Source organism: Neorhizobium sp. PAMB6630, from assembly GCF_058242775.1.
This window is the reverse complement of sequence record NZ_CM177836.1, coordinates 611,354-725,177: the sequence shown is the minus strand read 5'-3', so window position 1 is coordinate 725,177 and position 113,824 is coordinate 611,354. Positions and strand designations below refer to the sequence as shown.

Genomic DNA, 113,824 nt, shown 5'->3' with positions numbered 1-113,824 from the left:
TACGGCACGCTCGTTGCCTGGGCAAAGCAGCTGGGCCTGAAGGATGCGGTTACGCTTCTTGAAGAGACGCTTGCCGAAGAAAGCAAGACGGACGAGACGCTGACGGCGCTTGCCGACAGCGCGGTCAACATGGCGGCCAAGAAGGCCGCCTGACGATCGACATGCGGCTTGCCGGATCGGTGAGCCGCATGGCAGTTTTCGCACGTTGCGAAAAGCGAAAAGCCCGCCAACCATTCACGGTTCGCGGGCTTTTTAGTAGGTTCCCGTCGACGGGCGCGCTGCGTGCGCCGCAGTCTGATCGTCAGAGGGAATGCATCGGCGGCTGCGGCGTCACCTTGATCATCTCGCCGCTCACCTCCTGCCGGCGAAAGATGGGGCGGCGCAGCGTTTCCAGTTCGCGCTCCGCATGGCTTTTGGCAGCTTTCAGCGCCAGACCGTAGGACGGATAGGAAGCGGAGCGCTTTCCATCCAGCACATAGATCCAGCCGGTGGCATGGGGAATGATATCGAAACATTTTTCCATGGAACGGGCCCTCCTCGCCCGTCGTTCCAACCGGAAGGCGATCATAAAGTTCCCGGCGCGTTTAAAAAAAATTCGACACTCCATGGCTTGCCAGCGGCCGTTGCAGCGCACAAAATCCAATTGCGCCGGAACTTTTTGAGGCAAAGCGCGTTTCGATGCTCGGGCTAATGGAGACGAAGATGGCGGACTCAGAAGAGTGGATCAGACACCGCGCCTACGCATTGTGGGAAGAAGACGGTTATGCACATGGCAAGGATAGTGCGCATTGGGAACAGGCGCGCCGGGAATATGAAGCGCTGAGTGCTTCGGGCAAGACACCCGACACGGCGGACGCCTCGAAACCCTTGGCGGTTGAGCCCGCTCCGAACGATCCGGTCATCGACACGGCACCGGCCAAACCAAAGCCAAAGGCCACCGCAAAGCCTGTGGCCGCGCCGGCCAGGAAGCGCTCGACAAAAAAGACCGGCCTCTGACACGGCTTGCCGACAGGATCCCTGGCGGATTTTGCCCGGCGTGATGCGCTCACGCGCTTCCAACAGACCAAACGAGCGATCCCCGCTCCCTCAGAACCACCCCTTGCGCCGTGGAGATCTTCACGGCGCCTCGTGATTTTTCGTGTTTTTTGGACATGCCATGCAGGCCGAGCTTCCCGCCCTCCTGATTTCCTCTGACGGATGGAACACCCTTCGTGGCCGGCGCGTTTGCCACCACACAACCACAGGCGCGCGCAGGATTTCGCCATGATGAATGCTCCCGTAAGCTTTGACGACCGCCGTATTCGGCGTGGCCGGGACCGGACATCCGAGGCGGACGCGCCAGAGAGGGACAGGCCACATATGAACGTTCTATCGGTAACATCGGAGCTATTCCCCCTGATCAAGACGGGTGGTCTGGCCGACGTGACCGGCTCGCTTCCCAAGGCCCTGCGATCCTGCGGCGTGTCGACGTCGACCCTTGTGCCCGGTTATCCTGTCGTGATGGACAAGATCGAGGGTGCGGTTCCGCTCCTTGCCTTCGATGATCTTCTGGGCGAACCGGCCCGTCTTCTCCACGCTCATATCGATGACCTCGATCTTTTCGTGCTGGATGCGCCATCGCTGTTTGACCGCCCGGGCGGGCCTTATGTCGATGAAGCCGGCAGGGACCACGCGGACAACTGGAAGCGCTTTGCAGCCCTGTCACGGGCAGCCGCTGAAATTGCCAATGGCGCCCTGCCCGCCTGGAAGCCCGATCTGGTGCATACCCATGACTGGCAGGCAGCGCTGACCTCCGTCTACATGCGCGAGATGGGTTGCACCCTGCCGGTGGTTCTCACCATCCATAACCTTGCATTCCAGGGCCAGTACGGCGTCGACCGCCTGCCGGCCATCGGCCTGCCGCGCAGCACCTACACGACGCAGTGCCTCGAATATTTCGGCGATATCAGCTACCTCAAGGGCGGACTGCAGACATCGGATGCGATTACCACGGTCAGCCCCACCTATGCCCGGGAAATCCTCACCCCGCGCTTCGGCATGGGGCTGGATGGCGTTTTGAACGAACGGGTCATGGCGCTTCGCGGCATTGTCAACGGCATCGATCTCGACGTGTGGAACCCCTCCACCGACACTTATCTGCCGCGCAACTACGATGCGACGAGTTTGAAGCGCAAGCGCGAGAACCGTGCGGTGCTTCTGGAGCGCTTCGGCCTTGAGCAGGGCGACGGCCCGGTTTTTTCAGCCGTCACCCGCCTCACCTGGCAAAAGGGCATGGATATGCTGGCCGATACCGCCGACGAAATCATCCATAACGGCGGCAAGCTGATCGTGTTCGGCAAAGGCGACCGTGAGATCGAGGACGCGCTTCGGGCAACTGCCGCTCGTTTTCCCGGGCGCATGGCCGTGCATGTCGGTTATGACGAGCCAACGGCCCATCTCATCCATGGCGGTTCGGATGCGATCGTGCAGCCGTCTCGCTTTGAGCCATGCGGGCTGACCCAGCTTTACGCGTTGCGTTATGGTTGCGTGCCCGTGGTGTCGCGCACCGGCGGCCTGTCGGAAACCATCATCGATGCCAATGATGCGGCTGTCTCTGCGCGCGTGGCCACCGGCTTCCAGTTTCATCCTGTCAACACCGATGGCCTGCGCCTGGCGCTTCGTCGCGCGCTTGACACCTATTCCGACACGCGCAGTTGGGCACGCCTGCAGAACCAGGGCATGAAGACCCGTTTTTCCTGGGAACGCAGTGCCGAAAAATATGCCGCGATCTACGCCAACCTCGTCGGCAAACGCGCCGATGGCGGCTTGCGCCGCATGGGTGGCTGATCGAGAAGAGGCCGGTCGCGGCTTTTGAGCGACCGGCTTTTTTTCGCGCCCTTCGCCGCTCTTGCCAACGCTCCGGTCTTCTCCTCCCAATCCATAGTCAGCGGCCCGAAGCATAGCCTTTCGGGCCGCTTTTGCGTCGGCGCCGCTTTGGAACCCAAGGCAGAGAAAGGCTGTTGCTTCACCGCCAAGCCCCTGTTTATCGGCTACGGCCGGGGGCGCGCTGGGCGTTACCTATTGGGAATGACGTCTGGCTACCGATCAGCAAATAAACAACAGCATGGTCTTCGCGCCGGTCTTCAAATGCAAAAAGGCCGGCAAACGGGTTGCCGGCCTTCTCATTTTATCTGTCGTCTGAACCGTCAGCCGCGGCGGAACACAGCAAGGCTACGGCCTTCCAGCTCGAAATCCTCGTCCTGGTCGATCTCCTGACCGCGCACGGTCGGGTCTGCGGTGGTGAGTTCGAGGATCCAGCGGCCCTTGTTGAGCGGCGGGATCTTGAACGGCACCGTGCCTTCGAACGGGTTGAACAACATCAACGCATCCGACCAGATGCCCTTCTGTCCCTCCAGGTCGCGGCGGCCGAGATGAAGGCCAAGCGTCGTGCCCTCCAGCCATTGTTCCGGCTGCTGATAACCGCCGCCGGCGTTGAACCAGTTCACTTCCATGCCGTCACGCCAGTTTTCGCGGCGAAACAGCGGCTGCTTCTGGCGAAGGGCAATAACGTGGCGGGTGAAGTTGCGCAGTGCCTCATTGGTTTCCGGCAGGCCTTCCCACTGGACCCAGGAGATTTCGCTGTCCTGGCAGTAGCCGTTGTTATTGCCCATCTGGCTGCGGCCAAACTCGTCGCCGGCCAGAAGCATCGGCGTGCCGTGCGACAGGAACAGCGTCGCGAGGAAGTTGCGCTTCTGGCGCTCGCGCACCGCATTGATGCCGTCGTCCTCGGTCGGACCTTCGGCGCCATAGTTGTAGCTGCGGTTGTCGTTATGGCCGTCGTTATTGTCTTCGCCGTTATCGTCGTTGTGCTTCTCGTTGTAGGACACCATGTCGTTCAGCGTAAAACCGTCATGGGCGGCGAGGAAGTTGACGCTGGACCACGGGCGACGGCCGCGCTGGTCGTAGATGTCGCCGGAGCCGAGCAGGCGTGCGGCAAAATCCGGCGCCGTATTCTGGTCGCCCTTCCAGTATTCGCGGGTCGTGTCGCGGTATTTGTCGTTCCATTCGGCCCAGCCGGGCGGGAAACCGCCGACCTGGTAACCGCCAGGGCCGATATCCCAGGGCTCGCCGATCAGCTTGACCTTGGAGAGCGTCGGGCACTGGGTGATGGCATCGAAGAAACCGCCGCGCTCGTCGAAACCTTCCGGTTCACGACCGAGAATGGTGCCGAGATCGAAGCGGAAACCGTCGACATGCATGTGGTCGACCCAGTAACGCAGCGAATCCATCACCATCTGCAACACGCGCGGATGGGAGGTATTCACGGTATTTCCGGTGCCGGTATCGTTGATATAATACCGGTGATTGTCCGGCAGCGTGCGGTAATAGGAAAAATTGTCGATGCCCTTGAAGGAGAGCGTCGGTCCAAGCTCGTTGCCTTCGGCGGTATGATTATAAACCACGTCGAGGATCACCTCGATGCCGGCATCATGGAAGGACCGCACCATGTCGCGGAAACCCTGAATACCCTTTGGCCCGTAATAACGCGAGGCGGGCGCGAAAAAGCCGATGGTGTTATAACCCCAGAAATTGTGCAGTCCCTTGTCGAGAAGGTGCTGGTCATCCGGGAACTCGTGGACCGGCATAAGCTCGACGGAGGTGATGCCGAGGCTCTTGATGTAATCGACGGTGGCCTTGTGGCCCATGCCCTCGAACGTGCCGCGCTGGTTTTCCGGAATGGCCGGGTTCAGCTTGGTAAAGCCTTTGACGTGGGTTTCATAAACGACGGTTGCTGGCCAGGAAATGTTCGGACGGCTATCGCCGCTCCAGTCGAAGGCGAAGGGATCGATGACCCGGCATTTCGGCGTATAAGGCGCGCTATCGCGCTCGTCGAAGGTGAGGTCCTTGTCTTCGGCCAAAAGGTCATAGGCAAAATGTGCGTCGTTCCAGTCGAAATTGCCGACGAGTTCGCGCGCATAAGGGTCGATGAGCAGCTTGTTGGCGTTGAAGCGGTGGCCGTTTTCGGGATCGAACGGGCCATGCACGCGGTAGGCATAAAGCTGGCCGGGTTTCACGCCCGGCAAATAGACGTGCCAGATCTCGTTGGTGTATTCCGGAAGCGTGATGCGCGCGATCTCGGTCTTGCCGGAGGGATCGAACAGGCAAAGCTCGATGCGTTCCGCATGGGCGGAAAAAATGGCGAAGTTCGTGCCATTGCCATCGTAAGTGGCACCGAGTTCCAACCAGGAACCCGCTTCCACCGTAAAATCAGTTGTTTTCATATCCATTGCCGCACCTTCTGTCGCTGTGCGCACACAAAGCGCGAGGGACCATTTCGTTCCCGCACTGCGACAAGATCCGTCTTAATCCGCCTCAACGCGGCGGTTTCTGCCCATCTGTGGGAACGGTCCCGCCGGTCCCGCTCTGCGGCGTCGGATCGCGATCGGCCGGAGCGGTATTGCCATCAAGCTGGTTTGCCGCCGGCGGCGACGTGTCGGTAGGTGTCGTGTTCTGTTCCTCGGCCGGGCCGCAGGAGGACAGGGTGGCTATCAGGATCGTGCATCCGGCCAGCAGCAGCATTTTCATCGTGGCACCTCGTCTATCAGGCCCGCTCATCTGTCTGACGACAACGGCGGGCGGTGAAAAATTTCACGGATGCCGGTAACCTTTTGCGCCTGTCGATGTTCCCCCTTTGATAGAAGGGCGCAGAACGTGCGCCGTAATCAGCAGGAGGAAAATAACGATGATGTCGCAGTCCGCAGAAGAGATGGAAGGCCGCCTCAACGCCCATCGGGAACTGATGATCGATTTTATCGCCGCCCTTCTCGGCGGCGACCAGAGCCTGCAACAATTCGCACGGCGGCTGTCTGAGGATGCAAGCTTCAAGGATCACGAGGAGGATCCAGGTGCGGTTCCGGGCGAAGGTTTTGCCATTGCAAATATGGCAGCCGATGAGATCCGCTCCATTCTGGAAGCCGCCCGCGCCCGCGCAAAAGCCGAGCACCGCATGGCATGACGCGTGGCAGAAATTGCCGACTGTCATTTTTCTGACAGCTTCTGCACACATTATTCACACCTGTGGCAATTGTGTGGAACCAGTCAGCTGCAAGCCCGTTCTGGAGCCACAGACAGTAGGGAGATGCATCATGCCGCGTGAATGGCTGGAAGCTGCAAGTGTTGTGCTTGCCATTGCAACATGTTACATGCTGATCGTGCCGGTCTGATCCTGGCTTTGCCGCGCCTCAACGGTTGACGTCGCGCGCGGCAAAATAAGCAGCCAGATCCTCCACATCCTTGTCCGTCAGGTCATTGGCGGCGCGCGCCATCAGATGGTGAAACTGCGTTCCGCCACGATGCCCATCCCGGAACAGACGCAACTGACGTGCCAGATATGGCGCGCTCTGTCCCGAAAGGCTCGGATAGAGCGGGTTGCTATCCGGTTTTTCGTGACAGCTGAGGCAGGCGGGAATGCGGTCCTCTGGACGTCCTGCTGTCGCAAGCTTTTCCCCATCCGCGATATTTCCGCCGTTCGGATTTCTCTCGTCCTCCGCAATGGCCTTGCGCGGCAGCGCCGAATAATAGGCGGAAAGGCCTGCCACCTGATCCGCGTTAAGGCCGTTGACGGCCGTCTGCATGACGCCGCTTGCGCGGTCGCCCTTGAGGTAGGCGCTAAGACTTTCCCTCAGATACTCCGGCGATTGCCCCGCAAGGCTCGGGATCAGGCTTCTGCCGTTCAGGCGTTCCTCGTCATGGCAGGACTGGCAGCCGAGCGCTGTCACCTCTCCCGATGGTGTGGCAAGCCCGGCAAGTGCGCGATAGTCATCCGCGCTCATTCCCGGCAGCTTGCGCACGAACGCTACCATGGACCAGACCTCGTCCTCGCGATGTTCGGCAGGCCAGGCGGGCATTCCGGTGAAACGCACGCCCTTCTCGACGATGTGAAACAGTTCCGCATTCGTCCATGTGGGCACGCGGGGTTTCAGGTCCGGCGGCACCGGCAACATGCCGAAGACGACGGCGGAGCGTTCGCGGGCCGGCGAACCATGGCACATGGCACAGCCCGCCTCGTAATGCCCGGCTGCCAGTTTGAGCATTTCGGGATTGTCGAAAGGCGGTACGTCCGTTGAAAGAGAGGCGGTGCGCACCGAACTTTGCATCGACCAGTGCAAAAACCAGTCGGTGATCGCCCAATGGCCACTTCTCGCGCCGATGCTGACAAGGCCGGACCAGGCGACGAAGAGGCCGAGGATAGGCGCGACGACGAGGGCTGCGATCAGGTATTTCCAGCGGATAAACATCAGCCCTCCCTTATGCCAGATGGCGATGGTGCATTAAGCGTGCGGGCCAGAAGCGTAACGCCGCCGGCAAGATAAACGGCCGCGCCCACCATCAGCATGACGACGCCGCCGACCTGCTGGTCTTCGCCAGCCGAAAGGGTCGTGCCGAAACAGGTGACAAAACCATCGCCGTAGAGTGGGCGTGGCGACAGGGCCAGAAGCGCGCCGAGCAAGGTCATGTGCATGGTGGTGAACAAAAGGCCGAGCGTGCCGCCAAGCCGGCGCTCATCGCGCGCCTCTCCCGAACCGCCGAAACAGGAGAGCCAGAGAATGAGACCGGCGATTAGGAAACACGCCTGCTCCGCCACGCGAAACACAACCGAGCTTTCCGACAGGGCGCGCAGTGCCGGCAGGTGCCAGCCCCAGACGACAATGAGTTCGATGAGCGAGGCCGTCAGCGGCGTAAGCATGCGGCTTGTTGCAACGCGATCGTAACGCGAGCCGGAGATGGAAAGCGCCAGAAGCGGGGCGGCACCGGCCACTACCGCCATATGGGTGATCATGTGGACCGAAAACGAAGCGGCATTTTCAAGGACGAGAAGTGTCCAGGCAGCGCACAGCACCAGAAGGCCGCAGCCGAACATCACGCGTTTTGTCGTCGTGCTCATGTCTGGCACTCCGCCAGGATGATCAGCGGGATTGCCGTATAGATAACGGCGACGAAGCTGAGGCCGGACAGAAGCAGCGTCGCAAACCCCTGGAACAGGCGTCGATCCTTGCCCGTGGGTTCGTCATGCGGGGGGTCGCCGGAGCCAAATCCCCATTGGCGCCAGGCGAGGTAACCGGCAAACACGATGAAGGCGAGCGCAAGAAGTGTGAAGGCGACGAGCGCCCAGCGGAAATCATTGAAGCTGAGGCCGTAGATGCCCGGTTTGGCGCAATAGATCGCCATCACGACATAACAGATGACGAAATGCAGCGCCCAGACGATGGGGGCGGTAAACAGGGTCCAGAGCGTTTCGACTTCGCGGGGGATGACGCTTTTCATGACACCCTCATCTCAGGCTCGGGAAGAGGCCGATGGTGGCAAATGTGCCGACCGCCGTTGCCAGCATGAAGTGCCAGTAGAGCACGACATTGCGCAGATCCTGATCGTAGGTGCCGGTGAGGCGCCCGGCAAAACTGCGCGCCAGGCAATAGGCCTGCATTACGATGGCAACGGCTGCATGGGCGGATGTCCAGCAGACGAGCACCCAGACAATGGCCGGATAGACGTGCCGTGTCGGCTCCATGGCATGGCTATATGGTCCAATGAAGCCGGCGGCGGTTCCACCGAGGGTCAGCGCCAGCGCCAGAACCAGCAGAAGGCGGGTGGTGGCGGTGCGATCGCGGTCGTTTACAAAACGCGCCGCCATCATCGCAAGCCAGGCGGCGATGAAGAGTCCAGCAGCAATCAGCGGCCACATCATGCCCGGACCGGCAGCCCCTGCGGTGAAATCATCATGGATGGTCCAGTAGAAGAAATAACCGAAAATAAGGCTCGCAAAGGCCGTACCGTCTCCGACCATGGTGATGAACATCGCCCACCAGCCGACCGAGGCAGGACCGGAGACGTAAAGCGGAAAGCTCTTGCCCATGCCCGCTTCGCGAGCCTCGGTCTCGGGGATCTGCGCAGTTCCCGTCCACAGCCAGTAGAGAATGGAGATCAGCGTGCCGATGGCGCAGAGGATCGTGATCCACCACCATTCATAAGTCAGCGCGATGAACACACCGCCGAGCATGAAGGCAGCCACCATCGTGACATGCGAGGAACCTCCGACGCGCAGCACCTGCAGCGGCTTGCCATCAAGAACGGAGGTGACGAGGGTTTCGCGGTGACCAGTTTCGGCGTCCGGCAGGTAGAAGCGCCCCTCGGCAATGTGCTGGCGCAGATCCGGCTGATCCCAGAGGGGATAACGGCTGTTGACGACGGGAATGGAGCGATACCCCCAGTTCTCGTCCTTTTCGTTGAGCCATTCCATCGTGCCGGCATTCCATGGGTTGTCCGGCGAGACGGGGACGTTGCGCTTTGGCCTCAGCACATCGATCACGACAAGGGCAAAACCTGCCGCAAACACGAAGGCGCCAATTGTCGAGATAAGGTTAAACCAGTCCCAGCCCATGTCTTCCGGATAGGTATAGACGCGGCGCGGCATGCCGCGAAGGCCTGCAAAATGCATCGGGAAAAACGCGGTGTTAAAGCCGACGAACATCAGCCAGAAGGCGATCTTGCCAAGGCGATCAGAGAGTTTCTTGCCGGAAAAGAACGGATAGAAATAATAGATGCCAGCCGTTACCGGAAACAGCATGCCGCCGATCAGCACGTAATGCAGATGGGCGACAATGAAATAGGTGTCATGCGCCTGCCAGTCGAACGGCACCAGCGCGACCATGACACCGGTGAGACCCCCGATGATGAAGATGGCAAGCCCGCCGGCGCCAAACAGCATGGGCGTTGAAAAGATCACCCGACCGGCCAGCATTGTCGCGATGAACACGAAGATCTGCACGCCCGTCGGGATCACCACCGCCTCGGAGGCGGCCGAAAAGAAGGCGAGCGAGATCTGCGGCAGGCCGGTGGTGAACATGTGGTGCACCCAGAGCCCGAAACTGAGGAAGCCGGTGCCCACGGCCGCCAGCACGATCCAGGAATAACCGACGATCGGCCTCTGGGAAAAGGTCGGCACGATCATCGCCATCAGGGCAATGGCCGGCAGGAAGATGATGTAGACCTCTGGATGGCCGAAGATCCAGAACAGGTGCTGCCAGAGCAGCGGATCGCCGCCGCGGGCCGCATCGAAAAAGGGCCAGTCGAACATGCGCTGCATTTCAAACAGCAGGTCGCCGGCAATCAGCGGCGGGAAGGCAAACAGGATCATGCCCGCCACGACCAGCAGATACCAGGCAAAGAGCGGCATCATGTTGATCCGCATGCCCGGTGCCCGGCATTTCATGATGCCGACGATGAGTTCCACGGCCGCGGCGATGGAGGCGACCTCGATGAAGGACAAGCCGAGCAGCCAGATATCGGCGCCGATGCCGGACTGTTCCTTGTCGGTGGCAAGCGGCGGATACATGAACCAGCCGCTGTTGGGCGCGGCATTAAAAAAGATCGAGCCGCAGACGAAGACGCCGCCGATGAAAAAACTCCAATAGCCGAAGGCCGAAAGGCGCGGAAACGGCAGTTCGCGCGAGCCGAGCATGGAGGGCAGGATAAAGATCGCCACCGCCTCGAAGATCGGCACGGCAAACAGGAACATCATCACCGTGCCATGGAGCGTAAAGGCCTGGTTGAAAAATTCCGCCGATACGAGATCGTTATTGGGCACGGCAAGCTGCAGGCGGATCAGAAGCGCCAGCAGGCCGGCAAACAGCATGAACAGGAAGGCCGTACAGCCATACCACAGGCCGATCTGGCTGTTGTTGACCGAGGTCCAGTAACGCCAGCCTGAAGGCGTGCGCCAGACATCCCGCAGGCGCTTTTCCTGCGCGGCGCGCTCCTCCTTCGGCAGCAACGGTCCCAGTTCGACGGTCATTCCAGTCCTTTCAGGTAGAGGGCAATCGCCGCCACATCCGCCTCGGGAAGCATGGCAAAACCCGGCATACGCACGCCGGGCTTGATGGCATCGGGATATTGAATGAAGCGGGCGAGGTTCTCAGGCGTGTTGGGAAGCGTGCCCGCGGCAACCGTCGGACGTGATCCAAACGCCGTGAGGTTCGGCCCGAGCGCGCCGTCTGCCGGCGTGCCGGAAATGGCATGGCAGGAACCACAGCCGTGGCGCAGGAAAAGATTGAGGCCTCGGGGCTGGCCGCTGGAAACCGGTTCGATGCCGGCGACCGGGCTTTCCGAAGGCCGGGCAGCCAGCCAGTCGTCAAATGCCTGAGGTTCCATCGCCTGAACCGTAAAGGCCATCAGCGCGTGGGCGGTGCCGCAGAATTCGGCGCAGACGCCGCGGTAGGTGCCGGGCCGGGTCGCTTCCAGCTGCAAAGTGTTGGTGCGGCCGGGGATCGCGTCCATCTTGCCGCCAATCGACGGGATCCAGAAGGAATGGATGACGTCCTTCGCTTTCAGCATGAAAAGCACACGCTCGCCGGTGGGCATATGCACTTCATTGGCTGTCTCGCGGATCACGCCGCCGGTGCTGTCGAGATAACGCACACGCCACCAGTATTGCTCGGCCGTAACCTCGATGCGGCGCAAACCCTCCCCCTCGCCGCCAAACCAGGGGCGCATGGCGGGCATCAGCCAGACCGCATAGGCAAGCAGAAAGGCCAGCACGACGACCGGGAAGGCAACGCCGCCGAAAAAGATCACCCGGCTGGCACCGATTTCCGACATCGGCTTTTTCTTCAGACGGCTGGCATAGATGACGGCACCGACAACGATCAGCCAGATCACGCCACCGCCGGCAACCATGGCCCAGAACAGCGTGGCAACCGCCTCAGCCTCGGAGCCCGCAGGGTCGAGCGCCGACTGGATGCCCGTGCAGGACGACAAGACAAGTCCCGGCAAAAGGACGGCGAGCATGCGCCGACAGTCAACTGGTGATCGATTTGGCCGGCCCCTGCCGGTCAAGCGGTCATCGCACATCCTTGCCCCTGCGGCTGATCTTCCCCAAAATTTGCCGTGTTAAGACGGCAGCGAACAGGGCGGCAACTGTGAAGGGTAGCTTTTGTTCCAGTACGTGCCTTAGTTTTTATGAGGAACCATCCAGCCCGGGCTGCGGTTTAGAGAGCACAACGGGCCGAAACAGCGGCCTCAACGACAGGCAAGACACTTCGTCTCCGCAAGGACCATCTCGAACCCGGGTTCAGCGGGAACGATCACTGGAGGAAGTGAAATGCGCGACGTTATTGCCAGACTGAATGAACTGATTGGCCGCAAAAGGTCACAATCCGCACCTGACACTGTCCAAAGGGCAGATAACCTTCATGTCGTCATGCCCGACAGTGTCGATATGCCCCTTCCAAGGGCACCGCGAGAGGAAATGCGCGTTCCCGCTTCGATCAACGGGCGCGATCTCTCGACTGGCCGGCTTTAACCGGCACCAAACCATCGAAAGGATACCTCCATGACAGATATTACCTCCGCACGAATCCTGATCCTGGCCACCGACGGCTATGAGCGCTCCGAGCTTCGCGTGCCGCTGGAAGACCTGCGCAAGCAGGGCGCCGATGTGAAGATCGCTTCGCTGGAAGCCGGTGAGATCAAAAGCTGGGATGAAAAGAACTGGGGCGACAGCGTTCCGGTGGATCTGCTTGTCACCGATGTGAAGTCCGAGGATTACCACGCGCTTGTCATTCCGGGCGGCCAGATCAACCCGGACATCCTTCGCGCTAATGAGAACGCAGTCAAGGTTGTTCGTGATTTCATCAAGAGCGGCAAGACGGTGGCCGCCATCTGCCACGGCCCTTGGCTGCTGGTGGAAGCCGACGCTCTGCGCGGCCGCAAGGCGACATCCTTTGCCTCCATCAAGACCGACCTGAAGAACGCCGGCGCCTCCTGGGAAGATAAGGAAGTGGTGGTCGATAACGGCATCATCACTTCGCGTTCGCCCAAGGATCTGAAGGCGTTCGTCGCCAAGATCGTCGAGGAAATCGGCGAAGGTCGCCACGATCGCCGCGCGGCCTGATCTACACCATCACGTACAAAATTGGCCGCCCTGCACTGTAGGGCGGCCTTTTTGTGTATGCAGATATGCAGAACTGCCGAGATCTTCGGCAGCACTCACTCCGGGTCGATAACGGTGGCGTTCTTGAGGAAGGACAACATCCGCTGCTCGTCGACGCGCAGGCCGGATAGCTGGGCATCAGCGCGCACCGGGTTTGCCACGATGGCATCGAGCGGGCTGGCGTCCTCGGCAAGCGACAGGATGAGCGGGTGGATATAGCTGTTGCGGCAGACGGCGGGCGTGTTCTGCAATTCCTCTGATGCTGCCGTCGTCAGCAGCTTGATATTTATCTTTTCGCCGGCCTGATGCGCCTGACGGGCCGCACTGAACGCTGCCACGCTGCCGCCCCAGGTGCGAAAGGTCTTGGCCGAAATCGGCAGGCCGGAAGCTTCCGCGAGATAGGCGTTCAGCCGTCCGGAATCCACCGCATGCGGCAAGCCGTCCTCATCGGGGAAGGAAAACAACTGGCGTCCCGGCAGATCAGCGATCTCTTCCAGAATGCGCTGAAGCCGGGGCTGGCGAATGGTGTGGCGCACGCGTTTGCCGCCCTTGGCGGTAAACTGCAACAGCACCGCGTCATCCGTCAGCTTCATGTGGCGCTTCAGGAGGGTGGTTGCGCCATAGGTCTTGTTTTCCTTGGCATAGGCACGGTTGCCGACGCGAAGATGCGTTGCATCCATCAGCGCAACAAGGGCTGCGATGACCGCTTCCGGATGATCGAGCCCGGTTCCAAGATCCTTCTGCACGCGCCGGCGGATGCGCGGCAGCGCCTCGCCGAAACGGATCAACTGGTCGTATTTCAGCTCGCTGCGAAACAGCTGCCACTGCGTGTGATAACGATACTGCTTTCGCCCGCGCGCATCATATCCCGTTGCCTGCAGGTGGCCACGCGGATCCAGACAGATCCAGACATTCTCATAGGCCGGCGGCAGGCCAAGCGACAGGATGCGCTGCTTTTCGGGCCCCTTGCAGACAACCGTCTTGTCCGGCATCACATAACAGAAGCCGCGCCCCTTGCGCAGCCTGCGGATGCCCGGCTCCGCATCACTGACATAGGTGAGGCCGATGTTCGAAAGCGCCTCGATGGCCGTATCGGTTGTGCTGATGGTGCTGGTAATATCCATAGCCGCCAAACGCCGAAGATCGGCGTTCGTTCCTGCCGCTGGAGCCGAGGCAAGGCGATGTCAGGTGAGCGTATCCTTGTGGATTTCCGCACTGCTGCGCTCAAACAGCCGGCGCGGGCCAACAAGGCTCCAGCGGAAGCCGGTGACGGCGTAATCCACATCCACCTGTCCGTTGAACGAGGCCGCCGCATGGCGCTTGATGATGGTGGTGCCAAAACCGGTTGCGGCCGGCTCCACGACGGGCGGCCCTCCCCTTTCCTGCCAGGTAACCTGCAGATTAGGGTCCTCGGCTTCTCCTGTTACAGGCGTCCAGGACAAGTCGACGCGACCTTCCGGCACCGACAGCGCACCGTACTTGACCGAATTGGTCGCCAGTTCATGCAGCACGAGGCCCAAATTCTGCACCGCTTCGGCGCGCAGGATAAAATCCTCTCCCGATACTTTGACGCGGGCGCGGGCCTCGGCAAAGGTTTCCAAGTGCAGCGTAACGACGCGGGTCATCGGAACGCCCGCCCATTGCTCCTGCGCCAGCATTTCGATGGATTTTCCAAGGCCGTGCAGGCGCTCTGCGATGGCGCGCTGGAACTCTTCCATGCTGGTGCCGCGCCGCGCCAGCTGCCGCATCATTGCCTGCACCAGCGTCATGATGTTCTTCGTGCGATGCACCAGCTCATGCATGATGAGGTGAACGCGGTCTTCAGCCTCGCTGCGATCAAATGAGGCATTGGACAGCGCAATCGCGATCTGATTGGCTTCGGTAATGCGCGTATCGACGGGCGAGACGATTTCGCCACGGCCGATACGGTCTGCCATCGCGGCAATCTGGCGAATGGGAATGCGCAACTGGCGGGCAACGAAATAGGCGACCATCAGCCCGCCGGTCAGGATGAGCAGGCTTCCAAAAATAAGGTAACGGGAGGTGGTGATGATACTGGCCTGTGCCGTGGCAATCGGCCCCCAGACCACCACCTTCCACGACCATTCAGGCAGGCGGGCGTAACCATACATCTGGCGCGGTTCGCCTCCGACATCCTCGATGGTGCCGCTGACACCACTCATCAGCGCCTGCGTGGTTTTTCCGAACGCAGGCGCCTCACCGGCCCAGGCTGTCGTTGAGGTCACTACCCGGTCGTGCTGGTCGAGAACGGCAACGGACCATCCGGCCGGCAGATTTTCTGTGCTGATCAGCCGCTGCAGATCCTCGGCATTCTGAGTGAGGATGAGGGCAGAACCGACCGGGGCGAGTTCCGTCGGCAGGGGCATCAGCACGTTGAAAACCCAGCGCTTGGCGTTTGCTCCCACAAAGACGGAGGAGACCTCGATCTTGCGGGATGACAGAACGGAGTGCAGGCCTTCCTTGTTGGCCATTGGCAACAGAGGTTCGCCGAAGTCCGTGCGGGTGTTCAGTTTCTGCCCACCATCCGCATCGGCCAGCACGACATAACGCGCGCTGCCGCGCAAACTGCTGCGGGTTCTTTCATGAAAAGCGCGGAGGTCACCGGTTGAAAGTTCCGGCGAGTTTGCGATGAGCCGCAGCGTGGTTGCGGAATCGCGCAGTTCACGCTCGATGGAGCGGGCAATCGCGCGGGCATCCTCCTCAGTATCACTGTTCAGGATATCGCGCTGCTGGGCTTCAAGCCGCAGCATCAGAAACACGACGAAAGCAATCAGGGGCAACGCGATCACGGCTGAGAGCGCGACAAGATAAAAACTGATCGAAGCAGTCGGAAATATCCGCGAAAGCCTGACCATCCCCAATATCAGTCCTGCGAATGCGCCGATTGATGAATTGTGGCTGCCCTCATATGTCCCGCCCCCGCTCGCTCTCCACGCGTTCAGCTTGTTCTAGCCGACTTCGCAGCCGGAACCAAGGGATGTTGCCGCAAACGCCGGCGGCGTCCCCCGTTCCGACGATGCGAGCGGATACATTACCTGTCCCTGGCCCGCCGGGTCTTCTGACCTATTCAGGTTTTTTCTGGCTGTGTCCCTCTTCATAATGAGGCGACCATTCCTTGCCGATATGCTGGCCCGGCGGCTCCTTGTGCGCCGTTGCATCTTCCGAACCGGTGATGACGGTGGGCTTTGCCGAATCGACTCCGCTTGCCTTTCGGTCGCCCTGGCTTTTGGCAAACTGCCCCTTTGCATCGCCTCGAACGGTTGCCGCATCATTATCCTGGGGAATATCCTTGCGCATTCGCGCCTCCTGTCGTCGGCATTTCGCGCGCAGCGGTTGCTGCCTGCGGGTGGAGCGTCAACCTGCAGCGATGCCGAAAGTTCCAGCCCGCCCGGAACTGCGGGACTATCTGCCTGCCACGCCCGGCATCGCAGGTTGCATCGGCTGAAGGCATGATTTTGCCGCCGCGTGAAGAGGCGGGAACCGTATGTTCCGCAGGGATAAAAAGTATGATTTATATCCCGTTTGGGTCGGGAGCCCAAAGCAGGAGGACGATCATGACGCTTGAGGAGGCCGGGTGGCCAAAACGGCCAATAGAGGCGCGGGCAGAGGGCAAGGCTGGCGCAAAACCGACACTGCGCACCATTGCCGATCTCACAGGGCTTGCCGTCACCACCGTCTCCAGGGCTCTTGCCGGCGCGCCGCAGATTGCGCTGGAGACACGTCTCAAGGTGGCGCGGGTTGCGGAAGAAATCGGTTATCTGCCGGATAGCGCCGCCCAGCGGCTGCGCACGGGGCGCACCCATGTCATCAGCCTCATTCTCGATCCGCACGAGGAAATCCTAGGCTATGCCACGTCGATGATACGGGGGCTGTCTGAGGCGTTTCGCGATACGCCCTATCACCTCGTCATCACCCCGCATTTTTCCGATCGTCCGCAGATCGAGCCGGTGCGCCACATCATTCGAAACCGCACCGCAGATGGGATCATCTTCACCCGAACGGAGCCCGAAGACGAGCGGGTGAAACTGCTGCTGGAGAGTGATTTCCCGTTCATCTGCCACGGCCGCACCGAACTTTTAACGCCGCATCCCTATGTCGACTACGACAACCGCACCTTTGCCTACAGCGCAAGCCGCCGGCTGATCGAGGCCGGGTGCCGTAAGCTTGCAATCATCCTGCCGCCCGGCCAGTTTACCTTTTCCCGCCATATGCGCGATGGTTTCATGGCCGCCGTCAGCCAAGCGGGCATTGCGCATGAAATCCCTGAAAGCATCACCATAGACAGCCCCTCAGATGCCATCCGCGATTGTTTTTTCGCCTCTTTCGGCAAAGAGGACCGGCCCGATGGGGTGATTTGCGGCGGAGAGGTGATTGCCATGGCGGTGATGGCGGCAGCGCATGACCGCAACCTGACGCTTGGCGAGGAGGTTCATGTGGTCGCCAAGCAGACATCCGGCCTGTTTGACCAGATGAGACCGCGCATTCCCACCATCCGCGAGGATCTCTCAGAGGCGGGCTCAAAGCTTGGCACGCTGCTTCTGGAGCGCATTCTGCGCCAGACGCCCGTTACGCAATTGCAGCACCTGCAGACGGTCGCCGAATTTTAAAAGGCCCCCGTCGCCTGACGACGGGAGCCTGCACAATCAAATAGTCTCAATCCTCGTCCTGGAACACCACCTCGCGCTTGGCCCGCACGCTCGGCAACAGCACGACGATCAGCACGCCGAGTGCAAGTGCCAGAAGCGTGGCGCTGATCGGGCGGGTGACGAAAGTGGAGGGATCGCCGCGCGACAGGATCATGGCGCGCCGCAGGTTTTCCTCCAGCAGGGGCCCCAGCACGAAACCGAGCAGCAGAGGTGCCGGCTCGCAGCGCAGCTTTACCAGCACGTAACCGATGAAACCGAAGAAGGCGACGGCATAGAGGTCGAAGACGTTGGAATTGACGCTGTAGACCCCGATGGAGCAGAAGGCCATGATGATCGGGAAGAGCACGTAATAGGGGATCGTCAGCAGCTTCACCCAGAGCCCGATGAGCGGCAGGTTCAAGACCACTAGCATCAGGTTGCCGATCCACATGGAGGCGATGATGCCCCAGAACAGCGCCGGCTGTTCGGTCGCCACATTCGGTCCCGGCACGATGCCCTGGATGATCATCGCGCCGATCATCAGCGCCATGACGGGGTTGGCGGGAATGCCAAGCGTCAGGAGCGGAATGAACGAGGTCTGCGCGCCGGCATTGTTCGCCGATTCAGGACCTGCAACACCGGCAATCGCGCCGTGCCCGAATTCCTGCGGGTTTTTCGAGACGCGTTTTTCGACCGTATAGGAGGCAAACGCCGCCAGGATGGCACCGCCGCCGGGCAGAATGCCGAGCGCCGAGCCAATCGCCGTGCCGCGCAGGACGGGGCCAACCATCTGGCGAAAATCGTCGCGCGTCGGCATGAGGCCGCTGACCTTGGAGATCAGCACCGAGCGGGTCTTTTCATTTTCAAGGTTGCGCAGGATTTCGGCAATGCCGAAAACACCAACGGCGACCGCGACGAAATTCAGGCCATCGGCATATTCACGGATGCCAAGCGTGAAGCGTGGCGTGCCGGAATAGATATCCGTGCCGACAAGCCCGAGCAGCAGGCCGAGCACGACCATGGCCAGCGCCTTGACGATGGAGCCGGAGGCCAGCGCGATGGAGGAGACGAGACCGACCACCATCAGCGAAAAATATTCGGCAGCGCCGAATTGCAGCGCAATCGAGGTGAGCGGCGGGGCAAAGATGGCAACGAGGAAAGTCGAGACCGTGCCGGCAAAAAACGAGCCGAGTGCGGCGATGGCAAGGGCCGCCCCTGCCCTTCCCTTGCGCGCCATCTGGTAACCATCGATGGCGGTGACCGCAGACGAGCTTTCACCGGGCATGTTGATGAGGATGGCGGTGGTGGAGCCGCCATACTGTGCGCCGTAATAGATACCGGAGAGCATGATCAGCGAGGAGACCGGTTCCAGCTGAAAGGTGATCGGCAACAGCATGGCGATCGTCGCCGTGGCGCCAATACCTGGGAGAACGCCGATCAGCGTGCCGAGCAGCACCCCGATCAGGCAGAAGAACAGGTTGGCAAGCGAGGTGGCCGTGGAAAAACCCAGCGCCAGATTGTGAAAGAGTTCCATCGTTGCGTCCTAATAACCGAGCCAGGGACCAAAGCTGCGGAAAGGCAGTCCGAGGCCGTAACTGAAGACGAGCACGGAAAACACCGTGATGGCGGCAGACAGCACCAGCGCCATCAAGGGCTTCATGCGCGATGACGCGAAGGAAGCGATGAAGGCGGCCATGAACAGCGCCGGTACGAAACCGAGTCCGCGCACGGTAAAGCCGAAGACGATTGGCGCCGGCAGGATGAAAATGAGGCCGCGCCAGGCAATGGCGCCGACACCTTCATGCACCGTGCGCAGTGACTGGATGACGATGATGGCCCCCAGCAGAATGAGGGCGCTCGCAAGCACCAGCGGAAAATAACCAGGCCCCATGCGGAAGGCCGTTCCCAGCTGAAGCCCCAGCGACTGCAGGGCAAAGAACAGTCCGAGTGCCACGAAGATTGCGCCGCAGAGCGCATTTGTCCGGTCGATTTTTATGGATTTCATGGTGTCCCCAATGATTGGAACCGCGGGCGAGACGATATCCCATCCGGCTGCCGTCGCCGTCTCCCCGCCCAAACGGGGAGACGGACATTGCCGCGCCACCTCACGCCCCCACGCGAGGCGGCGCGCCGGACCGCCTCCCCTTCACAGCCTGCGATCGAAAAAGACGCGACGCGAGAAAAGGGGAGAGTGGCCGGTTGTGCCGGAAAAGCTTAGTCGGCGTACTGGCCGGCACCTTCGATCACGGGCTTCCAGCGGGTGATTTCGCTTTCAAGCTTTGCCTTCAGCGCAACGGGCGTCGCGTCACTGGCCGACGAGGGTGCGGTGCCGAGTTCTGCGAAGCGGGCCGCAACGTTCGGGTCCTTCAGGGCCACCTGCAGCGCCTTGGAGAGACGTTCCGTCGCCTCTTTCGGCGTGCCCTTCGGGGCATAGATGCCGTGCCAGATGCCAACCTCAAAGCCGGCCAAGCCACCTTCCACCGCCGTCGGCACATCCTTCAGCACGTCGAGGCGCTTGGGCGAGGTGACCGCATAAGCCTTGATGGTGCCGCCCTGGATCTGCTTGGTCGTGTTGGTGGTCTGGTCGCACATGATATCGACCTGACCGCCGAGAAGATCGGTCATGGCAGGCCCGGTGCCCTTGTAGGGAACGGTGACGAGCGGCGTCTGGATGGCGCTCATGAACAGCATGCCGCAAAGATGCGAGGCAGCGCCGATGCCGGCATTGGCAACCGTTACCGTGTCCTTGTTGGCCTTGGCGTATTCGATCAGACCCTTCAGGTCCTTGGCATCCATATCCTTGCGCGACACGATGGTCATCGGCACTTCGGTGACGAGGCCGACATATTCGAACGCGTTCAGCGTGTCATAGGCGAGCTTGCGGTAAAGCGTGGCGCTGGTGGCCATGCCGATATGATGCAGAAGCAGCGTGTAGCCATCGCCCTCGGCGCTCGCAACGCGGCCGGCGCCAAGCGTTCCGCCGGCACCGCCGACGTTTTCAATGATGATCTGCTGGCCAAGATCCTTCGACATGGCTTCGGCAACCAGACGCGAGACCGTATCCGTGGGGCCACCGGCGGAGAACGGCACGATCATCGTGATCGAACGTTCCGGATAACCGGCCGCCAGGGACACGGTGGACGACAGGGCAAGAGCGGCAAACGCGGTTGCACAAGCGATAGCCTTGGTGATTTTCATCGACATCCTCCTCGAGATGAAATCAGATCGGTTGCCGGGGCTCCTCCTCCAGCAACCAGATGACGCCATCTGCCCCCGCAAAAGATGCCGGCGCAATCAGGCGTGACACGAGGCTGGCGTACAAATTGCGATATCGCAGTGCGTCATGGGTAGAAACCGCTACATCAGCAGTTTTTCATGTGTGGATTTCCACCCATGCGGGTTGCCGGGCCTACTCTTCCCCAAGCTCCAGAAGGCTTTCCGGCGAGAGAAGCTTCTTGTCGAGGCCGTATTTCTGCATCTTTTCGTAGAGCGTCTTGCGGCTGATTCCGAGCTGCTCGTAGACCGGGCGAAGGGCCCCGCCATGGGCCGCGATGGCGCTGGCGATAATGTTGCGCTCGAAGGCCGAGACGCGGTCGGACAGGCGCCCGCTTTCAGGCTTCACCAGCGCGCCGCCATCGCCGGGGCGCATGTCGAGCCCCAGCACCAGCCTGTCGGCAGCATTGCGCAACTCACGCACATTGCCCGGCCAGTCGCGCTGGGCAACGGATGCCACCACTTCCTGCGGCACCTCCATGTCGTCGCGGCCATAACGCGCGCAGGCCTCGCGCACCAGCTGCAGGAAAAGAAGCGGAATATCCGGCCGGCGCTGGGCAAGCGAGGGCACGCGCACGGTTGCCACGTTCAGCCGGTAGAACAGGTCCGCCCGGAAGCGGCCGGCTGCCACCTCCGCCTCCAGATCCACCTTGCTGGTGGCAATGAAACGCACGTCGAGACCCACCGTCTCGTTGGAGCCGAGCCTTGTGATCACCCGCTCCTGCAGCACCCGCAGGAATTTCGCCTGCAGGTCGAACGGCATGGAGCCGATTTCATCGAGCAGGATAGTGCCGCCGCGGCCATGTTCGAACTTTCCAAAGCGCGGACGAAGGGCGCCGGGAAAGGCGCCGGCCTCGTGGCCGAACAGCTCGCTCTCGATCAGGTTTTCCGGCAGGGCGGCGCAGTTGATGGCAATGAACGGCTTGTTGGCGCGCGCGCTCACATCATGCAGCGCCCGCGCCACCACTTCCTTACCCGCGCCTGTGTCTCCGATGACGAGCGTATCGGCATCCGTCGCCCCGATGGCGCGGATCTGGTAACGCAGGTCGACCATGCCTTGCGTGCGCCCCGGCAGCCGGCTTTCCAGATCATCCCGCTTGCCGGCGACGGCGCGCAAACGGCGGTTTTCCAGAACGAGACCGCGCCGGTCGAGCGCACGGCGGATGACGCCCGACAGATGTGGCGTGGTGAACGGCTTTTCGATGAAATCATAGGCGCCCTCGCGCATCGCCTTCACCGCCAGCTGCACATCACCGTGACCCGTCACCAGGATCACAGGGATTTCCGCGTCGAGTTCACGGATGCGCTGCATCAGCGTCATGCCATCAAGGCCGGGCATACGGATATCGCTCACCACAACGCCATCGAAGGCATAACCGATCAGCTCCAGAACATGATCGGCGCTTGAAAGCGTCTGCACCGAAAGCCCGGATAGCTCCAGCGCCTGCGCGGTGGAGCGGCGCAGTTCTTCTTCGTCGTCCACCAGCAAAACCCGCTGCATGCGTCTTCTCTATCCTTCCGCCCGCTCCCCGGCCGATTGCAATCTGATGCGAAAAACCGCCCCGCCCTCGGGGTGATCACCGGTCTCCAGGCTGCCGCCGAAATCCTTGATGATGTTATAGGAGATGGAAAGGCCAAGTCCCAGCCCCTTGCCGACACCCTTGGTGGTGAAGAAGGGATCGAAGATACGCTCGCGGATTGCGGCCGGCACGCCGGGCCCATGATCGCGCACGGTGATTTCCACAAGGCCATCGTCATGGCGGGCAGACATTTCGATGCGCCTGTTGTCCAGCCCCTCCACCGCATCGGCGGCATTGGTGATGATGTTGACGAGCACCTGCTGCAGGCGCACGAAACCCGCCTCCACCGCCATGTCCGGCACCTCAAGATCAAGGACGAGCGTTGCATCGGCGGCCTTCAGGCGGGCGGCAACGATTTCCAGCGTATCGCGGATCACCTCGTCCAGCAGCACGGGGCCGAGCTTTTCGTTCGGCTTGCGGGCAAAGTTGCGCAGGTGCCTGGAAATCGAGGCCATGCGGTCGATGAGCGCCGAGATGCGGCGGATATTGTCGTTTGCCTCCACCAGTCGGCCACGCTCGATGAGAACGGCAGCACTATCGGTATAGGTCTTTGCGGCCGCCAGCGGCTGGTTGAACTCGTGCGACAGCGCCGCCGACATCTGGCCGAGACCGGCAAGCTTGCCGGCCTGAATAAGATCGGCCTGCGTCTGGCGCAGCTGCTGTTCGGTCAGGCGCCGTTCGGCAATTTCTTCCTCGATGCGCTCGTTGACGCGGGCAAGGTCTGCGGTGCGCTCCACCACGCGCCGCTCCAGCTCGCCCTGCGCTTCGGCTTGCAAAAACAGGCGCTCGGCCAGCCGTGCGCGCCGCTGCAACAGGATGGCAAGGCCAAGGCCGGCAAGGCAGAGAAGCAGGAAGCCGGCGATAACCACGGTCTGCGCCTGCGCCCGCGCCGAGGCGGTATCCGTCAGCACATTCACCGTCCAGCCGGCCTCCGGCATCGGCTGCGACAGCGCCACATATTCGCGCGTGCCCTGCTGTTCGGCAATGCGCACGAGCCGGTGGCCACCCTCCAGCGTTTCAGTGATCGGCAGCGGCTTCAGCACCGCATCGGAATACCGGCGCGAGGCACTGGTGCGCGCCAGCCGCTCCGGCGTCAGCGGCAGAATGGCCTTGTAGAGCCATTCCGACGTGCCCGTCATGAAGATGATGCCCTCCGGGTCCGACACGAAGATGCGCGCATCGCCACCAACCCAGGAGGCCTCGATCATGTCGATATCCACCTTGAAGACGAGGACGCCGAGGATGCGGCCGGCAATCTCGATGGGCGAGGAAAAATAATAACCGCGCTTGGCAGACGTGGTGCCGAGCGCATAAAACCGCGCCTGCCGACCCTCTGCCGCCTCCTGGAAATAGGGCCGGTAGCTGAAATTCTGGCCGATGAAGCTTGCCGGCAGTTCAAAATTGCTGGCGGCGATCGTTTCGCCATCCATCGTCATCATGTAGATATCGGAGGATTTGAGGAGCGCATTGATTTCGCTGAGATATCTGTTGGTGGCATGGCGCGCCACCGGATCGTTCGGCCGCTCTATCAGCGCCTCGATGGCGGGCTGGTCGGCGAGAAGTGCCGGCAGGGCCTCATAGCGGCGCAGATGCCCTTCAAGGGCTGATACGGCGAGGCGAAGCGTGGTTGCCCCTTGTGTTTCCGCCTCGCGCAGATAACGCGTCTTGATCACCTCGCCGCCGTAGATGACGAAGAGGATGCCGATCAGCAGGATGGCAAGAACCGCCCCTTGCGATGTCAGGAAACGCCGACGTGGCCGCGCCCCGTCGGAGAGGGAGCGACCCTGGCTGTTGCTTGCCCGAAGCGCGCCCGAAAAGGCGTCCGCAGGCGCTGCCAGCATTTCCTTCCCCACCCTTTGTGTTCCTCCCGCTTTCCCCTTTCAGTTGACCTCATCTTTCCGCCACACTCAAGAGCATGAGCGTGATTGCCTTCCTTCGATCCGCAATAGAAGGACAACCGGGCAAACCACCTCAAACCGGAGTGATCCCCATCCGGCGGCGCGTTCAGGAAATCGTGAGTGTTTGCCGGTTGCAATGACGGGTGATCGGGGTAGTCTTTGGTTACCGCGGGTTATCGACAAGGGCACTGGCGGCTGGAAGACGAACCGAGCTTTCGCCCTCCGTGAAGGAGGTGGAAAACGTGACCATATCGGCTGCTGAAACCACGCTTGAACCGCAGGAACTGGATTTTCTGCAGACATGCTTTGATGTGCTGCGCCGAGAGCGTGGCCTTGAGGGTAACGCCCTCACCGACCGGCGGGCGGCCGATAATCTCGCTGCCGAGATCATCGAGCTTTACCGCACCGGCGTTCGCGATCCAGGCGAACTGACGAGCCGGCTGACGTAACAGCGTCCACTGCACTCAAGCCCGCCGCAACACCTGTTGGCGGGCTTTATCATGTCTGAAAACATCAGCCTTAACGCTTGGCCAGAAGATCGCGTTCATCCCGCATCAGGTAAAGGCGCGTGACGACATCAAGATGGGTTTCAAGCCAAGCGGCCATCGCCATCTCCTCACTAACAATCTTCTCGAACACTTCGACGGCTTCGGTATCCCCCAGCTCGTCTGCGGCAGCGATGAGCACACGATAGGTGGCAATTTCGGAATGTTCGAACGTGTAGATGGCCATTGTGGTTTTCACCACCTCGTCAGCGGCCAGCATGCCCGTCACCCCTTGCGCAACGACGGAGAGACGCCCTGCCACTTCCTTCAGCACCGAGCCGCTTCCCGGCACCCGGTCGAGCAGCTTGCGCAGCGCCTCGGCCTGCGCCTCGGTTTCCATGAGGTGCTGCTGCATGCGCTCGCGCAGTTCGGGATAATTTTCGATGCGGGCGATCTGGGCGCGCAACATGGCCGTTGCCTGCACCTCCATCGCATGCGCGTCACCAAGCCAGACGATGAAATGGTCGAGGGAATGGGCCATGAACAACCTCCTTTGTCTGTGGCGGTCCGCGCCGGCCATGTGGGCAGCGCGAATTCCACCTTTGCTTTCACCCTATCGGCTGAATCAGCCGTTTCCTTGACATAGATCCGTTGCGAAAGATGGGAACGATCTCCTTCGCTTGCGGTTCAACAGACAAGCAATCAGGAGATCATCATGCCAGACCCACGCGATCCGAGCGAACAACCGCCGATGCCCTCCCCCGTCTGGGCACCCGAGCCGCCGATCAAGGAGCCTGAACCGGACCATCTGCCGGACGAAAACCCGGTACCCAATCCGGATGAAAGCCGCGAGCCACCGGCGCAGTTCTAGACATTCGGCAAAGCGCGAACGGCGTCCCGAAAAGACACGGTCACGCGCCAGCTTATCACGATCCGAAACTTGTCGCGCGCCACGCTGGAACCGGCGCGGCGTAACCGCGTTCTGTGACCAACAGAGAGATCCAGAAGGTGACGATCGTGGACGTGAGCATGCGCAGCGCCAGCCATACCCAGATGAGCCAGACGCAGATGGACCAGGCCCATACGAAAAAGTCCGGCTCCATCATCCGCACCGGGCGCAATGCGTGGCGCGAGGCGACAGCCAGCCGCGCCGCCTTTCTCGTGGATGGTGCCGAGTATTACCAGCGCCTCGAGCACGTGTTGAAGAAAGCCGAAAAATCCATCTTCATCATCGGCTGGGATTTCAACCCGCATATCCGCCTTGACCCGCAAACGGACGGCAGCCCGACGCTTGGCGAAATCCTGCGCGCGCAGGTGGAGGCGCAGGAAGGACTTGTGGTGCGCATCCTCGTCTGGGGCATGGGACCGATCTATTCCGGCAAGAGCCTGAAACTGTTCCAGAAGACCGGCTGGAACGACCATCCGCGCATCCGCCTCGAATTCGATTTCCGCCATCCCGTTCGCGCAAGCCACCACCAGAAAATGGTGGCGGTCGATGATGCCGTGGCTTTTCTCGGCGGCATAGACTTGACCGCCCGCCGCTGGGACGACCGCCGGCACGCCATCCCCAATCCCCTGCGCTGCTCGCCCGATGGCACCTGTTATGGTCCGGTGCATGACCTTCAGGCGATCCTTGCCGGCGATGGCGCAAAGCTTGTGGGCGACGGTGCCCGCAAGCGCTGGAAGCGCGCAACCGGCGAGGCGCTGGAGGCGGACCCCGGCAACCCGGATGCGCTCTGGCCGCAGGATCTTGCCCCTTCGCTTACCGATTGCCCCGTAGCGCTGGCGCTCACCGAACCGCTTCTATGGAACGGCAGGCGCGGCCGCCGCGATGCCGTGCAACTGACCCATGATGCCCTGCGCGCGGCGCACCGGCATATCTATCTGGAATCGCAGTATCTGGCCTCGTTTACCGTGGCGCGCACGTTGGCTGACCGGCTGCAGGAACCGGATGGCCCGGAAATCATCATTCTCGTCACGCGGGAATCGCACGGGCTGTTGGAAAAACTGATGATGGGCCACAACCGCAACCGGCTGATCCGCCGGCTGAAGCGGCAGGACCGCTACAATCGCCTGCGGGTGTTCTATGCCGTGACGCGCGATGGCGAGGGCCAGGAGACGGAAATCATCGTTCATTCCAAGCTGGTGGTGATCGACGACAGATTCGTGCGCATCGGCTCGTCTAACCTCAACAACCGCTCGGAAGGGCTGGATACGGAATCCGATATCGCCTTCGAGCCCACGAGCGAGGAAGGTCGCCGCGCCATCACGGCGCTGCGCGACGACCTGATTGCCGAACATCTGGATGCAAGCCCGGCCGAAATTTCCGCCGCCATTGCCGAGACCGGATCGCTGATCCGCACCATCGAGCAGTTCAACAGCAAGCCCCGCGGCCTCAGGCCCTTCGTGATCGATGCCAAGGGCGAGACGGACTCGCTGATCGGCACATCGCTTGCCGATCCGCGCCGGCCGTTCTGGCCCTTCCGCCAGCTGAAGGTTGGCACCCGCTGGGCGCTGTCACGCCTGACGCGCAGCTTCACCTGAAGGAGTGGGCGCTGCCGGCAAACGGCGGAAATAAGCTTCCGAGATCAGGAAGACCGGCACGCCAATCAGCAGCGGAATGAAGTAATAAAGCACCCGGAACGCAACCAGCGCCCCGATTGAGGCGCTGGCAGGCAGCAGCAACAACATCGTTGCCTCAAGCACCCCAAGCCCGCCGGGCACGTGGCTCAACATCGCGGCGATGGTGGCTGTCACGTAAGACGCGGCCACCTGCAGGTAACCTGCATCGGTGAAGGTCTTCAGCAACTGGTCGAGCGCACCGGCGACGCAACCAAAATTGACGGTGCCGACGAGGATCTGCGCAATGCACATCGGCATTGTCGGCATTTCCATGCGGAACGAGCGGAATTTGAGCGGCGGCCGGCCCCAGACCGAGCAGATGACATAGGCCACCGGATAGGCCAGAAACGCCAGCCCCACCCAGAAGCGCCCGGAAGCATCGAGATCGAGCAGGCTTTCGCCCGTCGGCGGCATGAAGAGAAGGGTAATGGCGGCAAGCATGCTGAGGCCGAGAAGCACGGTTGCCCCGCAAAACAGGATGACTTTTGCCACCTCATCGCCCGAAAGCCCCCAGCGCGTATAAAAGCGATAGCGTACCGCCCCGCTCGAAAGCGCAGCGCCTCCGACGTTGTGGCCAATCGACAGCGCCGTAAACGAGGCAAGCGCCGCCCGCCTGAACGGTTGCGGCCGGCCGACATAACGCAGGGCCAGCCAGTCGAAACCGGAGAGGCAGAGATAGGAGGCGGCCACGAACAGCGAGGCTGTCAGCAGCCGCCACGACGGGATCATCGCCAGAGAACTGCGGATATCCTCAAGGCTGTAGCGGCTGAGGCTTCGATAGACCAGGACAGCGGCAATACAGATGATGGCGACAACGAGTATTCGAATGATCTGCCGCGTCACGTCGGCTCCTTTTCAGGATATGATTTCGGCAGGCTGCCGAAGGACTGGTTTCAAGCCGAGGGAACGAAACGCGGGGTAAAGGGGTTCCCTGCCTCATGATTGAACCTGTACCAGATACGGGCGCAGCGGAGCGCCGGACCATCCGCATTCTGAGTTATAACGTTCACAGTTGCGTGGGCACGGACCGAAGGCTCGATCCGGGCCGCGTCGCCGACATGATCGCGCAGATTTCTCCCGACATTATCGGCCTGCAGGAACTGGATGTCGGCCGCAAACGCAGCGGCGGCATCGACCAGGCCGAAGCGATTGCCAGCCGCCTGAAGATGGATTTCCAGTTTCACCCAGCGCTCAGCGTCGAGGAGGAGCGTTATGGCGATGCACTGCTGACAGCCTTTCCGATGCGCCTTCGCCGTGCCGGGGCGCTTGCCTCCATCGGGGAACCCCGCGGCGCGCTCTGGGCTGAGATCGACATTCACGGCAAGCCTGTTCAGGTGTTTAACACCCATCTTGGCCTTTTGCGCCGTGACAGGCTGCGCCAGGCGGAGGAACTGGCCGGCGACGGCTGGCTCGGCCATGCGGATGTGCTGGACAAGCCGACCATCCTGATCGGCGATTTCAACTCCATTCCGGCCTCTGGCGCCTACAAGACGCTCGCGGCCCGGATGCACGATGTACGCCAGCATGCGGGCGGGTTTGCCAGGCCGACCTTTCCCTCGCGATTTCCCCTGCTGCGGCTCGATCACATCTTCGTCTCGGGCGGACCGCGGATCGTGACGGCGGAGGCGATATCGACGCCGCTCGCGAGACGCGCCTCCGACCATCTGCCGCTGCTTGCGACTGTGGAGGTTTAGCGGTTGGCACGCCCACGCTGGGCGGGATCGATGCTGCCATCGGCGCGGGTATCGTTTTCGATATCACCTTCGACGCTGTTTTCGCCCTTGATCGGCCCTTCGCCGACGTGGCGATCAAGCCCTTTGGATTGACCGATGCCGGGATCGCGCTTTAGATCGGCGTCACTCGGCGTGCCCGTCTTGAAATGCTGGTTACCGGACATGATTGTCCTCCTTGCTTGTTTTGCGTGCGCCGGCTCAATCGCGCGCCACGAACTTGTTGAAGCGGCTGGTTTTTCCGCCCTTGGTTTCATCCTGATAGAGGAAGGCGAGTTCGTTCTCGTCAAATATCGAGAAGAAGTCCTCCCATTTTATCTCTTCGAGATTGTCTTCCGGCTCACCGAAATCGACGCGCAGAATGCCGCCCTCGCCGGCGCCCTTGACGCGGGCGGGGTGCCCGCCGCGCTCCTCGATCCAGCGGCGAATGGTGTCGTGATCAGTGGTTTGAACGGCTTCACTCATCTGACGGTCCTCCTTTCAGATATTTCAACCGAACCCGTCGGCCGCGGCTAGGTTCCGGCATTTGTTGCGTGGTGTGATGTCCCTTCTGGCTGTGGAACTTTTGCCCGCTGCTGCGGTTGAGGCGCCGTTGCCTGCGGGGCATCGCCGGCAGCATCAATCCATCCTCCCCGCCGGGGCGTTTGCCTTCCCCCGGAAGGCGCCTCTTCTTTGAGGGTGTGACACTTTGCCTGCCGTGATAGGCTGGCCTGCGGCAACGCCACACATTGTGCATTGCAGCAGATGCCACGAGACTGCTTTTACCAGCGCCCCATAGCCACGGGGTCGGACAAAGAGCGAGTGCCCCCATGTTTGAAAATTTCGATGCCACGATACTGGCGCGAATACAGTTCGCCTTCACCGTTTCCTTCCACATCATCTTTCCGGCCTTCTCCATCGGCCTTGCAAGTTACCTTGCCGTGCTGGAAGGCCTGCATCTGTGGACGAAGAAACCCGTCTACATCGAGCTGTTCGATTTCTGGAAAACGATCTTTGCGCTTGCCTTCGGCATGGGCGTCGTCTCCGGCATCGTCATGTCCTACCAGTTCGGGACAAACTGGAGCGTGTTTTCCGACAAGGCAGGCCCGGTCATCGGCCCGCTGATGGGTTATGAAGTGCTCTCGGCTTTTTTCCTGGAAGCCGGGTTCCTCGGGGTCATGCTGTTCGGGCGCAAGCGCGTCGGCCCGGCGCTGCATTTCTTTGCGACCCTGATGGTGGCGCTCGGCACGCTGATGTCGGCCATCTGGATCCTGGCGGTGAATTCCTGGATGCAGACGCCGGCCGGTTTTGCCGTCAACGATGTCGGCCAATTCGTTCCGACCGACTGGTGGGAGGTGATCTTCAACCCGTCCTTTCCCTATCGTTTCGTCCACATGGTGCTCGCGGCCTATCTCACCACGGCGCTCGTCGTCGGCGCGGTCGGCGGCTATCACCTGCTGCGCCGCACCGCACCGCTTCGCGCCGGCACGATGTTTTCCATGGCGATGGGCATGATTTCCGTTGCCGCGCCGCTGCAGATCTTTGCCGGCGACGAACATGGGCTCAATACGCTGGAGCATCAGCCGGTAAAGATCATGGCGATGGAAGGCCATTACGACAGCCACCCGGATGGCGCGCCGCTGGTTCTGTTCGGCATTCCGAATCCCGCGGAAAAGCGCATTGATTACGCCGTCGAGATCCCGAAACTTTCCAGCCTGATCCTGAAGCACGATCTCAATGCACCGCTTTCGGGCCTCGATACGGTGCCGGATGAGCTGGAGCCGCCGGTCACCGTGGTGTTCTGGTCGTTCCGCGTCATGGTCGGGCTTGCTTTCGCCATGCTGGGCCTGGGGCTCTGGAGCCTTTACTGTCGCTTCCGGCACACGCTTTACCAGGCAAGCGGGCTGCATCGGCTGGCCGTCGTCATGGGCCCGGCCGGTTTCGTGGCGGTGCTGGCGGGGTGGATCACAACGGAAGTCGGCCGCCAGCCCTATACGGTCTATGGCCAGCTTTTGACGGCGCAGTCGATTTCGCCGGTCTCGGCACCGGCCGTCGCCTCGTCGCTTATCGCCTTTGTCATCGTCTATTTCCTCGTCTTCGGCGCCGGCACATTCTACATCCTGCGTCTGATGGGCCGCCTGCCGCGTGACCCCGAAGGCCATCTTGGCCAGGGGCCGATCCGCACCGCCGGCATCACGCCGGCCTCCGGCCTTGCCGAACAGCACATAACCCATTCAGCCTCGCACGGAGGTGCCCGTCATGGTGCTTGATCTTCCTTTCATCTGGGCCGCCATCATTGCCTTTGCGGTGCTCGCCTATGTGGTGCTCGACGGGTTCGATCTCGGGGTCGGCATCCTCTTTCCGTTCTTTGACAAGAAACACGATCGCGACGTGATGATGAATTCGGTCGCGCCCGTCTGGGATGGCAATGAAACCTGGCTGGTGCTGGGCGGCGGCGGGCTGCTGGCCGTCTTTCCCCTCGCCTATGCCACCATCCTGCCGGCGCTCTATGCGCCCTTGATCGCCATGCTGCTGGCACTGATCTTTCGCGGCGTGGCGTTTGAATATCGCTGGCGTTCGAAGCGGGCCGAACGGCTATGGGACCGGGCCTTTGCCGGTGGCTCCATCGTCGCTTCCTTCTGCCAAGGGGTGGCGCTTGGTGCGCTGGTACAGGGCATTCCGGTGGTCAACCGCGCTTATGCCGGTGGATGGTGGGACTGGCTGACGCCGTTTTCCATCGCCACCGGCTTTGCCGTTCTTGTCGGTTATGCGCTTCTCGGGGCGACATGGCTGGTAATGCGCACAACGGGAGAGCTTGCCGATCGCGCCCGCCGGTTCGCCTTTGCAACGGCCATCCTGACCGTCATTGCCATGGCAAGCGTCAGCCTGTGGACGCCCTTCCTCAAGCCGGAATATCTCGACCGCTGGTTCCGCTATCCAACCGCGATCTTCAGCGTGGCTGTTCCGCTGCTGGTGATCGGCTGCCTTTATGGTCTGCTGAACGGGTTGAAGACAAAACATGACAGCCGGCCGTTCATTGCCGCGCTTGGGCTTTTCGTGTTTGCCTATATCGGCATCGGCATCAGCTTTTATCCCTATATCGTGCCAACATCCGTGACGATCTGGGATGCCGCAGCCCCCGACAAGAGCCTTGCCTTCCTGCTGGTCGGCGCTGCCGTTCTGGTGCCGGCCATCCTTGCCTACACCGCCTATGCCTACTGGGTATTTCGCGGCAAGGTGGATCCGGAAGAGGGATATCACTGATGGCACCGAAAATGGCCCGGCAGATCGGCTGGTTCGTCGCGCTCTGGGTCGCCGGGGTGTTGAGCGTCGGCGTCGTCGGGCTGATCATCAAGCTGTGGCTTGGGGCTTAAGCCCGATCTCCCACGGCGATGGATTACCGCCGTGTGAGCGCGATCAGATACCGGGATGGTTCCTTGCCCGGATTGAAGAACACGCAAGCGCTCGGCGGGCCAAGCTCCAGACAGTCACCGGGCGAAAGATGATGGAGCGTGCCGCCCTCATCGAAATCCAGTTGCCCTGACAGAAGCCAGATCTGCTGGCGTTGGAAGGCAAAGGCAGAGGCCGGATAGGGAATGCGCACGCCGGCCGGCAGCGTCACCTCGATCAGTTCCAGAAGTCCGCCATTGGGCAGAGAGACCGCGCGGCGGGTATAGCCGGTTTCCGGGTCGGTCCAGACCGGTTGATCGCCAGCCCGCGACAGGCGGTCGCCGGCACGCTCGGCCAGCGCCAGAAGCACCGAAAGCGGCAGGCCGAAGGCGCCGGAGAGGCGGCCGAGCACGGTTGCCGTCGGGCTTGCCTCGGAGCGTTCGATCTTGCTGATCATCGCCTTGGAGACGCCGGACCGTTCAGCAAGGTCGGACAGCGACCAGCCGCGATTTTCCCGCTCCAGCCGCAGGCGCTCGGCAATCGCTTCGCCGCTTAAAGTCTGCGGGCCGGAAGCCCCTCGATTATCCGCGCCGTCCATGCTTGCATTTCCTCAAATTCGTCTCTTATAGTGGACGAAAGCAACCCTATACGAAACATAAAATGGGCTGCAAACCATTTAACCGGGAAAACCGGAGGGGAACAATGCGCGAAATCCGCTTCAATGCCTTCGACATGAACACGGTCGGCCATATCCAGCACGGCCTGTGGCGGCATCCGCGCGACCAGTCGCATCGCTATAACGACATCACCTACTGGATGGACACGGCAAAGCGGCTGGAGGCCGGCCTGTTCGATGGGATCTTTTTTGCCGATGTCTCCGGGGTCTATGACGTGCTGGGCGCCAGCCCGGATGCGGCGATCCGGGGTGCGGTGCAGGTGCCCGTCAACGATCCGATGATGCTGGTGCCGGCCATGGCAACTGTTACCACGCATCTCGGCTTTGGCGTCACGGCAAACCTTACCTATGAGCCGCCCTTCCTGTTTGCCCGGCGCATGTCGACGCTCGATCACATGACGCAGGGGCGGATCGGCTGGAACATCGTCACCGGTTATCTCGACAGCGCCGCGCGTGCCAATGGCCTTGAGGGCCAGATGGCGCATGATGATCGCTATGATCTCGCCGACGAATATATGGAGATCATGTATCGCCTGTGGGAGGAAAGCTGGGAGGACGATGCGGTGGTGTTTGATCGCGCCGGGGGCCTTTATGCCGACCCGGCCAAGGTTCACAGGATCCGCCACGAGGGCAAGCAATACCGGCTGGAGGCCATGCATCTCTGCGAGCCCTCGCCGCAACGCACGCCGGTGCTGTACCAGGCGGGCTCTTCGCCGCGCGGGCGCACGTTTGCTGCGACGCATGCCGAATGCGTTTTTGTCAACGGCCAGAAGATCGACGGCGTGAAGGCGATCGTCGACGATATCCGCGCAAGGGCGGTCGAGGTCGGCCGCGTGGCTGACGATATCAAGGTGTTCATGGGCGCCACCATCGTCACCGGCCGCACGGATGCCGAGGCGCGGGAGAAATTCGAGGATTACCGGCACTATGTCAGCTCAGAAGCCGCCCTTGTGCATGCGGCCGCCTCGATGGGCATCGATTTTTCGAAATACGATCCGGACGAGCCGATCGAGACGGATAAGAGCAATGCCATCACCTCCAATGTGGAGGCGATGACGCGCTCGGCCGGTCCGCAATGGACGCGGCGCAAGCTGCTGGAACAGATGGTGCTGGGCAGCCGGCAGGCGCCGATGGTGGGGGCTGCCGAGGATATTGCCGGGCAGTTGATCACCTGGAGCGAAAACGCCGGCATTGACGGGTTCAACCTGTCGCGCACCGTCGTTCCCGAATGTTTTGACGATATCATCGATCTCATCGTGCCGATCCTGCAGGAACGTGGCGTCTATAAGACCGCCTATGCGGAAGGGCCGATGCGGCAAAAGCTGTTTGGCATGCCGCGTCTTCCCGCAAGGCACGTGGCGGCCAGCCACCGCAAGAAGAACGCCTGACATGGCAAGAGCGCAAGTGCCTGATAGCGAAAGCGGCGCGCCTGGAAAAATAATGCTCGGCTGGCTCTGCCTTGCCGTGGTGCTTTCGCTGTCGGCGTGGTTTTCGGCAACGGCCGTCGCGCCGGAGATGACGCGGGCGTTGTCGCTTGGAAGCGGCGCCTCCGCGTGGCTGACCAATGGCGTGCAGCTGGGTTTCGTCACCGGCGCGCTGATCGCCAGCCTCATCAACCTGCCGGATATAGTTGCCATGAACCGGCTCGCCGCCGTCTCGGCAGCGCTTGCGGCGCTTGCCAATGCGGCGCTGCTCATGGAACCCGGCCTTGCCGGTGCCATTGCCTGTCGCTTTGCCACTGGATTTGCGCTCGCCGGCGTTTATCCGCCCGCCATGAAGCTCGCTGCCACCTGGTTCCGGAAAAGCCGGGGGCTGGCACTCGGCTTTGTCATCGGCGCGCTGACGGCGGGCTCCTCGCTGCCGCATCTGTTTCGCGGGCTGACGGCATCGCTCGACTGGCGCATTGTCGTGGAACTTGCGTCTTTTTGTGGGTTCATCGGCGCCGCTCTGTTTCTTCTCATCGTGCGCGAGGGACCTTATCCCTTTGCCCGCACGGTGTTTGATCCGCGCCAGATCGGCCACGTGTTCAAAAACGGTGACCTGATGCTGGTGAATGCCGGTTATCTCGGCCACATGTGGGAGCTTTATGCCATGTGGGCTTGGTTGCTTGCCTACCTGAGCGCGGCGCCTGCGGGTTTTGCGGCAGGGGCCGGATCGCTTGCAACCTTTGCAGCGCTTGCCGCCGGTATCATCGGCTGTCTCGCCGGTGGCGTGCTGGCAGACCGGTTTGGCCGGGCGGTGACAACGGCCGGCATGATGCTGGTGTCGGGCTCGGCAGCCCTTGCCATCGGCTTCGTCTTCGACGGGCCAACTTGGTTGCTGATGCTGGTGGTGATCATCTGGGGCATCTCCGTCATCGGCGATTCCGCGCAGTTTTCCGCCGCCGCCACGGAACTTACGGACCGGCATCTCGTCGGCACCGCACTTTCGCTGCAGATGGGCATGGGCTTTGCGCTGACCGGCATCAGCATCTGGCTGATGCCGCAGCTGGCCGCCTGGTTCGGCAACTGGCGCTGGACATTTTTGTTTCTGAGCCCTGGCCCGTTTCTCGGGGCATGGGCCATGCTGCGGCTTCACCGCCGGAATGCCACCCGCCCGGCCTGAGGCCGGGCGCGGGTTCAGACGCCGCGCGTCGGAATGCGGTTTTCCAGAAGCTTGAAGGCATAAACCAGCATGCCGGTGAGGCAGAGATAGATCAGCGCCAGCAGCAGCAGCGGCTCATAGGTCAAAAACGTTTCCTGGCGCACGCGCGAGATGATGGCGTAGACATCGACCACGGTCACGGTTGCCACGAGAGGCGTCGATTTCAGCTGCAGTACCGTCTCGCCGGTCAAGGTCGGCAGCGCGCGGTGGATGGCGCGGGGAAGCCAGATGCGGCGAAACAGCGTAAAGCGCCCCATACCATAGGCCCGCGCCGCCTCCAGTTCGCCACGGGGAACGCCGGCAAAGGCCCCGCGCATCACTTCACCCTCGTAGGCGGCAAACGAAATCATCAGTGCGGCAAAACCATAAGGCCAGGCCTGACGCAGATAAGGCCAGAGGAAGGACGAGCGGATTTCCGGATACTGCGCAAACAGTGAACCCAGCCCATAATAAAGAAGCCACAGCTGCAAGAGAAGCGGCGTGCCGCGGATCAGGGTGCAGAAGCCACGCGCCGCCCAGGCGAGCGGCTTTGGCCCGGTGACCTGCACGAGGCCGAGCGGCACGGCAAACAGGAAACCGACGATGGCGGTGGAAAACAGCATCAGCAGGGTCTGGCCGATGCCGTAGATCAGCCGTTCCTGATAACGCGGCAGCCAGTCCCAGCGCATGAACCAGGCCACGCAGAACACCAGCACGATGGCTACCGCCATCAGGAACAGGCGATGCGGCTCAAACAGGCTGCGGGCTTTTGGCGCCACATAGGTAACGACGTTCGGGGTGTCGCTCATCACGCGCCTTCCTGACGGGTCAGGCCACGGCGGGCGCGTTTTTCCAGCAACCCGATCAGCAGGTTGGAGATGAGCGTCACGGCAAGATAAAGCGCGCCGGCAGCGAGAAAGAAGGTCAGATAGGCCTTTGTGGTGCCGGCCGCCTGGCGCGTGACCAGCGTCAGTTCGGCAAAACCGACAACGGCCAGCAGAGCTGTATCCTTGGTGGCAATCATCCAGAGGTTGGAGAGACCAGGCAGCGCATAAGGCAGCATGGCCGGCAGCGTGATGCGCCGCAGCGACAGCAGCGGCGACATGCCATAGGCGCGCGCCGCCTCAAGCTGGCCGGCCGGCACGGACAGGATCGCGCCACGCAGCACTTCCGTAGAATAGGCTCCCTGCACCACGCCAATGACAAAAATACCGGCGGCAAGCCCGCTGATATCGATGGACGGCAGGCCCACAAGCGCCGTCAGCTGGTTCACCGCATCGGTGCCGGCGTAATAGAGAATGAGAATGAGCACGAGTTCCGGCACGCCGCGCACGACGGTCGTGTAGACCTCGAGAAGATCGCGCAGGATCGGGCCGCCCCACAGCTTGCCGGCAGCGCCACCGGTGCCGATGACGAGGCCGAGCAGATAACCGCCGAACGCCACCTGCAGCGAATGGAGAAGACCGGTCAGGAGCACGCCGCCCCAGCCCGGAGACCAGAGCGAAAGAAGTTTGAGAGTGGCGTCCATGAAGAGGCGCTTTCAAGGCCGGACAGGCACGCCCGGCCCGACGCCTAGAGGCGACAGGCCGGGCGGTCAGGTCTCTGGCGGCTTACTTGCCGTAGATGTCGAAGGCGAAATACTTCTTGGAAATGGTGTCGTAGGTGCCGTTCGAACGGATCGCCTTGATGGCGGCGTTAAACTTGTCCTTCAGCGCCGTGTCTTCCTTGCGAAGGCCGATGCCGATGCCGGTGCCGAGAATTTCCGGATCATCCTTCACATTGCCCTTCGATTCGCAGCAGGCCTTGCCCTGTTCGCTGTCGAGGAACGCCTGCAGCGTGATCAGGTCAGCCTGGGTGGCATCGATGCGGCCGGCAGCCAGATCCTGGTTTGCCTCGTCCTGCGTCTGGTATTCCTTGATCTCGGAAACGACAGGAGCAAAATACTTCTTGGCATAATCAGCCGAGACGGTGGACACCTGAACGCCGAGGATCTTGCCCTTCAGGCCTTCCGGCGTGGCATCGAACTTTTCGCTCTTCGGGCCGATGACGGTGGCCGGTGTGTTGTAATACTTGTCCGAGAAGGCAATCGTCTTTTCGCGTTCCGCGGTGATCGACATGGAGCCGATGATGGCGTCAATCTTCTTGGAGGTCAGCGCCGGAATGATGCCATCCCAGGCAACCGGGGTGACGACGCATTTTTCCTTGGCTTCGGCACACAGCGCCTCGATGAAGTCGATTTCCCAACCGACCCACTTGCCGCTCGCGTCCGGCGAGGAAAAGGGCGGATAGGGTTCCGCGGCAACGCCGATCTTGAGTTCCTGGGCAGAAGCCGAGCCGAATGCGGCAACGCTGACGGCGAGCGCCACTGCGGCGGACTTGAGAAGGTTCTTCATGATTTTCCCCTTTCGGTAATGTCTGTCTGTTTTTGGTTATTCTAGTGGATGGAACTGATGAACTTCTTCAGCCGCTCCGACTGCGGGTTCTCGAAGATGGCCTCCGGAGAGCCCTGCTCCTCAATATGGCCGCCATGCAGGAACACCACGTGGTTGGCCACCTGGCGGGCAAAGGCCATTTCGTGAGTGACGAGGATCATTGTGCGTTTTTCCCGCGCGAGATCGCCGATGACGGTCAACACCTCGCCGACCAGTTCCGGATCGAGCGCCGAGGTCGGCTCATCAAACAGCATAACGAGCGGCTGGATGGCAAGCGCGCGGGCAATCGCGGCGCGCTGCTGCTGGCCACCGGAAAGGAACGCCGGATAGGCATCGCGCTTCTCGTAAAGGCCAACGCGGCGCAAAAGCGTTTCGGCCGCAGCAATCGCCTCGTCGCGGGACTGGCCGAGCACATGCACGGGCACTTCGATGACATTCTGTAGAACCGTCATGTGCTGCCAGAGGTTGAAGCTCTGGAACACCATGCCGAGTTTTGTGCGGATGCGCTGCACCTGGCGGCGATTGGCAGGCATCAGCCCGCCATGGCCATCCTTCTTCATCTCGATGGTTTCGCCATGAATGGAAACCTGGCCCGCTGTCGGCAGCTCCAGCAGGTTTATGCAACGCAGGAATGTGGATTTTCCCGATCCGCTGCCGCCAATCAGGGCGATCACATCCCCCTGTTTTGCACTCAGCGATACACCCTTCAGAACCTCAAGCGGGCCAAAACGCTTGAAAAGATCCCGTACTTCAATGGCTTGCGCCGTTTCCGCCATGTTACCTTCACTGCCGGACGTTCATCGCCCGATCTCTCTACCGACTATTCCCCCAGCAGTTTTTATTGTGTGACGGTGCTGGCGCCGTTGTTTCAATCCGGAGTTTTGCACTTGTCTAAAAATTACTCAAGCGTATAATAAGGGCAACCCCCTGTTTTGATCACCAACACCATAGAGGTTTCCCATGAATGGATACGGCTGCCAGGCCATGGCAACACGGCTGTCGCGCGTGCTGATGCGCCGCCCCGGCGCAAGCCTTCTCGCCGCAGATGCCGCACAATGGCACTACGGCCCGACTTTCGATGCGGAAAAGGCGATTGCCCAGCATGGTGAGTTTGCCGAACTGGTTGCCGCCTCCGGCGCCGAAATCCTCTGGGTGGAAGATGAGGGCGATGGGCTTGCCGATTCCATGTTCACGCATGATCCCTCCCTGATGACCGACAAGGGTGCGGTGATCCTGCGCATGGGCAAGCCTTTGCGCGCAGACGAACCGGCGCTGCATGCCAAGGCCTATCGCGACGCCGGCATTCCGATCCTCGGCACCATCGAGGCGCCGGGCACGGTGGAAGGCGGCGATTGCGTATGGGTGGATGACAAGACGCTGGCCGTCGGGCGCGGCGTGCGCAGCAACCAGTCCGGCATCGAGCAGTTGTCGGCCATTCTCGGCACGATCGGCGTCACCGTTCTCGGGTACGATCTGCCGCTCTGGCAGGGCGAAGAGGCCTGCCTGCACCTCATGTCTGTCATCAGCCCGCTCACCGAAACCATGGCGCTCGTGCATGCGCCGCTGATGCCGGCCGCCTTCTACCTCATGCTGAAGGAGCGTGGCTTTACGCTTATTCACGCGCCGGAAGCCGACTTTGCCGCAAGCAATGGCCTTAACCTCAACGTGCTGCCGACAAGTCCCGGCCAGGTGATCATGGTGGAAGGTTTTCCCGCCACCAAGGCTGCCATGGAAGCACATGGCTGCACTGTCACCACGTTTGCGGCGGATGCACTCTGCATCGCCTGCGAGGGTGGCCCGACATGCCTCACCCGCCCGATCCTTCGGCAGGCGGCGTGAACAGGCGCACCTTCCATAGGGCCCCCGAGGCCGAGCGACGCGAGGATCTGATCACCGCGACACTCGATTGTATTGCCGAGCTTGGCATTCAGGGCGCCACCGTGCGCCAGATTGCCACCCGCGCCGGCGTGACCGGCGGGCTCATCCGGCATTATTTCGCGAGCAAGGACCTGATGATGCAGGAAGCCTATCGCGAGGTGATGCGCATGATGAGCGCGCCGGCCTTTGCGGCCGCCGACAGCGAGGGCACGGCGCGCGAACGCCTGATCCTCTTCATCGCCGGCAACCTGACGCCACCGGTCACGGATTCGCGTATGCTGTCGCTCTGGGCAGCCTTCATCGGCCATATTCGCGTCGAGCCGGCCTTTGCCGCCATTCACCGCGAAAATTACGTCGCCTTCCTGTCAGTGCTGCAGGATCTGCTGCAGGCCTTTTTCGAAGAACAGGGAAAGCCGCTGGCGCCGGACACCTGCCGGCACCATGCGATTGCCCTTAACGGCCTGATCGACGGCCTGTGGCTGGAGGGAACGCTGGTGTCCGACATGTTTCACGATCATGAACTCGCCGATACCGCCATCCTCTCGGTCGAGCGGCTGCTGGGCCTCAACCCCGGCGATCTCGTCGCTCCCATCCGTACCTGAACTGGAGAACTTCCGTGCGTTACGCTTCCATCACCGACCGCCTTGCCGATCTCGGTTCCGGCCGCTGGGCCCTTCATCTGCAGGCGCGCCGCATGAAGGCTGCCGGCGAACCGATCATCGAGCTTACCATCGGCGAGCCGGACCTGCCGCCGGACCCGGAGCTGCTGGCCGAGTGCGCCCGCGCCATGCATGCCGGCCGCACCCGTTATTCCAACGGCCGCGGCGAGCCGCCGGTCCTCAAGGCGCTGGTGGAAAAATATGAAAAGCGCCGCCCGGGCGTGACGGAAAAGAATTTCCTCTGTTTTCCCGGCACGCAGACCGCGCTTTATGCGGTGATGACCGGGCTGGTGGAAGCCGGCGACGGCGTGCTGGTTGGCGATCCGCTTTACGCGACCTATGAGGGCGTGATCGCCTCGACGGGTGCGCATTTCATTCCCGTGCCGCTTCGCCCGGAAAACCGTTTTCACATGCAGGCGGAAGATCTGGAGCGGGCGATCACGCCGGAAGCGCGCGTGCTGCTTTTGAACACGCCGCACAACCCGACAGGCGCCGTGCTGACGGAGGCGGAAATTGCCGCCATCGGAAAGATCTGCCGCAAGCACGATCTCTGGATCGTCTGTGACGAGGTTTATGAACAGCTGATCTTCGGCGAGGATTTTGCCTCCCCCTTCGATATGGCCGATCTTGCCGAGCGAACCATCGTCGTCTCCTCCATTTCCAAGTCGCATGCTGCACCGGGCTTTCGCAGCGGCTGGGCGGCAGGCCCGGAGGAGTTTTGCGAAAGGCTTCTGCCGGTTTCCGAAACCATGCTGTTTGGCGTGCAGCCGTTCATTTCCGACATGACGGCGCTGGCGCTTTCCAAACCCTTCGAGACCGCCGGCATCATGCGGACCAATTACGAGCGCCGCGCCAAGATCGTGCGCGATACGCTCTCCGGCAGCAATCTGTTGAAGCCGATGATGCCGGAAGGCGGCATGTTCGTGGTGGTGGATGTGACCGCAACCGGCTTGGCCGGCGCCGATTACGCGCTGGAACTGCTGCAGAGCGAAAAGGTCGCCGTCATGCCCGGCTCCTCCTTCGGCCATCAGGCGGCCGGTTTTATCCGGATTTCGCTGACGGTGCCCGATGAGGTGCTGGAAGAGGCCGTGAAGCGCATGGCAAACCTTGCCAGCCGCCTCGCCGCCCTGCCGGACGCGCAGAAAAGAGCAGACGGACGGCTCGGCGCCTGACGCGCTCCCTGTTGATCAATCGGTTCTCGCGCCCACCGCGCGAGAGCCGGTTTCCTCACACGCCGAGATAACGGTCCTGCAGATCCGGCGTCAGGCCATCCGGCCGGCCGGTCCAGACGGTTTTTCCGTTTTCCAGAACCACGCAGCGATCCGCCACCGGCAGCAGTTCCGACAGCGTCTTGTCGACCACGAGGATGGACAGGCCGTCTTCCTTCAGCGTGCGGATGGCGCGCCAGATATCCTGGCGGATAACAGGCGCCAGACCTTCGGTCGCCTCGTCGAGGATAAGAAGGCGCGGATTGGTCATCAGCGCCCGGCCGACCGCCAGCATCTGCTGCTCACCGCCGGAAAGCGAGCGCGCCATCTGTCCGTGGCGTTCTTCAAGACGGGGGAAAAGCGCGTTGACGCGTTGAAGCGTCCAGCGGCCGGGGCGTGCGGCGGCGACCAGATTTTCATGCACCGTGAGGTTTGGAAAACACCGCCGCCCCTCCGGCACAAGCCCAATGCCGAGGCGGGCGACCTTGTGCGGGGCCAAACGCTTCGTCGAGGCGCCATCAAACAGCACATGGCCTGACTTCGGCGGCATGAGGTTGCAGATCGACTTGATCGTGGTCGACTTGCCCATGCCGTTGCGCCCCATCAGCGCCACGACCTCGCCCTCGGCCATCTGGAACTCGACGCCGAACAGCGCCTGGCTTGCGCCATAGAAGGTGGCAATATCCTGGATATCGAGCAGCATCAGGCATGATCTCCGAGATAGGCCTGGCGCACGGCCGGGTCGTTGCGGATCTCGTCCACCGTGCCCGTGGCAATCACCCGGCCATAGACCAGAACCGAAATGCGGTCGGCGAGCGCAAAGACGGCATCCATGTCATGCTCCACCAGCAGGATCGGCGCTTCCTGGCGCAGCGTATCGAGAAAGCCGGTCAGCACTTTGGAGCCTTCTGGCCCCATACCGGCCATCGGCTCATCGAGCAGGAAGGCTTTGACATCGAGTGCCAGCGCAATGGCGATCTCCAGCTGGCGTTTTTCACCGTGGGAGAGTTCGGAGGCCGGAACGTTTGCGCGCCTCGCCAGCCCCACCCGTTCCAGCCTTGCCATCGCCGCATCGATGAGCGAGCGGTCGCGCATCACAGGCATGAAGAAACGGAAGCTGGACCCCTCACCTGCCTGCACCGCCAGCATGACATTGCGCAGCGCGGAAAATTCGCCGATGAGCGAGGAAATCTGGAACGTGCGCCCTAACCCCAGCCGCGCGCGTTCTGCCACGGCAAGCTGGCTGATATCGCGGCCGGCTAGCGTGATCGTGCCGGAATCCGGCCGCAGCGTGCCGCAGATCTGGTGGATCAGCGTGGATTTTCCAGCCCCGTTCGGTCCGATCAGCGCGTGGATTTCGCCGGGGTGAAGATCGATGGTCACGCCATCGGTTGCCTTCAGCGCGCCAAAGCTCTTGTGTAGATCTTGGATGGAGAGAACCGGATCAGCCATGACGCACCTTTCCGGCAAGAAGCCCGATCAGCCCGCCGCGCGCAAAGAGCACGGTGGCGAGCAGGATGAGGCCGAGGAAAAACTGCCAACGTTCGGTCAGGCCGCCCAGCAGATATTCGAAGATGACGTAGAGGGCAGCGCCCGCGACAGGCCCCATCAACCGCCCGGTGCCGCCGAGAATGATCAGCACTATGAGTTCGCCCGACATGTGCCAGGAGAGCATCGACGGGCTGACGAACCGGTTGAGATCCGCGTAGAGCGCGCCGGCCACTGCCGTCAGCATGGCGGAGAGGACGAAGGCGGTGAGCCGGATCGGCATTGGCGAAATGCCGATGGAGGCCACTCGCACATCGTTCTGGCGCACCGCCTGAAGGGCTGCCCCGAAGCGCGAGGAGCGGATCAGCGCCGAGAGGAGGATGCCCACCAGCAGCACGCCGTAGCAGATGAGGAAAAAGTTCATCGGCCGCATCGTGTTGACGCCGGGGAACTGGTTCCTGACGACGATCGACAACCCGTCCTCACCGCCATAGGCGGGCCAGGAGATGGCGAAATAATAGACCATCTGCGCAAAGGCGAGCGTGATCATGATGAAGTAGACGCCTGAGGTGCGCAGGCTGATCGCGCCGATGGCAAGGCCAAGCACGCCGGCCGTCATCATGGCGACCAGCCAGACGACGAGCATCTGCTTGGAGCCGGCAAGACCGAACAGCATCGGATCGCCGGAAAAGGCATGCGACGACAGGATGCCGGCCACATAACCGCCGACGCCGAAGAAGGCCGCATGGCCAAAGGAGACGAGACCGCCAAGGCCAAGCGCGATGTTGAGCCCGGTTGCCGCAAGCGCGAGGATGGCGATGCGGGTGGCAAGCGTGATGGTGAAGGGCTGGCCGGCTGCCTGCGCGATGAACGGCACGGCCAGAAGCGCCAAAGCCAGCACGAGGTTGAGGATGTTTTCGCGGGTCATCAGAAAAGCCCTCATGCCTGCGCCGGAAACAGGCCGCGCGGTTTGACCGCAAGGATGAGCGCCATCAGGATATAGATGAGCATGGAGGCAAGCGCGCCGCCGATGAGCCCCGCCTGCGCGGGGGGAACTATTAGCGCCAGCACCTGCGGCAGCAGCAGCCGGCCCATCGTATCGACAACACCGACCAGAAGCGCGCCGACAAGCGCACCCTTGATGGAGCCGATGCCGCCGATGACGATGACGACGAAGGCGAGGATCAGCACCGGCTCGCCCATGCCGACCTGCACCGATTGCAGCGCACCGACCATGCCGCCGGCAAGGCCCGCAAGGGCAGCGCCCAGCGCAAAGACCAGCGTGTAGAGCGTGCGGATATCGACGCCGAGGGCGGCAATCATCTCGCGGTCGCTTTCACCGGCGCGGATGCGCATGCCAAGCCGCGTCTTCGAGATGAGGCCATAAAGCCCGAAGGCGACGAGACCGCCGGCGAGAATGATCGCCAGCCGGTACAGCGGGTATTGCGCACCACCGGGCAGCGCCACGGCCCCTTCGAGCAGCGGCGGAATATCGAGATAAAGCGGGAACGAGCCGAACAGCCAGCGCGTGCCCTCGGAAAAGATCAGGATCAGCGCAAACGTCGCCAGCACCTGATCGAGATGGTCGCGATCATAAAGACGGCGGATCACGGTGACTTCGATGAGGGCGCCGGCGGCAGCCGACGCCGCAAGGCTTGCGACGAGGCCGAGCCAGAACGAGCCGGTCAGCGCCGCCACGCTTGCGCAGGCAAAGGCGCCCACCATGTAGAGCGAGCCATGGGCCAGATTGATCAGGCCCATGACGCCAAAGATCAGCGTCAGCCCGGCGGCCATGAGAAAGAGCATGACGCCGAGCTGAACCCCGTTCAGCAGCTGCTCGATGGCAAGCGCAAAAGTCACGAAGCGTCCTTACTTCTTGCAGGCCTGCGCATAGGCATCGCCGTGATCGGTGAAGATCTTCTCGATGATCTTGTTGGTGAGAACGCCGCCGTCCTTCACCACTTCCGTGACATAAATATCCTGGATCGGGTGACGGTTGGTGTTGAACTTGAATTTGCCGCGCGGCGACTGGATGTCCGCCTTTTTCAGTTCGGCGGTAAAGGCGGCCGTATCCTTGACGCTCGCCTTGGAGGCGGCAGACAGGATCAGCTGAGCCGCATCATAGGCCTGCACCGCATAGATCGACGGCAGGCGGCCGTATTCCTTTTCAAAGGCCGGCACGAACTTCTTGTTGGCCGCGTTATCCAGATCCTTCGCCCACTGGCCGGATGCCTTTGCGCCGAGGGCTGCATCGCCGATGGCCGGCAGCACATCCTGGCTGAAGGAGAAGCCGGGGCCCATGACCGGGATTTTGACGCCCGACTGCGCATATTGCTTCATGAAGGCAATGCCCATGCCGCCCGGCAGGAAGGCGAACACGCCATCGGCGCCAGACGCACGGATCTGGGCGATTTCAGCGGCATAATCCGTCTGGCCGACCTGGGTATAGACCTCGTTTGCCACGGCACCCTTGAAGTAGCGCTTGAAGCCGGTCAGCGAGTCCTTCCCGGCGGGATAGTTGGGCGCCATGATGAACATCTTCTTGTAGCCCTTGTTGGCATATTCGCCCATGGCTTCATGAAGATTGTCGTTCTGGTAGGCGGCATTGAAATAGAGCGGATCGCATTTTTCGCCGGCCAGCGCTGCCGGTGCGGCATTGGTGGAGACGTAGATCTTACCCTGAGCAACGGCGCCCGGCACGACCGCCATCAGAAGGTTCGACCAGACGATGCCGGTCAGAATATCCACCTCATCGCTCTGGATCATCTTGTCGGCGATCTGCACAGCCAGTTCCGGCTTCTGCGCATCGTCTTCGGTGATGACGGTCACGCCCTTGTTGCCGGACTGCTTGATGGCCAGCATGAAACCATCGCGCGTATCGACGCCAAGGCCCGCACCGCCGCCAGACAGTGTGGTGATGAGGCCGATCTTGACCGGTTCGGCCATGGCAAGGGTGGAGGCGCCAAGCGAAAGCGCAAGGGTGGCGGCCTTGAGGAAAGTCTTCATGTCATGCACTCCCGTTTGTGTCTGATGTCCCACTTATTCTTGTCTTTGGCGCCCCGGTTTTCCCGTGTGATCACCGTATTCCGGCGGGGACCATAACGCCCCCAGCGCAAACTTTCACAGTCGAAAGAAAACATCCACAGGATGCAGTGGCAAAACCCTGCGCACCATCACGCGGCATGCCCGGATTTCAACCGGAAACGCTGGATCTTGCCGGATTCGGTTTTCGGCAGCGCCTGCGTGAAGACGATGGAGCGCGGATATTTGTAGGGCGCGATGATTGCCTTCACATGCTCCTGCAACAGCTTGGCCAATGCATCGCAGGCCTGTCCGTGATCGGTGAGCACCACATGGGCCTCGACGATATGACCGCGGGCCTCGTCCGGCACGCCGATCACGGCGCATTCCAGCACAGCCTCATGCTTCAGCAGTGCTGCTTCCACCTCGGGGCCGGCAATGTTGTAGCCGGCGGATACGATCATGTCGTCGGAGCGGGCGGCGAAATGGAAATAACCGTCCTCGTCCTCGGAAAAGCTGTCGCCGGTCAGGTTCCAGCCGTCGCGCACGTATTCCTTCTGGCGGTCGTCGGCCATGTAGCGGCAGCCGATCGGACCCTGCACGGCAAGGCGGCCGATGGTGCCGCTCGGCACTTCGTTCATCGCCTCATCGACAACCTTGGCCCGGTAGCCTGTCAGCGGCTTGCCGGTGCAGGTGGGCTTTGCATCGCCCAGGCGGTTGGAGATGAAGATATGCAGCATTTCGGTGGCGCCGATGCCATCGAGAATGGGGATACCGGTCTTTTGCGTCCACTCGTCAAACACCGGCCCCGGCAGCGTTTCACCGGCAGAGACTGCGATGCGCAGCGAAGACAGGTCCACAGCGCCCTCACCCATCGCAGCCAGCATGGCGCGGTAGGCGGTGGGCGCGGTAAAGCAGATGGTGGCGCGATAGGTCTCGATGATCTCCATCATTTTTGGCGGCGTGGCGTGCTCCAAAAGCGTTGCCGCGGCACCGAAGCGCAGCGGGAAGATGGCAAGCCCGCCCAGCCCGAAGGTGAAGGCAAGCGGCGGCGAACCGACAAAGACATCGTCAGGCGTGACGGCAAGCACTTCTTTCGCATAGGCATCGGCAATGATCAAAAGGTCACGATGGAAATGCATCGTCGCCTTGGCAATCCCTGTCGAGCCCGACGTGAAGCCTAAAAGCGCCACGTCGTCGCGCCCGGTCTTCACCGCCTCGTAACGCACCGGCTTGTTGAGAGCTGCGCGATCCAGTTCGGCATCGTGGTTGGCGGTGCCATCAAAACCGATCACCTGGGTGAGGAACCGGCTCTCCTTGGCGACGGCGACCAGTTCATCCATCAGGCGCGTATCACACAGCGCCATCGAGATTTCCGCCTTGTCGATGGTTTTTGCCAGTTCGCCGGCACGCAGCATCGGCATGGTGTTGACGACAACGGCGCCGGCCTTGGTGGCGGCAAGCCAGCAGGCGACCATGGCCGGATTGTTGGCAGACCGGATCAGCACGCGGTTGCCGGGCTTCAGGCCATATTCTTCGGTCAACGCCCGCGCAATGCGGTTCGTCCAGTCCGACAGTTCCTTGTAGGTGCGCCGGCGACCGTTGCCGATGAGGGCGGTGTGATCGCCAAAACCTTTTTCCACCATGCGGTCGGTCAGTTCCACCGCAGCATTCAGGTATTCCGGGTAATCGAAGCCCTCGAGCAGCAGTTCCGGCCACTGATCCAGCGGCGGAAGATTGTCGCGGGCAAACGTATCCACATGGCCAGTGGGTCCCAGCATGGCTCTTGTTCCCTTCGTCTTCTAACGCCCGATGTCGGTTTCCTCTCCGGCATGGTCGTCCTTTTGAGGCTGTTTCCGCCTCTTGTGAGGGAAAGAATTGCACCGGAGGTCGCCCGTGGCAAGACAGAAATTTTAAGTTTGTAATAATTTTGAGGAGCGGCCAGCGCGCAGGCGTCTCAGGTGCGCCAATTCCTGCGGCATCAGGCTCGGGCAACGGAGGAGGCGCAGGGTGCTGGCGGGCGAGATGCTTTGCATTGGCTGCGGAATTTATCGCCAGGGTTCCCGGGGCAGATAGCAAGCGGCGCGATTTACAGTATAGCTCTGTTCCAAGGTCCGTCCGATGCCGCAACCTGCGGAGCACGGCGGCCGATCGTGCAAGATCACATGCGGAAAGCACCATGGCAGCACAGACGGATCAAAACGGTAAAGACCCATCCGACTTCGAGATCGGCAATGCCGGCTTTCGCTTCGACGCGCAGTTGCGCATGATGATGAGTGCCTTCTGGACCTCCGGCGTGCGCGTGAGGGTTCTGCTGCTGACCATCGGGCTTCTGGCCGTTATCCTGACCACGGTCTATGGGCAGTACCGGCTGAACCATTGGAACACGCCTTTTTACAACGCGCTTGAGCAGCGCGACCTGCCCGCTTTCTTCGAGCAGCTGAAAGTGTTTTTCATCATTGCCGGATCGCTTCTGGTGCTCAATGTCGTGCAGGCATTCCTGAACCAGATGACCGCGCTTTACATGCGCGAAGGTCTTTCGCGCGATCTCGTCGATCAGTGGATGAAACCACGGCGCGCGCTCAAGCTTGCCAGTTACGGCAAGATCGGCATCAACCCGGACCAGCGCCTGCATGAGGACGCACGAAACCTTGCGGAATTGACGACCTCGCTTGGCATAGGACTTGTCAATTCGACCATCCTTCTCGTCAGCTTCATTGGCGTGCTCTGGGTGATTTCCGCCGATTTCAGTTTCACCATCGACGGGCGCCAGATCGCCATTCCCGGCTACATGGTGTGGGCCGCACTGCTTTATGCGGCAACCGCCTCGCTGATCAGCAATGTGGTGGGGCGCCACCTGCCCCGCCTCAATACGGAGCGTTATTCCAAGGAAGCGGAAATGCGCTTCACGCTGATGCACACCAATGAAAACCTCATGGCCATCACGCTGACCAATGGCGAAGACAGCGAGCGCCAGCGTATCCAGCTGTCGATCGGGGCGGTTCTGGCGGTCATCCGCAAGCTTGCGCTTGCCTATACCAACCTGACCTGGGTCTCCTCCGGTTTCGGCTGGTTGACGACAATCGCACCGATCCTCATTGCAGCACCGGTCTATTTCAACGGCAGTATTTCCTTCGGCGGGCTGATGATGGCAGTCGGCGCCTTCAACCAGGTCAACACGGCCCTGCGCTGGTATGTCGACAATTTCAGGCCCATCGCCGACTGGAAGGCAGCCCTTTACCGCGTCTCGGTGTTTCGCCGCGCTCTGATCGAAGTAGACAAGGCAGAAAGCCAGAAAAAGCCGATCATACAGCCCTCCTCTACTGGCCAGATCATTCTGAAAGATGTGATACTGCAGGCCGGACCGACCGCTTCAACAACCGAACGTGGACTGCAGCTTGCCGGTGAAACCGTCATCGAGCCCGGCTCTCGGGTGATGATCAACGGTGATCCGAAGGCCAACCGCCACCTTCTCTTCCTCGCGATGGCCGGCCTTTGGCAATGGGGGGAAGGCGAAATCCGCATGCCGCCGCTCGACGACATCCTGTTCCTGTCGCAAAAAGCCTATTTTCCCGACGCCACGTTGCGCGAAGCCATGACCTATCCGAAAAAAGCTACCGACTATTCCGATGAACAAATGGTGGCGGCTCTTTCGGAGGTCGGCCTGGAGCGGCTGGCCGACAGGCTTGACGTGCGTGATCGCTGGGAGCGCGTGCTGGACGAAGAAGACCAGGCGCGGCTGAGGCTGGCCAATGCCCGGCTGATGGCGCCGAAATGGATCGTACTGGATGACGCACTGGAGCTTCTTGATGTGCCCGCACAACAGGAGCTGACCCAGCTCATGGACACATTCCACCAGACGGGCATTGTCTATATTGGGCGTTCGGAGGTGTTTTTGGCGATAAATCCGAAACTTGTACACCTTTCGGCATTGCAATCGCTTTAAATTGTAGAATATAGTCAGAAATACGATAACTATGCTTGATTATACCTCGTTTATAAATCATTAAGTATTAGCACAATACGTTTGACCCACCCATGGTCGTTCCCACGGAGCCATGATGCAACTTAACCTTGATGTGGACACCTCCGCCCTCTCGCCGCGGCATGGTCTCGCGCCGTGCGAGGGACCCAGTGCGACGATCGCCGTGCAGGGCGCTCGCACATGCGCTGCGTCGGCGGTTGCGGCCGGAACATCGATGGGACAAGAGCGGCCGAAGGCTTCCACGGCTGCGACATCGTCTGCTCCGGAGGCCCGCCTTCAGGTGTCACTGCCGTCATCCTTCAGCCCGATCGACAAGCTCACGCCACGCTCCGAGAAAGAGGCAACGATGCTGAAGGTGATGAGCGGGGACCGGGTGACGTATGCCGACGTCGATCTGGCCGAGGCCGCGATCTCGAATGCCGCAGGCTTTGCCAATGCCACACACCTTCCGCTTTTCTCAATCAACACCACCGGGGTGGTCGATTTCATCAACGACGCAGCCTTACGGCTATTTGGTTACGGTCGCGATGAGCTGATGGGCCTGCCGTCCTTGCTCCTGGTCCCGGAACGCCTGCGGGAAGAATGCCAGCACATTCTCTCAAGCATGATGAACCTTAGTCCCGGCGAGCTGAACGGCAAGGCATTCGAAATCCTGGCCTGCCATCGCGACGGGCACGAATTCCCCCTCGAGGTCGTGCTGACCGCGTGGGACACCAACGAGGGCCGGCATCTGGGTGCCGCCGTTTCCGATATATCCGAACGACACAGCCGCCAGGCGCGCCTGCTGCGTCTGGCCAATCACGACACCTTGACCGGGCTCCATAACAGCCATGGCTTTGAAGAACTGCTGCGCGAGCAGTGCGAAGACGGGAATGTCGGCGCGGTCCTCATGCTCGACATCGAGGGTCTGCGTGACATCAACGATCATCTCGGACCACAGATCCACGATACGCTCGTGCAGAGCATTGTCATCCGCACCAGCCTGCCGCTTGGCCTGGATATGGCGCTGGCGCGAATTGGCACACACCGCTTCGCCATCCTTCTGCCGCAACACGCGACCGGCGACACGGTCGATGCGTTGGCCGCGCAATTGCTGGATGCGCTGGGAACCCCGTTCATGATCAGCGGCCACCGGCTGCGGGTTATTGGCAGTGTCGGTTATGCTATTGTCGCAGATCAGGCCGACCCGGAAGAGCTTGTGGCCCAGGCCGATTTCGCCCTGTTACACGCCAAGCGCTCCGATATACATAAAGCAGTGGCTTTCGATGCCTCGCTTCAGGCCGTCGCGCAGAACCGGCGCGCTGTGCAGCGCGACCTGTTGCGGGCGCTTACCAAGCGCGAATTCGTTCTGCAATACCAGCCCCAGGTCAACCTGCGCGATGGCAGCCTTTGCGGCATGGAAGCCCTGATCCGCTGGCAACATCCCGAGCGCGGCCTGCTGCCGCCTGTCGAATTCCTGCCGATGCTGGAGCAGAGCGCCTTGAGCGTCGATGTCGGCTGGTGGGTGCTGAACGAGGCACTCCGGCAGCTGGCCGAATGGGCCGCAAGCGGCCTGCCTCTGGTCAAGATGAGCGTCAATCTCTTCCCGTCCCAGATCCGCTGCGCAAACCTTGCCACCGAAGTGGCGGAACTGCTCAAGCGCTATGACATCGCTCCCGCCATCCTCGAGCTTGAGATTACCGAGACGGCCACACTTCAGGATGGCGACCAGTCGTTCAAGGTGATCAGCGAGTTGCGTGAACTGGGCGTCGGCATTGCGTTTGACGATTTTGGCACCGGCTATGCCTCTCTCGGCACGCTGCAACGCTACCCGATCACCACGCTGAAGATCGACAAAGGGTTTGTGCGCGATCTCATCACCAAACAGCGGGATGCCGCCATCACGCGCGCCTTGATCTTACTGAGCAAGGACATCGGCGTAACCACGATTGCCGAAGGCATCGAGACGGTGGAACAGGAAATCACCCTGAAGATGATGGGATGCGATTGCGGCCAAGGCTATCTCTATGGCCGCTCCATGGCACCGTCAGACATTGCGGCCCAGCTGTCGCGCCTTTCGCCGCAAACCGCAAGGCCCGTTGCGCGGGCAAGCTGAAAGCCGCATCCGCTCCCCCACGTCGTTCAACGGCGGGGGAACCGGCTCCGGGCGATAACGGTTGCCGATAGCGCTTGAAATCAATCCAGCAACAGGCGCAACTGCACCGCAAGGTCGCGCGCCGTATAAGGCTTTTTCAGCCAGCTTCCATCGGCCGCCAGCTGCTTGCCGGCAATGTCCGGTTCGGCATAACCCGAGGTGAAGAGGATGCGGATATCCGGGCGCCGCTCGCGCACCACTTTTGCCAGCTGATCGCCCGACATGCCGGGCATGGCGATATCGGTAAACAGCAGCGCCACTTCCGGATGGGCGTCAAGAACGGCCAGCGCCTCGATGCCGTTTCCGGCCTGATGCACGGTATAGCCTGTGTTTTCCAGTCGCGCGACGGCAACCCGGCGCACGCGGGGATCATCCTCCACGACCAGAATGGTTTCGCTGCCGCCGGGAATATCCGCCAGAGCCGCCATACGCTCCTCGCCCGGTCGTAGCGCCGACGCATCGACGACGCTGGGCAGGAAAAGCCTGATGCTGGTGCCCTGGCCCTGTTCGCTGTAGATCTGGACATGTCCACCGGACTGGCGCACGAAACCATAGACCATGCTGAGGCCAAGCCCGGTTCCGGCGCCGGTCGATTTCGTGGTAAAAAACGGCTCAAAAGCGCGCTGCTTCACCTCATCGGTCATGCCGGTTCCCGTATCGGTGACGGCAACCAGAATATAATCGCCGGCGCGAACCTGCGGATACATCTGCGCATAATCCATGTCGAGATGGACGCGGCTGACCTCGATGGTGAGCTGACCGCCCCTTGGCATGGCATCGCGGGCGTTGAGCGTGAGGTTGAGCAGCGCATTCTGCAACTGCGACCCGTCGACCAGCGCCTCGTTGCCACCCCCGCGAATGGTCGTGCGCAACTCGATGCGGTCGCCGATGGTGCGGCGGATCAGCTCTGAAAAGCTGGAGACCATCTGCCCCAGATCGGTCATGCGGGGGTTGAGCGGCTGGCGCCGGCCGAAGGCCAGCAGCTGCCCCGTCAGCTTGGCGCCGTCATCGGTTGCGCCTTGCGCTTCCTTTAAAAGCGTCAGCGCCTTCGGATCCTGCAGCTTCATCTCCAGCATTTCCAGATTGCCGCTGATGATCGTCAGGAGATTGTTGAAGTCATGCGCAAGCCCGCCGGTCAGCTGGCCGATGGCTTCCATCTTCTGCGCCTGGCGCAGTTCTTCCTCGATGCGGTGGCGGCTGGTGAGATCGCGTATGAAGCCGGTAAAGATGCGCTTGCCATTGGATACCGCCTCACCAACGGCAAGCTCCATCGGAAATGTCGAGCCGTCCTTGCGAAGCCCCTTCACAACGCGGCCGATGCCGATGATGCGGCGCTGCCCGGTGGTCATGTAATGGCGGATGTAACCATCATGGCCATCCCGGTCGGGCGATGGCATGAGGATCGACACATTGCGCCCCTCCACCTCCTCTGCGTCATAACCGAACAGATCTTCCGCCGTGGAGGAAAACGAGGTGATGATGCCGGCCTCGTCAATGACGACCATGGCTTCCGGCACGGTCTGCAGGATCGAACGGAAATGCGCCTCGCGCACCGCAAGATTTTCCTGGATGGTGGCTGCGGCGCGAAAATCCTCGTTGATCTGGACGACCAGCGGGCCTTTGCCATCGGCCACATCCGCCATCACCCAGCGGCTGAGAACCGAAATCGTATGGCCGTCCTTATGGCGATATTCAAGATTGCCCTTGAAGGCACCCTCGGCGCGGATGACGGCGACAATATCGGCCAGTACAATCGGGGGTGAAGGCTGCAACAGCGCCAGTATGTCGAGCCCCTCCACCTCCTCGGCGCTCCAGCCGAACAGGCCGGAACTGCCGGCACTCCAATGGGAGATCAGCCCTTCGGCATCATGCGCGATGACATTGATCGGACCAAGAAGCGACAACAGGCTCGATACATCGAATGTCTGCCCGGCATTGACCTTCTCACCCATAGAAAACCCTAACAGTCAAAGCGATTGCACGGGGCCACGTTCAATGCGGCCAGACGGCCTGCCTGGTCTTTGCGCCACGCTCGCCGATTTCCTCATAACTATCGCCATCGCCGCACAGCGCAAGCAGTTTTCCGGGCTTGGCGATATCGAACGCGTGGCGGCCATTGGGGACGATCACACCGCGTGCAATCAGCTTGGTGATGGTGCGCGAGACGGTCTCGATGGTGAGGCCAAGATAGTCGGCCATGTCCTGCCGGCTCATCGGCAACTGTACCGTGCGGCCAAGCTGCCGGTCGCCCTGCATGCGCCGGACCGTCAGCATCAGAAAACTGCACACCCGCTCCTCGGCGCTCTTGCGCGACAGAAGCACCATCTGGTCCTGGGCGGCTGCCATTTCGTCGCACATCAGGGCAAAAAGCCGCGGGCGAAGTTCCGGAGAATACTCGACGGCATCCTGAAAAGCCTTCTTGGTGAGACGACGAACCTTGACCGGCGTGACCGCTTCGGCGCTGTAGAGATAGACATCGCGCAGTGTCAGCCCCACCATGTCGCCGGCATAAAGAAAGCCGGTAATGACACGACGCCCATCGCCTATGATCTTGAAAATCCTCAGGACACCTTCAGACACCTCGAAGATGTGCTGGGCACGATCCCCTTCCCAGAACAGGCCGGCGCCGACGTCCAACGTCTCACGCGGCACCGCGGCAAACAGTTCGTCAAGCGTCTCCAGCTGCGGTTTCATCATCGCTACGGCGGCGAAATTGGAATGTGCGTTTGAGCCCGTCGAAAGCATTGTGCGTCCCTCTGTCCTGATGGCCAAACTATGGCGGGGAGCGGTGACAGAAGGATGCCGGGCATGTTACGGTGGGTTGAAATGTGTAACAGTCTGTAACAGCGTTTAAAGCAGTCGAGCAAAGCATGACGAAACTCGAGCGGCGGGCCGAGCGTATCCTCATCGTTGATGATGATCCGCGTATCCGCCAGATGGTGACCCGTTATTTCGAGGATGAAGGCTTTCTCGTCACCGGCGCTTCTGACGGCGTTTCGATGCGCAAGGCGCTCGCCGATTACACAATCGACCTCATCCTGCTCGATCTGGTGCTGCCCAATAGCGAAGATGGCCTGGCGCTGGCCCGCGAAGTGCGCGCAACCTCCGACGTGCCAATCGTCATGCTGACCGGGCGCGATGATGTGGTGGACCGCATCATCGGCCTGGAAGTGGGCGCCGACGATTACATTCCCAAACCCTTTCACCTGCGCGAAGTGCTGGCGCGGGTGCGCAGTATCCTGCGCCGTCGCCGGCCGGTGGAGGCGCCGCAGGTCGAGATCGGACAGGTGTTTGCCTTCGACGGCTGGCGCCTGGAAATCAGCCGGCGTCGGCTGCTCAACCCCAACGACGAGGAAGTGGATCTGACCACCGGCGAATTCGACATGCTGACGGTGATGATCCGCAATGCCGGCCGAGTGCTGACCCGCGACATGCTGATGGACCAGACGCGGGGGCGCCAGATGGAAGCCTTCGACCGTGCCATCGATGCGCAGATTGCGCGCCTGCGTAAGAAGATCGAGACCAACCCGACGCACCCCGTGCTGATCCGGTCGGTGCGCGGCGTCGGTTACATTTTCACGGCAGAGACCAGCACGTCCTGAAGGCCGCGCAAGCGCTCATTCCGGGATCGGCATCAACTGGCAGCCGGTCTCAATGGCCAGTTTCTGCAGGTGTTCCGAGAGGGTCTGGCGAACGCCCTCCTCGTCCACGACCGCCATCACCACATAAAGAGGCACGTCGAGCAGGTGCTCGTCCGGCGTGTCACGGCGATGCACAAGGCAAAGGCCTTTCAGGTATCCATTGGCATTTTCGCACACCATCAGGCGATCGAAAGCCCGGCCCTCCCGCTGTGCGGCAATCACGTCCTCGCAGGTGCGGCGCCAGGTGGAAAGTTCGGCGTGCGCATCGGCGGCCTGCACCAGCGCAAAGGCGCGGTCCACCTGTGATGTCGTGATATCGGCAACCCGGTAACCGGAAACCATGAACTTTCCCTTCGAGGGGCAACCCCTTCCTGCGCCTGCAGATGCGCTGCCACCGGCAGACAATTTGCAATGGGAAAATCTGGCGTGCCGAAGACCCGCGCGCATTGAGCAAAATCAACTGCGAGCCATTTGCGCGCACCAAAACGGCCCGATGAGGTCAGGCCGTTTCGAGGATGGGGCTTTCCAGAAGTGTTCCGGTTGTGACATCGGCGATGCCGAGATCGGTCTGGTGGGGGCCGGCATTACAGGCAAGCGTTGCGCCGAAACAGGCCTTGAACACCAGATAAGGCGGCTGCCAGTCGACGATGCGATCCATCTCGGCCTTGATGGCCGCAAAGCCCGATGCCAACTCGGCAATGCTGCCATCGGCCACAAGGCCCGCAAGCGGCAGCGGCAGTACCGCCTTAACCACGCCGTCAGCGGCAACGGCCAGCCCGCCGCCTGCGGCAATCACCGCATTGGCTGCCGCTGCCATGTCAGCCGGATCCTTGCCGAACACCGTCAGGTTATGGCTGTCATGCGAGACGGTGGTGGCAAAGGCGCCGCGCCAGCTGCCCCAGCCGGTGAGGAAACCGATACGCGGTGTGGCGGGTGCAAGCCCATGACGATGGATGACGGCAATCAGCGTCGTATCCTCCGGCGGCACCACATGGCCATCGGCAATGTCGGCGGTCGCTTCGCCCCATTGCGTGAAGCGGGGCCGATCGATGGTGGCGATGCGGGCAGAAGAGCCCGTGGCCGGAATACGAAATTCATCGGCAGTCAGGGCTGACAGCTTCATCGTATCGCCAAGCGTCACCGTTTCGGTGGCGGACGGCGGCGACAGCAGCGCGCCACCGGCGGCAACCTCGCGCCCAGAGACCAGCACGCGGCGGGCGTCAAAGCTTTCCAGATCTTCGAACAGCACCAGATCGGCGCGACGTCCGGGCGCGATCAACCCGAGATCCGGCCGGCCAAGCCGGCGCGCGCCGTTGATGGTTGCCGCCTGCAGCGCCCATTGCGGCTTCATGCCGTAGCGCACCAGACGGCGCACCACATCATCCAGACCGCCGGCTGAGTGGAGATCGTCGGGAAACACATCGTCGGTGCAGAGCGTCACAGTTTGCGGCAGGTGGCCGAGCGCGTTCAGCGCCTCGACGAATTCCGGCAGCAGGTGATCATGGCTGCCGCGAAGCTCGATGGTGAGGCCGGCGCGCAGCTTTTCGAGGAGATCGGCGCCGGACACCAGCTCATGATCCGAGGTGACGCCGGCGGTGATGAAGGCCTGCAGATCGGGGCCGGAAAGGCTGCGTGCATGGCCGCAGATCAACTTGCCGGTCTCCAGCCCCGCCTGGATAATGCCCTCCATGCGCTGATCGCCTTCGATAATGCCGCGCATGTTCATCATTTCGGCAATGCCGGCGATATCCGGTCGCGCCAGCAGGGTCTGCAGCACATCCGGCCCGAAATCGGCACCGGCAAGCTCAAGACCCGGCGCCGAGGGAACAGAGGACGGAGCGAGCAGGATGACCCGCAGCGGCAGGTCGATCACGGCGTCTGCGGCCCAGTTAACCCCGGCAAGACCGAGCACATTGCCGAATTCATGCGGATCCCAGACCACCGTGGTTACGCCGCGCGGCACCACGGCCTGCGCGTAACCGGCGGGCGTCACCATCGAGCTTTCGATATGCATATGCGTATCGATAAGGCCGGGCGACAGGAAGGCGCCGGCGGCATTGATGAGGGTTGCAGCGTCGGTGCGGCTGCCCGGCGCATGAACGCTTGCAATCATCGGCCCGACAATGCCGATATCTGCGGCGCGCAATTCGCCGGTCACCACATCCACGAGCGTTCCGCCCTTAACCAAGACGTCAAAAGGCCCTTCTCCGCGCGCGGCCTGCACGGCGCGGCGGCGCAGTTCCGGCAGGTTGAGATCGAAGAGTTCGAAGGGACGGGTCATCGGGATGCTTCACTTTTAAGAATGTCGAGTATGAGTTTTCGCGCGGCGTCCACATCGATATCGACGGCATAATCGGCGTTGAACGGAGCGCGTCCGTCGCGGGTCTCGACCACCGTGCGGCCGCGTGTATGGGTGCCGGAAAGCTCCACGTCGAGCCTTGCGCGGCGCCAAGTGACGAGATCGTCACGGATGAAGGCGACGGCAGCCACCGCATCATAAAGCGACATGGCCGGGCGACCGCGCTGGATGGCAATGTCGATGAAGCCGGCCAGAAGATCGGCTATCAGCGCGGCATTGCGCCCGCCCGCCGCGCGCACCGGCACGACATCGGCAGGCGAGGCCAGAACCTTGCGGCAGAGATCGAGATCGACCATGCGCAGCGGCAAACCATGGGAGAGCACGATGGCGAGCGCTTCGGGATCAGCAAAGGCATTGAATTCGGCCGATGCCGTGTGGTTGCCCGTGGTGACGCCGCCGCCCATCCAGACGATATCATCGATACCGGCCGCCAGATCGGGGCGCGCAAGGACAAAAGCTGCCAGATTGGTGAGCGGTCCGAGCGCCAGGATGCGCCGCGGGAGCCCATCCGCCTGCTTGCGCTGAAGCCAGCCGCACAGCGCTGAAAAAGCATCCTCGGCGTGCAGGACCACAGAAACCTCGGGCAGGCGCTTGCCCGCACTTGGCATTCCGTGATCGCCGAGGATGCTTTCTGCCGTCTCCAGACGGCCGAGCACGGGAGCAGAACGCCCCCGAAAGAGTGGAAAGGACCAGCCAAAAGCCATGCTCGCGCCGCAGGCGTTGCGCTCGACCTGCCCCAATCCGGCATTGCCGAAAACCAGCGACACTCCATCGACCGGTTCACGGCCATGGCTTGCCACCAGAATGGCGGCGATATCGTCAAACCCCATGTCGGTATCGACCCAGACGCCCATCACGCCCTCCTGAAAAGGGCGCGGCCGGAAGAGGCGCAGCTGTGGCTGGAAAGGATCGGCTTTGAAAATTCGCCGCGCGCAACGCCCTGGAAAGGACCTGAGACCAGGCACATCACGCGCGGCTGACGGACCTGTTCCGCCGCTATCGGAACATGGTCGGTCATCTCTAATTTCATGTCTGGGGCTTCCGGGCGAACGCCTGTTATCAGCGTCTGTCCATCCCATTCACCAAACGCCTGAAGCAAGGCGGAAATGGGGCTGGCGCACAGCTTTGCAAGGCCAGGATTACGAATGTTGCGATGGGTGGGCAGGCCCGCCCTGAACGAAACGGCCATCATCATTGCCCCGCCCCTTCCGCCATGTCAGGCAACAGGCTGCGGCAGGGGCCGGTCGATTGGCGGACCACCAGCATCATCGGCACGCTCGGCCGTTCGGCCGTGACCGTGCCGGAGGCCGCCACTCGTCCGCGCGGCAGTCCTTCTATGACGGCTGTGAGCGCTGCGACGGCAAGCCGCGCGATCTCGGCCATGTCCATGCGCAGCGTGGTCAGCGATGGCGTCACCACCGAGGACCAGATGAGATCGTCAAACCCGGCAACGCTTGCCTGATCCGGCACGGCAATGCCGGCACCCTGCAATTCGGTCAGCGCGCGAACGGCCGTCAGATCCGACAGCGCCGCAAAAGCGGTGAACCCCTGGCGAACGCAGGCGGCAAGACCGAGCGGACGGCCCGGCACATCGGGCGGCGCCAGCTTTTCGAGCCAGACCACCTCAACCTTGGTATCCGGTCCAAGGCCGCTCTTTAACCCGCCGACCCGATCGTTCTGCACCGTGGACTGGGGGCTCCCGGCAAGGATCAGCACCTTGCGATGACCAAGCCCGCGCAGATGCGCGCCCATCTGGCGCCCGCCATCCCAATGATCGGATGAGACGGTATTGCCGGGGGTCGAGGGCGTATCGATGACGGCGACGGGGCAGCCGATATCGGAAATGCGCGTGCCACGGCGCGGGATCACCACCATGCCATCAACCCCGCGGTCGATCAGCCGGTCGATTGCTTCGGTCTGCACGCCGGTATGGCCCCGCGAATCGCCGATCAGCACACCATAGCCGGCGGTGGAAGCGGCCTGTTCGATGGCCTGGGCAATCTGCGGAAACAGCGGATTGGCGATATCGGGCAGGACAAGACCGAGAACGCCGCTTCTGCCGGTGCGCAGCGCCCGGCCCGCCATGCTCGGCACATAAGAGAGATCCCGCGCCGTCTCACGGATGCGGTCTGCAAGTTCCGGTGACACCCGTCCCTTGCCGGAGAGAGCATTGGACACGGTGGCGACGGAAACGCTCAGCGTTTCGGCGATCATGGCCAATTTCGGTTTTTCGCTGCGCATCGGGAAACTGCCAATGATTAATCGTTTAAGCGATTACTGCGAACGCCTGCCCCTGTCGAGGAAATTCTGGCGCTCCAACGCCAAATTGAAGGCCGAAGCCCTGAGAGCGCGAAGAACAATCGGCATTTTCCACGCCCACCCGGTTTTTTGAAGGATTATTCCTTGCGCGAGAACCCGTGTAAGTGGCACGAAACATGCATAGTTGATCAGATATCTGCCGCAGATTATCGGCAGGATGAACCACGATACCGGGAGTACGGTGATGCAAGCCCTGCAGCCGCTGAAGAACGACAGTCGCCGCTCGACGCCGGCCCGCATGGAGCCCTTGGCGAAGCTGCCGGTGTTCTTCAACCTTGCCGACAAGCGCGTTGTGCTGGCCGGCGGCTCCGATGGCGCGGCCTGGAAAGCCGAACTGCTGGTTGCCTGCGGTGCCAAAGTGCATGTTTTCTGTCCTCGACATGACCTTTCCGATACATTTTCAGGCATGATTGCCGAGCAGGCTGCGCGCGATGTGCCGATGCTGGTGCTTCACGACCATCCCTGGCACATCAATATCTTCGAAAATGCGGCAATGGCGCTCGGTGATTGCGAGACGGACGAGGAGGCAAAGGCGTTTTATTGTGCCGCCAAAGCGGCCGGCGTGCCCGTCAACGTTATCGATAAGCCCGCATTCTGTCAGTTCCAGTTCGGCTCCATCGTCAACCGGTCGCCGGTGGTGATTGCCATTTCCACCGATGGCGCCGCCCCCATTCTGGCGCAGGCCATCCGCCGGCGCATCGAAACGCTTCTGCCGCCAGCGCTGAAAGCCTGGGCCGAAATCGCGCAGACCATTCGCGAGGCGATCAACGAAAAGCTGAAGCCGGGCACCGAACGGCGCAGCTTCTGGGAAGGGTTTGTCGACCGAGTGTTTCGGGAGGCTCCGGGCGAAACAACCGCCGCAACGCTGGTGGCCGATGCCGGGCGTATTGCCCATGGAACCGGTGAACAGCCGGTTGGCCGGGTGACGCTGGTGGGCGCCGGCCCCGGCGATGCGGAACTGCTGACGCTGAAGGCCGTGCGCGCGTTGCAGGCTGCCGACGTTATTCTCTTCGACGACCTGGTGTCCGCAGATGTGCTGGAACTGGCGCGGCGCGAGGCAAAACGTATGCTGGTCGGCAAGCGCGGCGGTCGGGAAAGCTGCAAGCAGGAAGATATCAACGCCACGATGATCGCGCTTGCCAAGAGCGGCAAGCGCGTGGTTCGGCTCAAATCAGGCGATCCGATGATTTTCGGTCGCGCCGGCGAGGAGATCGAGAGCCTCGAAAAAGAAGGTATTCCCGTCGAGATCGTTCCCGGCGTTACCTCCGCCACGGCCATGGCCGCCCGGCTCGGGGTGTCGCTGACCCATCGCGACCACGCCCAATCGGTGCGTTTCGTGACCGGCCACTCGCGCAAGGGCGAACTGCCCGCCGATCTCGACTGGTCAAAACTTGCCGACCCCACGGTCACCACCGTCTTTTATATGGGTGGGCGCACGGCATCAGCGATTACCGCGAAACTGTGCGAAAACGGCATGGCCGAGGAAACGCCTGCCGTCATCGTCAGCGCCATTGCGCGCGAGGAGGAACGGCGCTGGGTGGGCAAGCTTGTCGATATGCCCTCCGCCATGGCTGACATCGGCTACGAAAATCCTGTCCTGATCGGCATCGGCGATGCCTTCATCAAGGCGAAGGCTTTTGCCACGCTTGCTACGACCGACACCGAAGCGCCGGTTCAGCAAGCCATCTGACAGACGTTAGAGCATTGACGGTGAAAACAAAGTTGCCTTTAATGCTCTATCTCTTTGTTTTCGCGCAATTCCGAACGCAAAATCGCTTCGCACTTTTGCTGGAATTGCTCTAGCGGCCTCCAGTCTTCGTCCTCGGCCGCTCTTCGCGGAGCGCCGCGGTGACCGACAAGAGAAGGTCGACATCCTCAAGATCCTCTACCTCGACCGATAGCTTCGGGCGCCAGTTGGGGTGGCTGTCGCTGGTGCCGGGAATGTTGGTCGGCTGTTTTTCCCGGGTTAAGTCCGCCAGCCGCACGGCAAGAAGCATGGCGGGTGAGCGGGCGAGAAACCGATGCAGCGAGAGCACCAACTGCTCGAGGTCCGCGTCCTTCAGCTTGCGCTCGCCGGCTTCCGGAGCGGCAAGCCCCTCGGCTTCCAGCGCGCGCACGAGATCGGCTTTTTCCGTGATCCGGCCCGCAAGATCGCGCTTTGCGGTTTTCTGCGGCACGAGGCCATGGTCGGCACGCGCCTTGATATCGGCACCGGACCACCAGCCGCCCAGCGTCTGGTGGTCATGGGTGGAAACGCAGGCAAGCGACAGGGCCGGATAATCTTCGGCGGCAACAAAACCCTGCTCATTCCGCTCATAGGAAAAGATGCGGTAGGAGAGAAGCGCCGAGCTGGCCAGATCCTCACGCAGCCCTTCTGGAAGATGGCCGAGATCCTCGCCGATCAGCAGGCAATGATGATCATGCGAGGCATCAGCCAGCACCTCCAGCAGATCGTCTTTCGGATATGCGACATAGGCCCCCTCGGCGGGCGTGCCATCGAAGGGCACAAGAAACAGCCGCGCCAGCGCGGCGGCATGGTCGATCCTGACGGCACCGGCATAACGCATTGCCGCATCCAGCATGCGCCGGTAGGGGGACGGATCGCCTGAAGCAATTTTTGACGGCAGGAAGGCAGCAAGACGCCAGTCCTGCCCATCAACCGCCCACGGATCCGGCGGACCGCCAATGCTTGCCGAAGAGACGTAAATCTCCGGTTCGCTCCAGGTGGCCGAACCATCCAGCGCTTCGCCAACCGCAAGATCGAGATAAAGCCCGATGCGCAGGCCTGCCTGTTCGGCGGCCCCCACCACATCGGAGAGCTGCACATGCGCGACCCATTGCAGCCACATGTGAAACTCCACCTCGTCCAACCGCGACTGGGCAAAGCTCGTGACGGCCGGGCTGTCCGGCGCCTGCATTTCCTCCGGCCACGCGCGCCAGCCCGCAGACAGGCCACGCGACACCATGTCTGCCGAGATCACCTCAAACAGGGCGTGGAGGCGCAGGCTCTCGCCGGATTTTTCCCGAAAGCTTTCAAATGCCGAGACGGTGTAGGAGCCGGTTATGCTATTCGCCTGCCGCCATGCCTGCCACAAAAGCCGCAGTTCACGCAGCTTGATCGCTGCCACCTCGGGATAATCGACAAGTTTTGACTGCCGCAGTTTTTGCAACGCCTTGTCGAGGTCGCGGCGCGGCTCAAAGCCGGGCACCTGATCAACCGCGATATAAAGCGGGTTCAGCCATTGGCGGCTGGAGGGTTCATAAGGGCTGCAGCGGGCGGGCTCTGCCATGAAGGGCGCATGCAGAGGGTTGAGCCCGATGAAATCGGCGCCAAGACGCCCGGCAAGGCCGCAGATGGTGCGCAGATCGGCAAAATCGCCGATCCCCCAGTTGCGCTTCGACCGCAGTTCGTAGAGTTGTAAGGTCAGGCCCCAGACGCGGTCCCGTGACAACATTTCCGGCAGGAAGCAGACGGGCTGCTGCGATGCGAGCGTCTCGCCTTCCACCGTCACGTTGAGGGCAGAGAGGATCTTGCGCTTCGTCTCGGTGGAGATCGCGACTTCGCTGCCATCGGGATCGGGCCGCGTGAATTCGATGCCGTGCTGACGCGCCAGCGTGTCGAGCGGCGACGGCTTTGTCTCGGACTTCGCAACAGAGGTCTTGTCAGCCATCGGCAATACTCCACACCAGCGACCAGGGTGCTGCCTCACTCGCATCGATATGGCCGAGACGATAGATCACCTCGCCGGACGCCGGCAGCGGCACCCGGCAGGCCTGGGCCGTGAGGTTCGCCTGCAACTGCAGGCGCTTATTCCCGAACGTCCATTCGACCAAAAGGCCATCGCCCTCATGCTCAAAGCGGGCGGCACTGCCGGCGGAAGCGCTGAGCAGCGGCACGACATGCTGGCGCCTCAGCCCGATCAGCGTGCGGTAAAAGCTCAAGCTTTCCTCCGCTTCAGGCTCTGACAGTTTTGTCCAGTCCAGCTTGGCGCTTTCGAAGGTTTTGCGCGCCGTCGGGTCCGGCAGGTCGTCGGCATCGAAACCCGGCAGGCGTGACATTTCCTCACGCCGGCCCTTGCGCACCTTCTCGTTCAGATCCTCATCAAAATCGCAGAAGAAGGGAAAGGGTTCGCGCGCGCCCCATTCCTCGCCCATGAACAGCATGGGCAATTGCGGGGCCAGCAGATAGACGGCGGCCACCGCCTTCATGGCCTCCTTGGGCTGCGAGACGATCATACGGTCGCCGAGCGCGCGGTTGCCGATCTGGTCGTGGTTCTGGATGAACGAGATGAAGGCGGTGGGCGGCAGGTGGCGGCTTGGCATGCCACGCGCCTCGCCGCGATAGGCCATGTGTTCGCCCTGGAAAACGAACCCTTCGGCAAGCGCCCGGCCAATCTTTGCCGGATCACCGGCATAATCCTGGTAATAACCAAAGTCCTCGCCGGTTGCCGCGATGTGCAGCACGTGGTGGATATCGTCGTTCCACTGGGCGGAGAAATGCACCGGCCGCCCTTGCGCGTTGCGGCGCAGCAGGTCGCTGTTGTTATCCTCGTTCTCGACGACCAGATGGACGTGGCGATCACCGGCTTCGGCACGCACGCGGCGCGCCAGTTCATGCAGCAGGTGTTCGCGCGTATCGTCCTTGATGGCATGGACGGCATCGAGGCGCAGGCCATCGAACCGGAAGTTGCGCACCCAGTAGATGGCGTTTTCGATGACGAACTCCCGCACCGGGCCGGATGCCTCGCCATCATAATTGATGCCGCTGCCCCAGGGGGTCTTGTGGTGTTCGGTAAAGATCGGTGCATAGGCCGGCAGGTAATTCCCGTCCGGACCGAAATGGTTGTAGACGACATCGAGCAGCACGCAGATGCCGCGCTCATGGGCGGCATCGATCAGCGCCATCAGGTCTTCCGGCCGGCCATAGGTGCTTTCGGGCGCATAGGGCAGCACGCCGTCGTAACCCCAGCCATAGGTGCCCGGAAAATCGCTGATCGGCATGATCTGCAGGGCCGTCACGCCCAGATCGGCCAGATGATCGAGACGGTCGATGGCGGAGAGGAACGTTCCTTCAGGGGTGAAAGCCCCGATATGCATCTCATAGATGACCAGTTCCTCGATGGGCCGGCCGCGCCAGTCTGGATGGCGCCAGGCATAGGTTTCGAGATCGATCACCTCGCTTGCGCCATGGACATCGTCTGCCTGATGGCGCGATGCGGGATCGGGAACGGTCAGGCCATCCGGGAGGATGAATGCATATTTCGTGCCGGCACCTGCCCCTTCGACCGAGCGTTCATGCCAGCCGTCCCCTGCGGGCTCCATGTCCAGCATCTGCTCACCGATCTTCAGCCGGATGATGTTATGATTGGGAGACCAGAAGCGAAACCGGGTTTGCGACGGGGAAAGAACAGGGCCGAACAGGAATTCAGACACGGATAAAGCCTTCTGCGGGAGGGATTGCCTGTTCAACTCGCGGGCGCCCGAAAGGTTTCCCGCCCCGCCACTGTGGCCGGCATCTGCCAGGGTGGCGCAAAACAAAGCTGTCAGAGGCATTGAAGACGGACGACGCAGCGTGCAACGCAAAAAATTCTGAAAAAGCCCGCAAATGCGGGGTTCCGGGCACTGCAGGACAGCGTGACGCAAGCTTTATCAGCGAATGTGACACATCATCTCTGCGAACGTCCATCACCCAGAAAAAGCCAGAAGAGCGCGCCCTCGCAGCAGAATGAGGCCCATTTTTCCACCTTGAGGTTAGCCATGGCTACGATCACATTTGCAAATACCAAGGGAGGCGCCGGCAAGACCACGGTCGCTCTCATTCTTGCCGCAGAACTTGCCGAACGCGGGCACCGCGTCGCCATTCTCGATACCGATCCGCAACAGTGGATCACCCGCTGGCACGGTTTGGCGGACACGCCCGCCAAATTCACCGTCGTCTCCGATATCTCCGAGGAGACCATCGAACGCGACGTGAAGGCGCTGTCGAAGAAGATGGACTATGTCATCATCGATGTCGCCGGAGGCGTCTCGCCGCTGCTGGCCAAGGCGATTGGTCTGTCAGATCGCGTGATGATCCCGGTACAAGGTTGCGCCATGGATGCCGTGGGCGGCGCGCAGGTTCTCAACATCCTTCAGGAACTGGCGATCCAGTGCGAGATCCGCATTCCCCATTCCGTGGTGCTGACGCGTATCAACTCCATCATCACCACCCGTGCGCTGACGGCGGTGAAGGTGCTGCTGGCCGAAAAGCAGGTGCATGTGCTGGAAACCGCCCTCATCGAACGCGCCGCCTATCGCGACATGTTCGTCACCGGCGGCACACTGCATACGATGGAACCCGAGCGCGTCAGCAACCTCGACAAGGCGCGTGAAAACGCCCGCCAGTTTGCCGAGGAAATCATCAGCCTCGTGCCGCTTGCCGTCGCAAAGCCAAAAACTGCCAAGCCGAAGGTCGCAAAGGCACCGAAGACCACGGCGCCCCGCCAGCGCAAGGCGGCCTGACACCCTGTCGGCCAGATCCACCGCCCGATCAACGGCAGAAGGCGCCCGCACACCTGCAGGCGCCTTCTGCCGTCGCCGTTTCCATCAGGCAGTCAGTTGCACCGTCAGTTCCTGGCCGCCAAGGCTTGCGGTAAAGGCGGAGGCTGCCGGGATCAGCGGCGCACCGCAGAGCGTTCCTGTTGTCACCACATGGCCCTTTTTCAGGGATCCGCCCATCGGCAACCCGCCATTGGCAGCAGCAACGACGGCCGCCAGCGGATCACCATCGGGATGCCTCACCGCGTCCTCGAACAGAACCGTGTCGCCATTGATGAGCCGAAGCGTGCCAAGGTCTGCCCCTTCGGCAAGCAGGGAGCGATCAAGTGCCGGGCCAACGATATAACCGGCATTGCTCATCATGTCCGACAACAGCAGCGGCAGAGAACTGCCGGGACCTTGCGTATAACGGCTGCGCACCAGTTCGACGCCGATGGCAACGCTCTCGATGGCGTCCACCACATCCTGCCTCATATAGGGCTCTGTGCGCGGCGGCAGGTCGCTGGAAAGCGTCAGCGCCAGTTCGATTTCCACTTTGATGCCGGTGCAGAAGGGCGCACTCGGGTCGGTGCGGACAAAGATCAGCGGCGCGCCATAGAGCCCGCCATCGCGCAGCGAAAACTTGTAGCCCTCGGGCACGCCCGCCCCCAGCCGGTTCAGGATGTCGGCCTGGATGGCATAGGCGCCGGCCACATCCGGGGCGGCAAGGCCTTCGGTGCCGATTGTCTGGCCATCACGCATGGCATTCGCGAGAAGGGTGGCGAGGTCCTTCGTTCCGGTGGCGTCGTTGATATCTGTCATGTTGTTGATCTCCCGATGATGTGCATGCCTTGCATGTCTTCAAGCCGGCAGCAACCGCCACGCCGGCAAAACAAAACCCCGGCCGCCTTTTCAAGGTAAGACCGGGGTTCTGATGGAATGGCGACGAGGACCTGACTAGCGGTTTGCCGGCGCCTGATGCTCGGAGGAATCAAGAATCCGGCTGAGGCTGAGGGCCGCGAGCGTACAGATTGCCCCGGAAATCAGGTAGCCGCCGATGAAGATGATGCCGAAATTGCTGGCGAGACCCAGCGCCACCAAAGGTGCAAAACCTGCCCCGACCAGCCAGGACAGATCCGACGTCAGCGCCGAGCCGGTGTAACGATACTGCAGGGCAAAACGCGAGGAGACGGCACCCGACGCCTGGCCGAAGGACAGGCCGAGAATGCCGAAACCGATGATGATGAAGGCATCCTGCCCCTTGCCGCCGGCATCGAGAAGGAAGGGCGCCGAGAAACTGAACACGGCAATGATGGCAGCCCCGATCATCAGCTGCTTGCGCCGGCCGATGCGGTCGGCAGCAAGGCCCGATATAACGATGGCACCGATGCCGACGATCGCACCGAAGATCTGCACGAACAGGAACGACCCGGCCGATTGCCCGCCATAAAGCGTAACCCAGCTCAGCGGGAAGATGGTGACGAGGTGGAACATGGCAAAGCTTGCGAGCGGCACGAAGGCCCCGAGCAGGATGTCACGGCCATGAACCCGGATGGTTTCGAACACCGGGCGCGGTTGCAGCTCCAGCGTTTCGAACAGTTCGCCGAATTCACGGCTTGCCACGATGCGCAGGCGGGCAAAAAGGGCCACGACGTTGATGGCAAAGGCCACGAAGAACGGATAACGCCAGCCCCAGGTGAGGAAATCCTGGTCTGTGAGGCTGACGGCAAAATAACCGAACAGCGCGCTTGCCAGCGCAAAACCGATCGGCGCACCGAGCTGCGGGATCATCGCATACCAGCCGCGATGTTGCTTGGGGGCATTCAGCGCCAGAAGCGAGGCCATGCCGTCCCAGGCACCGCCGAGGGCAAAACCCTGGCCGAGACGAAACAGCGCCAGCAACCCGACGGACCAGACGCCGATCGACTCATAGCTCGGCAGGAAGGCGAGCGAAGCCGTCGAACCGCCAAGCAGAAACAGCGCGATGGTGAGCTTGGAACCACGCCCATAGGTGCGGTCGATCCACATGAAGAACAGCGACCCGACCGGACGCGCCAGGAAAGCCAACGAGAACACGGCAAACGACATCAGCGTTGCCGTCACCGGATCGCCGGCGAAGCTAAAGACGAGCCGCGGGAAAACCAGAACCGAGGCAATGCCGTAGACAAAGAAATCGAAGAATTCAGACATGCGGCCAATGACCACGCCAATGGCGATGCTGCCGGGAGACAACGGCTTGTCATCGTGCATGCGACGGGCGTCGCGCTCGAACTCTGATGATGTGGGGTTACTCGTAATGCTCATGATGCGGTCTCCTCCTTTGCGGCGAATGGTCGCCTCCCCAAAAGATAGGATGATGCATATTTGCCTGTTATCAAGCCCGGTACCGTTCCGATGGCAAAGAATTTGCTCCAAACGGCTGAAGTGCCGTATATTGTTGCAGATTGTTTACCGTACCTGGCCAATGCCGAGGTCGTGTAGCGCTTTTCTCACACGGCCCGGTATCATCGCCGGGGCAATTCCCGGGTTTCTTGTTGCGGTGCATGAAAATGTTTTGCACTGCGACGAAAGACCTCATAGGGAGCCTTGCTCTCGTGCTTTAGTCGCAGAGTGACAAAACGCAAATTTCGAAGTGAAAGATGCCACGATTGATGAAGCTCATTCGCCGGCTTAGTGCCCTCGCTCTTCCCCTCGCGCTCTCGGGTTGCGATCTCGTCGTCATGTCGCCGTCCGGCGACATCGCCATGCAACAGCGTGACCTCATCATCATTTCGGTGGTGCTGATGTTGCTGATCATCATTCCGGTGATCTGCCTGACGCTGTATTTTGCCTGGCATTACAGACGCTCGAACACCAGCGCCCAGTATGACCCCGAATGGCATCACTCCACCCGTCTGGAAGTGATCATCTGGGCTGCACCGCTTGCGATCATCATCGCGCTTGGTGCCGTCACCTGGATCAGCACCCACAGGCTCGACCCCTATCGCCCGCTTGATCGCATCGATGCGGCCCGTCCGGTAACCCCAGAGACGAAGCCGATCACCATCGAAGTGGTGGCGCTCGACTGGAAATGGCTGTTCCTCTACCCGGAACAGGGCATTGCCACGGTCAACGAGATCGCAGCGCCGATCGACAGGCCGATCGAGTTCAAGATCACCGGCTCGACCGTGATGAACTCCTTCTACATCCCTGCCCTTGCCGGCCAGATCTATGCGATGCCCGGCATGCAGACCAAGCTGCACGCGGTGATGAACAAGGAAGGTGTCTACGACGGCTTCTCCGCCAATTACAGCGGCGACGGCTTTTCGGGCATGCGCTTCAAGTTTCATGGCGTGAGCAACGAGGGCTTTGACCAGTGGGTCTCGCAGGTGAAGAGCCAGGGGTCTCCCCTCAACCGCGATACCTACCTGAAGCTCGAGCGCCCGAGCGCCCGCACGCCGGTCACCTATTACGGCCAGGTGGAGAACGGTCTTTATGAGGCCATCCTCAACCTTTGCGTCCGTCCCGGCCAGATGTGCCAGGACGAAATGATGCATATCGACATGATGGGCGGCGCCGGCACCGATAGCCATGAGAACCGCGAGCGCCTGCAATACGATACCCGCTGGGCCGATGAAGCTGGCCCCGGCGCGACCTATCCGGCCACCGGTCACGGCGCAAAAAGCCCCGAAAGCGCAACGGGCGTCAACGAAAACGGTTCGGCACCGCAGTCCGGAACCGGCGGCGACGCTTCCATGCCCGGCATGTCCGGCCACGAAGGCCATGACGGCCAGGGCGTGGCTCCCGACCAGCTGAACACAAACACGAAGCCGTAATCGCCGGCTTGAGACGTATCGGAAACTGCCATGTTCACGAACAGTAACCTGTTGGAATTCATTTTCGGTCGGTTGTCATGGGATTCGCTGGCTTTCACGCACGAACCCATTCTTCTCGTCACCTTCATCGGTGTGATCCTCGGCGGTATCGCCGTGGTCGCCGCCATCAGCTATTTCCGCCTCTGGGGATATCTGTGGAATGAATGGTTCACCAGCGTCGACCACAAGAAGATCGGCATCATGTATGTCATCCTCTCGCTGGTCATGCTGTTGCGCGGCTTTGCCGACGCCTTGATGATGCGCACGCAGCAGGCCATGGCCTTCGGTGCCAATGAAGGTTATCTGCCGCCGAGCCATTACGACCAGATCTTCACCGCCCATGGCGTGATCATGATCTTCTTCTTCGCCATGCCGATCGTGACGGGTGTCATGAACTTCGTCGTGCCGTTGCAGATCGGCGCTCGCGACGTGTCCTTCCCCTTCCTCAACAATTTTTCGTTCTGGATGACGACGGCGGGCGCGGTCATCATCATGCTGTCGCTGTTTGTCGGTGAATTCGCCCGTACGGGATGGCTTGCCTATCCGCCGCTGTCAGGTGCCGATTATTCGCCAGGCGTCGGCGTGGACTATTACATCTGGGGCCTTCAGGTGGCCGGTGTCGGCACGACGCTCTCGGGCATCAACCTCATCGCCACCATCGTGAAGATGCGCGCGCCGGGCATGACCATGATGAAGATGCCGATCTTCACCTGGACCTCGCTCTGCACCAACGTGCTGATCGTTGCCTCCTTCCCGATCCTCACCGCCACGCTCGTCCTGTTGACGCTCGACCGCTATGCCGGCACGAACTTCTTCACCAACGACCTCGGCGGCAACCCGATGATGTATGTCAACCTCATCTGGATCTGGGGCCACCCGGAGGTCTACATCCTCATCCTGCCGGCCTTCGGCATCTTTTCGGAAATCGTCTCGACCTTCTCCGGCAAGCGCCTGTTCGGTTATGCCTCGATGGTCTACGCGACGGTCGTTATCACCATCCTGTCCTATCTCGTCTGGCTGCACCACTTCTTCACGATGGGCTCCGGCGCCAGCGTCAACGCCTTCTTCGGCATCACCACGATGATCATCTCCATCCCAACAGGGGCAAAGATCTTCAACTGGCTGTTTACGATGTATCGCGGCCGCATCCGCTATGAAGTGCCGATGCTGTGGACGATCGGCTTCATGGTCACCTTCGTTATCGGCGGCATGACCGGCGTGATGCTTGCCGTACCGCCGGCAGACTTCGTGCTGCACAACTCGCTGTTCCTGATCGCCCACTTCCACAACGTCATTATCGGCGGCGTGGTGTTCGGCCTGCTCGCCGGCGTGAACTTCTGGTTCCCCAAGGCCTTCGGTTACAAGCTCGATCCATTCTGGGGCAAGATGTCCTTCTGGTTCTGGCTCGTCGGCTTCTACTTCGCCTTCATGCCGCTCTACGTGCTCGGCCTGATGGGCGTGACCCGCCGCGTCAACCACTTCGAGGACCCCTCACTGCAGATCTGGTTCGTGATTGCTGCCTTCGGCGCCGTCCTTATCGCCCTCGGCATCGCGTCCTTCCTCATCCAGCTCGTCGTCAGCTATCTGAAGCGCGAGGAACTGCGTGACCTGACCGGCGATCCGTGGAATGCCCGCACGCTCGAATGGTCGACGTCGTCGCCTCCGCCGGAATACAACTATGCCTTCACCCCTGTCGTCCATGACCATGACAGCTGGTACGACATGAAGCGTCGCGGTTACGTGCGTCCGCTGGAAGGTTTCAAGCCGATCCACATGCCGCGCGGCACCGGCACCGGCGTCATCCTGTCGGCCTTGAGCGTTACCTTTGCCGTCGGCATGATCTGGTACATGTGGTGGTTGGCTGTCCTGTCCTTCGCCGGTATCGTGATCGTCTCGATCGCCCATACCTTCAACTACAAGCGCGATTACTACATCCCGGCAGAGACCGTTGTCGAAACGGAAAATGCCCGGACCAAGCAGCTCGCGGAACAGGCGTGATTGTCATGAGTGAAAACCAAGCCGCCGTTTCGGCAGAGAATCCGCAGTTCTACCTGACGGAAGACCACCATCCGGAAAACAGCACCATGCTGGGCTTCTGGATCTACCTGATGAGCGACTGCCTGATGTTTGCAGTCCTCTTCGCCACCTATGCCGTGCTCGGCCGCAATTACGCGGCCGGCCCTGCCCCTGCAGACCTGTTCGACCTGCAGCTGGTGGCGATCAACACCGCCATGCTGCTCTTCTCCTCCATCACCTATGGCTTTGCCATGCTGCGGATGGAAAAGGGCGACAAGAGCGGCACGCTGATCTGGCTTGCCATCACCGGCCTGTTCGGCCTCGCCTTCCTCGGGATCGAACTCTATGAGTTCAGCCATCTGATCCACGAAGGCGCCGGCCCGCAGCGTTCGGCCTTCCTGTCGGCCTTCTTCACGCTCGTCGGCACGCACGGCCTGCACGTTACCTTCGGCTGCATCTGGCTGGTGACGCTGATGGCGCAAGTGGCAAAACACGGCCTGATCGAGCCGAACCGTCGTCGCCTGATGTGCCTGTCGATGTTCTGGCACTTCCTTGACGTGATCTGGATCGGCGTCTTCTCCCTCGTTTACCTGATCGGAGTGATCGGATGAGTTCGCACCCACATGCACCGGCGCAGGAAAGCGCGCATAACACCCATCATGGCCATAGCCACGGCCACGAAGCCGCCCATGGCAGCTTCAAGAGCTACATGACAGGGTTTGTGCTGGCCGTTATTCTGACAGCCATCCCCTTCTGGCTCGTCATGGCCGATGTGCTCGACAGCAAGGCCGCGACGGCTGCTATCGTCATGGCATTTGCCGCCGTGCAGGTCGTCGTCCACATGGTCTACTTCCTGCACATGAATTCGAAGTCGGAAGGCGGCTGGACCATGCTGGCGCTGATCTTCACCATCGTTGTCGTCGTCATCGCGCTTTCGGGTTCGCTCTGGGTCATGCATCATCTGAACACCAACATGATGCCGATGAACCCGGAGATGATGAAGAACATGCCGTAACCGGCATGCGAGGTGGCCTGGACGCTAAGGCCGCCTCGCTGAAGGATATGAAAATGGAACCCGAGGCCCGCCCCCACTCCGGCAAGCGTTACACCGCCTTCGCCCTTGTGATGGCGGGCCTTGTTCTTGTCTTCCTCGCGCTCGGTACCTGGCAGGTGCAGCGGCTGTTCTGGAAGCTCGATCTGATCGCCCGCGTCGATGCCCGCATTCATGCAAATGCAGTGCCCGCCCCCTTGCCCGACCAATGGCCGCAGATCAACCAGGCAGCCGACGAATATCGCCGCGTCACCGTCCGCGGCACTTTCCTTCACGAAAAGGAAGCTCTGGTACAGGCCGTCACCGAACGGGGGCCCGGCTTTTGGGTGATGACGCCACTCGTCACGGCCGACCGCGGCACGGTGCTTATCAATCGCGGCTTCGTGCCCATGGACAGGCGTGATGCCGCAGCCCGGCAGGCGGGCGAGATTTCCGGCGAAACGGATGTGACCGGGCTCCTGCGGCTGCCCGAGCCCGGCGGCGGTTTCCTGCGCGCCAACGATCCCGGTGCGGATCGCTGGTATTCCCGCGACGTGGCAGCCATTGCGACGGCCAAAGGCCTTCAGACGGTTGCCCCCTATTTCATCGATGCGGATGCGACCGAAAATCCGGGCGGGCTTCCCATCGGTGGCCTCACCGTCGTGTCCTTCCGCAACAGCCATCTGGTCTACGCCTTCACCTGGTATACGCTTGCCGCCATGTCGGTCGGCGCCATCGTCTACCTTCTCCGCCAGCGCCGGCATAAGGGCTGAAGCCGCGGCGCATCCGGCATGACGTGCGGCGCCAAAACCTTCGGGCCGCGGCCACAGACGTTCGCAATCCATAACCGTTGACGGAACTACGCCTGCCGCTGCCGGTTATCTATCGACAGAAAGGCGGCAGTTGATGACCAAAGCTCCAGAAAATGATCCGATCGCGCAACCGGAAGACAGTGCGAGCACGCAGCGCCGAAAGCGCCGCGCAGGCAGCGGCCTCGTGACGTTTTTCATCATCTTTGCGGTGGGGGCTTTCAGTCTCTACCTGTTCATCGTGTTCTACGGCGCCATCACCGGAAGCCAGTGACGGCGCCGGCTACGATCAGAGTGCGACGGGTTCGTCCGGATGGTAGGCCATGCCGCGGGCACGAAAACGCTCCGGCGCGCCGGCATCGGAATATTTTGCCAGTTCGTCCATGTCGGTCTTGTTCAAAATGACGCCGACCGTCTTGCCCGCAATGCCGGGTTCGGCTTCCAGAATGCTGTCGACCAGTTTTACCGGCGTTTCACCCCATTCCACGACAAAGAGATAGGCATCAACGTAGGGCGAAAAGGCCTTGGCATCGATGGTCGGCACCAGCGGTGCAAGATCGACAACGATATATTCGAAGCGGCCGCTGACTGTTTCCATCAACCTCCCCATTTCCGGCGATGCCAGCAATTCGCTGGTGTGCGGCAGGGCATTGTTTTTCGAGGCAATCGGCAGCACGGCAAGATTTGCCTTGGAATCGATGGTGATCGCGCTCGTCCAGGGTGCCTCGCCGCGCAGCACTTCCAGAAGACCGTTCTCCGGTTCGGTCTCGAGAACGATGCTCGATCCACCGGCGGTCGGGTCGGCATCCAGAAGCAGGGTGCGCTTGTTCATCGCGCCGAGCATTGTCGCCAGATTGGCCGCCACAGTGGACTTGCCCTCTCCCGACAGCGCCGAGACGACGGCAATGACCCGGCATTCGCGGCTGGGAAGTGCCACATCGCAGGCAAGCTTGGCGTTGCGCAGCGTTTCGGCAAAAGCCGAGCGCGGGTGATCGACGGCAACGCGGGTGAGCTTCTTGGCAAACCGTGCGGCATCCTCGATCTTCGCCTGATCGTCATCCGGTTCGGGCGCCGGAGCCTTTTCCTTGCGGGCCTTGGCCTTTGCCGCTTCCAGTTCCCGCGCCCTTTTCGAGCGCAGCAACGGGATATAACCGAGGAACCGCAGACCCAACCGGCTGCGCACATCATGCCCGAGGCGGAACGAACGTTCCTTCAGTTCCAGCACGGTTGCAAGGCCACCGCCGACGAACAGGCCGAGTACGATGGAGAGCGCCATCGTCATGGTCTTCTTCGGGCTTGATGGTGCCGTTGGCACGCCGGGCTCGGAAATGACGCGGGCCTTGGCGATGGGGAAGGATTGCTGCTGCGTCGCCTGTTCGAAGCGGTCGAGATAGGTCTGGTACATCGTCTTCAGCGACGCTGCCTTCTGTTCCAGTTCGCGCAACTGTACGACCGAGACATTGGCCTGCGAATTGCTGCCGGCGAGACGATCGATGCTATCGCGCAGCGATTTTTCACGCGAGCTTGCCACTTCGTAATCGTTGCGGAAGCCCGACGTCATCTGCTGCAATTCGCGAAAGATCTGCTGGGCGATGTCGGCCTTCTGGGTGGCCAGAAGCTTTGCCTGCGGATGATCGGCGCCGAACTGTTCTTCCACGGTGCGCTCACGCTCCGAGGCTGACTGGTAGCGCTTGCGCAGATCCTGGATGACAGAATTGCCACCATCCGTGGAGGAGACGATGGCGTTGTTGACGGCGGCCTCCGCCCCCTGATCGACAATCGCCTTGTACTGGTTGAAGCGGGCCGAAGCGGTAGCGGTATCGGCCTGCGCAACGATCAGCTGGCTGGTGAGGTCTGACAGTTGCTGGGCCGACAGAAGTTCGCCGCGCGGTGAAATGAGGCCATTCTTGATCTTGTATTCCTCAACCGCCATCGCCGCCTGCTGCGAGCGCTGGTTAAGGTCCGTCAGGCGCTCCTGCAGCCAATCCGAAGCGCGCTCGGTCGCATTGAAATTGGCGCTCAGCTGTTCAGTGAGGTAGGCGCTGGCATAGGCTTTGGCGAGCTGCGCCGACAGAAGCGGCTGCGGCGACTGTACGGCAATGGCAATCACCGAGCTTCGACCGACACGGTTGACGTCGAGCGATTGCTGCAGGATGGCGGATGCCTTTTCGCGGCGCCCGTTGCGGGCCGCCTCTTCCGAAACGGGCGGATCGGACGGTTTCAGGAGGCCAATGATGCTCTTGACGCTACCCTTCAGAAGTCCCACAGGCGATTCCGGTGGATCGAGGAAGAGCGCATTGTCGGCAAGCTTCAGATCATCGGCAACCCGAAGCGCCAGCGCCTTGGATTTCAGGATTTCCACCGCGCTCGACATGCGGTTGTCGATCTGCTGGGCCGACTGGATGTCGGTTTCATTCTCGGCATACCGCGACAGATTCTCGTCAATCAGGATCTGCGTCATCGCGGTATAGGCCGGTGGCGTCATCAGGAGATAAAGCCCGGCCAGCACCATGGCGGCAATAACGCAGAGGCCAATCAGCCGGATCCGCCGCATCAGCGCGGAAAACAGCCGGTCCAGATCGATGAACGAGTCCTGATCCCGGTTTGCGCCCGGAAACGTCTTCGAACGAAGGTTGATATGGTCCATCAGAAAGATCCTTTGGCGTCCCTCGACGCGAGGGAGATAATCAGGATGACGCCTTGGCAGGACGTGTGGCGGAACCGAAAACGCGGCGCAGGCGCGCGGCAATCGGCATTTTCAGGTGGCGCAGCGCGCCGGGATGGGCGATGGCAACTTTCAGGCAGCCGGCCAGCGAGCGACGCTTGATCTCCGATACCAGCGACAGAAAAGCGCCCGCTTCGACAAGACTACGGCTGCGACGTTCCTGCGCCCGCCGCGCCTTGGCATCGAGCGGAAAGGTTTCGACAAAGCCCCTGTCGGCATCGATCATGGCGCTGACATGCCGCGGCTCCAGCACGCGCGAGATCGAGCCCTCACGGATGTGATAGACATAACCGACGCTCGGCTCCACGGCGCAGCGGCCGCCGCTTGCCAGCGCGGATGCCAGCAAAAGGTAATCCTCGCCGATGCGCAGGCTCTCATCGAACCGCAGGCCATGTGCCGTCAGAAACGCCCGCGAAAACATCGGCTTCATGTAACCGAAGTTGAAGGTGGACTTGAAGATCACGTTGGAATCGATGAATTCGGCAAGCGTCAGCGAAGGCCGGTGCTGCAGTTCGCGCTCCGGGAACATGGTCACCACAGGTTCCCCCGGCTTTACCACGTCGAGATTGTCGACCACGATATCGGCTTCCAGGCGGCTTGCGCAGGCAATCATCGCGGCCGCGCGGTTCTTCTTCACCTCGTCGTCGGAATCGAGCACGGCGATCCAGCGGCCGGTCGCTGCCGCAAAGCCCGTGTTGCGGGCAACGCTTGGGCCGCCATTGCTCACCATCTCGATCAGTTTGACCCGCGGATCGCCATAATAACGCACCAGTTCCGCCGTGCCATCGCTCGAGCAGTCATCGATGACGATCACCTCGACGGAGACGCCGACCTGGGCAAGCGCGCTGTCGATCGCACGCCCGATCGTCTCACGCGCATTATAGGCGGCGATGACGAAGCTGACATCCGGGAAGCTGTCCTGCGGCTGGGCGTCGATGTTCATGCAGCCTCCATCGATCCGTATTGCCGGATTTCGCGCATGCCAAAAATGCCGCTGATGGCGCCGAGATGCAGCATGGCACGCAGCGCATAACGGTTGCGCACGATGGGTGAAAACAGCGATGCCAGAGCGGCAGCACCACAGAAACCGGCCTTCAGACCGGCAAGGCCGGCCTGCGCCACGCGCCCGGCGAGCGAGGTTTTTGCACCCAGAATACGGCCATGCGTCTGGCCGGAACGGAAGCGGCGCTTCATCAGCCAGCGCAACTGCGCGCGCTTGGGCGGTACCGGTTCGTAAAGCACAGCCTTTTCGGCATAGGCGATGATGCCGCCGGCATCGGTGACTTCGGTGAAGAAATGTGTGTCTTCACCGCCGCTCTGGCCCAGCGCCAGCGCAAACCGCCGCCCCCTGATGCGTGGCGAGCGCATGTCGAGCAGCACGTTGCAGGTATAACCGGTGCGGATCGACGGCCCGACCCAGACCGGCAGGGTGGAGTGGAAATCGCCGCTCTTCATCCAGGCCGGCGCCGCATCGTCATAAATCGCCCGGACCGGACCCAGAACTGCATCGGCCGAGGTGGCCGTTGCCGTCGAGAGAAGATCGGCAAGCCATTCCGGCGTTGCCGTCTCGTCATCGTCGATAAAAGCGAGATAATCGCCCTCGGCCGCCGCAAGGCAGGCATTGCGGGCAATGGAAATATTGGACTTCGGGCAGTGGACATAAAGCATATCGAACGGCGAGCGGCGGCGCAGGCCTTCCACCAGCGCTGAAGCGCTCGGCGTCTCATCATTATCGGCAATGATCAGCCGCACGCGGGTGCCGGCGGGCACGACGAGCAGGAATAGCGACAGCAATGTCGCCTCCAGTTCCGGACGACGGAACGTGCAAATGCCGATATCGACATAAACGAGGGATTGATCGCGGTCGTCTCTCATGCGGCAGCCCTTCGCGGTCGGAGGCGTAAAAGTTCCAGCCAGAAGCCTGTAGACCAGGCAAGGTGCATGATCATGGCAGACACGGCAGCCAGCAGCCCGAGGAGATCACGCCTGGACAGTGAGATCCAAGCGCCATAGGCGAGGCACACTCCTGCCCAAGCCAGAAGCGGCACGGCCGCCAGCCAGTGGAAGACGGAAAACAGCGCAAAGACCGCAACCGGCATGACGGCAAGCGGCAGCGCCTGGCGCAGTTTCGGAACAGAACGATGCTTCAAGAGGTTGCGCGCCCTGCCCCGGCCGTAACCGAGATATTGCCGGAACAGCGCCAGCGGGCGTGAGCGCGGATAATAGGTCATGAAGGTGCGGCCGGTCATCCAGATGCGGAAGCCTGCCTTGCGCAGGCGAAAATCCAGTTCCGCATCCTCGTTGTGGGTAAAGCTCTCGTCATAACCGCCGACGGCCCGAAACGCTTCGATGCGCATCAGCGCGTGGTGGCCGTGATCGATCCAGTGGCCGGCGGCGCCGGCGCGGTGTTTGGAGCCGCCATTGCCAAGCTTGGAGTTCTGCGCCACCGCCGTTGCCTTCTGGAAGGTGCCAAAACCCACCGTCTTCATGCCGACGACGATGGAATCGGCGCCGGTATCGGCGGCCTCCTGCAACAGGGCGGCGCAATAATCGGCGGGGTAATCGCCATGGGCATCGATGCGGATCAGGTAATCGCGGCCATCGCCGTATTCGGCAACCGCCAGATTGATGGCCACGCTCTGGATACGGCGCGGATTGGTCAAAAGCACGAGATCATCGATCTCCTCGATAAGGCCGGATACGATGGCGCGTGTGCCATCGGTGCTGCCGCCGTCTGCCACGACGATCAGCATGTCATGATTGCCACGCCCCGTATTCAACTGGCGCAGCAGCGGTTCGATATGGGCGGCCTCGTTGAGGCAGGGAATGACGACAAGGGCTTTCATCTCGGACAGGATCGGCGTTGTCATGATCAACCCTCCGATCGCAGGGGTAACGGCATGCCGACGCCCACCGCTGACGCGGCCTTGCTGGACAGGAAGGCAAGCTGGCGCACCAGCGCCTCGCAATCGGAAGGGCCGGTGATCCATTGGTTGCGGTCGGTGGCGGCGAGCTTTTCAAACAGGCTGCGATAGGTTTCGACCGTCATCCCGAAAAACTGCTGCTCAAGCGTTGCCGGATCTGCCTTTTGCAGCAAAAGGCCAAGTCCACGCCGGGCAAGAAAACGTCCGGTTTCGGTCGAAGACAGCGCAATCGGCACGGCGCCGTGCAACGCACCTTCGTAGAGCCGGTTCGGCAAAAGCCATTCGGAGTTCAGCCCCTCCTCGAAAAAGTCGATCGCCCAGACGAACTGCACCTCGTTGTAGATCGCCGCCAGTTCCTCCGGGTTGCGATAGGTGCCATGGAAGGACACATGCGGCGCGGCGGCGACCATCGCCTCGAAATCCGGAAACTCCTTTGGCGAAACGCGGCCGCGAATGACGATTTCGACATTGCCCTTCATCTGCTGCGCAAACCGGCTGAGGATAACAAAGGATTTTTGGCAGCGGATGGCGCCGAACCAGCCGATGCGCCACGGCGCGCCGGGTGCCGGCGGGCGCATCTGCGGTGGTTCAGGATTTGAAGGGGTTACAAGTTCGAGCACCTTGTTTTCCAAGAGCATGACCGGCAGGTCAAGGTGCGACAGCGGCTTGAAATAATGATCGACGAAGGCCGGCGAACTGGTGATCAGCAGGCGGGCGGAGCGGCCGAAAGCACCTTCGGCCGCGCGCAGCGCCATGCCCTTCGCGCCCCGGTCGAGCAGCAGGCGGTGAATATCGAGGCACTCGTAAACAACGGGAACGTTCGCGCCAAAGAGGCCGGAGGCGGCACCGGCAAGCGCCAGAGTTTCGAGGTTTCGCGCGAGGATGACATCCGGCCTGTCGATGCCGGCCAGCAGGCGCGACAGTGAAAACCGCGCCTTGAGGACGGCGCCCATACGCTGGCCAAGGCGGCCATCCGCCGTTTCCCCCAGCACGACAAGACGAATGCCCGGCTCGTTCGCCAGCCGGTTTTCATCGCGCAGGAAGCCGGCGACGGTCACTTCTGCGCCGCCGGCCTTCAGCATGATAACCCGTCTGCGGATCGCCGGATCGGACAGATCGTGGGCGAGATAAAGAACGTTCAACGTCACGTCGTCCAACTCCAGTCGCCCCGAAGGAAGGCGTTAAACCATGGTGGCAAAGCCGAAGAAGCGGCTCAGTTCAGTGTGCAGAGGACGGAGCCCTCGAACTTGCATTTTTCGCCGGGCGCGGTGAAGGCAATCCGGTCCACCTGCATCGAAACCGGGCCGTTATAGGCAAAGGTGCCCATCCAGTCCTTGAAGGTGTCGGAGCCCCAGAGGCTGGCAAAGATCTTCTGCGGATGCGTGGGGATCTTCGAGGCATCGGTGACCTCGTGGACCAGCTTGCCGTTGAGGAAATAGCGCAGCCGGTTCTTTTCCCAGATGAAGGCATAGTTGTTGAAGGCCTTGTCGGCCCCGCCCGGCACCGCAATCAGCTTCTCATTGTCGCCCTTGGCCGAAATATACTGGTTGACCTGCACCTGGTTGGTGTTCTTGCCGAGTACCTCGAAATCGATCTCGTCATGCGGCTGTTTGTCGGTCGGGCCGATGTAACTGAAGAAGGCCGAGTTGAGGCCGGAACCGGTGGCGGCCTTCATGCGGATTTCGTAGGTGCCATAACCATAACGCTGGCGCGTCTGGATCTCGCCGCAGGTATAGGCGCGGTCGGCAGTCTGCTTCTGGCGAAAATCGAGCACCATCTGGCCGTTTGCCACGGTGATCGCATCCTTCGACCACGTGCAGTTCTGGTGGGCGCCATTGTTCCAGCCGTCCGAGATGTACCAGAAGGACGTATCGAGCTTGTCGAAGTTTTCGACGAAGGAGGCTCCGGTCGTCTGTGCCATGGCGGCCGGTGCGGCAATGGGCGCACCTAGGACCATGGCAGTCACGACGGTCTTGCGAAACATGTCTACAAAATGGGTCATTCTCTACCTCTGTTGTTGCGTGGCCGCAGCATTGCGGCTCCCAAGCGTCTCGCCTTCCCTGCGCGACGCCGGACCAGACGGGGGCTTGCGACGGCCTCTGCTGCCGGTCAAAACCCCATACAGGCCCGGCACGAACTGAAGAGCCAGACGGTTGCTGATGATAAGGGCGGCAAAGGTGACGAGGACGGAGGTTATGTAAAAAATCGGATAAAGGTCGGCACCGGCATGGCGGTTCCACACCATCCACAACAGCACCAGAAGCGGATAATGGGCGCAGAATGTCCAGAAACTGAGGCTGCCGGAATTGGCCACGCGCTGGCCCAGACGTGTGCGGATAAGGGGTGCCGAGACAAGCCAGACGCCGATGGCGCCTAACATTGCAAGCGCATTGCGCAGGATGTTGAGCGTTTCGGGGTAGTCCGGCCCGGTGTTGAAAAGACCGAGCGCCAGGAGTGCTGCAAGCACCAGCACCAGCGCTGCAATGGGCAGCGCGTAAGGGTCGAGATATTTCAGATCGACGCGATAGAGCGCAAAAAATATCCCCAGGGTAAAACTGAAGAGAATCGACTGCTTCAGCACGATGCCGGAGGTGAGAGCCGGAAAGACGGCAATCACAAACAGGACGCCGAGCGTGAGGGCCGGGGCGCGCCGGACCAGAAAAACAAGGACCGGCGACAGCAGGATACACACCATCAGGTCACGCAGGAAATACAAGGGCAGGTTGATCGGAAAATCGTTCAATGCCAATGCGTGGTCCATCCAGTCCATCGCGGAAGAGGCCTGAAGATCGGGAAAATAACCGATTCCCATGCCGAAACGCTGAATGAGCAGCACAAAGGCAAGGACCGCGAAATTCCACAGCAGGAAGGGCACCAGAACGGTGCGGGCCTTTGAGGCCAGCGTGCGGCGATAATCAAACGTTTCCAGTCCCTTGTGAAACAGGAGATAACCTGAAATGGCGCTGAGACACGGCACACCGATGCGAAACAGGCTCTCACCCAGGAAAACCCGAAACCAGTCGAAGACGCCGTTCGGCTCAACGAACGGGCTGGCATCGGCATCATACGGCACGTGAACAAACACGATGCCGCTGATCAGGAGAATGCGCATCAGGTTGATGCGGGAGGATATGTTCTGATCGACAGGCATATCGTTGACCCCTCTTGGGTTGCGCCTCCCCCGCAACCGAATTTCAACCAGAGCAGACGTCGGCCCTCGAAACCAAAGCATGCTGCCCAGTTTCGGGGAAAATGTGGCAGTGCAGCAAAAACTCAAGACGGGAATGCCCTCCTGATGGCGGTGAACTGCGTTAACCTTTAAAAAATTACGTCTGCGCGCCGGCAAAAAGCCTGAAATCCAAGGGTAATCCGGCGTGGACTGAGACCATTCCTCCTGTTCCATTTTTCGACACAAGCATCGTTATAAAACCGATCTCGTGACAGATTACCGTTGTAAGTCTCAAAGACCACCGGAAATTACGGCATAAATGTGGCAAAAATGCTACGTGATCGCGGCATCAGCGTTTTCACGGTCGGATCTCGTCCGAAATTGACACGCATGAATGAAAATGAAACACATTGGCTGGACTGAAAATGCCGAACTTCGCTGTCTTCTCCCGCACCCCTTGCCGCAGTGCAAAAAACGGACAAATTTCAGCCTGAAAGAATAGGCTTTCTGGCGCGGGGATAAGGCACGCGAGAGGCTAGATGCATCATGCGGGTGTCTTCTTCTGCCGGCTGTTGCGGCAGAAAAGCGCGCATGCGGCGCCGCTTAACCGGAGCTTCCTGGCACAAGCCGGGCTGTCTCATGTCTTTTGAAAGCAGGGCAAATCATGGCGACCTTCACGGTGATCATTCCGTTCTACCAGAAAGAAGCGGGCGTCCTGATGCGCGCCCTGCGGTCCATTTTTGCGCAGACCTATACGGATTTCGATATCATCGTGGTCGATGATGAATCCCCCTATCCCGGCGAACAGGAGTTGGAGGGATTAAGCGCTCTGGAGCGGGAGCGGATCACGCTGATCAAACAGCCGAACGGCGGACCGGGCGGCGCGCGCAACGCCGGGCTCGACAACATCCCGGCCTCCACACAGTTTGCCGCCTTCCTCGATTCCGACGACATCTGGCTGCCGACCCATCTGGAAAATGCCCATAGGGCCCTCACTGGCCTTGGCGCCGATTGCTACTGGGCCTCGATGCAGGCGGACGAGGATTTTTATTACCACTTCGGCATGTCGAAACTTCAGGAAGAAGCCGGTGCGCGCCCGGTGATGGAGAGCCCGCTGGTGCTGGAAGTACCGGATCTCGCCAGCACCATGCTGAAGAACTGGAGTTTTCTGCACCTCTCCTGCATGATCATCGGCCGTCCCATTTTCGAGACCGTGCGGTTCGATCCGGTGCTGCGGCTGGCGGCGGAGGATGTGCTGTTCTTTTGCGACTGCATTCTGGCGGCAAAACGCCCGGTGCTTTGCGACGATGCCGGCGCGGGACGCGGGCGCGGCATCAACATCTTCCACAGCATCGACAACCAGTCGCCGCAGTTCCTGCGCCAGCAGTTCAACACCTGGGTGGCGCTCGACCGGCTGGAGCAGCGCTTTTCCAGGCGCCCCAGTGACGTCGCCTCCATCGCCTCTTACAAGAACACCGCGCGCCGCCAGGCCCTGTGGAGCCAGGCGGGACTGATGCGCCAGCGCAAGGTGCCGGATCTTTCGACGCTGGCCCGCTGGGCATGGCGCGATCCGGCACTCCTGAAGACGGTGCTGGAGCTTGGCACCGGAAAACTGAAAGGCGCGCGCTGATGGCCCGCCTTCCCCTTTCACCCGAACGGACCCCGAGGACCGCAACATGAAGCCTTACTTCTGGGAATCCCATCACGGCAATTTCGGTGATGACCTGAACCTCTGGCTGTGGGATTTCCTGCTGCCCGGCCTGCGCGACACCCATCCGGACACGTTGCTGGTGGGCGTTGGAACCGTGCTGAACCCCGTCCTTCTGCCGACAGGGATCCGCAAGCTGGTGATCGGCAGCGGTTATGGTTATGGCACCCCGCCTGATGTTTCGAACCCCGCCGAATGGGACGTGCGCTGTGTGCGCGGACCGCTGACAGCCGCAAAGCTCGGGCTCTCCCCTGACATGGGCATTATCGATCCCGCCGTCATGGTCACCGACATGCCGGAGTTTCAGAACCTGCCGAAAAAGTTCAAAAAAACCTTCATCCCGCATTGGGAATCGGCGGAATTCGGCATCTGGCAGAATGTCTGCGAGCCCGCGGGCCTCACCTATCTCGATCCGCGCGGCGAAGCCAAGGACGTGATTGCCAAAATCGCGCAGTCGGAACTGATAGTGGCCGAATCCATGCATGGCGCCATCCTTGCGGATGCGTTTCGTGTGCCGTGGATTGCCGTCAGCACCTCACGTTCCATCAACAGCTTCAAGTGGACGGATTGGGCAAACACCGTCGGCGCTACCTATGCGCCGCGTTATGTGCCGGTCTCCACCCGTGCCGAAGCGGTGCAGAAACAATCCCGTTTCTGGGGCTTAAAATTCCCGGCCGGCGGGCCTTCCGCTGAAACCGCGGCCATGCCGGCTGCGGCCGAGACCGCAACGCTGGAGCAGCCGAAAACGGCCGCACCACAGGGCGCCAAAACCATGCTGCGCACGGCTGCCAAGCAAATGCTGGCCGCGCCCTCAACGCTTGCGCTCTGGCAGGCAAGCCGGGCTGAACCGCAGCTTTCGCCGGATGGGCGGCTGGAGGAACGCAAGGCGCGTTTTCGCGAAGTCCTCGATGGCGTCCGACGCGACTACCTGTCGGCTTAGACGTTCGATGAACCAGCACCGGCGGCGCATCCTTGGGGAAAGCCGCCGGGCAGCTTAGCGCTGGGCGACGGGCACGCCCGGCAGCAGGTAACGCAGTTTGCCTGGGGGCACCGGTGGCTGGCTTTGCTGACCCTTGCCCGCACGGGCCTCGAGCTTGTCGGCAAGCACGCCGGATACGACCGCAGGCGCGGATGACGGATGCGTCAGCAGATGGCGGATGGCCGAGGCCTTGCCCTCGCGCGCCTTCAGATCGAGGATGTGGCGCAGATCATAACGCGCCTTGATGTGGCGCTCGTGGCGGCGCACGACCCGCGCTTCCTCAGGCTTCAACAGACCAGGCTTCAGGCGAACCGTCCGCTCGGCCTCGTAGAGCCGGCGCAGGTCGTCTGTGCGGTGCGCGCCGCTCAAGGAGTTTGCCCGTACCACCGCTCCATAACCGCAATGATCGATCACCTTGTAGCGGGCGCCATGGGCAAGGGCGCGCAGGTAAAGATCGTAATCCTCGCCAAGCCGCAGATCCTCGTTATAACGCAGGCTGTGAGAGCGCATGAATTCGCGGCGGATCACCGGTTTCAAAAAGCCGATCTCGCCGCGTTTGACGCCGCGTTTGGAAATATTGCCCTCGACGAAATCGATCAGCGACAATTGTCGCGTGCGCGCCTGGAACCGCTCGGGTTCGATGGAAAGCGAGGGATCGTGGTGGATGAAGCCGATATTGTCGGCGATAAGGTCCCAGTCTGTCTCCGCCTGCATGGCGGCAAAACGTCCGGGAAAGAAGAAATCATCCGCATCCAGAATGCTGATCAGCGGAGAGGTGGAGATATCGATGGCGTGGTTGCGCGCGGCCGATGGTCCGCGATTTTTATCGAAACGCGCAATGACGAGCCGCCCGCTTCCATCATCGGCCGAACGGGCGGCGACGTCCGTTGCGTCCGACGAGCCATCATCGACCACGACCACTTCGCCGACCGCCGGTTCCCGCAGCGCAGACGCAATCGCCTTGCCGATCGTATCGGCGGCATCCTTGGCCGCGATGATGACGCAGACCTTGTCGGTGAGGTTGATGGTCATGGCAGTCTCCGTTGCGATCGATCGCTCGATACGAAACTAGGATATTTGCCAGGATATGGAAGCACCTGCAGCAAAATTGCGGCGGCTGAGACCTGAACCTACCGATCGCTGACCTTCAAGTGCGGGGCCGCAGTGCCCATGTCGCCGGACAATCCATTTTCACCACTGTGCGCGACATTGCCGCTTTCCGCCGCCTTGCGCACACGCGCCGCGCGTTCGCGCGAGACCAGAAACAGGATGCACACGAAGTAACCGGCCTGGAGAAGGATCGCGCAGAGAATTGTTTGCCACAAGGTCGCAACAGCAGAGCCCTGCAGGAAGTAGGTAGCAACGGCAAACACGACCAGCACGATCGACATGCTGGCAATGACACGTGGTCCATACATGATACCAACCTCCCGGCACTTGGTTTCGCGTCGTAACCGCGTCACCATTTCTGCTTGTCCGGTCCGACTTATAGCAAAACAGGGACCAAGCGTTATCACATGTCTGTGGGCGTCTTCCATGAATATTTAGTAATGACTTCGTGGAGCGCCCTTGCGAACTTATGCCCGATTCCTGCCGCATTAAACCATCCAGCGGCGTCTGCAGGCTCGTTTCAATCGGTTGAGACGCCTTTTCCGATCAAAATTTGTTACACAGAAACGCAGGTCGGAGAATGCCTCATTGCGATGCAACATAAACATTGCGCTGCACAAAAATGAGTGCCTGACAGTTATTCCGGAGGCTGAATCGGAAGTGACAAGGAAACATCCCCCAGAGGCGTCCAAGTCGCTCACCTGATCTGCTGAGATAGCCCGCTCCCGCGGAGCCGGAAAGACTACATGCGCCCGAAACAGGACAGTAGATCTTTGAATTGAGGGGAATTTTCATTCGGCATCGGCCAAGCATCGCCCCGCTTTGGGACATGCATTACCCCAAAATGGCACAGCCTGCGGCGCCCGCCATAAAAAAATAACTGGAAACAAATTCCAAACACACAATTATTGTCTCATCCGACGGCACATGATGCGCCGCAATGGCACCGACCACTCGCACCACCAATGGAGTTCTCTCTATGAAGTCCGCGACACGATCGGCAATTTCGCCGCTTACCGCACCTGACGACATGCACTTCGCCTTTCCCACAGGCGGCGTCGCCAAACGCGCTTTCGACCTCACTACGGCAATGGTTGCCCTGGTGGTGTTCAGCCCGCTCTTCCTGATGATCATGGCGCTCGTCAAGTTCACCGATGGCGGCCGGGTTTTTTATGGCCACACACGCGTCGGTCACAATGGCCGCAGCTTCAAATGCCTGAAGTTCCGCACCATGGTGATGAACGGCGACGAGGTGCTGCGCAAATACCTGCACAACAACCCTGAAGCGGCCGCCGAATGGCGGGCAACCCGCAAGCTGAAGGATGATCCGCGCGTCACGGCGGTCGGCACGGTCCTGCGCAAGCTCAGCCTTGATGAACTGCCGCAGCTGTTCAACGTGATCCGTGGCGAGATGAGTATCGTTGGACCGCGCCCGGTCGTTGATGAAGAACTGACGCTCTACGACAATTTTGCCGTCTTTTATCTGCGCACACGCCCGGGTCTTACCGGCCTGTGGCAGATCAGCGGCCGCAATGACGTTTCCTACGAAAGCCGTATCGCCTTCGATACGCACTATGTCCAGAACTGGTCGTTGATGCGCGACATGTCGATCATCCTGAAGACCATCCCCGCCGTCTGCATGTCGCGCGGAAGTTACTGATCTCATCCGGTACAGTCCGGCCGCGTCTGGTTCAAACCACGCGGTCCGTATCCTCCTCTGTTCCAATGAACGGCGGGCGACGTCGAATTTTATTCGGCGTCTTTTGTCCGCCATCAACCAGGGATATTCAATGCTGGTGAAACCACGCGTGACGCAGAAAACCGGTTCCCGACGCCTCATCGCCTGCCTCATGGCCGGCATGACGGTGATGATGGCCGGCGGGGCCATGGCAGACGAAGAGGCCTACAAGCTTGGCGTGATGGACAAGCTGCGCATCCGCGTTGCCGAATGGCAGCCTGCCGAAGGTATCGTCAAAAGCTGGGATGCGCTGAGCGGCGATTACAGTATCGGCGCTTCGGGCGCCCTGTCCTTGCCCTTCATCGGAAACCTGGATGCCGCAGGGCGCACGCCGGCCGAGGTGGCGACCGAAATCGGCGCCAAGTTGCAACAGCAGTTTGCCCTGCGCAACCTGCCCTCCGCATCGGTGGAAGTGGCTGAGTTCCGGCCGGTCTTCCTGTCTGGAGACGTGCAGACGCCGGGCGAATATCCGTATTCGCCAAACCTCACCGTGCTGAAGGCGATCAGCCTTGGCGGCGGCTTGCGCCGCTCCGATAGCGGGCAGCGGTTTGCCCGCGATTTCATCAATGCCAAAGGCGATCTTGCCGTTTATGACAGCCAGCGGGCGCGGCTGATTGCCCGTCACGCCCGGCTGGAAGCCGAAATGTCCGGCGCAGACGAGATCAAGATGCCGGCGGAACTGGAAAAGGTGCAGAACGCTGCAGAGTTGATCCGCAGCGAAACGGCACTGATGAAACAGCGCCGCGACCGGTACGAGTTGCAGTTGAAAGCGCTGGCAGACCTGAAGGCCTTGTTGCAGAGCGAAGTGGAATCCCTGCAACGCAAGACCGAGACCCAGACCCGCCAGCTGGACATTGCAGAAAAGGACCGCGAAAAGATCAGCCGCCTCAGCGATCAGGGACTGGCGCTCAGTTCCCGCATGCTCTCCAGCGAGGAGCGCGCCGCCGAGGTGCAGTCGACCCTTCTCGACATCGACACCAATTCGCTGCGGGCCAAGCAGCAGATCAGCCAGGCCGACCAGGACGAGATCAACCTGCGCAATGACTGGGAGGCGCAGCGCGCCAAGGACATGCAGGACACCGAGGCCGAAATGGAAAAGCTGAACCTGCAGATTGGCACCAACCAGCAACTGGTGGCGGAAGCGCTGGCGCAGTCTGCCGAAGCGTTGAAGTTCGATCCGCACGGGACGGCCGCCAACATCCGCTATTCGATCGTGCGCGATGAGGGCACCGGCCCGAAGGAAATCGCAGCCGACGAGACCATGAAGCTGCAACCCGGCGACGTGATCAAGGTTACCTCCGAACTGCTGATGCAGTAACGCGCGATGAAGATAGCCAAGGCCAACCTGATAGAACCGGACGAGAACGCGCTTTACGGCACGGCGGCAGTGATGCTGTCGCTGTTCGTTTTTGCCTATTCGAGCCGGTTCGGCCAGGTGTCGATCCTTGGCTATTACGCCGTCTGGCTGCCGCTGGTGATGCTCGACTACAAGCGCGTGCTGGGAAACCCGGCGCGTTCGTTCTGGATTTTTGCCTTTTCCGGCTTCTGCTTCCTGTCGGTGTTCTGGTCACCGGCGCCGGGTGTTTCGCTGCGCACGGCAATCCAGTATCTCACGCATATCATCTGCGCGCTCATTGCCATGCGCACGCTGAGTGTGGCGACATTGGTGCGCGGCGTGATTGCCGGCTGCGCCGTGGTGCTCGCCTATTCCATGCTGTTCGGCGTCTACCATTTCGATCCGCTCGATGGCACCTACAGCTTCGTCGGCGCCTTTGCCTCGAAAAACCAGCTGGGGTTTTATGCCTCGCTCGGCCTTTATTTCGCCTATGCCGGCATCATGCTGATGGGTTTTCGCCGGCTATGGCTGATCGCCTGCCTCGCAACCGCGCTGCTGTCGGCCTATTGCCTGCTTGCGTCGCAATCGGCCACATCCGTTTTGACCACGCTTGTCATCATCGCCGCCTGCTGCGGTTTGCAGGTGCTTGCGCTGCTGGCACCCACCACCCGCAAGATTGTCTTTGCAAGCGGCATCATCATTGCCGTGATCGGCGTCAATGCGGCACTCACCATGGGTGCCATGGATGCGGTGCTCGGCATTTTCGGCAAGGATTCAACGCTGACCGGGCGCACCTATCTGTGGCAGCAGGGCATCGAGGCGGCCCGCCAGTCTCCCGTCATTGGCCTCGGATACCAGGGCTACTGGGTGCAGGGTTTTCCGGAAGCCGAACGCCTGTGGGAAGAGTTCTACATCGGCTCGCGCAGCGGCTTCCATTTCCACAACACCTATATCGAGACCATGGTGGAAACCGGCATTGTCGGCACGGCACTTTTGTCGCTGACGCTTCTGGCCGGCTTTTTCGGCCATCTGAAGCGGCTGCTGCATGACAACCGCAACCCCGACGCCCTGGTGCTGTTTGGCCTGCTGGCGCTGCTGCTGGTGCGCTCCTTCGTGGAGATCGACGTCATGCATCCCTATCATGTCGGCTCCTTCCTGTTTTATTTCGCCGTCGGGCGGCTGACGCTTCGGCCCCTTGCGGCGCCTCTTCCTTTCGAGCGGGCATTCGTGCTGCCTGAGCGGCGGGCGCATCTTGCATGACGCAGACAAGAGACGACCGACCGACCGCAGGGGAAAAGGCCATGAAGACGCTCTACGGCATTCAATATCTGAGGGCGATTGCAGCGCTCGCGGTCGTCCTTTTCCACGCCGCGGAACGGTCCGACGAGAATTTTGCCATCGGTGCTGCCGGCGTCGATGTCTTCTTTGTCGTCAGCGGCTTCATCATGATCGTCATCAGCCAGAACCGGCACCAGACGCCGGGCGCCTTCCTCAAGGACCGCCTGTTGCGCATCGCGCCAAGTTACTGGCTTGCAACCACAGTCATGGTGTTTGGCGCGCTGGCCGGCCTCTTCCCGAACCTCATTCTCGATGCGCCGCATCTGATCGGCTCCTACCTTTTCCTGCCGGTTGCCTCGCCCAATGGCGGTGCGCTGTGGCCGGTTCTGGTGCAGGGCTGGACGCTGAATTACGAGATGTTTTTCTACCTGGCCTTTGCCGTCTCGCTGATGCTGGCGCCCGGCCGACGCCTTGCCGCCCTCGCCGCCATTTTTGGCGCACTGGCTGTCATCGGTTTTGCAGTGACGACGCCCGGCACGGCGGCTTTCTTCTACACGCGGCCGCTCATTCTGGAATTTCTGGCCGGCGCCGTGATCGGCAGGCTTTGGCTGTCCGGCCGCGTGCCGCGCGCCGATACCGGGCTGATGCTGATTGCGGTCGCGATCTTTTCCTTCACGGCAATCTATCTGCTGCGGGCCGAGTTCAACACCTTCATCTGCGCGCCGCTTGCGATCTGCCTCGTGCTCGGTGTTCTGGCGCTCGAAAAGGCCGACATGCTGCCGCAACTGCCCCGCCTTGCCTATCTCGGCGACGCTTCCTACTCGATCTATCTCTGGCACACGTTTGCCGTCTCGGTGGTGCTGAAGCTTGGCATGTCCGCGGGGCTTCCGACATGGCTCGTGGTCTGGGGCGGCGCGGTCATCGGCACGCTGGTCGGCATTGCCTGTTATGAGGTCATCGAACGGCCGCTCAACGTTTTCATCAAGCACCGCCGCATCGTGTTTCGCCTGCCAGGACGCCGCGTCACCGCCGACTGATCCCTAGAAACTGCACGTGCAGCACCCGTCAATGACGGGCAAGATCCTCATGCGTCAGGCCGAAATGATCGAGGATCATCTGGACATTGCGCCGGTGCGGCTTGAAATAGACGTCGAAGAGGTCGCCAACCAGCGGCAGGCTGCCGAAGACGGCATCGGTGCCGATATTGGCAAGCATCTGCATCTGCTTGGAGGCCGGCAGGCCAAGACGGCGCGCTTCGTTGACGATGACAAGGCCAATGACGGCCCCTGCCGCATCGCCCGCCACCGGCAGAAGGCCCATGATGGAATCTGCCCCGAAGCGGATATTGGTGCCGGGCACGCGCAGTGCCGTATCCATCAGCCGGGCAAGCTTTGCCATGCGCACGAGGCGGCGCATGGCGTCGGGATCCAGAACGGTTCTGCGCCGTGCCGCGCCATATAATGTGTCTGCATCCGCCATTGTCGCAATCCCAGCCTGATCGATGAGGCGCTAACGGGACTGCGGCCCGCCGGTTCCACGAACCCGCGGGCGACCTCGTATAATCGTCAGGTCACAGCGCCGACCTGCCACGGCACGAATTCGTTGTCGCCGTAATCATAGATCTCGCTCAGCGTCTTCTGGCCGGAGGCAACCGCAATGACATGCTCAAAAATACGCTCGCCGGACTGCTCGATCGTCTCGTCACCGGTGACGATGCCGCCGCAGTTCAGATCCATGTCTTCGCGCATGTGCTCGTACATGTCGGTATTGGTGGCGATCTTGATGCAGGGGGATGGCTTGAAGCCGGAGACCGAACCGCGCCCGGTGGTGAAACAGATGACGTTGCAGCCACCCGCCACCTGGCCCGTCACCGCCACCGGATCGTAACCGGGCGTATCCATGAAGACAAAACCCGGCTCGGTCACTGCCTCGGCAAATTCATAAACTGCCTTCAGCGGCATGGAGCCGCCCTTGGCAACGGCACCCAGCGACTTCTCCAGAATGGTGGTGAGACCGCCGAGCTTGTTGCCATGCGAGGGATTGTTGTTCAGTTCGTCGCCATTGCGCGCGGTGTAGTCGCGCCACCAGTCGATGCGCTGCAGGAGCTTTTCGGCAACGGCCGGAGTTACGGCACGACGGGTCAAAAGATGCTCGGCGCCGTAGATCTCAGGCGTTTCCGCAAGGACCGTGGTGCCGCCATGGCGCACGAGAAGGTCTGAAGCGTATCCGAGCGCCGGATTGGCGGAAATGCCGGAATAACCATCGGAGCCACCGCATTCCAGCGCAAGCTTCAGCTTCGACAGCGGCTGCGGCGTACGGCGTGCGGCATCCACCACCGGCAGCATGTCCTTGATGATTTCGATCGCCGCATCAATGGTTTTGCGCGTGCCGCCATGCTGCTGGATCGTCATGGTGCGCAGCCGGTCGCCCTCCTCCATCTTGTAGTGTTCGAGGATCGGGCCAATCTGGTTGGTTTCGCAGCCAAGCCCGATCATCAGGATGCCGCCGAAATTGGGATGGCGGGCATAACCCTGGATGGTGCGGATGAGGAGGCGATATCCTTCCGACTTATTGTTGAGCGCGCAGCCCGTGCCATGCGTCAGCGCCACCACACCATCGATATTGTCAAAGCCGTCGAGGCCGCCCATGCGGTTGAAGTAATCGGCGATGTAACGCGAGACGGTGGCCGAACAGTTGACCGAGGAGATGATGCCGATGAAATTGCGCGTGCCGGCACCGCCGATGCCGCGGTCATAACCCATGAAAGTGCGCCGCTCCGACAGCGGCAGCATGCCCTTTTCCTCGATATCGACGCTGAACTGGTGCTCATGCTCGGACGGCAACATGGCAAGGTTATGCAGATGCACATGATCTCCCGGCGCAATATCCTGCGTCGCAAGACCGATGATCTGGCCGTACTTGCGCACCTCATGGCCGGTGGCGATGGCGCGGATCGCCATCTTGTGGCCGCGTCCGATCAACTGGCCGGCGATAATGCCATTGAAGCCGGAGGCCGTGCCCGGCTGCAACGAGCGACGGGTGACCACCACATCGTCTGCGGCGTTCAGCAAAATCACGGGTGAAACGGTGTCTGTCATCATGTCTCCTCCTCCCTGGAGGGTCATCTTGGTAAAATCATCGCGGTCAACGCGGTTCGCTGTCCAGCCAACGGCGCTTTGATTCCTCCAGATGGGCATGCATCATCGCCTGTGCCAGCAATGAATCGCGCCCCTCCAGCGCCGTGTAGATCAGTTCGTGTTCGCAGAGCGCCAGGCTCCAGGTGTCCGGCGTCTCGAAATGTTCCCGCAATTGCGTCGAAAGCGGGCTGTGGCGGTCATCGAACAGTTCACCGACGAGGCGCGCCAGAACATCGTTGCCCGATTGCGCCGCAATGGCCAGGTGAAACTGCCGGTCATGCTCGACCGGCTTGCGGCCGGCCGAAATTTCGGAGGCCATGCCATCGAGGATCTGGCGCAGGTTCTTCAGGCTTTCCGCCGTCATGCGGGCCGAAGCGAGCACGATGACCGCACCTTCCACCGCCGCCCGCGCCTGCATAAGCTCCACGGGGCTTTCGCCCATCGACGCCGATGTCGGCGGGCGTCGCTCCGTCGTTGCCACCAGATAGATGCCCGACCCCATGCGGATCTCGACCGTGCCATCGATCTCCAGCGCGATCAGAGCCTCGCGCAGGGACGGACGCGACACACCCAGCTGCAGGGCAAGTTCGCGCTCCGACGGCAGACGCTGGCCAAGCTTGAACTGGCCCGCCTGGATGAGCCCGCGGATCTGGTCTGCCACCTGCTGATAGAGCCTGCGCTCGGTCGTCCTGAACCCGTTCATCATCACTCACTTCTGATTGGCCTTACCATAGGCAATTGGTCAAAAACTGGCAAGACCAATATTTTATCTATATATATCAATATCTTATATTCAATAATCACGACAATAATGCCCTTACTCAGAAATTGGCTTGACCAGTTTGGCAAGGCCACTTACCAATAGGCCGCAGTCGACGGGTGGAGCTGGATCGACGGCGCATGATGCGCGAGGAGGACTTAGATGCACAGCGCAGAGACCCATTCCGTCAACGCGACGCCCCGCGCAGGCTCGACCTCTGCAAGCCATGCGCGTGGTGCAGATGGCGCTCCGCTGCTGAGCCTCCAGAACATTTCCAAGCATTTTCCAAGCGTGGTTGCCCTTGCTGATGTAAGTTTTGACTTACAACGAGGAGAGGTCCACGCGGTCTGCGGCGAAAACGGCGCGGGCAAATCGACGCTGATGAAAATCATCAGCGGCGTTTACACGCCCACCTCCGGCCGTATCATCTACAAGGGCGTCGAGCGCAGCTTCTCCTCGCCGCTCGAAGCGGAAAACATCGGCATTGCCATCATTCACCAGGAACTGAACCTGGTGCCGCACATGACGGTGGCGGAAAATATCTATCTCGCCCGCGAGCCGCGCCGGGGTTTCCTGGTTGACCGCAAGAAGCTGAAGGCGGATGCGCAGGCCTGTCTCGACCGTCTCGGCGTTTCGATCTCGCCGGATCGTCTGGTGCGCGAACTGTCGGTTGCCCAGTGCCAGATGGTGGAAATCGCCAAAGCACTGTCGCTGAACGCAGAAGTGCTGATCATGGACGAGCCGACCTCGTCGCTGACCGAGCAGGAAACGCGGCTGCTGTTCAAGGTCATCCACGACCTCAAATCCTCCGGCGTCGGCATCGTCTATATCTCGCACCGTCTGGATGAAATGGCCGAGATTGTCGACCGCGTGACCGTGTTGCGCGACGGCCAGTATGTCGCAACAAATGATTTTGCCGACACCACCGTCGACGATATCGTAGCCAAGATGGTCGGACGCTCGCTGGAGGAGAAGTTTCCCGAGCGCACCTCGACGCCCACCGAAGAGGTGATCTTTTCGGCCGAGAACCTCACCCGCGCCGGCGTCTTTCGCAATGTCAGCTTCACGCTGCGTCGCGGCGAGATTTTGGGCTTTGCCGGCCTGATGGGCGCCGGGCGCACGGAAGTTGCGCGCGCGATTTTCGGCGCTGATCCGCTGGATAGCGGCACGGTGACGATGGATGGCAAGGTGCTTTCGATCCGCTCGCCGCGCGATGCGATTGCAAGCGGTCTTGCCTATCTCTCGGAAGACCGCAAGGCGCAGGGGCTTGCGGTCAAGATGCCGGTCGATGCCAATATGACGCTTGCCAATATGGAAGAGCTGACGAACCGCTTCGGCCTCATCGACTTTCGCCGCCATGCGGAAGTGGCAAACGAATATGTCGATCTTCTCAGCATCAAGACGCCGTCGATCCGCCAGCCGGTGCGGCTGCTGTCCGGTGGCAACCAGCAAAAGATCATCATCGGCAAATGGCTGTTTCGCAAGTCGCGCATCCTCTTTTTCGACGAGCCGACGCGCGGCATCGATGTCGGGGCGAAATACGCGATCTACAAGATCATGGATGAACTGGCCCGCGATGGCATCGGCGTCATCCTGATCAGTTCGGAACTGCCGGAAATTCTGGGCATGACCGACCGCGTCGCGGTTTTCCACAACGGCACCATTACCGGCATCCTGGAGACGGCAAAGACCACCCAGGAAGAAATCATGCGTTACGCCTCCGGCTACGGGCATAGCCCCAAAGCCCGCGCGGCGAATTGAGGACAATGATGAGCACACCGAGCGAACCCAAAAGCCGCCGCCTCAGCGACCGGCAAAAGGATGTGATCCAGAAGTTTGCAGCCCTTGGCAGCCTCTTCGTGCTGATCGCCGTGTTTTCCAGCACCAGCAACGCCTTCTTCACCGTCAACAACGGCATGACGATCGCGCTTCAGGTCACCTCGATTGCGCTGCTCGGCATCGGGGCAACCTGCGTCATCATCACCGGCGGCATCGATCTTTCGGTCGGCTCAGTCCTGGCGCTTGCCGGCGTGGTCGCAGCGCTTGCGGTGAAGGAACTGGGCATGCCCGTGCCCATCGGCATGCTGATCGGCATCCTCACCGGCTCGCTCTGCGGCTTCATCAACGGCATACTCGTCACCCGCATGAAGCTGCCGCCGTTCATTGCAACGCTTGGCATGATGCTGATTGCCCGTGGCGTGGCGCTGCAGATCACCGGCGCGCGCGCCGTCTCCGGCCTTGGCGAAAGCTTTGGCGAACTGGGCAACGGCTCGCTGTTTCGCATTGTCACCATCGGCGATGACGGCTTTCCGAACGTGGTCTTTCCCGGCATCCCCTATCCGGTCATCCTGATGATCGTTATAGCACTTGCCGTGTCCTTCATGCTGAACCGTTCGGTGCTGGGCCGCCACATCTATGCGGTCGGCTCCAATGTGGATGCGGCGCGCCTTTCCGGCGTCAACGTGACCCGCGTCACGAACTTTACCTATGTGCTTTCAGGCACGCTGGCTGGCCTTACCGGCTGCGTGCTGATGTCGCGCCTCGTCACGGCCCAGCCGAACGAAGGCGTGATGTACGAACTGGATGCGATTGCGAGCGCCGTTATCGGCGGTACCTCGCTGATCGGCGGCGTCGGCACGATTTCCGGCACGGCCATCGGCGCCTTCGTCATCGGCATCCTGCGCAACGGCCTTAACATGAACGGCGTTTCCGCCTTCACACAGCAGATCATCATCGGCCTCGTCATTCTGGTCACCGTCTGGATCGACCAGTTGCGCAACCGCCGATGAGAGAGGGTGCGGACCCTTATCCGCAAGAAACAAGGGAGTGGGAGCTCCCGGGAGGAGGCCATGGCGGCCGCTTCACTTCAGGAGGATGGAAATGAAAAAGCTTGCAACAGCATTGCTGACATCGGTGATCATGCTTTCGGCCGCATCCGTGCAGGCCGCCGAGATCGCCGTTATCGTGAAAACGGTCAACTCGACCTTCTGGCAGAACGTCCAGAAGGGCGCCGATGCCGCCATGAAGGAGGTTGGTTCCGGCAACACTATGACCTTCCAGGGCCCAGCCTCGGAATCGGCCATCGCCGACCAGGTCAACATGGTGGAAAATGCCGTCAACCGCGGCGTGGCCGGCATCGTGCTTGCCCCGTCCGATCCGGACGCGCTGGTGCCTGCCGTCAAGAAGGCTTGGGAAGCACGCATTCCTGTCGTGATCGTCGACTCGATGCTGGCCAAGGGTGCCGAGCAATATTACCAGTCGTTCCTCGCCACCGATAACCGCAAGGCCGGCGAACTTGCCGCCCAGGCGCTGATCGACAAGGTCGGCAAGGAAGGCAAGATCGCCGTCATGTCCTATGTGGCCGGTGCCGGTTCGGAAATCGGTCGCGTCGGCGGCTTTACCGATTACATCAAGGCCAATTCCAAGCTTCAGATCGTCGGCCCATATTATTCGCAGTCGCAGATGGCGACCGCGCTCAACCAGACGACCGACGTGCTGGCCGCCAATGCGGACCTCAAGGGCATGTTCGGCGCCAATGAACCAACCGCCATCGGCATGGGCCGCGCGATCAAGCAGGCCGGCAAGGCCGGCAAGGTCGTGGCCGTCGGTTTCGACGGAAACCAGGACCTGCAGGAATTCGTCAAGGACGGCACACTCTCGGCCATCGCCGTGCAGGGTTCGTTCCAGATGGGCGAACTCGGCGTAAAAACCGTGTCCAAGCTGATGAAGAAGGAAAAGGTCGAGAAGTTCGTCGATACCGGTGTCGTCGTTGTCACCAAGGACAATATCGACAAGCCGGAAGCCAAGAACGTTCTTTACTGAACGACATTCGCAAAAACCGGACGCGCTGCCTTGGCGCGTCCGCTCTCCCACGCAAAAGGCAGGATGTTTCATGAAGGTTACCGATCAGCGCACGCACACCCGCACGGGCGTTTCCTTGACCGGCATGGGCCTTGGCTGCGCCCAGATGGGCAATCTTTACCGCGTGACGCCCTATGAGGAATCCGCTGGCGCCTTCAAGGCCGCCTGGGATGCCGGCATCCGCTATTTCGATACCGCGCCCTTTTATGGTTTTACCCGCTCGGAGCGGCGGCTGGGCACGATGCTTACCGATTTTGCCCGCGACCAGTATGTGGTCAGCACCAAGGTCGGCCGCGTCATGACGCCGGACCCAACGGTGGGCGCCGAAGAAGACGGCTATGTGCAGCCCCTGCCCTTCCGCCCGGTCTATGACTACAGCTACGACGGCGTGATGCGCTCCTTCGAGGCAAGCCAGCAGCGGCTCGGCGTGCTTGCGCCTGATATTCTCTACATCCACGACATCGGCAGCGTCACCCATGGCGACAAACACCTGCACTACTGGAGCCAGCTGACCGATGGCGGCGGTTTTCGCGCCCTAGCAAAGCTGCGCGAGGAAGGCTCGACCAGGGCCATCGGGCTTGGCGTCAACGAGTGGGAAATCGTCCGTGATGCCATGGAAGTTGCCGAGATCGATATCTGCATGCTCGCCGGCCGTTACACGCTGCTGGAGCAGCAGAGCCTCGACTTCATGAATACCTGCGCTGAAAAAGGCGTCGGCATCGTGATTGCCGGGGCGTTTAATTCCGGCATTCTCGCCGGCAACCGAAAGTTCAACTATGCGGACGCGCCCGCCGAAATGCTGGCCCGCGTTGATGCGCTGCATGAGGCCTGTGCTGCCGAAGGTGTCACCTTGCAGGCAGCAGCGCTACAGTTTCCGCTGGCGCATCCGGCCGCCCTTACCATTGTTTCCGGTGCGCGAAACCACGACCAGCTGACCGCCAATGCCGCCTGGTTCGAGGAGGAAATTCCCGCCTCCTTCTGGTCACGCCTCAAGGAACGCGGCCTGATTTCCGAAGGCGCCCCTGTCCCCGGTCAAGGGGTCTGATTTCATGCGGATCGACGCCCATCAGCATTTCTGGCGGTTGGCGGAGCGGGTTGGCGAATGGCCGCCGGCAGAGCTTGAGGCCATTTACCGTGATTTTGCGCCTGATGATCTGCAGCCTCTGCTGGCAGCCTGCGATATCGACGGCACGGTGCTGGTGCAGACCATGGAAAGGGACGCTGACACCGCCTTCATGCTGGATCTGGCCGACCGGCACGACTTCATCTTCGGCGTCGTCGGCTGGACCGACCTGAAAGCGCCGGATGCAGCGGATGCCATCGCCCGGCTCGCGCGCAACAGGAAGCTGAAGGGCCTGCGCCCGATGCTGCAGGGTCTTTCCGACGACAGGTGGATCACCGATCCGGCGCTTAATCCAGCTGTCGCCGCCATGGTTTCGGCCGATCTTGCCTTCGATGCGCTGGTGTTTCCCAAACACCTGCCGCATCTCACCGTCTTTGCCGATCGCCATCCGGATCTGCGCATCGTCATCGACCACGGCGCCAAGCCGGAGATCGCCGAGGGACGCTTTGTCGAATGGCGCGCCGCGATGGCTGATCTTGCCGCCCTCCCCAATGTGTCGTGCAAGCTGTCAGGGCTTCTCACCGAAGCGGCAGACCAGAGGCCGCAGGCCGTGCGTCCCTATGGCGAGACGATCCTTGATCTGTTTGGCGCCGATGGCGTGATCTGGGGCAGCGACTGGCCGGTGGTGCGCCTTGCCGGCGATTACAAAAGCTGGTTCGATCAATGCCGGGACATGGTTTCAAAAGATCACCACACCGCCGTCTTCGGCGGCAACGCCATCGATTTCTACCGGCTAAATAGGTAAGTAAATGCTGACGATTATCTGTGACACTCCCGGACAATTGAGCGCCATCGAGCGGGAAAAGCCCGTTCCTGCCAAGGGTGAAGCGCTGGTGAAAATCCGCCGCGTCGGCGTTTGCGGCACCGACCTGCATATTTTTACCGGCAACCAGCCCTATCTTTCCTATCCGCGCGTGATGGGACATGAGCTGGCGGCAACCGTGGAGGAAGCACCGGAGGGCAGCGCTCTTTCCGCTGGCGATACGGTTGCCATCATCCCCTACATGTCCTGTGGACGCTGCGATGCCTGCCTGAAGGGCCGCACCAATTGCTGCCGAAACATCGGCGTGCTCGGCGTTCACCGCGATGGCGGCATGACGGAATATCTCTGCCTTCCGGCCGAATTTCTGCTGAAGGCAGACGGGCTGTCGCTGGATCAGGCGGCCATGGTGGAGTTTTTGGCGATCGGCGCCCACGCCGTTGCGCGGGCAAAAACCCGCGCCGGCGAAAAAGTGCTGATTGCTGGCGCCGGCCCGATCGGTCTTGCGGTTGCCGTCTTTGCCAAAATGGAGGGTGCGGATGTCACCCTGATCGACAGCCGGCGCGACCGGCTGGACTTTGCCGAAAAACATCTCGGCATCACCTCCACCGTCATGCTGGGCGAAGGCGACGTGGATCAGTTGTCCACGATCACCGACGGCAATTTCTTCGAGACGGTGTTTGATGCGACCGGCAATCCGAAAGCCATCGAGCGCGGTTTCGGCTTTGTCGCGCATGCCGGCACCTATGTGCTGGTGTCGATCGTCGCCTCCAGCATCAGCTTTTCCGATCCGGAATTCCACAAGCGCGAAACGACGCTTCTTGGCAGCCGCAATGCCACCGCTGCCGATTTCCACCATGTGATGGCGGCGATGCGCGCCGGCCACGTGCCGGATGCGCTGATCACCCACCGTATGTCGCTGTCGCAGGTGCCGGAACAGTTTGCCGGTCTCACAGATCCGGCAGCCGGCGTGGTCAAGGCCATGGTGGAGGTCGCGTGAGGCCGCAACCCGCCATCCTGCAGTTCGGCACCAGCCGTTTCCTGCTGGCCCATGCCGACCTCTTCGTCTCCGAAGCCATGGAGACGCACGAGGCATTGGGCCCGATTGCCGTGGTGCAGACCACGTCGAGCCCGGAAAGTGCAGCGCGCATTACGGCGCTTGGACATACTCCCCGCTATCCGGTGCGCATTCGCGGACAGGTCAACGGAGAGATTATCGACGAGGAGCGCGTCGGCACTGCCATTGCCGAAGCGCTGACGGCCGCAACCGACTGGGAGCGGATCCGCGCGCTGGCTGTCCATGTTCCGGTGATCATCTCCAACACCGGCGATCGCGGTTATGACCTCGACCCTTCCGACGACACGGCGCTTCTAACCGATCTCGAACGGCTGCCGAAAAGTTTCCCAGCAAAACTTGCCGTTCTGCTGGCGCATCGTTTTGAGAAAAACCCGGACGCGCCGCTGTCGCTCTATCCGTGCGAACTCGTGCCGCAGAACGGCTCGCGGCTGCGCACGCTGATCGAGCAGCTGGCCATGGAATGGGAACTGCCGGCCGAATTCCGCATCTGGCTGAACGAGACCTGCCACTTTGCCAATAGCCTGGTCGACCGGATCGTCGCCGAACCGATTGCACCTGTTGGTGCCGTGGCCGAGCCTTATGCGCTCTGGGCCATCGAACAGCAGGAGGGCTTGGTTCTGCCCTGCCGACATCCGGCCATCACGCTGACGGATGATCTCGATCGCTTCGAGATGCTGAAACTGCATCTGCTCAACCTTGGCCATTCGGTGCTTGCCGAGTGCTGGCGGAAGGATGGGCGCCGCGCCGACGAGACCGTGCGCGAGGCGATGGACGATCCGGCAATGCGCAACGCGTTGGAAACGGTCTGGACGCAGGAAGTTCTGCCGGTCTTCGAGGGTGACGGCAGGGGCGAGGAAGCACGCGCCTATCTCGACACCGTGCGCGACCGGTTTCTCAACCCGTTCCTGAAGCATAAGCTTTCAGATATTGCCGCCAACCACGCGGAAAAGAAACGTCGCAGGTTTTTGCCGATGGTGACGCGCGCGGCCGATCTTGGCCTTGCAATTGCCCAGCCGAAACTCAAGGCTGCACTGGCGAGCGACGATTGAGCCCGTCGCCGAGGAACAGAGAATGAGCGCTAAGGAAAGGAACAGAAATGGCTAACCTTGAGGGCAAGACGGTGCTGATCACCGCCGCCGGCCAGGGCATCGGGCGGGCAAGTGCACTGGCCTTTGCCGAGGCGGGCGCTATCGTCCATGCAACCGATATCAATGACAAGGCGCTTTCCGAACTGCCGGCGCTGGCCAACCTGCACGCGCAGAAACTCGATGTTCTGGACGAGGCAGCCGTCAAGGCCTGCATCGCCGGCATCGGTCAGGTCGATATCCTGTTCAACTGCGCCGGCGTCGTCCATGGCGGCTCGGTGCTGGAGATGAAGGACAGCGATCTGGATTTTGCCATCGATTTGAACGTCAAGGCGATGATCCGCACCATCCGCGCCGTGCTGCCGGGCATGATGGAACGCCGTGACGGCGCCATCATCAACATGGCCTCGGTTGCCTCTTCCATCAAGGGCGTACCGAACCGCTTTGCCTATGGTGTCACGAAAGCTGCCGTCATCGGGCTCACCAAGGCGGTGGCGGCCGATTATGTCGGGCATAACATTCGCTGCAACGCCATTTGCCCCGGCACGGTGGAAAGCCCGTCGCTGCAGGACCGCCTGCGCGCGCAGGGCGATTACGAGGCCGCACGTGCTGCCTTCATCGCCCGCCAGCCTATCGGACGCCTGGGCGCCCCGGAAGAAATTGCAGACCTTGCCGTCTATCTTGCCGGCGCAACCTATACATCCGGCCAAGCCATCGCCATCGATGGCGGCTGGACCATCTGACATCAGACTTCAGGAAGGAATACCACCATGAAACTGCTTCGTTACGGCGCTGCCGGCGCAGAACGCCCGGCCCTCGTTGACGCCAACGGCACGATCCGCGATATTTCCGCGCATGTCAGCGACCTCTCAGGCGCTGCACTCAACCCGAAAAACCTTGCCAAGCTTGCCGCGCTCGACGTTGCCTCGCTGCCGGAAGTCTCCGCCGACGAACGTCTCGGCGCCTGCGTTGCCGGCACCGGCAAGTTCATCTGCATCGGCCTCAACTATTCCGACCATGCCGCCGAAACCGGTGCGACCGTTCCGCCGGAACCGGTCATCTTCATGAAGGCGACGTCTGCCATCGTCGGCCCGAATGACGACGTGCTGATCCCGCGCGGCTCTGAAAAGACCGACTGGGAAGTCGAGCTTGGTGTCGTCATCGGCAAGACGGCGAAATACGTCTCGGAAGCCGATGCGATGGATTATGTCGCGGGTTACTGCGTCTCCCATGACGTTTCCGAGCGCGCCTTCCAGACCGAGCGTTCCGGCCAGTGGACCAAGGGCAAGTCCTGCGACACGTTTGGCCCCATCGGCCCTTGGCTAGTGACGACGGACGAGATCGCCGATCCGCAGAACCTCAAGATGTGGCTGACGGTGAACGGCGAGACCATGCAGAACGGCTCCACCCAGACCATGGTCTACGGCGTTGCCTTCCTCGTTTCCTATCTGAGCCAGTTCATGTCGCTTCATCCCGGTGATGTCATCTCCACCGGTACGCCCCCCGGCGTTGGCCTTGGCCTGAAGCCGCCGCGGTTCCTCAAAGCCGGCGACGTGGTGGAACTTGGCATCGAAGGCCTTGGCACGCAGAAGCAGACCTTTCGCGCCGACGCCTGATTGATCCCCCTGACCTTCGTCTGACAGACCTGCCGGAGAAACGAACATGGCCATCATCACCGACATGCGGATCATCGATCTGCGGTTTCCCACGTCCCAGAGCCTCGATGGCTCGGATGCGATGAACCCGGACCCGGATTATTCGGCAGCCTATGTCATTCTGGAAACCGACGTGCCCGGCCTTGCCGGGCACGGCCTCACCTTCACCATCGGGCGCGGCAACGACATCTGCTGCATGGCAATCGATGCCATGCGCCATCTCGTCGTCGGCACGGACCTTGCGGTGGTAAAGGCGCATCCGGGCAAATTCTGGCGCCATCTGACCAGTGACAGCCAGTTGCGCTGGATCGGCCCGGAAAAGGGCGCCATGCATCTGGCAACCGGCGCTGTCGTCAACGCCTTCTGGGATCTGCTGGCCAAGGAAGCCCAAAAGCCGGTCTGGCGTCTGGTGGCCGACATGTCGGCGGAAGAGATCGCTGATATCGTCGATTACCGTTACCTGACCGACGTTCTCACCCGCGACGAGGCCGTTGCCATCCTGAAAAAGGCAGAAACCGGCAAGGCCGAGCGTATCGCCATCCTCGAGCGCGAAGGTTATGCCTGTTACACGACATCGGCCGGCTGGCTCGGCTATGACGACGACAAGCTGCGCCGTCTCTGCCAGGAGGCGATCGATGCCGGCTTCAACCATGTGAAGATGAAAGTCGGCCGCGACCTCGAAGACGATATCCGCCGCCTCACCATTGCCCGCGAGGTGATCGGCCCGGATCGTTACCTGATGATCGACGCCAACCAGGTCTGGGAAGTGGACCAGGCCATCGACTGGGTGAAAAAGCTCTCCTTCTGCAATCCCTTCTTCATCGAGGAGCCGACAAGCCCCGACGATGTGGCCGGCCATCGCAAGATCCGCCAGGCGATTGGCCCGGTGAAGGTGGCAACCGGCGAGATGTGCCAGAACCGCATCATGTTCAAGCAGTTCATCGCCGAAGGTGCCATCGACGTGGTGCAGATCGATTCATGCCGCATGGGCGGACTGAACGAGGTGCTATCGGTGCTGCTGGTGGCAGCCAAATTCGGCCTGCCGGTCTGGCCGCATGCCGGCGGCGTCGGGCTCTGCGAATATGTCCAGCATCTGTCGATGATCGATTATGTCGCCGTGTCTGGCACCAAGGACGGCCGCGTGATCGAATTCGTCGACCACCTGCACGAGCATTTCCTCGACCCGTGCGTGATCAAGGATGCAGCCTACATGCCGCCGTCCATGCCGGGCTTTTCCATCGAGATGCGGGCCGAGACGCTGGAAGCCTTCGCCTTTGCACCGGCGAAGGGCAGCACCGGGCAATCGCGGCCCATGAAGGCGGTGGATGCCGCCTGACGCCAAGGGCGGGGTTACCAAGGTTTAATATCCCGCCCATTGACCGGGGCATGCAGATGGCATTATCGGAACCAAGACGTTCCCATAATATAGAAGATCGGCATATCCCGACATGGCCATCAAGCGCAGCCACATCCTTCTTGCCATCGCCGTCGCGGCAGCGGCCGCTTACGGCTGGATGCGGTTTTCCGAAAAGCCCGCCACCAGCACGTTTCTGACGGCCCCGGTCCGGCAGGGCAATGTCGAGGAAACGGTGCTGGCCACGGGCACGCTGAAGCCGGTGCGGCTGGTGGCCGTCGGCTCGCAGGCGTCGGGGCGGATCACCTCGATCAAGTTCAAGCTCGGCGATACGGTGCGCAAGGGCGAGCTGATCGCCGAGATCGATTCCACCACACAGAACAACGACCTGCGCACATCCGAAGCCTCGCTGTCCAACATGAAGGCACAGAAGCAGGAAAAGGAAGCCACGCTCGAAGGTTACCAGAAGACGCTCGCCCGCCAGCAGGCCATCTATAGCAAGCAGGCGGGTTCGGAAGCGGATCTGCAGACGGCGGAAACCAACGTCAACACCACAAAGGCGCAGATCGCCGCTCTCGATGCCCAGATCATCTCGGCCGAGATCGCCGTGGAAACCGCCAAGGCCGAACTGGGCTATACCCGCATCACGGCGCCGATGGATGGCACGGTGCTGGCCATCGTCAACCAGGAAGGCCGAACGGTCAACGCCACGCAGTCCATCCCGACGATCGTCATCCTCGGTGATCTCTCCACCATGACGGTGCGCGCCGAAATCTCCGAAGCCGACATTACAAAGGTGAAACCGGGACAGGCCGTGCGTTTCAACCTCATTGGCGAGCGTACGCAGAGCTATGACGCCACTCTGGCCTCGATAGAACCGGCGCCAGAATCGATCACCAGCGACAGCAGCGTTTCCAGTTCCACCACCAGCAGCTCGACCTCGTCGTCATCCTCCTCCTCCGCCATCTATTATATCGGCGTGTTCGATGTGCCGAACGAAGACGGACGCTTTCGTACCTATATGTCGGCTGAGGTCAACATCGTGCTCGGCGCCGCAAAGGATGTGCTGACCATCCCCTCGGCTGCCCTTGGCAAGTCCCTTGCCGATGGCAAGACCGCTGTGCGCGTGATGGCGGCCGACGGCACGGTTGCTGAGCGCGCTGTGGAAACAGGGCTCAACAATAAGATCAGTGTCGAGGTCAAAAGCGGCCTTGAAGAAGGCGCCAAAGTGGTGATCAGCGAGGCGAGTACGGGTTCGAAATCCGACAGCCGCCGCGGTGGCCCGATGGGCTTCTGACGCGATGACCAAGACCGAACATGCCCCCCTCATCGTCATCGAAAAGCTGCGCCGCGAGTATCCCGCCGGCGAAGGCACGATCACGGTTCTGAAGGATGTCGACCTCACCATCAAGCGTGGCGAAATGGTTGCCATCATCGGCGCCTCCGGCTCGGGCAAGTCGACGCTGATGAACCTTCTCGGCCTGCTCGACAGCCCGACCTCAGGCACCTACCGCGTCTCCGGCAAGGACACCTCATCGCTCGACAGCGACGAACTCTCGGCGCTCCGGCGCGAGCATTTCGGCTTCATCTTCCAGCGTTATCACCTGCTCGCCGAATTGTCGGCGCTCGGCAATGTGGAAATTCCGGCGATCTATGCGGGGCGTTCGCGCAGCGACCGGCGCGAGCGCGCGGCTTCCATTCTCGGGAGGCTTGGCATGGGGGACCGCACGCATTACCGGCCGGGGCAATTGTCAGGCGGCCAGCAGCAGCGCGTCTCCATTGCCCGCGCGCTGATGAACGATGCTGAAGTGATCCTTGCCGATGAGCCGACCGGCGCTCTCGACAGCAAGAGCGGCGAGGACGTGCTGCGCATTCTGGAAGACCTGAACCGCGACGGCAAAACGATCATCATCGTGACCCATGACCCGAGCGTTGCAGCCCGCGCCAAACGCATCATCGAAATCTCCGACGGCCGGATTATTGCAGACCGGCAGACGCAACCCACGCAGCCGTCACCAGCGATAGAGGAAAGTTCCCCGCGGAAGGTCGCCAGCGGCCTGACGGTGGCCGTGGACCGGTTTCGCGAGGCCTTCGTGATGGCGCTGAAGGCCCTGCAATCGCACCGGCTGCGCAGCTTTCTCACCATGCTCGGCATCATCATCGGCATTGCCTCGGTCATGCTGGTGGTGGCGCTCGGCACCGGCAGCCAGCAGCAGATCCTTGCCAATATCAGCAGCCTTGGCACCAACACGCTCGAAGTCTTTCCCGGCAAGGGGTTTGGCGATACCCGCTCCGGACGCGTGAAGACGCTCGTCGTCTCGGATGCGGAAAGCCTGGCACAATTGACCTATGTGGGTGCCGTGACGCCGACCGTTTCCACCAGCACCACCGCAAGGTTCGGTGCAACGGTTGCCAATGCGCTGATCAATGGCGTCGGCAGCCAGTATTTCACCGTCAAGGGATCGACGCTGATGTCCGGCCGCTTTTTCGAGGAGGACAGCGTGGATGGTCTCTCGCAGGATGCCGTGATCGACGACAACACCGCCAAGGCCCTGTTTACCACAAATGGCGTGGAACCCGTCGGCCAGATCATTCTGGCCGGCACCGTGCCGGTGCGGGTCGTCGGTGTCATTTCCTCCCAGCAGGGCGGGTTCGGTTCCAGCGACAACCTGTCGATCTACCTTCCCTATACCAGCGTGCAGACGCGATTTCTCGGCAGCACGTCGCTTCGCAGCATTACGGTCCGTGTCGCCGACAATGCCGACATGGCCGCCGCCGAACAGGCTGTCACCGATTTCCTCACCCGTCGCCACGGCACCAAGGATTTCTTCATCCTCAACACCGACGATATCCGCAAGACGATCACCAGCACGACGCAGACGATGACGCTTCTCGTCTCGGCGATTGCCGTCATCTCCCTCGTCGTCGGTGGCATCGGCGTGATGAATATCATGCTGGTTTCAGTGTCGGAGCGCGTGGGTGAAATCGGGGTGCGCATGGCGGTGGGGGCGCGGCGGCAGGATATCCTGCAGCAATTCCTCATCGAGGCCGTGCTCGTCTGCCTCATCGGCGGCGTTCTCGGCATCACGCTGGCGCTCTCGGTCGGCCTTGCGACAAACCTGTCCGGCGCGGGCATCAGCCTCATTTTTTCCGCCACGCCCATGGTTCTCGCCTTCGTCTGCTCCTGCCTCATCGGCATCGTCTTCGGCTTCCTGCCGGCGCGCAATGCCTCGCGGCTGGACCCGGTGGCTGCCCTTTCGTGAGGACTGCGGGGCAAAAATTAGCGATGGCGCATTAGTACTAATCAGTACGGCAATTTAGGTTACCGTTAATTCAAGGCGTTTAACCCTGTATTTGTCCGGCATGGGCCGGGCATGGCCCTTTACAGGATTTTCGATCATGGTCGATTCCATCTCCAGTACTGCCTCGACACTTCTCTCCTCCACCAGCACCAGTTCCTCGACATCCAGCACCGTCGATGTCGCCACGCTCGAAGCGCAGCTTGCCGCAAAGCAGGCAAAGCTTGCCGAGACGGACGACGAGGCGGAAAAGGAAGAGTTGCAGGACGCCATTGCCGCGCTTCAAAAGCAGATCGAGCAGGCAAAGGCTGCCAAGGCCAGTGAGGATACGTCATCCGCAACAACTCCTAAGGAAACGGAAGAGCCCACCCAGCTTTCGGGCGAAAGCGACCGGATCGGCACCACCAATTTCGACGACGAGACGGAGTTTGGTGAGCGCGAGGCCTATCTCTGATCACACTGGCCTGCAACGTGTTGCCCGTCAGGCTCAACTGCCAGACTGCGGGTCGCGTCGGGTGCCGGTAAGGCTGCGATCCAGGTTATGCGACATTCCGCTGGAGCCACCGGCAAACCGCTTTGCCCCTGCCGGGTGGTGTTTTCCAGCGGGAAGTGCGCTATGCCTCCAGAACAAAAGTGCGCCATGCATGGCATAGGTTGATCGCAACGAGTTCAGGACGCGGATGGACGACAGCAGCAGCGAGCAGGGCAGAACGCCTGATGACGTGACGACCAAGCGGGGACGCGGCCGGCCGAAGAGCCTCAGCGACAATGACCGCCGGCAGATGATCATCGATACAGCGCGTCGCACCTTCACGGAACTCGGCCTTGCCGGGACCACGACAGATATCGTGGCAAGCCGCTGCCGCATTTCCAAGCAGACGCTGTACCGCCTGTTTCCCAGCAAGGTCGACCTGTTCGTCGCCGTCGTCGCCTCGCACAGGCAGATGATGCTGAGACTGCCCCGGCCCGACAACGAGGACCTGCCCTTGGCCGAGGCGATCGGCCACATCTTCATGATCGACATTGACGAAGACACCGAACGAGAGCGCGAAGCCTTCATCCACATCGTCATACGCCAGTCGCATCAGGTGCCAGACCTTGCTGAAGTGCTGTTTCGCGAGGGGCCGGAAACGTCACGCAGACAGCTGGCGGACTGGCTTGAAAAACAGATGGCAGCCGGAAAACTGGTGCTGAGCGATTCGCTGTTCGGTGCCCGCATCCTCATGGACATGTTGTTTGGCGGCGTTGGGCCAGGCCCGCGCGGCTGGCCGGATCTTGCCGCGCGCAAACGCCATATGGAGCAGGCAATCGCACTTTTCGTGCGCGGAACACGCCCCGACTGAATTCCCGCCGCCTCCCAATTTCTGCAGAAAAATCGCAACCTTTCTGGAACTTTTTCGTTTGGCCCACGGCATACGCACGCAACAACGGGCGGATTATGCCGTTTTTTGCCCCATCCCGGGGCCGGATCGCGGAAAGATCGGAAAGGATTAAACCAGCACAGTGTGTGGGATTTGCGGAGAAATACGGTTCGACGGCGCACAGCCTTCCCCTCTGGTTCAGGCCCGGATGATGGAGGCCATTGCGCCCCGCGGGCCGGATGGCTCCGGAATGGTCATCCACGGATCGACGGCGCTTTCCCATAGGCGGCTCTCGATCATCGATCTCTCCCAGAAGGCCCGCCAGCCGATGGTGGATGGCGAACTGGGCCTGACGATCGCCTTCAACGGCTGCATCTACAACTATCCGGAACTGCGCGCTGAACTGGAAGCCAAGGGCTACCGCTTCTTTTCCCATGGCGATACCGAAGTCATCCTGAAGGCCTGGCATGCCTGGGGAACTGAGTGCGTCTCCCGCTTCCACGGCATGTTCGCCTTCGTCATCCACGAGCGCGACACCAACCGCGTGGTGATGGCGCGCGACCGTTTTGGCATCAAGCCGCTTTACCTTGCCAAAGTGGGAAAGGCTGTGCGGTTCGCCTCGTCGCTGCCGGCTCTCGTTCAAGGTGGTGATATCGACACCTCGATCGACCGCGATGCACTGCATCACTACATGAGTTTCCACGCGGTCGTTCCGCCGCCGCGCACCATCATCAACGGTGTGAAGAAACTGCCACCGGCGACCATCCGCGTGATCGAGGCAGACGGGCGCGAAACGGACACGCGCTACTGGAACCCGCCGCACACGCGCGATTCCGCCATGGCCGGCCTTTCGCGCGAAGACTGGCGCGACATGGTGCTCGATGCGCTCAGGCTTGCCGTCAAGCGCCGCACGGTGGCGGATGTGCCTGTCGGCGTGCTGCTCTCCGGCGGCGTTGATTCCAGCATCATTACCGGGCTACTGGCCGAACAGGGCCAGAACGATCTCATGACCTTCTCCGTCGGTTTTGAAGAAGCCAATGGCGAAAAGGGCGACGAGTTCGTCTATTCGGACCTTATCGCGAAACATTTCGGCACCGACCATCACAAGATCTTCGTGCCCTCAGCGCAGCTGATGGATGCGCTTCCCGGCGTCATCTCCTCGATGTCGGAACCGATGGTCTCCTATGACAATGTCGGCTTTTATCTGCTCGCCAAGGAAGTTTCCAAGCACATCCGCGTCGTGCAATCCGGCCAGGGCGCTGACGAGGTGTTTGGCGGTTATCACTGGTATCCGCCGCTCGGGTCATCCACCGATGTCGTCAACGATTATGCCCGCGTGTTCTTTGACCGCAGCCATGACGTGATGAAAACGCAACTGAACCCGGACTGGATGGCGGCAAGCGATGTGAGCCGCGAACTCGTCGCGCGCCATTTGCTGCAGGGCGATGCCGACACACCTGTCGATGCCGCCCTTCGCCTCGACAGCCAGGTGATGCTGGTGGACGATCCGGTGAAGCGCGTCGACAACATGACCATGGCCTGGGGCCTTGAGGCGCGCGTGCCCTTTCTCGACCATGAACTGGTGGAACTGGCAGCAAAAATCCCGCCGGAGTTCAAGCTGAACGACGGCGGCAAGGGTGTGCTGAAGGATGCCGCCCGCCTTGTGGTGCCGCATGAGGTGATCGACCGCAAGAAGGGCTATTTCCCGGTACCGCAGCTCAAATATGTCGATGGCCCCTATCTCGACATGGTGCGCGATGCGCTGACCTCGCAGGCCGCACGAGAGCGGGGGATATTTCAGGATAGCTACCTGCAAAAACTGTTCGACAAGCCGTCAGAACACATCACGCCGCTGCAGGGCTCGGAGCTTTGGCAGGCGGGACTGTTGGAAATGTGGCTGCAGGCGCAGGGGATCTGAGGCATGGCAAACAACAAGACGGGAGAGCGCCTGCAAAAGGTGCGCAGCGACAAGGCCGTGGCCCACCGCCTGAGGCGAAAGCGCGTCGAATCCCTGCAGCGCACCGGCCGCGTGGGACACCCGGATGAGGCGTCTGCCGATGCATCCGCCGTTCTCGATTGCGGCTGGGGTCGGCTGATTTTCGCGCAGACCTTTGACGATGCGGGCGAACTCGTCTCGGCATTGCGCGAAGAGGCGCCGGAACACCGC

General features: G+C 61.3%; 104 protein-coding genes (2 of these 104 cut by a window edge). 50 read left to right on the top strand and 54 right to left on the bottom strand.

Annotation, left to right across the window (positions count from 1 at the left end; all coding sequences use genetic code 11):
* Positions 1–153: the 3' end of a YciE/YciF ferroxidase family protein gene (locus AC4CWF_RS03385; RefSeq protein WP_491283730.1), read on the top strand. 345 nt of this gene lie to the left of the window's left edge; only the last 153 of its 498 coding nucleotides appear in the window; its start codon lies off the left edge, out of view; its stop codon occupies positions 151–153.
* 148 nt (positions 154–301) lie between these two features.
* Here the strand turns inward: AC4CWF_RS03385 and AC4CWF_RS03380 are convergent, their stop codons facing one another.
* Positions 302–523, bottom strand: a complete 222-nt coding sequence (locus AC4CWF_RS03380; RefSeq protein ID WP_491283729.1) for a hypothetical protein — start codon at positions 521–523, stop codon at positions 302–304.
* A 179-nt stretch (positions 524–702) separates the two neighbouring features.
* Between AC4CWF_RS03380 and AC4CWF_RS03375 the strand changes: the two genes are divergently transcribed.
* Complete coding sequence (locus tag AC4CWF_RS03375; RefSeq protein WP_491283728.1) at positions 703–996, top strand: DUF2934 domain-containing protein; 294 nt, start codon at positions 703–705, stop codon at positions 994–996.
* 363 nt (positions 997–1,359) lie between these two features.
* Entirely contained in the window at positions 1,360–2,826 is a 1,467-nt protein-coding gene (gene glgA, locus AC4CWF_RS03370; protein WP_491283727.1) for a glycogen synthase GlgA, read from the top strand.
* 359 nt (positions 2,827–3,185) lie between these two features.
* On the opposite strand, the gene glgX is transcribed toward glgA, so the two are convergent.
* Both glgX and AC4CWF_RS03360 read right to left on the bottom strand, forming a co-directional pair.
* The gene (gene glgX, locus AC4CWF_RS03365) at positions 3,186–5,267 is read right to left on the bottom strand and encodes a glycogen debranching protein GlgX (RefSeq protein ID WP_491283726.1); all 2,082 of its coding nucleotides are present in this window, start codon (positions 5,265–5,267) and stop codon (positions 3,186–3,188) included.
* A gap of 85 nt (positions 5,268–5,352) precedes the next feature.
* The gene (locus AC4CWF_RS03360; protein ID WP_491283725.1) at positions 5,353–5,565 is read right to left on the bottom strand and encodes a hypothetical protein; all 213 of its coding nucleotides are present in this window, start codon (positions 5,563–5,565) and stop codon (positions 5,353–5,355) included.
* Between the two features lie 157 nt (positions 5,566–5,722).
* Between AC4CWF_RS03360 and AC4CWF_RS03355 the strand changes: the two genes are divergently transcribed.
* A complete protein-coding gene (locus AC4CWF_RS03355; protein ID WP_491283724.1) occupies positions 5,723–5,995 on the top strand; it encodes a hypothetical protein in 273 nt (90 codons plus the stop codon).
* A 226-nt stretch (positions 5,996–6,221) separates the two neighbouring features.
* Here AC4CWF_RS03355 and AC4CWF_RS03350 read toward each other — a convergent pair whose 3' ends face one another.
* From AC4CWF_RS03350 to coxB, 5 genes are read right to left on the bottom strand one after another with little or no spacing between them, the layout of a single operon-like run.
* On the bottom strand, positions 6,222–7,277 hold the full coding sequence (locus AC4CWF_RS03350) for a c-type cytochrome (protein ID WP_491283723.1): 1,056 nt from the start codon (positions 7,275–7,277) through the stop codon (positions 6,222–6,224).
* The gene (locus AC4CWF_RS03345) at positions 7,277–7,924 is read right to left on the bottom strand and encodes a cytochrome c oxidase assembly protein (protein ID WP_491283722.1); all 648 of its coding nucleotides are present in this window, start codon (positions 7,922–7,924) and stop codon (positions 7,277–7,279) included. Before AC4CWF_RS03345 ends, AC4CWF_RS03350 begins: the two co-directional genes overlap by 1 nt.
* On the bottom strand, positions 7,921–8,304 hold the full coding sequence (locus tag AC4CWF_RS03340) for a hypothetical protein (protein WP_491283721.1): 384 nt from the start codon (positions 8,302–8,304) through the stop codon (positions 7,921–7,923). The genes AC4CWF_RS03345 and AC4CWF_RS03340 overlap by 4 nt, the downstream gene beginning before the upstream one ends.
* 7 nt (positions 8,305–8,311) lie before the next feature.
* Entirely contained in the window at positions 8,312–10,831 is a 2,520-nt protein-coding gene (gene ctaD / locus AC4CWF_RS03335) for a cytochrome c oxidase subunit I (RefSeq protein WP_491283720.1), read from the bottom strand.
* Entirely contained in the window at positions 10,828–11,793 is a 966-nt protein-coding gene (gene coxB / locus AC4CWF_RS03330) for a cytochrome c oxidase subunit II (RefSeq protein WP_491283719.1), read from the bottom strand. The genes ctaD and coxB overlap by 4 nt, the downstream gene beginning before the upstream one ends.
* 574 nt (positions 11,794–12,367) lie before the next feature.
* Here coxB and AC4CWF_RS03325 point away from each other — a divergent pair.
* Positions 12,368–12,928 (top strand): type 1 glutamine amidotransferase domain-containing protein, encoded by a 561-nt coding sequence (locus AC4CWF_RS03325; RefSeq protein ID WP_491283717.1) that lies wholly within the window; start codon positions 12,368–12,370, stop codon positions 12,926–12,928.
* Positions 12,929–13,023: 95 nt separating this feature from the next.
* On the opposite strand, the gene AC4CWF_RS03320 is transcribed toward AC4CWF_RS03325, so the two are convergent.
* The 3 genes from AC4CWF_RS03320 to AC4CWF_RS03310 form a co-directional block, all read right to left on the bottom strand.
* Complete coding sequence (locus AC4CWF_RS03320) at positions 13,024–14,091, bottom strand: DNA topoisomerase IB (RefSeq protein ID WP_491283715.1); 1,068 nt, start codon at positions 14,089–14,091, stop codon at positions 13,024–13,026.
* A 60-nt stretch (positions 14,092–14,151) separates the two neighbouring features.
* The gene (locus AC4CWF_RS03315) at positions 14,152–15,843 is read right to left on the bottom strand and encodes an HWE histidine kinase domain-containing protein (RefSeq protein WP_491283714.1); all 1,692 of its coding nucleotides are present in this window, start codon (positions 15,841–15,843) and stop codon (positions 14,152–14,154) included.
* A 208-nt stretch (positions 15,844–16,051) separates the two neighbouring features.
* Positions 16,052–16,285: a hypothetical protein gene (locus AC4CWF_RS03310; RefSeq protein WP_491283713.1), complete on the bottom strand. Its 234-nt coding sequence runs from the start codon at positions 16,283–16,285 to the stop codon at positions 16,052–16,054.
* Positions 16,286–16,542: 257 nt separating this feature from the next.
* Here AC4CWF_RS03310 and AC4CWF_RS03305 point away from each other — a divergent pair, with 257 nt between their 5' ends.
* Positions 16,543–17,595, top strand: coding sequence for a LacI family transcriptional regulator (locus tag AC4CWF_RS03305; RefSeq protein ID WP_491283712.1), 1,053 nt, complete (start codon positions 16,543–16,545; stop codon positions 17,593–17,595).
* 46 nt (positions 17,596–17,641) lie between these two features.
* Here AC4CWF_RS03305 and AC4CWF_RS03300 read toward each other — a convergent pair whose 3' ends face one another.
* The 5 genes from AC4CWF_RS03300 to AC4CWF_RS03280 all read right to left on the bottom strand — a co-directional run bounded on the left by AC4CWF_RS03300 (position 17,642) and on the right by AC4CWF_RS03280 (position 24,307).
* Complete coding sequence (locus AC4CWF_RS03300; protein WP_491283711.1) at positions 17,642–19,147, bottom strand: tripartite tricarboxylate transporter permease; 1,506 nt, start codon at positions 19,145–19,147, stop codon at positions 17,642–17,644.
* Positions 19,148–19,156: 9 nt separating this feature from the next.
* Positions 19,157–19,618 carry a tripartite tricarboxylate transporter TctB family protein gene (locus tag AC4CWF_RS03295; protein WP_491283710.1) on the bottom strand — a complete coding sequence of 154 codons (462 nt, stop codon included), beginning with the start codon at positions 19,616–19,618 and terminating at the stop codon, positions 19,157–19,159.
* Between the two features lie 209 nt (positions 19,619–19,827).
* Entirely contained in the window at positions 19,828–20,811 is a 984-nt protein-coding gene (locus AC4CWF_RS03290; RefSeq protein WP_491283709.1) for a tripartite tricarboxylate transporter substrate-binding protein, read from the bottom strand.
* 211 nt (positions 20,812–21,022) lie between these two features.
* Complete coding sequence (locus tag AC4CWF_RS03285) at positions 21,023–22,387, bottom strand: sigma-54-dependent transcriptional regulator (protein ID WP_491283708.1); 1,365 nt, start codon at positions 22,385–22,387, stop codon at positions 21,023–21,025.
* A gap of 9 nt (positions 22,388–22,396) precedes the next feature.
* Positions 22,397–24,307 (bottom strand): sensor histidine kinase, encoded by a 1,911-nt coding sequence (locus AC4CWF_RS03280; RefSeq protein ID WP_491283707.1) that lies wholly within the window; start codon positions 24,305–24,307, stop codon positions 22,397–22,399.
* Between the two features lie 299 nt (positions 24,308–24,606).
* Here AC4CWF_RS03280 and AC4CWF_RS03275 point away from each other — a divergent pair, with 299 nt between their 5' ends.
* Positions 24,607–24,813 (top strand): hypothetical protein, encoded by a 207-nt coding sequence (locus tag AC4CWF_RS03275; protein WP_491283706.1) that lies wholly within the window; start codon positions 24,607–24,609, stop codon positions 24,811–24,813.
* Positions 24,814–24,883: 70 nt separating this feature from the next.
* Here the strand turns inward: AC4CWF_RS03275 and AC4CWF_RS03270 are convergent, their stop codons facing one another.
* Complete coding sequence (locus AC4CWF_RS03270) at positions 24,884–25,390, bottom strand: ferritin-like domain-containing protein (RefSeq protein ID WP_491283705.1); 507 nt, start codon at positions 25,388–25,390, stop codon at positions 24,884–24,886.
* A gap of 174 nt (positions 25,391–25,564) precedes the next feature.
* Here AC4CWF_RS03270 and AC4CWF_RS03265 point away from each other — a divergent pair, with 174 nt between their 5' ends.
* The gene (locus AC4CWF_RS03265; RefSeq protein ID WP_491283704.1) at positions 25,565–25,720 is read left to right on the top strand and encodes a hypothetical protein; all 156 of its coding nucleotides are present in this window, start codon (positions 25,565–25,567) and stop codon (positions 25,718–25,720) included.
* Positions 25,721–25,866: 146 nt separating this feature from the next.
* Complete coding sequence (locus AC4CWF_RS03260; protein WP_491283703.1) at positions 25,867–27,393, top strand: phospholipase D-like domain-containing protein; 1,527 nt, start codon at positions 25,867–25,869, stop codon at positions 27,391–27,393.
* Here the strand turns inward: AC4CWF_RS03260 and AC4CWF_RS03255 are convergent.
* Positions 27,367–28,314 carry a lysylphosphatidylglycerol synthase domain-containing protein gene (locus AC4CWF_RS03255; RefSeq protein ID WP_491283702.1) on the bottom strand — a complete coding sequence of 316 codons (948 nt, stop codon included), beginning with the start codon at positions 28,312–28,314 and terminating at the stop codon, positions 27,367–27,369. The two genes, AC4CWF_RS03260 and AC4CWF_RS03255, sit on opposite strands and share 27 nt — an antisense overlap.
* Before the next feature lie 95 nt (positions 28,315–28,409).
* On the opposite strand from AC4CWF_RS03255, the gene AC4CWF_RS03250 reads away from it, so the two are divergent.
* Complete coding sequence (locus tag AC4CWF_RS03250; RefSeq protein WP_491283701.1) at positions 28,410–29,165, top strand: endonuclease/exonuclease/phosphatase family protein; 756 nt, start codon at positions 28,410–28,412, stop codon at positions 29,163–29,165.
* Here the strand turns inward: AC4CWF_RS03250 and AC4CWF_RS03245 are convergent.
* On the bottom strand, positions 29,162–29,368 hold the full coding sequence (locus AC4CWF_RS03245; protein ID WP_491283700.1) for a hypothetical protein: 207 nt from the start codon (positions 29,366–29,368) through the stop codon (positions 29,162–29,164). The genes AC4CWF_RS03250 and AC4CWF_RS03245 overlap by 4 nt on opposite strands.
* Before the next feature lie 34 nt (positions 29,369–29,402).
* Positions 29,403–29,666: a hypothetical protein gene (locus tag AC4CWF_RS03240; RefSeq protein ID WP_491283699.1), complete on the bottom strand. Its 264-nt coding sequence runs from the start codon at positions 29,664–29,666 to the stop codon at positions 29,403–29,405.
* Between the two features lie 344 nt (positions 29,667–30,010).
* Here AC4CWF_RS03240 and AC4CWF_RS03235 point away from each other — a divergent pair, with 344 nt between their 5' ends.
* Positions 30,011–31,450: a cytochrome ubiquinol oxidase subunit I gene (locus AC4CWF_RS03235; RefSeq protein WP_491283697.1), complete on the top strand. Its 1,440-nt coding sequence runs from the start codon at positions 30,011–30,013 to the stop codon at positions 31,448–31,450.
* Positions 31,440–32,444: a cytochrome d ubiquinol oxidase subunit II gene (gene cydB / locus AC4CWF_RS03230; protein WP_491283696.1), complete on the top strand. Its 1,005-nt coding sequence runs from the start codon at positions 31,440–31,442 to the stop codon at positions 32,442–32,444. Before AC4CWF_RS03235 ends, cydB begins: the two co-directional genes overlap by 11 nt.
* 133 nt (positions 32,445–32,577) lie before the next feature.
* Here cydB and AC4CWF_RS03225 read toward each other — a convergent pair whose 3' ends face one another.
* Entirely contained in the window at positions 32,578–33,168 is a 591-nt protein-coding gene (locus AC4CWF_RS03225; RefSeq protein WP_491283695.1) for a helix-turn-helix domain-containing protein, read from the bottom strand.
* A gap of 104 nt (positions 33,169–33,272) precedes the next feature.
* Here AC4CWF_RS03225 and AC4CWF_RS03220 point away from each other — a divergent pair, with 104 nt between their 5' ends.
* Both AC4CWF_RS03220 and AC4CWF_RS03215 read left to right on the top strand, forming a co-directional pair.
* Complete coding sequence (locus AC4CWF_RS03220; RefSeq protein WP_491283694.1) at positions 33,273–34,634, top strand: LLM class flavin-dependent oxidoreductase; 1,362 nt, start codon at positions 33,273–33,275, stop codon at positions 34,632–34,634.
* Between the two features lies 1 nt (position 34,635).
* Positions 34,636–35,850, top strand: coding sequence for an MFS transporter (locus AC4CWF_RS03215; protein ID WP_491283693.1), 1,215 nt, complete (start codon positions 34,636–34,638; stop codon positions 35,848–35,850).
* A 14-nt stretch (positions 35,851–35,864) separates the two neighbouring features.
* Here the strand turns inward: AC4CWF_RS03215 and AC4CWF_RS03210 are convergent, their stop codons facing one another.
* From AC4CWF_RS03210 to AC4CWF_RS03195, 4 genes are all read right to left on the bottom strand, one after another.
* On the bottom strand, positions 35,865–36,677 hold the full coding sequence (locus AC4CWF_RS03210; protein ID WP_491283692.1) for an ABC transporter permease subunit: 813 nt from the start codon (positions 36,675–36,677) through the stop codon (positions 35,865–35,867).
* Positions 36,677–37,396 carry an ABC transporter permease gene (locus AC4CWF_RS03205; RefSeq protein WP_491283691.1) on the bottom strand — a complete coding sequence of 240 codons (720 nt, stop codon included), beginning with the start codon at positions 37,394–37,396 and terminating at the stop codon, positions 36,677–36,679. The genes AC4CWF_RS03210 and AC4CWF_RS03205 overlap by 1 nt, the downstream gene beginning before the upstream one ends.
* Positions 37,397–37,478: 82 nt before the next feature.
* Entirely contained in the window at positions 37,479–38,261 is a 783-nt protein-coding gene (locus AC4CWF_RS03200) for a transporter substrate-binding domain-containing protein (protein ID WP_491283689.1), read from the bottom strand.
* Between the two features lie 41 nt (positions 38,262–38,302).
* A complete protein-coding gene (locus AC4CWF_RS03195) occupies positions 38,303–39,076 on the bottom strand; it encodes an ABC transporter ATP-binding protein (protein WP_491283688.1) in 774 nt (257 codons plus the stop codon).
* A gap of 184 nt (positions 39,077–39,260) precedes the next feature.
* On the opposite strand from AC4CWF_RS03195, the gene AC4CWF_RS03190 reads away from it, so the two are divergent.
* The 3 genes from AC4CWF_RS03190 to AC4CWF_RS03180 are packed head-to-tail and all read left to right on the top strand — an operon-like array spanning position 39,261 to position 42,009.
* Positions 39,261–40,139 carry a dimethylarginine dimethylaminohydrolase family protein gene (locus AC4CWF_RS03190; RefSeq protein WP_491283687.1) on the top strand — a complete coding sequence of 293 codons (879 nt, stop codon included), beginning with the start codon at positions 39,261–39,263 and terminating at the stop codon, positions 40,137–40,139.
* The gene (locus AC4CWF_RS03185) at positions 40,136–40,780 is read left to right on the top strand and encodes a TetR family transcriptional regulator C-terminal domain-containing protein (RefSeq protein ID WP_491283686.1); all 645 of its coding nucleotides are present in this window, start codon (positions 40,136–40,138) and stop codon (positions 40,778–40,780) included. Before AC4CWF_RS03190 ends, AC4CWF_RS03185 begins: the two co-directional genes overlap by 4 nt.
* Before the next feature lie 14 nt (positions 40,781–40,794).
* A complete protein-coding gene (locus AC4CWF_RS03180) occupies positions 40,795–42,009 on the top strand; it encodes a pyridoxal phosphate-dependent aminotransferase (RefSeq protein WP_491283685.1) in 1,215 nt (404 codons plus the stop codon).
* Positions 42,010–42,064: 55 nt separating this feature from the next.
* Here the strand turns inward: AC4CWF_RS03180 and AC4CWF_RS03175 are convergent, their stop codons facing one another.
* From AC4CWF_RS03175 to AC4CWF_RS03150, 6 genes are all read right to left on the bottom strand, one after another.
* The gene (locus AC4CWF_RS03175) at positions 42,065–42,751 is read right to left on the bottom strand and encodes an ABC transporter ATP-binding protein (RefSeq protein ID WP_491285178.1); all 687 of its coding nucleotides are present in this window, start codon (positions 42,749–42,751) and stop codon (positions 42,065–42,067) included.
* Positions 42,748–43,497 (bottom strand): ABC transporter ATP-binding protein, encoded by a 750-nt coding sequence (locus tag AC4CWF_RS03170; protein WP_491283684.1) that lies wholly within the window; start codon positions 43,495–43,497, stop codon positions 42,748–42,750. Before AC4CWF_RS03170 ends, AC4CWF_RS03175 begins: the two co-directional genes overlap by 4 nt.
* Positions 43,490–44,461: a branched-chain amino acid ABC transporter permease gene (locus AC4CWF_RS03165; protein WP_491283683.1), complete on the bottom strand. Its 972-nt coding sequence runs from the start codon at positions 44,459–44,461 to the stop codon at positions 43,490–43,492. The genes AC4CWF_RS03170 and AC4CWF_RS03165 overlap by 8 nt, the downstream gene beginning before the upstream one ends.
* An 11-nt stretch (positions 44,462–44,472) precedes the next feature.
* Entirely contained in the window at positions 44,473–45,393 is a 921-nt protein-coding gene (locus AC4CWF_RS03160) for a branched-chain amino acid ABC transporter permease (protein ID WP_491283682.1), read from the bottom strand.
* Positions 45,394–45,402: 9 nt separating this feature from the next.
* On the bottom strand, positions 45,403–46,539 hold the full coding sequence (locus AC4CWF_RS03155) for an ABC transporter substrate-binding protein (RefSeq protein ID WP_491283681.1): 1,137 nt from the start codon (positions 46,537–46,539) through the stop codon (positions 45,403–45,405).
* 167 nt (positions 46,540–46,706) lie between these two features.
* Positions 46,707–48,335, bottom strand: coding sequence for an AMP-binding protein (locus AC4CWF_RS03150; protein ID WP_491283680.1), 1,629 nt, complete (start codon positions 48,333–48,335; stop codon positions 46,707–46,709).
* Between the two features lie 398 nt (positions 48,336–48,733).
* On the opposite strand from AC4CWF_RS03150, the gene AC4CWF_RS03145 reads away from it, so the two are divergent.
* Together AC4CWF_RS03145 and AC4CWF_RS03140 are read left to right on the top strand one after the other, a co-directional pair.
* Positions 48,734–50,500 carry an ABC transporter ATP-binding protein/permease gene (locus AC4CWF_RS03145; RefSeq protein ID WP_491283679.1) on the top strand — a complete coding sequence of 589 codons (1,767 nt, stop codon included), beginning with the start codon at positions 48,734–48,736 and terminating at the stop codon, positions 50,498–50,500.
* A gap of 253 nt (positions 50,501–50,753) precedes the next feature.
* On the top strand, positions 50,754–52,634 hold the full coding sequence (locus AC4CWF_RS03140; protein ID WP_491283678.1) for a putative bifunctional diguanylate cyclase/phosphodiesterase: 1,881 nt from the start codon (positions 50,754–50,756) through the stop codon (positions 52,632–52,634).
* Positions 52,635–52,714: 80 nt separating this feature from the next.
* Here the strand turns inward: AC4CWF_RS03140 and AC4CWF_RS03135 are convergent, their stop codons facing one another.
* A complete protein-coding gene (locus AC4CWF_RS03135; protein ID WP_491283677.1) occupies positions 52,715–54,625 on the bottom strand; it encodes a hybrid sensor histidine kinase/response regulator in 1,911 nt (636 codons plus the stop codon).
* Between the two features lie 40 nt (positions 54,626–54,665).
* Complete coding sequence (locus AC4CWF_RS03130) at positions 54,666–55,418, bottom strand: Crp/Fnr family transcriptional regulator (RefSeq protein ID WP_491283676.1); 753 nt, start codon at positions 55,416–55,418, stop codon at positions 54,666–54,668.
* 125 nt (positions 55,419–55,543) lie between these two features.
* On the opposite strand from AC4CWF_RS03130, the gene AC4CWF_RS03125 reads away from it, so the two are divergent.
* Positions 55,544–56,275 (top strand): response regulator, encoded by a 732-nt coding sequence (locus tag AC4CWF_RS03125; protein WP_491283675.1) that lies wholly within the window; start codon positions 55,544–55,546, stop codon positions 56,273–56,275.
* 15 nt (positions 56,276–56,290) lie between these two features.
* On the opposite strand, the gene AC4CWF_RS03120 is transcribed toward AC4CWF_RS03125, so the two are convergent.
* The 5 genes from AC4CWF_RS03120 to AC4CWF_RS03100 form a co-directional block, all read right to left on the bottom strand.
* Entirely contained in the window at positions 56,291–56,656 is a 366-nt protein-coding gene (locus AC4CWF_RS03120; protein ID WP_491283674.1) for a hypothetical protein, read from the bottom strand.
* A 157-nt stretch (positions 56,657–56,813) separates the two neighbouring features.
* On the bottom strand, positions 56,814–58,595 hold the full coding sequence (locus AC4CWF_RS03115) for an adenine deaminase (protein WP_491283673.1): 1,782 nt from the start codon (positions 58,593–58,595) through the stop codon (positions 56,814–56,816).
* On the bottom strand, positions 58,592–59,527 hold the full coding sequence (locus AC4CWF_RS03110) for a nucleoside hydrolase (RefSeq protein WP_491283672.1): 936 nt from the start codon (positions 59,525–59,527) through the stop codon (positions 58,592–58,594). Before AC4CWF_RS03110 ends, AC4CWF_RS03115 begins: the two co-directional genes overlap by 4 nt.
* Complete coding sequence (locus AC4CWF_RS03105; protein WP_491283671.1) at positions 59,527–59,868, bottom strand: hypothetical protein; 342 nt, start codon at positions 59,866–59,868, stop codon at positions 59,527–59,529. Before AC4CWF_RS03105 ends, AC4CWF_RS03110 begins: the two co-directional genes overlap by 1 nt.
* Positions 59,865–60,914: a LacI family DNA-binding transcriptional regulator gene (locus AC4CWF_RS03100; protein ID WP_491283670.1), complete on the bottom strand. Its 1,050-nt coding sequence runs from the start codon at positions 60,912–60,914 to the stop codon at positions 59,865–59,867. Before AC4CWF_RS03100 ends, AC4CWF_RS03105 begins: the two co-directional genes overlap by 4 nt.
* Positions 60,915–61,176: 262 nt before the next feature.
* Here AC4CWF_RS03100 and cysG point away from each other — a divergent pair, with 262 nt between their 5' ends.
* Positions 61,177–62,682: a siroheme synthase CysG gene (gene cysG, locus AC4CWF_RS03095; protein ID WP_491283669.1), complete on the top strand. Its 1,506-nt coding sequence runs from the start codon at positions 61,177–61,179 to the stop codon at positions 62,680–62,682.
* Positions 62,683–62,791: 109 nt separating this feature from the next.
* Here the strand turns inward: cysG and malQ are convergent, their stop codons facing one another.
* Positions 62,792–64,663, bottom strand: a complete 1,872-nt coding sequence (malQ, locus tag AC4CWF_RS03090) for a 4-alpha-glucanotransferase (RefSeq protein ID WP_491283668.1) — start codon at positions 64,661–64,663, stop codon at positions 62,792–62,794.
* Positions 64,656–66,425 carry a malto-oligosyltrehalose trehalohydrolase gene (gene treZ, locus AC4CWF_RS03085; protein WP_491283667.1) on the bottom strand — a complete coding sequence of 590 codons (1,770 nt, stop codon included), beginning with the start codon at positions 66,423–66,425 and terminating at the stop codon, positions 64,656–64,658. The genes malQ and treZ overlap by 8 nt, the downstream gene beginning before the upstream one ends.
* Before the next feature lie 324 nt (positions 66,426–66,749).
* Here treZ and AC4CWF_RS03080 point away from each other — a divergent pair, with 324 nt between their 5' ends.
* Positions 66,750–67,493 carry an AAA family ATPase gene (locus tag AC4CWF_RS03080; RefSeq protein WP_491283666.1) on the top strand — a complete coding sequence of 248 codons (744 nt, stop codon included), beginning with the start codon at positions 66,750–66,752 and terminating at the stop codon, positions 67,491–67,493.
* Between the two features lie 84 nt (positions 67,494–67,577).
* Here the strand turns inward: AC4CWF_RS03080 and AC4CWF_RS03075 are convergent, their stop codons facing one another.
* On the bottom strand, positions 67,578–68,330 hold the full coding sequence (locus tag AC4CWF_RS03075) for a hypothetical protein (protein ID WP_491283665.1): 753 nt from the start codon (positions 68,328–68,330) through the stop codon (positions 67,578–67,580).
* 135 nt (positions 68,331–68,465) lie between these two features.
* Entirely contained in the window at positions 68,466–69,812 is a 1,347-nt protein-coding gene (locus AC4CWF_RS03070; RefSeq protein WP_491283664.1) for an MFS transporter, read from the bottom strand.
* A 335-nt stretch (positions 69,813–70,147) separates the two neighbouring features.
* Between AC4CWF_RS03070 and cyoA the strand changes: the two genes are divergently transcribed.
* The 6 genes from cyoA (at position 70,148) to AC4CWF_RS03040 (ending at position 75,491) form a co-directional block, all read left to right on the top strand.
* Positions 70,148–71,323 carry a ubiquinol oxidase subunit II gene (cyoA, locus tag AC4CWF_RS03065; protein WP_491283663.1) on the top strand — a complete coding sequence of 392 codons (1,176 nt, stop codon included), beginning with the start codon at positions 70,148–70,150 and terminating at the stop codon, positions 71,321–71,323.
* A 30-nt stretch (positions 71,324–71,353) separates the two neighbouring features.
* Positions 71,354–73,360: a cytochrome o ubiquinol oxidase subunit I gene (cyoB, locus tag AC4CWF_RS03060; protein WP_491283662.1), complete on the top strand. Its 2,007-nt coding sequence runs from the start codon at positions 71,354–71,356 to the stop codon at positions 73,358–73,360.
* Positions 73,361–73,365: 5 nt separating this feature from the next.
* Entirely contained in the window at positions 73,366–73,989 is a 624-nt protein-coding gene (cyoC, locus tag AC4CWF_RS03055; RefSeq protein ID WP_491283661.1) for a cytochrome o ubiquinol oxidase subunit III, read from the top strand.
* Positions 73,986–74,393 carry a cytochrome o ubiquinol oxidase subunit IV gene (gene cyoD / locus AC4CWF_RS03050; protein WP_491283660.1) on the top strand — a complete coding sequence of 136 codons (408 nt, stop codon included), beginning with the start codon at positions 73,986–73,988 and terminating at the stop codon, positions 74,391–74,393. Before cyoC ends, cyoD begins: the two co-directional genes overlap by 4 nt.
* 53 nt (positions 74,394–74,446) lie before the next feature.
* Positions 74,447–75,181: an SURF1 family protein gene (locus tag AC4CWF_RS03045; protein WP_491283659.1), complete on the top strand. Its 735-nt coding sequence runs from the start codon at positions 74,447–74,449 to the stop codon at positions 75,179–75,181.
* Between the two features lie 133 nt (positions 75,182–75,314).
* The gene (locus tag AC4CWF_RS03040; RefSeq protein ID WP_491283658.1) at positions 75,315–75,491 is read left to right on the top strand and encodes a hypothetical protein; all 177 of its coding nucleotides are present in this window, start codon (positions 75,315–75,317) and stop codon (positions 75,489–75,491) included.
* 15 nt (positions 75,492–75,506) lie between these two features.
* On the opposite strand, the gene AC4CWF_RS03035 is transcribed toward AC4CWF_RS03040, so the two are convergent.
* From AC4CWF_RS03035 to AC4CWF_RS03005, 7 genes are all read right to left on the bottom strand, one after another.
* A complete protein-coding gene (locus AC4CWF_RS03035; protein WP_491283657.1) occupies positions 75,507–77,864 on the bottom strand; it encodes a Wzz/FepE/Etk N-terminal domain-containing protein in 2,358 nt (785 codons plus the stop codon).
* A gap of 40 nt (positions 77,865–77,904) precedes the next feature.
* Positions 77,905–78,885, bottom strand: coding sequence for a glycosyltransferase family 2 protein (locus AC4CWF_RS03030; RefSeq protein WP_491283656.1), 981 nt, complete (start codon positions 78,883–78,885; stop codon positions 77,905–77,907).
* Positions 78,882–79,817 (bottom strand): glycosyltransferase family 2 protein, encoded by a 936-nt coding sequence (locus tag AC4CWF_RS03025; RefSeq protein WP_491283655.1) that lies wholly within the window; start codon positions 79,815–79,817, stop codon positions 78,882–78,884. Before AC4CWF_RS03025 ends, AC4CWF_RS03030 begins: the two co-directional genes overlap by 4 nt.
* A complete protein-coding gene (locus AC4CWF_RS03020) occupies positions 79,814–80,812 on the bottom strand; it encodes a glycosyltransferase family 2 protein (RefSeq protein ID WP_491283654.1) in 999 nt (332 codons plus the stop codon). Before AC4CWF_RS03020 ends, AC4CWF_RS03025 begins: the two co-directional genes overlap by 4 nt.
* 2 nt (positions 80,813–80,814) lie before the next feature.
* Positions 80,815–82,014: a glycosyltransferase gene (locus AC4CWF_RS03015; protein ID WP_491283653.1), complete on the bottom strand. Its 1,200-nt coding sequence runs from the start codon at positions 82,012–82,014 to the stop codon at positions 80,815–80,817.
* Positions 82,015–82,079: 65 nt separating this feature from the next.
* Positions 82,080–82,868, bottom strand: a complete 789-nt coding sequence (exoK, locus tag AC4CWF_RS03010) for an endo-1,3-1,4-beta-glycanase ExoK (RefSeq protein WP_491283652.1) — start codon at positions 82,866–82,868, stop codon at positions 82,080–82,082.
* 3 nt (positions 82,869–82,871) lie between these two features.
* Positions 82,872–84,017 carry an acyltransferase family protein gene (locus tag AC4CWF_RS03005; protein WP_491283651.1) on the bottom strand — a complete coding sequence of 382 codons (1,146 nt, stop codon included), beginning with the start codon at positions 84,015–84,017 and terminating at the stop codon, positions 82,872–82,874.
* A 682-nt stretch (positions 84,018–84,699) separates the two neighbouring features.
* Between AC4CWF_RS03005 and AC4CWF_RS03000 the strand changes: the two genes are divergently transcribed.
* Both AC4CWF_RS03000 and AC4CWF_RS02995 read left to right on the top strand, forming a co-directional pair.
* Positions 84,700–85,665 carry a glycosyltransferase family 2 protein gene (locus AC4CWF_RS03000; protein ID WP_491283650.1) on the top strand — a complete coding sequence of 322 codons (966 nt, stop codon included), beginning with the start codon at positions 84,700–84,702 and terminating at the stop codon, positions 85,663–85,665.
* 46 nt (positions 85,666–85,711) lie between these two features.
* Positions 85,712–86,683 (top strand): polysaccharide pyruvyl transferase family protein, encoded by a 972-nt coding sequence (locus AC4CWF_RS02995; protein ID WP_491283649.1) that lies wholly within the window; start codon positions 85,712–85,714, stop codon positions 86,681–86,683.
* Positions 86,684–86,737: 54 nt separating this feature from the next.
* Here the strand turns inward: AC4CWF_RS02995 and AC4CWF_RS02990 are convergent, their stop codons facing one another.
* Together AC4CWF_RS02990 and AC4CWF_RS02985 are read right to left on the bottom strand one after the other, a co-directional pair.
* Positions 86,738–87,754 carry a glycosyltransferase family 2 protein gene (locus AC4CWF_RS02990; protein ID WP_491283648.1) on the bottom strand — a complete coding sequence of 339 codons (1,017 nt, stop codon included), beginning with the start codon at positions 87,752–87,754 and terminating at the stop codon, positions 86,738–86,740.
* 98 nt (positions 87,755–87,852) lie between these two features.
* The gene (locus AC4CWF_RS02985) at positions 87,853–88,140 is read right to left on the bottom strand and encodes an exopolysaccharide production repressor protein (RefSeq protein WP_491283647.1); all 288 of its coding nucleotides are present in this window, start codon (positions 88,138–88,140) and stop codon (positions 87,853–87,855) included.
* Positions 88,141–88,811: 671 nt separating this feature from the next.
* Between AC4CWF_RS02985 and AC4CWF_RS02980 the strand changes: the two genes are divergently transcribed.
* From AC4CWF_RS02980 to AC4CWF_RS02965, 4 genes are all read left to right on the top strand, one after another.
* Entirely contained in the window at positions 88,812–89,492 is a 681-nt protein-coding gene (locus tag AC4CWF_RS02980) for a sugar transferase (protein WP_491285176.1), read from the top strand.
* 130 nt (positions 89,493–89,622) lie between these two features.
* Complete coding sequence (locus AC4CWF_RS02975) at positions 89,623–90,888, top strand: polysaccharide biosynthesis/export family protein (RefSeq protein ID WP_491283646.1); 1,266 nt, start codon at positions 89,623–89,625, stop codon at positions 90,886–90,888.
* A gap of 6 nt (positions 90,889–90,894) precedes the next feature.
* Entirely contained in the window at positions 90,895–92,166 is a 1,272-nt protein-coding gene (locus AC4CWF_RS02970) for an O-antigen ligase family protein (RefSeq protein ID WP_491283645.1), read from the top strand.
* A 41-nt stretch (positions 92,167–92,207) separates the two neighbouring features.
* Complete coding sequence (locus AC4CWF_RS02965) at positions 92,208–93,221, top strand: acyltransferase family protein (protein ID WP_491283644.1); 1,014 nt, start codon at positions 92,208–92,210, stop codon at positions 93,219–93,221.
* Positions 93,222–93,249: 28 nt separating this feature from the next.
* Here AC4CWF_RS02965 and AC4CWF_RS02960 read toward each other — a convergent pair whose 3' ends face one another.
* The 3 genes from AC4CWF_RS02960 to AC4CWF_RS02950 form a co-directional block, all read right to left on the bottom strand.
* Positions 93,250–93,663: a DUF4112 domain-containing protein gene (locus AC4CWF_RS02960; RefSeq protein WP_491283643.1), complete on the bottom strand. Its 414-nt coding sequence runs from the start codon at positions 93,661–93,663 to the stop codon at positions 93,250–93,252.
* 86 nt (positions 93,664–93,749) lie between these two features.
* Positions 93,750–95,282 carry a UxaA family hydrolase gene (locus tag AC4CWF_RS02955; RefSeq protein ID WP_491285174.1) on the bottom strand — a complete coding sequence of 511 codons (1,533 nt, stop codon included), beginning with the start codon at positions 95,280–95,282 and terminating at the stop codon, positions 93,750–93,752.
* 46 nt (positions 95,283–95,328) lie between these two features.
* Positions 95,329–96,024 (bottom strand): FadR/GntR family transcriptional regulator, encoded by a 696-nt coding sequence (locus tag AC4CWF_RS02950; RefSeq protein ID WP_491285173.1) that lies wholly within the window; start codon positions 96,022–96,024, stop codon positions 95,329–95,331.
* A 219-nt stretch (positions 96,025–96,243) separates the two neighbouring features.
* Here AC4CWF_RS02950 and AC4CWF_RS02945 point away from each other — a divergent pair, with 219 nt between their 5' ends.
* The 16 genes from AC4CWF_RS02945 to ngg all read left to right on the top strand — a co-directional run.
* Complete coding sequence (locus tag AC4CWF_RS02945; protein WP_491283642.1) at positions 96,244–97,842, top strand: sugar ABC transporter ATP-binding protein; 1,599 nt, start codon at positions 96,244–96,246, stop codon at positions 97,840–97,842.
* An 8-nt stretch (positions 97,843–97,850) separates the two neighbouring features.
* On the top strand, positions 97,851–98,870 hold the full coding sequence (locus tag AC4CWF_RS02940; RefSeq protein ID WP_491285171.1) for an ABC transporter permease: 1,020 nt from the start codon (positions 97,851–97,853) through the stop codon (positions 98,868–98,870).
* Positions 98,871–98,961: 91 nt separating this feature from the next.
* Positions 98,962–99,903 carry an ABC transporter substrate-binding protein gene (locus tag AC4CWF_RS02935; protein WP_491283641.1) on the top strand — a complete coding sequence of 314 codons (942 nt, stop codon included), beginning with the start codon at positions 98,962–98,964 and terminating at the stop codon, positions 99,901–99,903.
* A 70-nt stretch (positions 99,904–99,973) separates the two neighbouring features.
* Positions 99,974–100,987: an aldo/keto reductase gene (locus tag AC4CWF_RS02930; protein WP_491283640.1), complete on the top strand. Its 1,014-nt coding sequence runs from the start codon at positions 99,974–99,976 to the stop codon at positions 100,985–100,987.
* A 4-nt stretch (positions 100,988–100,991) separates the two neighbouring features.
* Positions 100,992–101,810 carry an amidohydrolase family protein gene (locus tag AC4CWF_RS02925; RefSeq protein ID WP_491283639.1) on the top strand — a complete coding sequence of 273 codons (819 nt, stop codon included), beginning with the start codon at positions 100,992–100,994 and terminating at the stop codon, positions 101,808–101,810.
* A 4-nt stretch (positions 101,811–101,814) separates the two neighbouring features.
* Positions 101,815–102,825, top strand: coding sequence for a zinc-binding alcohol dehydrogenase family protein (locus tag AC4CWF_RS02920; RefSeq protein WP_491283638.1), 1,011 nt, complete (start codon positions 101,815–101,817; stop codon positions 102,823–102,825).
* The gene (locus AC4CWF_RS02915) at positions 102,822–103,952 is read left to right on the top strand and encodes a mannitol dehydrogenase family protein (RefSeq protein ID WP_491283637.1); all 1,131 of its coding nucleotides are present in this window, start codon (positions 102,822–102,824) and stop codon (positions 103,950–103,952) included. The genes AC4CWF_RS02920 and AC4CWF_RS02915 overlap by 4 nt, the downstream gene beginning before the upstream one ends.
* A 47-nt stretch (positions 103,953–103,999) precedes the next feature.
* The gene (locus AC4CWF_RS02910) at positions 104,000–104,731 is read left to right on the top strand and encodes an SDR family oxidoreductase (RefSeq protein WP_491283636.1); all 732 of its coding nucleotides are present in this window, start codon (positions 104,000–104,002) and stop codon (positions 104,729–104,731) included.
* A 27-nt stretch (positions 104,732–104,758) separates the two neighbouring features.
* A complete protein-coding gene (locus tag AC4CWF_RS02905; protein WP_491283635.1) occupies positions 104,759–105,604 on the top strand; it encodes a fumarylacetoacetate hydrolase family protein in 846 nt (281 codons plus the stop codon).
* A 46-nt stretch (positions 105,605–105,650) separates the two neighbouring features.
* Positions 105,651–106,979, top strand: a complete 1,329-nt coding sequence (locus AC4CWF_RS02900; RefSeq protein ID WP_491283634.1) for an L-fuconate dehydratase — start codon at positions 105,651–105,653, stop codon at positions 106,977–106,979.
* 112 nt (positions 106,980–107,091) lie between these two features.
* A complete protein-coding gene (locus AC4CWF_RS02895) occupies positions 107,092–108,294 on the top strand; it encodes an efflux RND transporter periplasmic adaptor subunit (protein WP_491283633.1) in 1,203 nt (400 codons plus the stop codon).
* 4 nt (positions 108,295–108,298) lie between these two features.
* Complete coding sequence (locus tag AC4CWF_RS02890) at positions 108,299–110,260, top strand: MacB family efflux pump subunit (protein WP_491283632.1); 1,962 nt, start codon at positions 108,299–108,301, stop codon at positions 110,258–110,260.
* Between the two features lie 136 nt (positions 110,261–110,396).
* Positions 110,397–110,750: a hypothetical protein gene (locus AC4CWF_RS02885; protein ID WP_491283631.1), complete on the top strand. Its 354-nt coding sequence runs from the start codon at positions 110,397–110,399 to the stop codon at positions 110,748–110,750.
* Between the two features lie 226 nt (positions 110,751–110,976).
* Positions 110,977–111,639 (top strand): TetR/AcrR family transcriptional regulator, encoded by a 663-nt coding sequence (locus AC4CWF_RS02880; protein WP_491283630.1) that lies wholly within the window; start codon positions 110,977–110,979, stop codon positions 111,637–111,639.
* A gap of 160 nt (positions 111,640–111,799) precedes the next feature.
* Positions 111,800–113,575, top strand: coding sequence for an N-acetylglutaminylglutamine amidotransferase (locus AC4CWF_RS02875; protein ID WP_491283629.1), 1,776 nt, complete (start codon positions 111,800–111,802; stop codon positions 113,573–113,575).
* Positions 113,576–113,578: 3 nt separating this feature from the next.
* On the top strand, positions 113,579–113,824 hold the start of the coding sequence (ngg, locus tag AC4CWF_RS02870; RefSeq protein ID WP_491283628.1) for an N-acetylglutaminylglutamine synthetase. The gene runs 1,563 nt beyond the window's last position; only the first 246 of its 1,809 coding nucleotides appear in the window; its start codon is at positions 113,579–113,581; its stop codon lies off the right edge, out of view.

Excerpts from the sequence above, each read along its gene's own strand:
- AC4CWF_RS03380 (WP_491283729.1), bottom strand. The coding sequence starts at position 523 with ATGGAAAAATGTTTCGATATCATTCCCCATGCCACCGGCTGGATCTAT.
- AC4CWF_RS03375 (WP_491283728.1), top strand. The coding sequence starts at position 703 with ATGGCGGACTCAGAAGAGTGGATCAGACACCGCGCCTACGCATTGTGG.
- glgA (WP_491283727.1), top strand. The coding sequence starts at position 1,360 with ATGAACGTTCTATCGGTAACATCGGAGCTATTCCCCCTGATCAAGACG.
- glgX (WP_491283726.1), bottom strand. The coding sequence starts at position 5,267 with ATGGATATGAAAACAACTGATTTTACGGTGGAAGCGGGTTCCTGGTTG.
- AC4CWF_RS03360 (WP_491283725.1), bottom strand. The coding sequence starts at position 5,565 with ATGAAAATGCTGCTGCTGGCCGGATGCACGATCCTGATAGCCACCCTG.
- AC4CWF_RS03355 (WP_491283724.1), top strand. The coding sequence starts at position 5,723 with ATGATGTCGCAGTCCGCAGAAGAGATGGAAGGCCGCCTCAACGCCCAT.
- AC4CWF_RS03350 (WP_491283723.1), bottom strand. The coding sequence starts at position 7,277 with ATGTTTATCCGCTGGAAATACCTGATCGCAGCCCTCGTCGTCGCGCCT.
- AC4CWF_RS03345 (WP_491283722.1), bottom strand. The coding sequence starts at position 7,924 with ATGAGCACGACGACAAAACGCGTGATGTTCGGCTGCGGCCTTCTGGTG.
- AC4CWF_RS03340 (WP_491283721.1), bottom strand. The coding sequence starts at position 8,304 with ATGAAAAGCGTCATCCCCCGCGAAGTCGAAACGCTCTGGACCCTGTTT.
- ctaD (WP_491283720.1), bottom strand. The coding sequence starts at position 10,831 with ATGACCGTCGAACTGGGACCGTTGCTGCCGAAGGAGGAGCGCGCCGCG.
- AC4CWF_RS03325 (WP_491283717.1), top strand. The coding sequence starts at position 12,368 with ATGACAGATATTACCTCCGCACGAATCCTGATCCTGGCCACCGACGGC.
- AC4CWF_RS03320 (WP_491283715.1), bottom strand. The coding sequence starts at position 14,091 with ATGGATATTACCAGCACCATCAGCACAACCGATACGGCCATCGAGGCG.
- AC4CWF_RS03315 (WP_491283714.1), bottom strand. The coding sequence starts at position 15,843 with ATGGTCAGGCTTTCGCGGATATTTCCGACTGCTTCGATCAGTTTTTAT.
- AC4CWF_RS03310 (WP_491283713.1), bottom strand. The coding sequence starts at position 16,285 with ATGCGCAAGGATATTCCCCAGGATAATGATGCGGCAACCGTTCGAGGC.
- AC4CWF_RS03305 (WP_491283712.1), top strand. The coding sequence starts at position 16,543 with ATGACGCTTGAGGAGGCCGGGTGGCCAAAACGGCCAATAGAGGCGCGG.
- AC4CWF_RS03300 (WP_491283711.1), bottom strand. The coding sequence starts at position 19,147 with ATGGAACTCTTTCACAATCTGGCGCTGGGTTTTTCCACGGCCACCTCG.
- AC4CWF_RS03295 (WP_491283710.1), bottom strand. The coding sequence starts at position 19,618 with ATGAAATCCATAAAAATCGACCGGACAAATGCGCTCTGCGGCGCAATC.
- AC4CWF_RS03290 (WP_491283709.1), bottom strand. The coding sequence starts at position 20,811 with ATGAAAATCACCAAGGCTATCGCTTGTGCAACCGCGTTTGCCGCTCTT.
- AC4CWF_RS03285 (WP_491283708.1), bottom strand. The coding sequence starts at position 22,387 with ATGCAGCGGGTTTTGCTGGTGGACGACGAAGAAGAACTGCGCCGCTCC.
- AC4CWF_RS03280 (WP_491283707.1), bottom strand. The coding sequence starts at position 24,307 with ATGCTGGCAGCGCCTGCGGACGCCTTTTCGGGCGCGCTTCGGGCAAGC.
- AC4CWF_RS03270 (WP_491283705.1), bottom strand. The coding sequence starts at position 25,390 with ATGGCCCATTCCCTCGACCATTTCATCGTCTGGCTTGGTGACGCGCAT.
- AC4CWF_RS03265 (WP_491283704.1), top strand. The coding sequence starts at position 25,565 with ATGCCAGACCCACGCGATCCGAGCGAACAACCGCCGATGCCCTCCCCC.
- AC4CWF_RS03250 (WP_491283701.1), top strand. The coding sequence starts at position 28,410 with ATGATTGAACCTGTACCAGATACGGGCGCAGCGGAGCGCCGGACCATC.
- AC4CWF_RS03245 (WP_491283700.1), bottom strand. The coding sequence starts at position 29,368 with ATGTCCGGTAACCAGCATTTCAAGACGGGCACGCCGAGTGACGCCGAT.
- AC4CWF_RS03240 (WP_491283699.1), bottom strand. The coding sequence starts at position 29,666 with ATGAGTGAAGCCGTTCAAACCACTGATCACGACACCATTCGCCGCTGG.
- AC4CWF_RS03235 (WP_491283697.1), top strand. The coding sequence starts at position 30,011 with ATGTTTGAAAATTTCGATGCCACGATACTGGCGCGAATACAGTTCGCC.
- cydB (WP_491283696.1), top strand. The coding sequence starts at position 31,440 with ATGGTGCTTGATCTTCCTTTCATCTGGGCCGCCATCATTGCCTTTGCG.
- AC4CWF_RS03225 (WP_491283695.1), bottom strand. The coding sequence starts at position 33,168 with ATGGACGGCGCGGATAATCGAGGGGCTTCCGGCCCGCAGACTTTAAGC.
- AC4CWF_RS03220 (WP_491283694.1), top strand. The coding sequence starts at position 33,273 with ATGCGCGAAATCCGCTTCAATGCCTTCGACATGAACACGGTCGGCCAT.
- AC4CWF_RS03215 (WP_491283693.1), top strand. The coding sequence starts at position 34,636 with ATGGCAAGAGCGCAAGTGCCTGATAGCGAAAGCGGCGCGCCTGGAAAA.
- AC4CWF_RS03210 (WP_491283692.1), bottom strand. The coding sequence starts at position 36,677 with ATGAGCGACACCCCGAACGTCGTTACCTATGTGGCGCCAAAAGCCCGC.
- AC4CWF_RS03205 (WP_491283691.1), bottom strand. The coding sequence starts at position 37,396 with ATGGACGCCACTCTCAAACTTCTTTCGCTCTGGTCTCCGGGCTGGGGC.
- AC4CWF_RS03200 (WP_491283689.1), bottom strand. The coding sequence starts at position 38,261 with ATGAAGAACCTTCTCAAGTCCGCCGCAGTGGCGCTCGCCGTCAGCGTT.
- AC4CWF_RS03195 (WP_491283688.1), bottom strand. The coding sequence starts at position 39,076 with ATGGCGGAAACGGCGCAAGCCATTGAAGTACGGGATCTTTTCAAGCGT.
- AC4CWF_RS03190 (WP_491283687.1), top strand. The coding sequence starts at position 39,261 with ATGAATGGATACGGCTGCCAGGCCATGGCAACACGGCTGTCGCGCGTG.
- AC4CWF_RS03170 (WP_491283684.1), bottom strand. The coding sequence starts at position 43,497 with ATGGCTGATCCGGTTCTCTCCATCCAAGATCTACACAAGAGCTTTGGC.
- AC4CWF_RS03165 (WP_491283683.1), bottom strand. The coding sequence starts at position 44,461 with ATGACCCGCGAAAACATCCTCAACCTCGTGCTGGCTTTGGCGCTTCTG.
- AC4CWF_RS03155 (WP_491283681.1), bottom strand. The coding sequence starts at position 46,539 with ATGAAGACTTTCCTCAAGGCCGCCACCCTTGCGCTTTCGCTTGGCGCC.
- AC4CWF_RS03150 (WP_491283680.1), bottom strand. The coding sequence starts at position 48,335 with ATGCTGGGACCCACTGGCCATGTGGATACGTTTGCCCGCGACAATCTT.
- AC4CWF_RS03145 (WP_491283679.1), top strand. The coding sequence starts at position 48,734 with ATGGCAGCACAGACGGATCAAAACGGTAAAGACCCATCCGACTTCGAG.
- AC4CWF_RS03140 (WP_491283678.1), top strand. The coding sequence starts at position 50,754 with ATGGGACAAGAGCGGCCGAAGGCTTCCACGGCTGCGACATCGTCTGCT.
- AC4CWF_RS03135 (WP_491283677.1), bottom strand. The coding sequence starts at position 54,625 with ATGGGTGAGAAGGTCAATGCCGGGCAGACATTCGATGTATCGAGCCTG.
- AC4CWF_RS03130 (WP_491283676.1), bottom strand. The coding sequence starts at position 55,418 with ATGCTTTCGACGGGCTCAAACGCACATTCCAATTTCGCCGCCGTAGCG.
- AC4CWF_RS03125 (WP_491283675.1), top strand. The coding sequence starts at position 55,544 with ATGACGAAACTCGAGCGGCGGGCCGAGCGTATCCTCATCGTTGATGAT.
- AC4CWF_RS03120 (WP_491283674.1), bottom strand. The coding sequence starts at position 56,656 with ATGGTTTCCGGTTACCGGGTTGCCGATATCACGACATCACAGGTGGAC.
- AC4CWF_RS03115 (WP_491283673.1), bottom strand. The coding sequence starts at position 58,595 with ATGACCCGTCCCTTCGAACTCTTCGATCTCAACCTGCCGGAACTGCGC.
- AC4CWF_RS03110 (WP_491283672.1), bottom strand. The coding sequence starts at position 59,527 with ATGGGCGTCTGGGTCGATACCGACATGGGGTTTGACGATATCGCCGCC.
- AC4CWF_RS03105 (WP_491283671.1), bottom strand. The coding sequence starts at position 59,868 with ATGATGATGGCCGTTTCGTTCAGGGCGGGCCTGCCCACCCATCGCAAC.
- AC4CWF_RS03100 (WP_491283670.1), bottom strand. The coding sequence starts at position 60,914 with ATGCGCAGCGAAAAACCGAAATTGGCCATGATCGCCGAAACGCTGAGC.
- cysG (WP_491283669.1), top strand. The coding sequence starts at position 61,177 with ATGCAAGCCCTGCAGCCGCTGAAGAACGACAGTCGCCGCTCGACGCCG.
- malQ (WP_491283668.1), bottom strand. The coding sequence starts at position 64,663 with ATGGCTGACAAGACCTCTGTTGCGAAGTCCGAGACAAAGCCGTCGCCG.
- AC4CWF_RS03080 (WP_491283666.1), top strand. The coding sequence starts at position 66,750 with ATGGCTACGATCACATTTGCAAATACCAAGGGAGGCGCCGGCAAGACC.
- AC4CWF_RS03075 (WP_491283665.1), bottom strand. The coding sequence starts at position 68,330 with ATGACAGATATCAACGACGCCACCGGAACGAAGGACCTCGCCACCCTT.
- AC4CWF_RS03070 (WP_491283664.1), bottom strand. The coding sequence starts at position 69,812 with ATGAGCATTACGAGTAACCCCACATCATCAGAGTTCGAGCGCGACGCC.
- cyoA (WP_491283663.1), top strand. The coding sequence starts at position 70,148 with ATGCCACGATTGATGAAGCTCATTCGCCGGCTTAGTGCCCTCGCTCTT.
- cyoB (WP_491283662.1), top strand. The coding sequence starts at position 71,354 with ATGTTCACGAACAGTAACCTGTTGGAATTCATTTTCGGTCGGTTGTCA.
- cyoC (WP_491283661.1), top strand. The coding sequence starts at position 73,366 with ATGAGTGAAAACCAAGCCGCCGTTTCGGCAGAGAATCCGCAGTTCTAC.
- cyoD (WP_491283660.1), top strand. The coding sequence starts at position 73,986 with ATGAGTTCGCACCCACATGCACCGGCGCAGGAAAGCGCGCATAACACC.
- AC4CWF_RS03045 (WP_491283659.1), top strand. The coding sequence starts at position 74,447 with ATGGAACCCGAGGCCCGCCCCCACTCCGGCAAGCGTTACACCGCCTTC.
- AC4CWF_RS03040 (WP_491283658.1), top strand. The coding sequence starts at position 75,315 with ATGACCAAAGCTCCAGAAAATGATCCGATCGCGCAACCGGAAGACAGT.
- AC4CWF_RS03035 (WP_491283657.1), bottom strand. The coding sequence starts at position 77,864 with ATGGACCATATCAACCTTCGTTCGAAGACGTTTCCGGGCGCAAACCGG.
- AC4CWF_RS03030 (WP_491283656.1), bottom strand. The coding sequence starts at position 78,885 with ATGAACATCGACGCCCAGCCGCAGGACAGCTTCCCGGATGTCAGCTTC.
- AC4CWF_RS03025 (WP_491283655.1), bottom strand. The coding sequence starts at position 79,817 with ATGAGAGACGACCGCGATCAATCCCTCGTTTATGTCGATATCGGCATT.
- AC4CWF_RS03020 (WP_491283654.1), bottom strand. The coding sequence starts at position 80,812 with ATGACAACGCCGATCCTGTCCGAGATGAAAGCCCTTGTCGTCATTCCC.
- exoK (WP_491283652.1), bottom strand. The coding sequence starts at position 82,868 with ATGACCCATTTTGTAGACATGTTTCGCAAGACCGTCGTGACTGCCATG.
- AC4CWF_RS03005 (WP_491283651.1), bottom strand. The coding sequence starts at position 84,017 with ATGCCTGTCGATCAGAACATATCCTCCCGCATCAACCTGATGCGCATT.
- AC4CWF_RS03000 (WP_491283650.1), top strand. The coding sequence starts at position 84,700 with ATGGCGACCTTCACGGTGATCATTCCGTTCTACCAGAAAGAAGCGGGC.
- AC4CWF_RS02995 (WP_491283649.1), top strand. The coding sequence starts at position 85,712 with ATGAAGCCTTACTTCTGGGAATCCCATCACGGCAATTTCGGTGATGAC.
- AC4CWF_RS02990 (WP_491283648.1), bottom strand. The coding sequence starts at position 87,754 with ATGACCATCAACCTCACCGACAAGGTCTGCGTCATCATCGCGGCCAAG.
- AC4CWF_RS02985 (WP_491283647.1), bottom strand. The coding sequence starts at position 88,140 with ATGTATGGACCACGTGTCATTGCCAGCATGTCGATCGTGCTGGTCGTG.
- AC4CWF_RS02980 (WP_491285176.1), top strand. The coding sequence starts at position 88,812 with ATGAAGTCCGCGACACGATCGGCAATTTCGCCGCTTACCGCACCTGAC.
- AC4CWF_RS02975 (WP_491283646.1), top strand. The coding sequence starts at position 89,623 with ATGCTGGTGAAACCACGCGTGACGCAGAAAACCGGTTCCCGACGCCTC.
- AC4CWF_RS02970 (WP_491283645.1), top strand. The coding sequence starts at position 90,895 with ATGAAGATAGCCAAGGCCAACCTGATAGAACCGGACGAGAACGCGCTT.
- AC4CWF_RS02965 (WP_491283644.1), top strand. The coding sequence starts at position 92,208 with ATGAAGACGCTCTACGGCATTCAATATCTGAGGGCGATTGCAGCGCTC.
- AC4CWF_RS02960 (WP_491283643.1), bottom strand. The coding sequence starts at position 93,663 with ATGGCGGATGCAGACACATTATATGGCGCGGCACGGCGCAGAACCGTT.
- AC4CWF_RS02955 (WP_491285174.1), bottom strand. The coding sequence starts at position 95,282 with ATGACAGACACCGTTTCACCCGTGATTTTGCTGAACGCCGCAGACGAT.
- AC4CWF_RS02950 (WP_491285173.1), bottom strand. The coding sequence starts at position 96,024 with ATGAACGGGTTCAGGACGACCGAGCGCAGGCTCTATCAGCAGGTGGCA.
- AC4CWF_RS02945 (WP_491283642.1), top strand. The coding sequence starts at position 96,244 with ATGCACAGCGCAGAGACCCATTCCGTCAACGCGACGCCCCGCGCAGGC.
- AC4CWF_RS02940 (WP_491285171.1), top strand. The coding sequence starts at position 97,851 with ATGAGCACACCGAGCGAACCCAAAAGCCGCCGCCTCAGCGACCGGCAA.
- AC4CWF_RS02935 (WP_491283641.1), top strand. The coding sequence starts at position 98,962 with ATGAAAAAGCTTGCAACAGCATTGCTGACATCGGTGATCATGCTTTCG.
- AC4CWF_RS02930 (WP_491283640.1), top strand. The coding sequence starts at position 99,974 with ATGAAGGTTACCGATCAGCGCACGCACACCCGCACGGGCGTTTCCTTG.
- AC4CWF_RS02925 (WP_491283639.1), top strand. The coding sequence starts at position 100,992 with ATGCGGATCGACGCCCATCAGCATTTCTGGCGGTTGGCGGAGCGGGTT.
- AC4CWF_RS02920 (WP_491283638.1), top strand. The coding sequence starts at position 101,815 with ATGCTGACGATTATCTGTGACACTCCCGGACAATTGAGCGCCATCGAG.
- AC4CWF_RS02910 (WP_491283636.1), top strand. The coding sequence starts at position 104,000 with ATGGCTAACCTTGAGGGCAAGACGGTGCTGATCACCGCCGCCGGCCAG.
- AC4CWF_RS02905 (WP_491283635.1), top strand. The coding sequence starts at position 104,759 with ATGAAACTGCTTCGTTACGGCGCTGCCGGCGCAGAACGCCCGGCCCTC.
- AC4CWF_RS02900 (WP_491283634.1), top strand. The coding sequence starts at position 105,651 with ATGGCCATCATCACCGACATGCGGATCATCGATCTGCGGTTTCCCACG.
- AC4CWF_RS02895 (WP_491283633.1), top strand. The coding sequence starts at position 107,092 with ATGGCCATCAAGCGCAGCCACATCCTTCTTGCCATCGCCGTCGCGGCA.
- AC4CWF_RS02890 (WP_491283632.1), top strand. The coding sequence starts at position 108,299 with ATGACCAAGACCGAACATGCCCCCCTCATCGTCATCGAAAAGCTGCGC.
- AC4CWF_RS02885 (WP_491283631.1), top strand. The coding sequence starts at position 110,397 with ATGGTCGATTCCATCTCCAGTACTGCCTCGACACTTCTCTCCTCCACC.
- AC4CWF_RS02880 (WP_491283630.1), top strand. The coding sequence starts at position 110,977 with ATGGACGACAGCAGCAGCGAGCAGGGCAGAACGCCTGATGACGTGACG.